This window comes from Pseudomonas sp. Marseille-Q7302, assembly GCF_965111925.1.
Map to the genome: position 1 here is coordinate 1,225,222 of NZ_CBCOPK010000001.1, position 114,645 is coordinate 1,339,866.

A 114,645-nucleotide genomic window follows, 5' to 3' on the forward strand; every position below is an offset into this window, starting at 1 on the left:
CCCAGGCCAACTCCGAGCACTGCCGGCACAAGATCTTCAATGCCAGCTGGGATCTCGACGGCGAAAGCCAGGAGAAGTCGCTGTTCGGCATGATCAAGAACACCTACGAGATGAACCGCACCGGTGTGCTGTCCGCCTACAAGGACAACGCCGCGGTCATGGAAGGCTTCACCGCCGGGCGCTTCTACCCCGACGCCGAGTCCCGCGAATACGGGGCGCACAGCCAGCCCGTGCACATCCTGATGAAGGTGGAGACCCACAACCACCCGACCGCCATCGCCCCCTTCCCCGGCGCCTCCACTGGCTCCGGCGGTGAGATCCGCGACGAAGGTGCCACTGGTCGCGGCTCCAAGCCCAAGGCCGGCCTGACCGGCTTCACCGTCTCCAACCTGAACATCCCCGGTTTCGAGCAGCCCTGGGAGCAGCCCTACGGCAAGCCCGAGCGCATCGTCACCCCGCTGGACATCATGATCGAAGGCCCGCTGGGCGGCGCCGCCTTCAACAACGAATTCGGTCGTCCGGCCCTGGCCGGCTACTTCCGCACCTTCGAGCAGCAGGTCGAGACCCCGCGTGGTCCCGAGGTGCGTGGCTACCACAAGCCGATCATGCTCGCCGGCGGCCTGGGCAACATCCGCGCCGACCACGTGCAGAAGGGCGACATCTCGGTGGGCGGCAAGCTCATCGTGCTCGGTGGTCCGGCCATGCTGATCGGTCTGGGCGGCGGCGCCGCCTCGTCCATGTCCACCGGTGCCAGCTCCGCCGACCTGGATTTCGCCTCGGTGCAGCGCGAGAACCCGGAAATGGAGCGCCGCTGCCAGGAGGTCATCGACCGCTGCTGGCAGCTGGGCGAAAACAACCCCATCACCTTCATCCATGATGTAGGCGCGGGCGGCCTGTCCAACGCCTTCCCCGAATTGGTCAACGATGCCGGTCGCGGCGGCCGCTTCGAACTGCGCAACGTGCCGAACGACGAGCCAGGCATGAGCCCGCTGGAGATCTGGTGCAACGAGTCCCAGGAGCGCTATGTGCTCTCCGTGGACGCCGAGAACTTCGAGACCTTCAAGGCCATCTGCGAACGCGAGCGCTGCCCCTTCGCCGTGGTCGGCGAGGCCACCGAGGAGCGCCAGCTGACCGTGGCCGACAGCCACTTCGGCAACAACGCCGTGGACATGCCGCTGGACGTCCTGCTCGGCAAGCCGCCGCGCATGCACCGCAGCGCGACCCGTGAAGCCGAACTGGGCGACGCCTTCGACGGCGCCGGCCTGGACCTGACCGAGTCGGTCGAGCGTGTGCTGCGTCACCCGGCGGTGGCCAGCAAGAGCTTCCTGATCACCATCGGCGACCGCACCATCACCGGCCTGGTCGCCCGCGACCAGATGGTCGGCCCCTGGCAGGTCCCGGTAGCCGACTGCGCCGTGACCGCCACCAGCTTCGACGTCCACACCGGCGAAGCCATGGCCATGGGCGAGCGCACCCCGCTGGCGCTGCTCGACGCGCCCGCTTCCGGCCGCATGGCCATCGGCGAGACCATCACCAACCTGGCCGCTGCGCGCATCGAGAAGCTCGGCGACATCAAGCTCTCCGCCAACTGGATGGCCGCCGCCGGCCACCCGGGCGAAGACGCGCGCCTCTATGAAACCGTCAAGGCGGTAGGCATGGAGCTGTGCCCGGAGCTGGGCATCACCATCCCGGTCGGCAAGGACTCCATGTCCATGAAGACCCGCTGGCAGGACGGCGGCGAAGACAAGAGCGTCACCGCACCGCTGTCGCTGGTGATTACCGGCTTCGCCCCGGTGCAGGACATCCGTCGCACCCTGACCCCCCAGCTGCGCCTGGACAAGGGCCAGACCGACCTGATCCTCATCGACCTGGGTCGTGGCCAGAATCGCCTGGGCGGCTCCATCCTCGCCCAGACCCATGGCAAGCTCGGCCAGCAGGCTCCCGACGTCGACGAGGCCGAAGACCTCAAGGCCTTCTTCGCGGTGATCCAGGGCCTCAACCAGGATGGCCTGTTGCTGGCCTACCACGACCGTTCCGATGGTGGCCTCATCACCACCGTGGTGGAAATGGCCTTTGCCGGTCACTGCGGCCTGGCCCTGCGCCTGGACGCCCTGGCCGCCGACCGTGACGAACTGACCCGCGCGCTCTTCGCCGAAGAGCTGGGCGCCGTCATCCAGGTGCCCCAGGACTTCACCCACGAGGTGCTGGCCCAGTTCAGCGCGGCCGGTCTGGAAGATTGCGTGGCGGTGATCGGTAATCCGGTCAACGGCTACGAGATCAACATCCACTACCACGACGAGCACCTGTACCGGGCGGAGCGGCGCATGCTGCAGCGCGTCTGGAGCGAGACCAGCTTCCAGATCCAGCGCCTGCGCGACAACGCCGACTGCGCCCAGCAGGAATTCGATGCCCTGCTGGAAGAGGATCATCCGGGTCTGTCGGCCAAGCTGGCCTATGATCCCAACGAGGACATCTGCGCCCCCTACATCAAGAAGGGCGTGCGGCCCCAGGTCGCCATCCTGCGGGAGCAGGGCGTCAACGGTCAGGTGGAGATGGGCGCGGCCTTCGATCGCGCCGGCTTCGCCGCCATCGACGTGCACATGAGCGACATCCTCTCCGGTCGCATCGACCTGGCGGACTTCAAGGGCGTGGTCGCCTGTGGCGGCTTCTCCTATGGCGACGTGCTCGGCGCCGGCGGTGGCTGGGCCAAGTCCATCCTGTTCAACGCCCGCGCCCGTGACGGCTTCCAGCAGTTCTTCGAGCGCACCGACACCTTTACCCTGGGCGTGTGCAACGGCTGCCAGATGGTCGCCAACCTGCGCGAGCTGGTGCCCGGCAGCGAATTCTGGCCGCGCTTCGTGCGCAACCGCTCCGAGCAGTTCGAGGCGCGGGTGGCCATGGTCCAGGTGCAGGATTCGCCCTCCCTGTTCCTCGCCGGGATGGCCGGGTCGCGGCTGCCCATCGCCATCGCCCACGGCGAAGGCTTCGCTGAATACCCGAATCAGCAGGCCCTGGTTGCCGCCGATGTCTCCGGCACCGTGGCGCTTCGCTACGTGGACGGTCACAGCAAGGTCACCGAGGCCTACCCGGCCAACCCCAACGGTTCGCCGCTGGGCATCACCGGTCTGTCCAGCCAGGACGGTCGCGTGCTGTTGATGATGCCGCACCCCGAGCGCTGCTTCCGCGCCGTGCAGAACTCCTGGATCCCGGCCGATTGGCAGGGCGAGGACGGTGGCTGGATGCGCCTGTTCCGCAACGCCCGGGTCTGGGTGGACTGAGTCCACGGCTTGCGCCTGACGAAACCCGCGCCTCGGCGCGGGTTTCGTCTTTCTGGGAAGGGCTTAAGCTGAAGGGACCGTCCAGCGTCTCCGGAGTCCTCGATGTTCAAGCTGTGTTTCTATGTTCCCGACTCGCACCTCGATGCCGTCAAGCAGGCGATCTTTGCTGTCGGCGGTGGCCGCATCGGGCTCTATGACAGTTGCTGCTGGCAGGTCCAGGGCCTCGGTCAGTTCCGTCCACTGGCAGGCAGCCAGCCGCACCTGGGCGAGCAGGGCAGTCTCGAACAGCTAACGGAATGGCGAGTGGAGCTGGTACTGGGCGATGAGCAGGTCGCCCGTCAGGCCGTGGCGGCGCTCAAGGAGGCACATCCCTATGAAACGCCGGCCTACGACGTGGTGCAGGTGCTGGATTTCTAGCTGTCAGGGATAGCCGAGAACGGTCTTGATCCGCGCAAGCTCACGCTCCACCCAGCGTGGATCCACCGCGCCCCAATCGCGGATCTCGTAGCCGCCCGCGTTGTTGCGCGCGCCGTCGCCCTGCACGAACTGACAGTTGATATCCAGATCGGCCAGGGCCAGCAGGGTGTCCTGGGCCGTACGCCGCGGCATGCCGGTGGCGGCCATCAGCGCGGGTACGCTGGTGGCGGTGCCGCTGGCCACCAGCCAGGCCACATAGAGCCGGCGATAGAAGCTGGTCTTGGTCTTGCTTACGTCCATGAAAATCTTCCGGTCAAGAAAAAGCCCACCGCGAGGGTGGGCTTCAGGGGCATCAGAGGGTGGCAATGCGCTGCCGCTGTTCCACCATCTTGGCCAGGGCCTGCTCGGCTTCGGCCAGTTTGGCGCGCTCCTTCTCCAGCACCTCGGCCGGGGCCTTGGCGACGAAGCCTTCGTTGGCCAGCTTGCCGCCGACGCGCTTGACCTCGCCCTCCAGGCGGCCGATCTCCTTGTCCAGGCGCGTAAGTTCCGCGTCCTTGTCGATCAGCCCGGCCATGGGCACCAGCACTTCCATCTCACCCACCAGGGTGGTGGCGGACATCGGTGCTTCCTCGCCGGCGGCCAGGACGCGGACCGATTCCAGCTTGGCCAGCTTGTTCAGCAGCGGCTCGAAGTCGGCCAGGCGACGCTGGTCCTCGGCACTGGTGTTGGCGACGATGATGTCGATGCGCTTGGCCATGGAGATCTTCATCTCGCCACGGATCTGCCGCACGCCCAGCATCAGCGCCTTGACCCACTCGATGTCGCCTTCGGCGGCGGCGTCGATGCGCGCCTCGTTGGCCACCGGCCAGGGCTGGAGCATCAGGGTCTCGCCCTGGACACCGGCCGGCGCCTTGAGGCGCTGCCAGATTTCCTCGGTGATGAAGGGCATGAAGGGATGCGCCAGGCGCAGTACCACTTCCAGGACCCGCGCCAGGGTGCGGCGGGTGCCACGCTGACGCTCGATGGAGGCGTTCTCGTCCCACAGCACCGGCTTGACCAGTTCCAGGTACCAGGCGCAGTACTCGTCCCAGACGAATTCATAGAGGGCCTGGGTAGCCAGGTCGAAGCGGAAGGCGTCGAGCTGACGGGTCACCTCGGCCTCGGTGCGCTGCAGCTGGGAGATGATCCAGCGATCCACCGAGGAGAGCTCCACGGGTTCGTCATTGACGCCGGTGTCCTGGCCTTCGACGTTCTCCATGACGAAGTTCGCCGCGTTCCACAGCTTGTTGCAGAAGTTGCGATAGCCCTCGACGCGACCCATGTCGAACTTGACGTCGCGGCCGGTGGTGGCCAGGGAACAGAAGGTGAATCTCAGGGCGTCGGTGCCGTAGCTGGCGATGCCATCCGGGAATTCGGCGCGGGTCTGCTTGGCGATCTTCTCGGCCAGCTTGGGCTGCATCAGGCCACTGGTGCGCTTCTGCAGCAGGGTCTCCAGGTCGATGCCGTCGACGATGTCCAGCGGATCGAGCACGTTGCCCTTGGACTTGGACATCTTCTGGCCCTGGCCATCGCGGACCAGGCCGTGGACGTAGACGGTCTTGAAGGGGATCTGCCCGGTCAGGTGGGTGGACAGCATGATCATCCGGGCGACCCAGAAGAAGATGATGTCGAAGCCGGTGACCAGCACGTCGGTGGGATGGAAGGTCTTCAGCGCCTCGGTCTGCTCGGGCCAGCCCAGGGTGGAGAAGGTCCAGAGACCGGAGCTGAACCAGGTATCCAGGACGTCATCGTCCTGGCGCAGGGCGATGTCACCGAGGTTGTGCTTGGCGCGTACCTCGGCTTCGTCACGGCCGACATAGACGTTGCCGGCCTGGTCGTACCAGGCGGGAATGCGGTGGCCCCACCAGAGCTGGCGGCTGATGCACCAGTCCTGGATGTCACGCATCCAGCTGAAGTACATGTTCTCGTATTGCTTGGGCACGAACTGCACCTCGCCGCTCTCGACCACGCCGATGGCCTTCTCGGCCAGGGGCTTGGTGGAGACGTACCACTGGTCGGTCAGCCAGGGCTCGATCACGGTGCCGGAACGGTCGCCCTTGGGCACCTTGAGGGCGTGGTCCTCGATCTTCTCCAGGCGGCCAGCGGCGTCCAGGTCGGCGACGATACGCTTGCGCGCCTCGAAGCGGTCCAGGCCGGCGTAGGCCGCGGGCAGGGTGGCGTCGAACATGCCGTTGACGCTGCCGTCCAGGTTGAACACCTGGGCGCCAGGCAGGATGGCCGCGTCGGCGTCGAAGACGTTGATCAGCGGCAGGTTGTGGCGCTTGCCGACTTCATAGTCGTTGAAGTCGTGGGCCGGGGTGATCTTGACGCAGCCGGTGCCGAATTCGGGGTCGCAATAGTCGTCGCCGACAATGGGGATGCGGCGGCCCACCAGGGGCAGTTCGACGTACTGGCCGATCAGATCCTTGTAGCGTGGATCTTCCGGATGCACGGCCACGGCGGCATCGCCCAGCAGGGTCTCGGGGCGGGTGGTGGCGACCACCAGGTGATCCATGCCTTCGGCGGTGCGGGCGCCGTCCGCCAGGGGATAGCGCAGGTGCCAGAGGTGGCCCTTCTCGTCATGGCTTTCCACTTCCAGGTCGGAAATGGCGGTGTGCAGCTTGGTGTCCCAGTTGACCAGGCGCTTGCCGCGATAGATCAGGCCGTCCTCGTGCAGGCGTACGAAGGCTTCCTTGACCGCCTCTGAGAGGCCGTCGTCCATGGTGAAGCGTTCGCGCGACCAGTCCACCGAGGAGCCCAGGCGGCGGATCTGCCGGCTGATGTTGCCACCCGATTCGTTCTTCCATTCCCAGACCTTTTCCAGGAATTTTTCCCGGCCCAGGTCATGGCGCGACAGGCCCTCGGCACCGATGCGGCGCTCCACCAGCATCTGGGTGGCGATGCCGGCGTGGTCGGTGCCCGGCTGCCAGAGGGTGTTGCGACCCTGCATGCGGCGGAAGCGGATCAGGGCATCCATGATGGCATTGTTGAAGCCATGGCCCATGTGCAGGCTGCCGGTCACGTTCGGCGGCGGGATCATGATGGTGTAGGGCTCGCCCGACCCCTGGGGCGCGAAGTAGCCCTGGCGTTCCCAGGTCTGGTACCAGGAGGTTTCGATGGCGTGCGGCTGGTAGGTCTTGTCCATGGAGGGGGCTTTTGTCGCTGGAAGAGGAAAGCCTCCGAGTATAGCGACTCCAGCCCGCCGACGGCAGGGCGCCTTGCCTGTCGGCTCAGGAGCGTTGCAGGAGTTCTTCCAGGCGTTGTGCCAGGCGGTGCTGCAGTTCGGCTTCCAGGCGCGGCAGCTGCTCGTCGAGCAGTTCCTGCAGGATGGCCGGTGCCTCCTGGCGTAGGCGGACGTGGGCCAGGTCTTCGCGCGGCGCGCTGGGCGTCACGTCTTCGATGGGCTCCGGCACGATCTGGTCGAGCAGCGGCGGAATGGCCTTGAGCCGCTCGGCGCTGGGGGCGATGACATCGGACAGGATGGGGATACCGTCGGCGCTGCTCGGCTGGACCGTGTTACGGCTCTTGTCGAGCACCTGGCGGATGGCTTCGAGGTCTTGCAGGACGTGCGCGGGAGGCTTGGTGCTGGTCATGGATATCAGACACGCGACAACTGATGGTCCTGTAGAGCATAGCCAAGCTTGCGGTAGAAGCGAAAACCTTCGCGCATCGCTTGCCGCACGTCGGGGGCCTCGACGACCACCTCGGCGATCCGGGCGAAACCCGCGTGGCAGGGCGGTGGGGCCAGGGTCAGGTTGATCAGCAGTTCGCCCGTCTGCTCGGCGGGCGTGGTCAGGCCCAGCACCACCGGACTGTCACTGGCGGTTTCCGCCAAGTCGTGGGGAATGAAGCTGTCGGGACGGAAGGCCCATAGCTGTTCGTCCAGGCGCTGACGCTGCTCCGTGTCGGCGCAATGCACATAGACCGGCATGCCCTGCTTCCAGGCCTTGTCCACCAGCCGGCAGGCAAAGGCCAGCCGCGCCGCGGGATCGGTGGAGGGCAAGACGTAGAAATCGACACGGGTCATGGAGGATCACGCAGAGAAGAGGGAAACGGCAAGGCCGCGACGTAGGGGCGTCGCGGCCTTGGGTAGAGGCTTAAGCCTCGGCGGTGCGGTCGAGCAGGTATTGCACCAGCAGCGGGACCGGGCGTCCGGTGGCAGCCTTGTCCTTGCCGCCGCTGATCCAGGCCGTGCCGGCCACGTCCAGGTGGGCCCAGGGATAGGCCTTGGCATAGCGCGCCAGGAAGCAGCCCGCGGTGATGGTGCCCGCCTTGGGACCGCCGATGTTGGCCATGTCGGCGAAGGGGCTGTCCAGCTGCTCCTGGTACTCCTCGTGCAGCGGCAGTTGCCAGACGCGGTCGTCGGCACGATCACCGGCCTGCTTGACCTGGTCGATCAGGGCATCGTCGTTGCCCATCAGGCCGGAGACCAGCGAACCCAGTGCGGTGATGCAGGCGCCAGTCAGGGTGGCGATGTCGATCACGGCCTTGGGCTGGAAGCGTTCGGCATAGGTGAGGGTGTCGCACAGCACCAGCCGGCCTTCGGCGTCGGTGTTGAGGATCTCGATGGTCTGGCCGCTCATGCTGGTGACGATGTCACCCGGACGGGTCGCGGTACCGCTGGGCATGTTCTCGGCCAGGGCCAGCAGGCCCACCACGTTGATCGCCGGCTTGAGCTCCATGAGGGCGCGGAAGGTGCCCAGGACGCTGGCGGCGCCGCACATGTCGTACTTCATCTCGTCCATGCCGGCGCTGGGCTTGATGCTGATGCCGCCGGTGTCGAAGGTGATGCCCTTGCCGACCAGGGTGTAGGGCTGGGCATTCTTGGACCCGCCCTTGTATTGCAGCACCACCAGGCGCGGCGGCTGGGCGCTGCCCTGGGCCACGGCGAGGAAGGAACCCATGCCCAATTCGCGCATCTTCTTCTCGTCGAGCACCTCGACGGAGAGGCCGGCATCCTTAAACTGCTTGCCCAGGGCCTTGGCCTGATCGGCGACATAGACCGGATTGCAGACGTTTGGCGGCAGGTTGCCGAAGTCCTTGGCGTAGGCGGTGCCGTGGGTGATCGCCAGGGCATGGGCCAGGGCACGCTCGGCCTCCGGCTGGGAGGCCTTGGTGGTGACCAGGGTCAGCTTCTTCAGCGGCCGCGGCTCGGCCTTCTTGCTCTTGAAGCGATCGAAGACATAGTCGCCGTCGGCCAGGGTCTCGGCCAGCAGGCGCAGGCGGGCGTAGCCGTCGCGATTCTTGACCGGCACATCGCCCAGGGCGATGGCGGCGTCGCTGCCGCCCAGGCTCTTGAGCACGCCCAGGGCGCCACTGGCCAGCTTGCGGTACTGACGGTCGGAAAGGCCTTCGGTAGCGCCGCTACCCACCAGCAGCACGCGCTCGGCCTTGATACCGGAAAGATTGGTAAGCAGCAGGGTCTGGCCGGCCTTGCCGGCGATGTCACCACGCTTGACCGCCGCGCTCAGGGCGCCGGAGGTGGCAGCGTCCACGGCGCTGGCCGCTGCGTCGAGCGCGCCGCCTTCACCGACGGCCACGACCAGCGTGGCGGTTTTCAGGGTTTCCGGACGAGCGTTTTTGACGACGAATTCCATTAGGAGAAGCTCCCCAAGACAAACACATGAGTTCGCAGGATATAATGCGGGGCTTTCGCCAGGACCTTTCCCGGCGATCGGCCTTCAACGGGTGGGCCTTGCGACGCCAGCCTTGCAACCGAGCTAGTGTGAGCGTTCGCGCCAGAGCCTGACAACCCTGGAGAATCCTGTTTGATCGTCTTCCGCTATCTGTCTCGAGAAGTTCTCACCACCCTCGGTGCGGTCAGTGCCGTGCTGCTGGTGATCATCATGAGCGGCCGTTTCATCAAGTACCTGGCCCAGGCGGCCCAGGGCCTGCTGGATCCGGGCGTGCTCCTGCTCATCATGGCCTACCGGATTCCCGGCTTCCTGCAGTTGATCCTGCCGCTGGGCCTGTTCCTCGGTTTCCTGCTGGCCTACGGCCGGCTGTACCTGGACAGCGAGATGACCGTGCTCACCGCCACCGGCCTGAGCCCGCGCCGCCTGCTGGCCTACAGCATGGCCCCCGCGGCGGTGGTCGCCCTGGTGGTCGCCTGGCTGAGCCTGTCGCTGGCGCCCCTGGGCGTGCAGAAGGTCACCAGCATCCTCAACCAGCAGGATGCCATGACCGAGTTCGACACCCTTGAGCCGGGACGCTTCCAATCCTTGAGGGACAACTCGCGGGTCACCTACACCGAGCGCCTGTCGGCGGATCGCAGCCAACTGGGCGGTGTCTTCATTTCCGAGCGCAACACCTCCGCCGCGGGCGGCAAGGACCGCGGCGTAGGCGTGCTAGTAGCCGATACCGGGCGTCAGGAAATCCATCCCGATGGCAGTCGCTACCTGATCCTGCAGAACGGTTTCCGCTACGACGGCGTGCCGGGCCAGGCCGACTACCGTGCGGTGCAGTACGACACCTATGGCGTCCTGCTGCCCAAGCCGGAGGTGAGTGAAGACATCAGCGAGCGTGACGCCGTCACCACCGGCGAACTCATGCGCAGCAACGAGCTGCAGTATCGCGGCGAGCTGCAATGGCGGCTGTCGCTGCCGATCCTGGTGTTCGTCGTGACCCTCATCGCCGTGCCCCTGTCCAAGGTCAATCCGCGCCAGGGCCGCTTCCTCAAGCTGTTGCCGGCGATCCTGCTGTACATGGCCTACCTGTCGCTGCTGATCGCCGCTCGTGGTGCCCTGGACAAGGGCCGCCTGCCGCCGGCCATCGGTCTGTGGGGCGTGCACCTGCTGTTCCTGGTGCTGGGCCTGCTGCTGGCCTTCTGGGAACCGCTCACGGCGCGTCTGCGCGGTCGCAAGCCGGAGGTAGCGGCATGAACAAGCTCGACTGGTACATAGGTCGCACCGTCTTCGTCAGCATCCTCGCGGTGCTAGGCGTGATCGTCGGTCTGGCCCTGCTGTTCGCCTTCATCGACCAGCTCGGCGACTTCGATGACAACTACGGCGTCGCCGAGGCCCTCAAGTTCGTCCTGCTCACCACGCCGCGGCGGGCCTACGAGATGCTGCCCATGGCTGCGCTCATCGGCTGCCTGATCGGCCTGGGCACCCTGGCCAGCAGCAGCGAGCTGATCGTGATGCGCGCCGCCGGCGTTTCCCTGGGGCGCATCGTCTGGGCGGTGATGAAGCCGATGTTCGTGCTGCTCATCGCCGGCATCCTGGTCGGCGAGTACGTGGCGCCCTGGTCGGAGAACCTGGCCCAGAGCGGTCGCGCCCTGGCGCAAAGCGCCGGCAAGGCGCAGAGCTCGCGGCACGGCCTCTGGCATCGCCAGGGCCACGAGTACACCCACGTCAACGCCGTGCAACCCAATGGCCTGCTCCTGGGCGTGACGCGCTACGAATTCGACGACAATCGCCACCTGCTGCAATCCAGCTTCGCCCAGCGCGGTATCTATCGCGGCGATCACTGGGAGCTGGAAAACGTCAGCATCACCGACTTCGGCAATCGCCAGACCAGCGTCCGCCAGGAGCCCAAGGTGATCTGGAACGTCGAGCTGACCCCGCAGGTGCTCGACACCGTGATCATGGAGCCGGATGCGCTGTCGATCTCCGGACTGTGGTGGTACATCCACTACCTGGCCGATCAGGGCCTAAGCAACAAGAGCTACTGGCTGGCGTTCTGGTCGAAGATCTTCCAGCCGCTGGTGACCGCCGCCCTGGTGCTGATGGCGATCTCCTTCATCTTCGGCCCGCTGCGCTCGGTGACCCTGGGTCAGCGGATCTTCACCGGCGTGATCATCGGCTTCGCCCTGCGGATCTTCCAGGACCTGCTGGGACCGTCCAGCCTGGTATTCGGCTTTTCGCCGCTGCTGGCCGTGCTGGCACCGGCGCTGCTCTGCGCCGTGGCTGGGGTGCTGTTGCTGCGACGGGCCGGCTAGGGCCCGTCGGCGGCGTCGCTCAGGCGGCGCCCTTGCGTGCCACTGGCTGCAGCTGCAGCCAGCCGGCGTGCTCCTCGCAAAAGCTCAGGATCCGTTGCACGCGACGGATCTGGTCGCGATCACGGCATTCGCCCACCACGGTCCGCACTAGCAGATCGACGTTCTGCATGTGGATCAGTCGCAGATCCGGACTCATGTCGGCAAAGTCTTCCATCTCGCCCATGCGCGTCTCGCAACGTGAAAGCAGGCGCTCGATGAAGTCGGGGGAGAGGCGGGTCGGAGGCTGGGCTGTTTCCAGGTCCTTGACCGCCACCTGGGAAAGGGGGGAGAGCGTTTCCATGTGCAAGATCTCGCGTCCATATCGAAGTCTTACTATTGCACGCTTTGCCCTGCGGATTCAGCTGCCGATTGTCAGCTGGCTCAGTGGTCGTCCTCCAGGCTAGGGACGATTACCCGCTTCTTTCGTCGCCACGTCCAGCAACATCGATCGCGCCTTGAGATATGACTGTTTGCGCTGCAGGTCGGCTGGATGATCGATGGTCAGCGTCGCCAGATAGGTCTGCCAGGCGGCCAGATAGGCCTTCTGCGCATTGCGCAGCAGCCGATCCTGGCCTGCAGGCAACTCACCGGTAGCCTTCTCCTCCTGAGCATCAGCCTCAGCCTGACAGCGGCTCAGCCGCTGACGAAAGTCCGCCAGGCGCTCCTGCTCGCCTGCTAGGCGAGCGTTGTTGCCATGCAACACCAGCAATTCGCAGCCATAGAGCGCGCTGTGCAACCGGGCCTGCAGGGTCCAGCTGGGCGAGCGGCTCAGCTCAGTACCTGCGTCAGCTGGATTGGCTGGTTGCTGCACGGCGCAGCCGCCCAGGGTCAGCAGCAGGGCGAGTAACAGGACAGGGGAGCGGCGCATGGTCTGATCTCGGCGAATCTCAGGCAAATGGCAGCCTACTGGTAACGTTGCCATTCCCGATACTTGTCCACCAGGTAGTTGCCAACCGGTTGAGACTTCTTGCAGTCCTCGCCACTCAGAGGGCTGGGCTCGCACACGGGGTCGGCATAGCTGTAGTGGTTGCAGCCGGTCAGAAGTAGAGTGAAGGCTAAAAGCAGCAGTCTCATGAGGTGTCCCTCGCTGTGACGACGCCTGGCGTGACGCCCATGGGGTCGACGAAAATCTCAATGGTGCTTTTTGAGGGCACAAAAAAACCGCCTCAAGGGCGGTTTTTTCGGCTTCCAAGAATCGCAAGGGATGCCTGGAAGATGCTGCTTGGTGCCCCGGGGGAGACTCGAACTCCCACTCCTTTCGGAAACGGATTTTGAATCCGCCGCGTCTACCGGTTCCGCCACCGGGGCAATGGCGGCGGAGTATAGGGATGGTCGCAGGTCCGGTCAATCCAAAGTGCGTTGGTGAAAAAGGCCGCTTCCGGTAAGCTGTGCGGCCTTTCGAGATCTACCTGCCATGCACGTCGCCGACTTCCATTTCGACCTTCCCGAATCTCTCATCGCCCGTCATCCGCTGGCCGAGCGCCGCGGCAGTCGGTTGCTGGTGCTCGACGGTCCCACCGGTGAGCTGAATCATCGCCACTTCGGCGATCTGCTGGGCTATCTGCAGCCGGGCGACCTGATGGTGTTCAACGACACCCGGGTGATACCCGCGCGGCTGTTCGGCCAGAAGGCCAGTGGCGGCAAGCTGGAGATCCTGGTGGAGCGGGTGCTGGACGAGGAGCGGGTGCTGGCCCATGTGCGTTCCAGCAAGTCGCCCAAGCCGGGCAGCCGCATCCTCATCGACGGTGGCGCCGAGGCCGAGATGGTGGCGCGTCACGAGGCGCTGTTCGAACTGAAATTCGCCGAGCCCGTGCTGCCGCTGCTGGAGCGGGTCGGGCACATGCCGCTGCCGCCCTATATCGATCGGCCCGACGAGGCCGAGGATCGCGAGCGCTACCAGACCGTCTATGCGCGCAATGCCGGCGCGGTGGCCGCGCCCACCGCCGGGCTGCACTTCGACGAGCCGCTGCTGGACGCCATCCGCGCCAAGGGCGTGGCGACCGCCTTCGTCACCCTGCACGTCGGTGCCGGCACCTTCCAGCCGGTGCGGGTCGAGCGCATCGAAGACCACCACATGCACCGCGAGTGGCTGCAGGTCGACCAGGCCGTCGTGGATGCCGTGGCCGCCTGCCGCGCCCGTGGCGGTCGGGTGATCGCGGTCGGTACCACCAGCGTGCGTTCGCTGGAAAGCGCCGCCCGCGATGGCCAGCTCAAGGCCTTCTCCGGCGAGACGGACATCTTTCTCTATCCCGGTCGCCCCTTCCATGTCGTCGATGCGCTGGTGACCAACTTCCACCTGCCCGAATCGACCCTGCTGATGCTGGTGTCGGCCTTTGCCGGTTACCGCGAGACCATGGCCGCCTATGCGACGGCCGTGGCCGAGGGCTATCGCTTCTTCAGTTATGGCGACGCCATGTTCATCACCCGCAATCCCGGGGCCCAGGGCCCGGAGAGCTGATATGAGTTTCATGAATTTCGAATTGCTGGCCACCGAAGGCAAGGCCCGTCGCGGTCGCCTGACCTTTCCCCGTGGCGTGGTCGAGACCCCGGCCTTCATGCCGGTCGGTACCTATGGCACGGTCAAGGGCATGTTTCCCGACAGCGTCGCCGACATCGGTGCCCAGATCATCCTCGGCAACACCTTCCATCTCTGGCTGCGGCCCGGGACCGAGGTGATCCAGCGCCACGGCGACCTGCACGACTTCATGCAGTGGCAGGGGCCGATCCTCACCGATTCCGGCGGCTTCCAGGTGTTCAGCCTGGGCGCGCTGCGCAAGATCAAGGAGGAGGGCGTCTACTTCGCTTCGCCGGTGGACGGCGCCAAGGTGTTCATGGGGCCCGAGGAATCCATGGCCGTGCAGCGCGCCCTGGGCTCGGACATCGTGATGATCTTCGACGAATGCACCCCTTATCCGGCGGACTTCGACACCGCGCGCCGCTCCATGGAGCTGTCGCTGCGCTGGGCCAAGCGCTCCCGCGAAGCCCACGGCGACAACCCCTCGGCGCTGTTCGGCATCGTCCAGGGCGGCATGCACGAAGAGTTGCGCCTGAGATCCCTGGACGGGCTGGAGCAGATCGGCTTCGACGGCTACGCCATCGGCGGCCTGTCGGTAGGCGAGCCCAAGGAAGAGATGATTCGCGTGCTGGACTTCCTGCCGCCGCACCTGCCGGCGGACAAGCCGCGCTACTTGATGGGCGTGGGCAAGCCGGAAGACCTGGTGGAGGGCGTGCGCCGTGGCGTCGACATGTTCGACTGCGTGATGCCTACCCGCAACGCGCGCAACGGCCATCTGTTCATCGACACCGGTGTGCTCAAGCTGCGCAACGCCGTGCACCGTCACGACGAGACGCCGCTGGATCCCACCTGCGACTGTTACACCTGCAAACATTTCTCCCGTGCCTATCTGCACCATCTGGATAAATGCGGGGAAATGCTGGGGAGTATGCTGAATACGATCCACAACCTGCGGTACTACCAGCGGGTGATGGCCGGTTTGCGCCAGGCTATCCAAGAGGGTAAATTGGCCGACTTTGTGGACGCCTTCTATGCTCGGCGCGGCCTGCCTACGCCGCCGCTCGACAGCTGAAAGCCCCTGTCCGATCGTCAAGGCGAAACGGCGTTTGCGCGTCGTCCGCCGGCTTCGCGAATGGGGTCCTGAAGCGGTCGGACCGGCTGCGAGCGACCCCCGGCATCTCTTCTTTTTCCGTCATCCAACTCTGCAAGGAGTAGTGCAATGAGTTTTCTGATTTCCACGGCCCAGGCCCAGGAAGCTGCCGCGCCGGCCGCCAACGCTGCACCGGGAGGTGAATACATTCAGTTCATCTTCCTGATCGGCTTCGTGGTGATCTTCTATTTCCTGATCTGGCGCCCCCAGGCCAAGCGCACCAAGGATCACAAGAACCTGATCGGCGGCCTGCAGAAGGGTGACGAAGTGGTGACCACCGGTGGCATCGCCGGCCGCATCAACAAGGTCACCGATGAGTTCGTGGTGCTGGAAGTGTCCGACAACGTCGAGCTGAAATTCCAGAAGGGCGCCATTGCCGCGACCCTGCCGAAGGGCACCCTGAAGGCCCTCTGAGCCTTCCTAAATCTAGCTAACACCGGGGCGCGCAAGGCGCCCCGCCTTTATCTCGGGCGGTGTCATGCTCAACAAATATCCCCTCTGGAAGTACCTGCTGATCCTGGCCGTACTGGTCGTGGGCGCCATCTATTCGGTTCCTAATCTGTACCCCGACGATCCGGCCGTGCAGGTCAGCGCTTCCAGCACCGAACGTACGGTGACGCCGGCCGAGGTGCAGCGTGTGAACGCCGCCCTGGCCGAGGCTCATCTGGCCGTGAAGTCCAGTGATCTCAATGCGAACGGCAGCCGGGTGCTCATCCGCCTGATGCGCGCCGACGATCAGCTGCCGGCCCAGGAAGTGGTCCGTCGTACCCTCGGCGACGACTTCGTGGTGGCGCTGAACCTGGCGCCCACCACCCCGCAGTGGTTGCGCAAGCTTGGCGCCAGCCCCATGAAACTGGGCCTGGACCTCTCCGGCGGGGTGCATTTCCTGCTGGCAGTGGACATGGACAAGGCCGTGGACGCGCGCCTGAAGGTCTATGACAACGAGGTCAAGACCCTGCTGCGCCGCGAGAAGGTGCGCTATCGCAGCATGCCCGAGCAGAACGGCGCCCTGCAGCTCGGCTTCACCGATGCCGCCGACCTGCAGCAGGCCCAGGGCCTGATCCGCAAGAACTACACCGATTTCGAGCTGACCACCGACACCCGGGGCGACCTGCAGGTGCTGCGCCTGCAACTGACCGAGGCCAAGCTGCGCGAGATCCGCAACTATGCCGTCACCCAGAACCTGACCACGGTGCGCAACCGGGTCAACGAACTGGGCGTGGCTGAGCCGCTGGTACAGCGCCAGGGCGCCGACCGCATCGTGGTCGAGCTGCCGGGCGTGCAGGACACCGCCGAAGCCAAGCGCATCCTCGGCAAGACCGCCAACCTGGAATTCCGCCTGGCCGCCACTGCGGACACACCGCGTGCTTCCACCGAGAGCTTCGAGTTCCGCGAGCCCGGTCGTCCTGCGGTACCCCTGGAGCGTAACGTCATCATCACCGGTGACCAGGTCACCGACGCCTCGGCCAGCTTCGACGAGAACGGCCGGCCCCAGGTCAACATCCGCCTGGATGGCCATGGTGGCGATCTGATCAACCGCGCTACCCGAAGCAACGTCGGCCGCAGCATGGCCGTGGTGTTCATCGAGCAGCGTCCGGTCACTCGCTACACCACCCAGACCGTCGATGGCGTGCAGAAGGAAGTGGCGGTGCCCGGCTTCGAAGAAGAGCGGCGCATCATCAGCCTGGCGACCATCCAGTCGGCTCTGGGCAACAGCTTCCGCATCACTGGCCTGAACGGCTCGGGCGAGGCGTCGGAACTGGCGCTGCTGCTGCGCGCCGGCGGCCTGGCCGCGCCCATGTACTTCGCCGAAGAACGCACCCTCGGCCCGAGCCTGGGCGCCGACAACATCGCCAAGGGCATCGATGCCTCGCTGTGGGGCATGGTCTTCGTCTCGCTGTTCCTGATCGCCATCTACCGCTTCTTCGGGGTGCTGGCGACCATTGCGCTGGGCTTCAACATGGTATTGCTGATGGCCTTGATGTCCATCCTGCATGCCACCCTGACCTTGCCGGGTATCGCCGGTATCGTTTTGACCATGGGCCAGGCGGTGGACGCCAACGTACTGATCTTCTCGCGGATCCGTGAAGAGATCGCCAACGGCATGCCGATCCAGCGCGCCATCCATGAGGGCTTCAGTCGTGCCTTCACGGCGATCGTCGACTCCAACCTGACGACCCTGCTGGTGGGCGCCATCCTGTTCGCCATGGGCACCGGGCCGGTCAAGGGCTTCGCCGTGACCATGTCGCTGGGTATCTTCACCTCCCTGTTCACCGCCATCTTCGTGACCCGCGCCATGGTCAACCTGGTTTATGGCGGCCGGAACGTCAAGAAGCTGTGGATTTGAGGACGCGGCGATGAAAAAGACCATCAACTTCATGGGCGTACGCAATATCGCGTTCGCCATCACCGCGCTCCTGACCGTTCTGGCGTTGTTCAGCTGGTTCTACAAGGGGTTGAACTTCGGCCTGGATTTCACCGGCGGTACTCTGATCGAGCTGCGCTACGAGCAGCCGGCCGACCTCGGCAAGATCCGTCAGGAATTGCAGGGCGCAGGCTTCGGAGAGGCCGTGGTGCAGAGTTTCGGCGCCACCACCGACGTGCTGGTACGGATGCCGGGTGACGATCCCCAGCTGGGCCAGAAGGTGACCAGCGCACTGCAACAGGCGAGCACCGAGCGCTTTTCCCTGACCCGTACCGAGTTCGTCGGTCCGCAGGTGGGGGCGGAACTGCGTGACCAGGGTGGCCTGGGCATGCTGCTGGCCCTGGGCGGCGTGCTGCTCTACGTGGCTTTCCGCTTCCAGTGGAAGTTCGCGGTGGGCGCTATCATTTCGCTGGTTCACGACGTGGTGGTGACCCTGGGTCTGCTGTCGTTCTTCCAGATCACCTTCGATCTGACGGTTCTGGCGGCGGTCCTGGCCATCATCGGCTACTCGCTCAACGACACCATCGTGGTGTTCGACCGGGTCCGGGAAAACTTCCGGGTGCTGCGCAAGGCCGACCTGATCGAGAACATCAACGTCTCGACCACCCAGACCCTGCTGCGGACCCTGGCGACCTCGATCTCGACCCTGCTGGCCGTGGCGGCGCTGCTGTTCTTTGGCGGTGACAACCTGTTCGGCTTCTCCCTGGCGCTGTTCATCGGCGTGCTGGCCGGTACCTACTCGTCGATCTATATCGCCAACGTGGTGCTGATCTGGCTGGACCTGAAGAGCGAAGACTTAATTCCTCCACAAGCCAAGGAACTAGACGAACGTCCCTGATGTCCCAGGCATGGCAAAGGGCCATATGCCCGCTATGACAGTAGTCAGGAGGTTGTAGTGAACAAGTCCATGCTCGTAGGTACGGTTCTGGGAGCAATCGTCGCCACCGCGGGTGGCGCCGTGGCGTACGGCTTCGTCGACCGCGGGCCTCAGTACGCCGAGGTCGTCGCCGTCCAGCCGGTCAAGGAAACGGTCAAGACCCCCCGCGAGGTCTGCAAGGAGGTCGCGGTGACGCATCGCCGGCCCGTTCAGGACCAGCACCAGATTGCCGGTACCGCCGTAGGCGCGGTCGTCGGCGGTCTGCTGGGCAACCAGGTTGGTAACGGCAGCGGCAAGACCCTGGCCACCATCGCTGGCGCCGTTGGCGGTGGTTATGCCGGCAACAAGGGTCAGGAATACATGCAGAACCGCGACACCTACACCACCACCCAGACCCGCTGCAGCACGGTGACCGACAGCAGCGACAAGGTGGTCGGCTATGACGTCAAATACCTGCTGGACGGCAAGCTCGGCCAGGTCCGCATGGACCATGAGCCAGGCAAGCAACTGGAAGTGAAGAACGGCCAGGTGCTGGCCAGCCAGTGATCCGCGTTAGCGGCTGAGGCCCAGGGCTTCAGCCAAAAAAGCCCGCTACCAGGTGACTGGTAGCGGGCTTTTTGTTGGGACTTCACTGGGACGAGAGCGGATCCTTCAGATCCGACCAGGGCGAGGCGCCCTGGCCGTGGCCGTCACTCAGAGGGCGGGGCGGGGCGTTTCAGCTTTGGGCCGAAGCCACCGCCGGGCGGACATCCACGCCGGCGCCTCGAACAGACCGTTGATGCCGCGGGCTTCCAGCAGCTTGGCGATGGCCACCGGCACCAGGATGCCGAAGGCGCAGCCGGCGACGATGTGCAGCAGACCGTCGTTGATGTGCAGGCCCTTGCTCAGGACGATGCGGGCGCCGCTGCCGCTCAGTACGTGCATCACATAGATGGGCATGGACAGCGCACCCAGGGTCAGCACCCACTGCAGCGGCCGCTGCGCCAACACCATGCAGGTGGCGCTGACGAAGACGATGCCGTTCAGCGCCAGCACCAGGGTGGCCAGGCCGCGATCGGTGTAGACCAGGCCCAGCAGGCCGTGGAACCAGTACTCGAGCACCACGAACAGCAGCCCCGAACCCAGCATCACGCGACCGGCCTGCTCTTCGATGGCCTGCTTGAAGTTGTTGAACCAGACACCGAAGGCGAAAAACACGAAGTTCTGCGCGGTGAAGGTAAAGAAGAAGTCTTCCGGGCCGGCGTTCTGGAACAGATAGACGAGGGCGCCAAAGGCGAACACGGCAAAGAAGGCCAGCGGCTTGGCCCAGCGATAGGCGAGCATGGCCAGGCAGAACACCAGGAACAGCGCATAGAGGAACCAGAACTGCTGGCGTGGCTCCCAGACCGTCAGGACTTCGCTGAAGCTCACGCCGCCGTTGGTGTAGCGCGACATCAGCGCCTCGACCGAACCCTGCAGCAGTGACCAGACCAGGAAGGGATAGACGATGGTGTCGATCTTGTTCACCAGCAGGCCGCCGGTACCGCGCTTGACGAAGGAGCTGTAGAAGAAGAGGCCGGAGAGGAAGAAGAACAGCGGCATGTGGAAGCTGTAGATGACGCTGTCCACCAGGCCGTGGAATTGGGCGTCCTGAAGGATGCCCGCGTTGAGCAGGCCACGCACGACATGGCCATAGACGACCAGCACGATGCCAATGGCCTTGGCATAGTCGACCCAGAGATTGCGAGTGTTCATTGAATGATCCTTTTCAGAAGAGAACCTGTGCAGCTGGAGCCAAGCGCTGGGGCAAACGAAAGCGTGAGCGTTGCGACGCCGGGGCGCGCATCGCGACAGGTTCGGTCATGGTAGGACTCCCGAAGGAACGACGTCCGTAAGTAGCCGGTGACAGGATGGGGCTCCTTGCCCGCGTTCTGACCATGGCTATCTGCCATTGTTCATGGCTTGTTTCCGAGCAGGCGTGAACGGGGCGACACTTTCACCGCTCGGCAGGCAATTGTCCGACGAACTGTAACCGGATGTTTAGAGGGAATCTTTGACGAACTGCAGCTGCTTCTCCTTGAGCAGGGGCTCGTAGCGCGGCGAGGTATAGATCAGCAGGACCTGTTTCCTGCGTGCCGCCTGGGCGCTGAACTTGTAGACCACGGTGTCGTGATCGAAGGCCAGATAGGCCTGGGCGTCGTCGTCCTGGTTCAGGCGCTCGAAGGCGGCGGCCGACGACTGGGAGGAGGGTTTGCCATACTTTTGAGTGAGTCCTTCGGCGATCAGAAAGGACTGGGCCAGGGGCGTGACGATCGACAGGCGCAGGAAGCGGCCATCGATGAAGAAGGCGCCAGCCTCGACCTTTTCACCAGCGAAGGCGAGGTCATTGCATTCGAAATACTCGACGCCGACTACGTCGATCTTGCGCGGCTGGAAGGTACAGAGCTTTTTCGCCAGAAAGGTTTTCTGGTCGGTGCCGAAGGCGATGCCCGCATAGCCATCCACGGCCTGGGCCAGCGCCGGGAACAGCACCAGCAGCGCCAACAGGGGCGCAAGGAGAGGCGACAGGTAGGACCTGACGGTCATGGTGATCTGGATTCCCTTCACGAAGGCCCTGGGGCCCATTCAACCCGACGGATGCTAGAAGCTCCGCCGGGGCTTTGCCACCGCTGTCGACGGCTTTTGTCGAGGGGTTCAGGGTTGGCGTCAGGCGATGCCGGGCGGAATCTGGTCCTTGCCGTAGTCCTTGAGCTTTTCCAGGTTCTCCGGCTTCTGGTGCTCGGGTACGTCGTCGCCTTCGGCGGGGGTGTCCTGGGGTTCCTGGTCTCGGGTGTCTTCGCTCATGGCAGCGCTCTCGGCAGGGGGTGTCCGACTTTGAGGGGGGCGCCGACCCGGCGGTTCCGCAGGATCAGGCGTTGACGCCATCGGTGAGCCAACCCTCGCGCCGGGCCAGGCGCCAGGCGAGGAGGGCGGAAATCAGTCCACGCAGGGCCATGAAGGTGAGAAAGGCCAGCCACAGACCGTGATTGCCCCAGCCGCGCAGCAGCCAGCCGAGTGGCAGGGCGAGGAGCAGGGCCAGCAGCATGGCATTGCGCATCTCCCGGGCGCGAGTGGCGCCGATGAAGAGGCCGTCCAGTAGATAACTGGCCATGGCGATCAAGGGCAGCACGGCGAGATAGGGCAGATAGGCGTGCGCTTCCTGGCGAACCGCAGCGATGTCGCTCTGCACGGCGACGAAGAGGTCGCCACAGAGGGCGAAGGCCAGGGCGAAGCCGAGGCTCGCCAGCAGCGACCAGCCGCCGGCGATCACCAGCACCCGGCGCAGGGTGGCGCCTTCGTGCGCGCCCAGGGCATGGCCGGCCAGGGCCTCCACGGCATGGGCGAGGCCGTCGAGGGCGAAGGCGGTGACCAGCAGGCCGTTGAGCAGCAGGGCGTTGACCGCGACGGTGGTCTCGCCCAGCTGGGCGCCCTGGGCAGCGAACAGCAGGAACACCGCCTGCAGGGCCAGGGAGCGGATGAAGATGTCGCGATTGACGGCCAGCAGGGGGCGCCAGTTGACGAGGCGCCGCAGGGCCTGGCGGTCGATCCGGCCCGGCCACCGCCGCAGGCGGCGCACCACCAGCCAGAGGCCGAGCAGCATGCCGCTCCACTCCGCCAGGACCGAGGCCAGGGCGATGCCTTGCACCCCGCTGCCGAGGCCGAGCACGAAGCCGGTCACCAGCAGCAGATTCAGGGCATTGGTGGTGAGCAGCAGCACCAGCGGCGTGCGTGCATCCTGGGTACCGAGCAGCCAGCCGATCACGGCGTAACTGAGCAGCGCCGCGGGCAGGCCGAGCAGCCGCAGGTGCAGGAAGCGCGCGGCCAGTTCGGCGAAGGCGGGGTCCAGGCCGAGCCAGGCGAGCAGGGGATCGAGCGCCAGGCTGGCCGCCAGTAGCAGGGCCAGTGACAGGCCCAGCCCCAACAGGCCGGCTTGCAAGAGGATCTGGCGCAGGGCGGCGCCGTCGCGGCGCCCGCTGGCCTGGGCGGCGAAGCCGGTGGTGCCCATGCGCAGAAAACCAAGAATGCCGAGCAGGGCGGTGTAGAAGGCGCCGCCCATGGCCACCGCGGCGAGCTGGCGGGCTTCCGGCAGATGGCCGGCGATGGCGCTATCGACCAGGGTCACCAGCGGTACGCTGAGATTGGACAGGATCATCGGCGCGGCCAGCGCCCAGACGCGCCGGTGCAGCAGGGGGTGGCGCCAGTCGGCAAGCAGGGTGGACATTGGGCTGATCGCAGCGGCGGCGGAGGAGGCATTGTAAGCCAGCCGGCGCGGCCGGTCCTCCGCCTGAATGCCAGGCTGACGCTAGTCCAGCTGCCCGCCGCCCTCGCGCAGGTCCTCGCCAGTGGTCGCCGCGCAGGTCAGCGCCAGGCGCAGCCCGGCGACCAGGGTCTCCAGGGCCATGGACGGCGCCCCGGGCTGTGCGGCGGCCTGGGCCGGCAGATAGGGGATATGGATGAAGCCGCCGCGCACTCCGGTGCCCTGCAACCGATGCTGCAGGCCGTAGAAGACATGGTTGCAGACGAAGGTGCCCGCGGTCTGGGACACCGCCGCGGGAATGCCGGCGGCGCGCAGGGCATGGACCATGGCCTTGATCGGCAGGGTACTGAAGTAGGCGGCCGGACCGCCGGCCACCACTGGTTCGTCGATGAGCTGGCGCCCGGCGTTGTCAGGGATGCGGGCATCGTCGACATTGATGGCGATGCGTTCCAGCGACAGCTCGGCCCGCCCGCCAGCCTGGCCGACCGCTACCACCAGGGTGGGACGATGGTGATCGAGCAGGTCATCCAGCATCTTGAGCGCAGTGCCGAATTCGGTCGGCAGCTGAGCCGCCACTACGGTCAGGTCGCCGAGGCGTTCTCCATCAAGCCGGCGCACGGCCTCCCAGGAGGGGTTGAGATCCTCGCCGCCAAAGGGGGCGAAGCCGGTGAGCAGCAGGGTCATGGGATACCTCACATCAGCAGATAGAGCAGCACCACGTTGCAGGCCAGCACCGCCAGTGCCGTGGGGATCTGGGCCTTGATCACGGCGTTCTTGTCATCGAGTTCCAGCAGGGCGGCCGGGACGATGTTGAAGTTGGCCGCCATGGGCGTCATCAGGGTGCCGCAGTAGCCGGAGAACATGCCGATGGCGGCCATCACCGCCGGATCGGCGTGGTAGACACCTACCAGCACCGGCACCCCGATGCCGCCGGTCATCACCGGGAAGGCGGCGAAGCCGTTGCCCATGATGACGGTGAAGGCGGCCATACCCACTACATAGACCACCACCGCCACCAGGCGCAGGTCGAGGGCCACATAGGCGGTGGCCAGGTGCGCCACCGCCTTGCCGACGCCGGCATCGGTGAATACCAGACCGAGCATGGCCAGGGCCTGGGGCAGCACCAGCGACCAGCCCAGGGCATCGGTCAGGCGGCGCGACTCGCGCATCGCCTGGATCGGAGTGTCACGGGTCAGCCAGCAGGCCAGCGCCAGGGCCACCAGGGCGCCCAGACCCAGGGAGACGAAGGTGACGTTCTTCGGGTCGAGCAGCGGCAGGCCGGCAATCTGCACGTCCTTGAGCAGCACGCTGCCGATCACCGTCACCACGGGAATGGCCAGGGCTGGAATGAACAGGCGATTGCCCAGCCGCCCGGCGCTGGCGCGCGTCTCCCGCTCGGGACGGCTCTCGTGGTGTCCGCTGCCCACCGCACCGCAGCCGGCCAGCACCGCCATCAGCAGCACGCCGGCGCCGACCCAGGCCGGTGGCAGGCGATCGCCGATGAGGAAGACCAGGCTGAACAGGCCCCAGAACAGGCCACTGGTCCAGCGCTTGGGGTGGTGGCGGTCGGCCAGGGTCATGACCGCGGTCAGGGCCAGGATGGCGCCGGCCAGCCAGAACAGGTATTGGATCGACAGGATCATGGCTGCACCTCCTTGGCCGCGGTCAGCTCGCGATAGAGCTGGCGGTCGAAGCGGTGCAGGCGCAGGGCGTGGATGAAAAAGGCGCAGAGGGCCGTGGGAATGCCCCAGAGGGCGATGTGCAGGGGTTCGACATCGAGGCCGGCACCCAGCAGGAAGGTGTGCATCAGGGCGATGGCGCCAAAGGCGACGAAGATGTCTTCGCCAAAGAACAGCCCGACGTTGTCGGTCGCCGCGCAAAAGGCCAGCAGGCGCTGGCGCAGGGCTTCGGGCAGGCGGCCATGGCGTTTCTCCGCGGTGCCTTCGGCCATGGGCGCGAGTAGCGGCCGGACCATCTGCGGATGGCCGCCGAGGCTGGTAAGGCCCAGGGCGGCGGTGGTCTCGCGGACGAACAGGTAGAAGATCAGCAGGCGGCCGACGGTGGCGTTGCGAAAGCGGGCGATCCAGTTCTGCGCGTGCAGGCGCAGGCCGTGGCGTTCGAGCAGGCCGATCACCGCCAGGGGTAGCAGGATGATCAGCGGCAGGGCCCGCGCCTTGATGAAGCCGGTGCCGATGGCGGCGAGCAGCGCCTCGGGGCTGAACTGGGCGGCCAGGCCGGTGGCCACGGCGGCCAGGGCGACGACCAATAGCGGATTGAACCTCAGCACGAAGCCGACCACGATGACCAGCACGCCCAGCAGCGGCCAGAGGTTGACGGTGGTTTGCATAGGTGGATGTCTCCAGCGGATCCACCGCGCTCCGGGCAGACGGTGCGGCGGACGGTAGGAAGCCGCAGGCGGCTTCGGCTGATCCAGGCAGTGCCCGTGGCACGGCTCGTTATTGTTGTCGGACGTCATTTGGCGTGGCGCCGGCTGGCATCTTTTGCCGTCGGTGGAGCTGGCGTCCAGCAAATAAAACTGTTCGCCGCCGATAGGGAAAAGCGGGGCAGACAAGCCCGCTGGTGGGGGTAAAGTGACGGGATAGCCTTGTCGAGGTCCCCATGAACCTGCGCTTTCTCGATACCTTCGTCTGGGTCGCCCGCCTGGGCAGTTTCCGACTGACGGCAGAAAAGCTCTCCACCACCCAGGCCGCCATCTCCAGTCGCATCGCCGTGCTGGAAAGCGAACTGGGCGTGCAACTGTTCCTGCGCGACTCCCGCGGCGTGAGTCTGACCGCCGAGGGGCATCGGGTGCTGGGCTACGCCGAGCGGATGCTGGCGACCCAGCGTGAACTGCACGAGGCCCTGGGTCATGGTCAGACCCTGGAGGGCCGCCTGCGCATCGGCGTCATGGATACCGTGATCCACAGTTGGCTGGATCAGCTGATCGCCGCGGTCACCCAGAGCTATCCGGCCATCGAGCTGGAGCTGACCGCCGATACCGCGCTGAATCTGGCCGAGCAGCTGGCGCGGGGACAGCTCGACCTGATCTTCCAGACCGATCTATTGCGCGCCGAAGGCATTCGCAACCTGCACCTGGCCAGCTATCCGGTGCGCTGGCTGGTCGCCACCGACAGCCATCTGGCGCGGCCCTACGCCAATCTGGCCGAGCTGGCCGGCGAGCGGCTGATCACCTTTTCCCGCCATTCCAGGCCGCACCAGGACATCCTCGGCCTGCTGCAGCGCGAGGGCATCGCCGAACCGCGGGTCTGCTGCATCAATTCGGTGGCGGCCATCATCAAGCTGATGGGCGAGGGCTTCGGCATCGGCGCCCTGCCGCCGGCACTGGTGATAGAGGAGTTGGCCCGTGGCAGCCTGATGCCTGTGCCGCTGGCCGGACCGCCGCCCTTCGATGTTCAGGCCAGCTGGCACGGCGGTGCCGGCCTGGCGCTGAGCGAGGCGGTGGTGGCCCTGAGCCAGACGGTGGTGGCCGACTGGTGTACGCGCCTGGGCCCGGAGCGTGCCTTGCCGGTGCTGGTCTAGCCCGGATGTTTCAACGCCTTCTTATCGCCAGCGCCTGGAATCTTTTGTTGGACAGCGGCGCCCCGTCTTTCCGACACTCGAAGCTCTTCCTCAGAGGATCCTGTCATGCCCGCTCGCCTGCTGCTCAATTGCGATTCCGGTGAAAGCTACGGTGCCTGGTCCATGGGCGACGATGCCCATGCCATTCCCCTGGTCGACCAGGCCAATCTGGCTTGCGGCTTCCATGCCGCCGATCCCCTGATCATGCAGCGCGCCGTCACCCTGGCGGTGGCCAATGGCGTGCAGATCGGTGCCCATCCGGCCTATCCCGACCTGGTGGGCTTCGGGCGCCGGCCCATGGCCTGCACCCCGGCCGAGGTGGAAGCCATGATCCTCTACCAGATCGGCGCCCTGGACGCCTTCTGCCGCGCCGCAGGCGTACGCGTCGAGTACGTGAAGCCCCATGGCGCCCTCTACAACGCCCTGGTCAAGGATGATGCCCTGCTGACCGCCGCGCTCTCCGCCTGCGCCCGTTATCGCCAGGGACTGCCGCTGATGGTGCTGGCCAAGGCCGACAACGCCCGCGAGCGTCGGCTGGCGGAAGTCGCTGGCGTACCACTGCTGCTGGAGGCCTTCGCCGACCGCGCCTATCTGGCCGACGGCTCCCTGGCGCCACGTGGCCAGGTTGGCGCCGTTCACCATGACCCCGAGCGCATCCTGGCCCAAGCCATCGCCATCGCCTGCGGTGAGGACTTCCCCGGTTTCGACGGCCAACCCATGCGGTTGCAGGCCGACAGCCTCTGCGTGCATGGCGACAATGCCGAGTCCCTGGCAGTGCTGCGTCGGCTGCGCGCGGCGCTGGACGCCCTATGATCACCTTCAAGCCCTTTGGCGTCGCGGCGCTGCTGCTCGAACTGGCCGAGCACCCCGATACCGAACTGCCCTCGCACATCGCGCGCCTGGGCGAGCGGATTCGCCAGCGTTTCGGCGCGGCGGTGACCGATCTGGTAGCGGGCTGGACCAGTCTGCTGGTGCACTACGATCCCCTGCAGCTGACCTTGGCCGAGGTACAGGCCGGCCTCGAACCCTTGCTGGCCGACTGGCCGGGCGCTGCGCAGGCGGGCGAGGGCGGGCGCCTGCACGAGGTACCGACCCTCTATGCCGGCCCGGACCTCGCCGAGGTGGCCGAGCGCTGTGGCCTGAGCGAGGCCGAGGTCATCGCCCGGCACTGTGGTCGTGACTATCAGGTAGGCGCCATCGGCTTCATGCCTGGTTTCGCCTTTCTCGGTGAGCTGGATGAGCGCCTGGCCCTGCCCCGGCGCAGTACGCCCCGTACCGCCGTACCCGCCGGCAGCCTGGCCATCGCCGAACGACAGACCGCCGTCTATCCCCAGGCTTCGCCCGGGGGCTGGAATCTCATCGGCCGTTGCCTGTGGACCGTCTTCGATGCCCGGGCCGAGCCGCCGTGCCTCCTGGCGCCAGGAGACCGGGTGCGCTTCGTGCCGGTCGACGAAGCCGCCTTTCGTGCCCAGGGAGGTCAGCCATGAGCGGTCTCAAGGTCATCAAGCCCGGTCCCCTGACCCTGTTGCAGGATCTCGGACGCCAGGGCTGGCAGCACCTGGGCGTGGCCCCTTCAGGGCCCATGGACGGTCATGCCGCGCGTTGGGCCAATCGCCTGGTGGAAAATCCGATGACGGCGCCGCTGCTGGAGATCGCTCTGGGCGGTGCCGAATTCGAGATCGAGACCGACACCTGGCTGGCGCTGACCGGCGCGCCTTTGGAAGCCCGCCTGGAGGATGAGCCCCTGCCGCCCTGGTCGTGTTTTCCAGTAAGAGCCGGCATGCGCCTGCGGCTGGGATTCGCCCAGGCCGGGCAGCGTGCCTATCTGGCTGCGGCCGGCGGAGGCTTTCAGGCGCCTGCGACCCTGGGCAGCATGGCCAGCAACAGACGCGAAGGCCTGGGCGGTCCGGATGGCAATGGTGCCTCGCTGGTGGCGGGGCAGCAGCTGGCCTGCGCCGCCGTGACCGAACTGCATGCGCGCGGTTGTGGGCCGGCGGCGCGCTTCGTGCCGGACTATCGCGAGGTGCCAACGCTGAGGGTGATCTTTGGCGGTGACGCCGAGGCCTTCGGTCCGGCGGCGCAGCAGGCGCTCTGCGATCAACCGTGGCGGATCAGCCCGCAGTCCGACCGCATGGGCATTCGCCTGGCCGGACGCACGCCCCTGGCGCCACCACGCCGCCAGTGGTCGCTGGGGGTTGTGACCGGTGCCATCCAGGTGCCGCCCGATGGCCAGCCCATCGTGCTCATGGCCGATCGCCAGACCATGGGCGGTTACCCACTGCTGGGCTTCATCCATCCCCTGGACCTTTCGCGCCTGGCCCAGTGCCCGGCCCACCACGAGGTGCGTTTCGCCCCGGTGGAACTGGCCGTCGCCCAGGACGAATGGCGCCGTTTTCTCGCGTTTTTCTCCGGTTGAAGGCGCAGCCGGTCACGGCCGAGGAATCTTGTCCGCTTCGATGAGTCGCACGCTCAGGGGCGACGCCGACTTCCCTTTCTCGGCGTCTGGCTTGAAACTTGCCTCACACGTCCCCCTGTGACGACCGACAAGAAGGAGCTGGAACCGGCGATGAAAACTCCCAAACGCATCGAGCCGCTGATCGAGGACGGCTTGGTCGATGAGGTGATACGGCCCCTGATGAGTGGCAAGGAGGCGGCGGTCTACGTGGTGCGCTGCGGCAGCCAGGTGCGCTGCGCCAAGGTCTACAAGGAGGCTGACAAGCGCAGCTTCCGTCAGGCCGCCGAATACCAGGAGGGGCGTAAGGTGCGTGGCAGCCGGGAAAATCGCGCCATGGCCAAGGGCTCCAAGTTCGGTCGCCGCGAGCGCGAGGACAATTGGCAGAACGCCGAGGTGACGGCGCTCTATCGCCTGGCCGATGCCGGGGTCCGGGTACCCAAGCCCCACGACTTCCTCGACGGCGTGCTGCTGATGGACCTGGTCACCGACGGTAATGGCGAGGCCGCGCCCCGTCTCAACGACGTGACCCTCACCGCCGAGGAAGCTCTGCGCTATCACGACCTGATGATTGGCCAGATCGTGCGCATGCTCTGCGCCGGGCTGGTCCACGGCGACCTTTCCGAATTCAACGTGCTGCTGGCCGAGGATGGCCCGGTCATCATCGACCTGCCCCAGGCGGTGGATGCCGCTGGCAACAACCACGCCTTCCGTCTTCTGGCGCGGGACGTGGAGAACATGGCGCTGTACTTCGGTCGCTTCGCCCCTGAGTTGCGCACCACCCGCTATGCGCCGGAGATGTGGGCCCTGTTCGAGAAGGGCGAGTTGTTCGCCAACACGCGCCTGACTGGCGAATTCGCCGAGCGTGAAGACCAGGCCGACGTCCATGCAGTGATGCGCGAGATCGAGGCAGCGCGGCGTGACGAAGAGCGCCGCCAGGCGGCGCGTCGCGAACAGGACGAGCCGAGCGTGCGCGAAGAGCCGCCACCGCCCTGGCTAAGCTGATCGTGAAGCAGAACGATTAGCGCTGCGATGAGACGAACGGCCCCAGTGGTCGGGCGATGAACGGCGCCTCCCAGGCGCCAGCGCGCTAAACTGGGCACTGAACAGCACAGGACTCTTTTCATGCAAGGCCATCCGGACGTCATCAACTACCTCAACCAGCTGCTGCGTGGCGAGCTGGCGGCGCGCGACCAGTACTTCATCCATTCGCGGATGTACGAAGACTGGGGCCTGATGCGGCTGTACGAGCGGATCGGCCACGAGATGGAAGAGGAAACCCAGCACGCCGATGCCCTGCTGCGCCGCATCCTCTTCCTCGAAGGCACGCCGGACATGCGTCCCAACGCCATCACCGTGGGCCAGACCGTGCCCGAGATGCTGCGTGCCGATCTTGCCCTGGAGTACGAGGTGCGCGAAGCCCTGGCCCAGGGCGTGGCCCTGTGCAACCAGCACAAGGACTTCGTCACTCGCGAGATCCTGGTGGTCCAGCTGGAAGATACCGAGGAAGACCATGCCTACTGGCTGGAGCAGCAGCTGGGGCTGATCGACAAGATCGGTCTGCAGAACTACCTGCAGTCGCAGATGAAGGGTGGCACCACGCCCCACGGCGCCGGCCTGTAACACCGGCCGCTCGGCGCCACCTGGCGCCGATCAGGACCTGCTGGCGTCACCTTCTGGCGCCCGCGGCAGATAGAGCGAAATGCAGGTACCCACGCCCGTCGTGCTGTCTACCTGGATCTGCCCGCCCGATTGGTGCACGAAGCCGTGCACCATGGACAGCCCCAGTCCGGTGCCCTGGCCTGGCGGCTTGGTGGTGAAGAAGGGATCGAAGATCCGTTCCCGGATCTCCGGCGCGATGCCGGTACCGGTATCGCTGACCTTGACCCTCACGTAATCGCCCGCGGGCAGCCCTTCCGGGCGGTCAGCGGCTGCCTCGGGCAGATTCGCCGTGGACAGCAGCAGCTGGCCGCCCTGGGGCATGGCGTCACGGGCGTTGATCGCCAGATTCAGCAGGGCGCTTTCCAGCTGCACCGCATCGATCACCGTGAGCCACAATGGCTCCGCGGGCTGTGCCTGGACCTCGATCGCCGGGCCGACGCTGCGGCGAATCAGTTCTTCCATGGCCAGCATCAGCTCGTTCACGTCGGTGGGCTTGGGTTCCAGCGTCTGCCGGCGGGAGAAGGCCAGCAGCCGCTGGGTCAGGGAGGCGGCGCGCGCAGCGTAGGCCTGGGCGCCGCCAAGCAGCCGGTCGAGCTGATCGGTGCGATTCTGCTGCAGGCGGCGCTCGATCAATTCCAGACTGCCGATGATGCCGGCCAACAGATTGTTGAAGTCGTGGGCGATGCCGCCGGTCAACTGGCCGATGGCTTCCATCTTCTGCGCCTGGTGCAGGGCCTGCTGCGCCTGGGTCAATTCGGCGGTGCGTTCGACGACCCGCTGTTCGAGCGTTTCATTGGCGGTGCGTACCGCCTGGAACAATTGAGCCTGCTCGATGGCGAGGGCGGCGCGGGCGGCCAGCGCGGCCATCAGCCGTTCGTGACGGAGGTTGAAGCGACCCGGTTCGGGATGCACGAAGAAGAGTCCACCTAGCACCGTTCCGTTGCGGGCGACCACCGAGACGGCCAGGTAGCTGCGTACTGGCAGAGGCCCGACCGGCAGGCCCTGATGCGGTTCGGAGCGGGACGTGTGCGAATCGCTGGACACGTCGTCGACGCGAATCACGCCTTCGCTGCCCAAGGGCGGGGCGAACAGGGCGGTGGCATCGGGATCGCCCAGGTGTTCGAAAGCGGCACGCTCGGCGCCAGACAGGGTGAGGCGCTGCAGATGCCCGCTGTTTTCCTCATGCTGCTGATTGAGGTAGGCGCCAAGGCGCGCCCCGGTCAGCTCGACCCCGGCATCGGTCACCGTCTGCACCAGATGCGCCAGATCCAGCTGGCTGGCCAGCTCCGTATCGATGCGCTTGAGGGCTTCCAGGGTACGGGTTTCTTCGCGCAACTCGGCTTCGGCCTGCTTGCGGTCGCTGATGTCGACGACGAATTCGAAGGCGCTGCCATCGGGCAGGCGCTTGGCCGCCACCAGGGCCCAGCCGACGGAGCCGTCACGCCGCCGGTAGCTGCGTTCGTCGGGCGGCAGCTGATCGCCAGCCTGGCTCAGGGTTGGCGCCGGCCAGCGGATATGCCCAGCCAGGAGATCCTGACGATCATGACCGCTCATGCGCAGGAAGGCATCGTTGGCATCGATCAGATGGCCTTCGGTGTCGAAGCAGAGGGCACCCACCGTCTCGATTTCCAGGGCGGTGCGAAAGCGTCGCTCGCTGGCTTCGAGGGCGGCGCGGGCCAGATGGGCTTCGGTGACGTCCTGCCCCTGGCAGAAGATGCCGATCACCTGGCCGGCTTCGTCGGTCAGGGGCTCGTAGATGAAGTCCAGATAGAGGGTACGAACCGGCTCGCCTTCGGTCTCCAGGCGCATCGGCATATGTTCGGCGACGAAGCGGCGGCCACTCCGGTACACCTGTTCGAGCCACTCGAAGTAGCCCTGATTCTGCAGTTCGGGAAAGACGTCGCGTACTTTGAGGCCTTCACGGGGACGGTCATCGAACGACCGGCGGAAGGCGACATTGACGAAGTCGAAGACGTGATCCGGGCCGCGCACGATGGCGACGAAGCCAGGCGCCTGCTCGAACATCCGCCGCTGGCGTGCGGCGTCGGCGGCGCGGCGCCGTTCTTCGAGAATACGCTGGGTGGTCTCGTGCCCCTGGTTGAACAGCCCGGCGATCTCGCCGCCCTCGCCGCGGATGGGGGTGAAGCTGTAGTTCCAGTAGGTCTCGGTGACCACGCTTTGGCGCACCATCGGCAGCAGCTGATCGAAGACGGAAAAACCCTGGCCGGTGGTCAGCACCTGCTCGAACTGGGGGCCGACCACCGGCCAGATGTCCTGCCAGACCTCCTGGGCGGGGCGCCCCAGGGCCCAGGGATGGCGCTCGGCGGGAATCGGTGACCAGGCGTCGTTGTAGAGCAGCAGCAGGTCAGGGCCCCAGTAGATGGCCGTGGGAAAGCTGGAATTCAGGCAAATACTGAGGGCGGATCGGAGGGACTGCGGCCACCGGGACGGCGGCCCCAGCGGCGAGTCCGACCAATCGTGGGTGCGCAGCCGGGCGCCCATGTCACCGCCGCCGGCGAGAAAATCCAGTTCGTTCCAGTCGGCAATCTGCGCTGCCATCGGTTATGTCTCCCCAGCCACTTCTGCAGTTCCAGGCGTTCTGACCACAATCGCACCGGAACTGCAGGACCGCGACGAGTTTTTTTAGTTCGCGTCTGCCTTACAGCCGCGGCGTATAGCGCTCGACGGCTTCCGGCAGGGCCCAGCCGGCGGCGAAGGCGAAGATCAGCAGGATCAGCGGCAACAGCACCAGCCAGGTCCGGGTCGGGATCGGCTCCAGACGATTGCCGCCGGTCTTCTGCAGCAGGGCGAGACTCAAGCCGCAGAAGCCGCCGGCGAGCAGGGCGCCGGCGAGGACATCGGTGGGCCAGTGTACCCCCAGATAGACGCGGCTGAGGGCGATGAGCACGGCCGGTAGCGCAGCGATCACCAGCCAGGCGAGGCGCCCGCGTGGGCCGTAGCGGCGCCCGACCAGGATGCCGAGGGTCAGGAAGAAGGCGAAGGAGGCCGAGCTGTGGCCGCTGGGCAGACTGTAGGTGGTGAGCGGCTCGGCGAGCACGTCCGGCCGGGCGCGGGCCAGCAGATTCTTCAGCTGGCCATTGGCGAGGGCGGTACCCAGGGTGGTACCCACGGCGAACAGCAGCGGACGCCACTGGCGGAAGCCGGCCAGCACCAGGGTGAGCACTGCCGCGACGATCAGCTGGGTGCGAAAGTCGCCCATGCGGGTGACGACCACGGCGACCAGGTTGAGCCAGTTCTCGCGATGCGCCTGGACCAGCGCCATCAGGCCTTCGTCGAAGGCGCGCAGATGATGCCAGCCAAACAGCAGCGCCAGCAGGCCGGCCAGGCAGAGGGCGCCACTGAGCAGGGTGGTGCCGGCCCGCTCGCGCCAGGCGCCATGGGCGATGACGCTCGCCAGCAGGACGATCCCGCCCGCCACGACGCCCGCCTGATACCAGAACCCCTCGGGTAGCGGCAGGCGCAAGGCTGCCCCGGCTACCCAGCCTGGTCCCAGTGCGGCGATCGACCAGCCAGCCGCTGCCACCAGGCTGACGGCGGCGAACTTCACCAAGGGCATGTCGAGCATGCCGGCGATCAGCGGCAGCAGCGGGCGCAAGGGGCCGATGAAGCGGCCGACCAGCAGACTGGCCACGCCGTACCTGTGGATGAAGTCCTCCGCGCGGCTGATCCATTCGGGATGGGTGCGCAGGCCCGGCAGGCGGCGAATGCGCTCGTGGAAATGGCGGCCGAGGAAATACGACACGGCATCGCCGAGGATGCCACCCAGGAAGCCGAGCAGAAGGGTATCGAGGAGGTTCATGGCGCCGTTGCCGGCGGCGATGGAAATGGCGAACAGCACCACCGTGCCAGGCACCACCAGACCGGCCAGGGCCAGGCATTCGAGAAAGGCTACGACGAAGATGGCAACGCCGAGCCACTCATTGTGATGGGTGATCCACTGGGTGAGGCCGGCGAACAGTTCCGTCATCGAAAGGCTTCCTGGGGGCTAAGGGCTGCGTCCTCAGACCCGTAGGAAAAGCCTTTGGTTGCCTCAAGGACGCGGATCGAGACGTAACGCCTCGGGGCCCGGGGATTGTAGATCGCGCTCGGGAATTTCCCAGACCAATAACTGTGGCGGGGTTTGTCGGAAGGCGGGGCTGGCAAAGTAGTCCCGCGCCGCACCGGCGAAGTGGCCGCCGTCCTTGGCGAAGCGCCCGACGCTGGCGCCCAGGGCCTGCTCCAGGAAGGGCAGGAAGTTGGAGTTGCGCGAGAAGGAGGTACCGATCACCGCGACATTGGGCAGGTCGCCATCGCCGAAGAGGTCGTCGCTGGCACTGGCGGGCGCGCGGCTGTCGACCTGGGTCTGGCTTGGCTGCTCGGGGGTGGGTTGCAGGCGCGGAGGCAGCCAGTCCAGGCCGGCCAGGCGGACCAGGTCGCCGGGGCGGGTCGTTGGCGGCAGCGCCGTGCGGCTGAACTCCCGCGCCGGGGTGGCCTGGAAGGGCAAGGCCTGGAGGTAGGCAGCCAGGGCGCGGGCGGCGGCCTCGGCACCGGTTTCGTTCCAGTGGGTGTCGGTACGCAGGAAGGCATTACTGCCCAGGGGGGCGAGCACCGCAGTGAGGTCGAGCACCGGCACCCGCGCCGCGCTGAGCATCCGCGTCCAGTCGGCGATGCGACTGACGAAGGCGGCTGGCCGGCGCAGCCCGCAGAGCTGATCGGCGGCGATACGGCTCTTGTCCGGAACCACCGCGACCAGCAGCTGGATGTGCCGGGCGGCCAGCTGTTGCCGCAACTCGATCACCGTCTGGGCGCGGGCCCGGGCATTGGCGGCAGCCTGGCGCGGGACGTCGAGCTCCTCGGCGAGAAACAGCCAGTCGGGACAGCCCTGGCGTACCCGCGGACCGGTATCGCCAAGCAGCAACCAGCTGGCGCCCCGTTCCAGGCGGGCGGCGGCTTTCGGCAGCGGTGCCTTGGCCAGCTCCTTGGCGATGTGGTGGGTGATCTCACCTTCGAGCAGAGCATGCCGATCCACCTGCTCCGGCCAGAGCGAGAGCCGGTCGGTCAGCAGCGCCCAGGCGCAGGAGCCGAGGCCGACCGCCAGGAACAGGGCGAAGACGCCTCCGGCCAGGGGCGCCAGGCGCGTGCTGGCGGCACTGGGCGGCTGCGGGGCGGGCGAGGGCGGCAGGGCGGGAGCGCTCATGACGGCGGCCTCAGAACTGGAAATAGAGGAAGGGCACGGCTTCGCGGCTGGCGATCAGCGCAAAGCAGAGCAGGAAGCCGGCTATCGGCCAAAGGGCACCGACACCCCGCAGCAGGGCGCTGCCGGGCAGACGCGCCTCGATGCGCGCCTGCCACAGCGGGGCGAGGATGCAGGCCACCCCCAGGGCGGCGGCCAGGCCGTGCACGGGTCTCAGGGTCACGGCCAGGGCATCGCCCAGGGCGAAGCCGTGCAGGCCGAACTGGCCGGCGTACATGGACAGCGCCGTGGCGAAGTCCGGCGCGCGGAACAGTGTCCAGGCCAGGGCCACGAACAGCAGGGTCAGGCCATGGGCCAGGGCACGCGGCAGCGGGCGACCACCAAGTTCGTCCCAGAGTCGGTCCAGGCACAGCGCCAGGCCGTGCAGCATGCCCCAGAGCAGGTAGTTCCAGCTGTCGCCGCCATGCCAGAGGCCGGCGATGGCCATGGTCAGGAAGAGGTTGCGGTAGGTGCGCCAGCGGCCGCCGCGGTTGCCACCCAGGGAGATATAGAGGTAGTCGCGCAGCCAGCTGGACAGCGACAGGTGCCAGCGCCGCCAGAAGTCCTGGATGCTGCGGGCGAGATAGGGCCGGTTGAAGTTTTCCGGGAAGTGGAAGCCCAGCATCAGGCCCAGGCCGATGGCCATGGCGCTGTAGCCGGCGAAGTCGAAGAACAGTTGCAGCGAATAGGCCAGGCAGCCGATCCAGGCGTCGACGAAGGACGGCTGGTCGAGGTGGAAGGCCACGTCCACCAGCGGCGACAGGGTGTCGGCCACCAGGACCTTCATGCACAGGCCGATCATGAACCGGCGCGCGCCGAGGGCGAAATTCTCGCGATTGAACCAGCGCTGGTTGAGTTCGCGACGGACCCAGTCGTAGCGGATGATCGGCCCGGCGATGGAGTGGCCGAACATGGAGATGTAGGTGGCGTAGTTGACGAAGCTGCGCTCCACCGGCACCACGTGGCGATGGACATCTACCAGGTAGGAGATCGCCTGCAGCACGATGAAGGACAGTCCGGCCGGCAGGGCCACCTTCTGCCAGTCCAGTGGCAGGGCGCCGGTCGTCACCAGCACCTGACTCCAGGTGGCGGCGACGATGTTGGCGTACTTGTACCAGCAGAGCACCGCCAGGTTGATCACGATCAGCCCGGCAAGCAGCCGCAGCCGCGTCTTCGAGCCTTCGCGCGCGCGATCCACCAGCAACCCGCCGACCCAGGCCAGCAACGCCAGGGCCATGTGCAGCAGCAGGAACAGCGGGCTCAGCCAGCCGTAGAACAGCCAGCTGCCCACCAGCAGCACCCCGTTGCGCCCGCCGGGCCGCGCCAGGGCGTAGACCAGCAGGAACAGCGGCAGGAAGAGAGTGAGGAATTCCAGCGAGGCGAAGACCATCGAGGGGCTGTCCTTAGTGGGCGATAGCGTCCTGGGTGGCGAGCAGACGCGGACCCGCGGCGCCGGGGAGCAGCAGCACGCTATAGCGCTCGCCGGCCTTGAGTTCGCCCAGATCCAGTGGCGCGCCTTGCGGCTGACCGGCGCAGGTCAGTTGCACCTTGAGCGCCACGGCGTTGAGGCTGCGGCGCTGCAGGGTGCCGTCGGTGACGTCCTTGAAGATCTCGGCGTTGCGCCCCGCGGCCTGCAGCCCAGGTGCTGCGCACTGCGGATCCAGGCTGTAGAAGGCCAGGGAAGCCTTGAGGGCATTGAAATCGTCGGCTTGCTCGCGCACCAGGCGCTGCACCAGCGGCGTGCCGGGCAGGACCACCAGGGTGGCGAATTCACCGGCCGCCACGGTCAGCTCCAGCGGGGCCTTGGCCGCGCCCTGGACCAGTTCGCCCTTGATGGCCTTGGTCGCCGGCACCGTCAGGTAGTCGGAGACCGGCTTGGCGGCCTCCAGCTGCAGGCGCGCGGCGGAGCCGGAGGCCTGCAGCGCCAGGGGCTCGCTGCCGGCATTGACGAATCTCAGGAAGGCCGAGTCCTCGCTGGGTCCGGTGGGGTAGAGGGAGACTTCCGCCTGGGCGACTCCGGTCGCCAGCAGGCCGAGCAGCAGGGCCTTCACTGGACGGCTCCCTTGAGCTTGTCGGCGGGCAGCTTGTTCAGGGCGTCGACGATCGCCGAGCTCCAGGACTTGTAGCCCTGGCCGGTGAGGTGCTGGCCGTCGATGGTCGCCCACTGACCGGGCTTGGCGAAGCTCAGGGAGTCGATGTAGCTGCAGGGCGCGACGTTGTTGGCGAGGAAGCCGGACATCAGCTTGACCCGGTCGAAGGTCTTGCCGTACTTGCCGCCCTCGGTGCCCCAGGTCGGGCCGACCCAGGCGCAATGGGTCTTGGTCGCGGCGATGGCCTTGGTCAGGCTGGTGGTCTGCTGCCAGACCCAGGTCTTGGGAAAGCTGGGATTGGTGTAGCTGGCCATGGTGTCACCCATGACGATCAGCACCAGGTCGGGCTTGTCGGTGGCGATGAGTTCGTTGATCGGCTGGGTGGCGGCCTTGCCGCCGAGCACCACGGCCTTGTCGCCGTTACGCCGCTCGGCGCCGCCACAGGTGCCGGGGGTGACCTTGAGCCAGTCGCCGGCGTTGCTCCCGCAGATACCCAGGGTATGCACCTTGGCGCCTTGCTGTACCAGGCTGTCCTGCAGCGCGCCGATCAGGTAGTCGGGGGTGGCCAGGTGGCTGTCGCCGATCATGAGAATGGTAAGGCCGGTAAGGAGGCTGGCTGCCATGGGAGCTCCGTGAATCAGTTGTCGTAGGGGGAACGATAGGGACTGACCGGCAGGGCGAGTGCGCGGTCCTGGGGTTCCAGCGCATAGCGCAGATAGACGGCGCCATTGAGCTGTTGGAAATCGCGGCCGTTGTCGACGCCGAGGTTGCCGCCGACGAACAGCTGGCGCCCGAGCTGGTACTCGGTGGCGCCATGGAGGCTGTAGCCGAGACTGGTCTTGCTCTGGCCGTCATAGGCCGCCGGGGCGCCGAGCGCCTGGCTCGCCGCGGCCTGCAGCCGGGCGTCGGTCGGATAGAAATCGGCGCCGTCCTGCACGATGCGCTGCACGCCCACCGCGCCGCGCAGCTGCCAGGTCCAGCGGTCGGTGCGCTGCGACCAGGTCAGGGGCACGCCCAGGGCGTAGAAGCGCTGGGGGCTGAAGTAGCCGCCGTGGCCATAGGTGAAGAAGGCCTGGTTGTTGTCATAGGCGATGCCCGTGAGGGACAGACCCAGCGTCAGGCGGCTGTCTTCGCTGTTGATCAGATAGCGGTACAGCCCGGCACCCAGTTCGCCGCGGCTGTTGTCGGCGACATGATTGCCCAGCAGCCGGTACCAGGAGGCATAGGCATAGGCACCGAACTGGCTGTCGTCGTAGCCGAGCTGGCCGCGTACGCCATTGGCGGTCACGCCGCCCCATTGCTGGCCGGTACGGGCGTCCTCGCTGCCGGCGAAGGAGGTCAGGCTGTCGATCACCGCGCGGCGCGAGGCCGAGAGGGTATAGCGGCTGTTATCGGTCAGCGGCCGGTCCAGGCTCACCCCACCCACTGGCGTCGAATAGAGAAAGCCCAGTGGCGTGGTGCCGGCGTCGGCCTTGAGGCCGAGCTGCGGATCGCTGTAGGCCACCGCGAGGCCTACGCCGCTGTCGCTCTGGCTGCCCGGTGAACCCTCCGGCGCAGCCTGGGTGGCGGCCGGACCGCCCCCGAAGCGACTGCGGGCATCGCGGCCGACGCTACCGGCGTTCAGGCTGACCGGGGTCACCCGCACGGCCAGGCGCACGTCGCCCAGCGGGAAGTCGATCTCCAGTGGCGCTTCCACGTCGGTGAGCTTGCCGAGGCCGCGCTCGTTATCGTTGCTGCGCACGGTCAGGCCCTGGGTGATCCGCGCGCTGCGCGTCTGCAGCAGGTCGTCGAGGGCGCGTTCGGCGGCGCTGTCGCGCGGGGCCTCGGCTACGTCCGCTGGCGGGGCGGTCTTGGCCGCCGCCAGCAACTGGTCGGCGGTCGGCGGAATGGCCTGGCTGGCGAGCGTGGCGCTACCGCGTCGTGGACCGAAGGGATTGGCGGGTGCATCCGCCAGGGGGCGTGCGGTTTCGGCATCCCGGCGCTGCACGGCAACCACCTGACGCAGCAGCTCGGTGGCCCGGCCTTCCCGGCCCAGCTGGCGATAGAGGCGGGCGGCATCGGTCAGCACCGCCACGTCGTCGGCGCCCAGGGCGACAGCGCGATCCAGGGCGCGTTCGGCAAAGGCAGTGTCTCGTGCGCGCACGGCGGCATCGGCCGCGCCCAGTTGCAGGCGGGGATTGTCGGGCGCGCGGCGCAGCAGCGGTTCATAGAGCCGTAGCGCCTTGTCGGCGTCGCCATTGGCGAGGTAGAGCCGCGCCAGGGCGGTGTTGACCAGATCGTCGTCCGGGCGCTGGGCAAGGGCCGGCGCCAGGGTGTCGTAGGCGGTCACCAGATCGCCACGCTCGCGCAGCTGGTCGGCCTGACGCACCCGGTAGCGATAGAGCAGGTCTTCATAGCCCTGGCGCTGCGTGGCGCTCAGGCGCTGCCCCTGAAGGTCATGCAGCAGGGCGTTGACCTCGTCGTCGGCGCCACTGCGCAGCAGCACCTCGCCATATTTCAGGCGCAAGGCGGGATCGGGCGTGCGCTCGCGGGCCAGGACATCGCGCAGCAGGCGCAGACCGCGCTCGACGTCGCCTGCTTCGGCATAGGCCGCCGCCAGGCCGCCCAGGGCCGCGGCGCGTTCGCCGGCCTGCGGTTCCAGGGCCGCCAGCTGGCGACGCGCGGCCTGCTGGCGGCCGCGGCGGGCCAGGTCGCGGGCGGCGCTGACCTTGGCGTCGAAGTCGAGATCGGCGGCCAGGCCGTTCATGGCCGGGCTGCGCTGGGCCGACGGGATGCGACCGAGCAGCTCGCGCGCCGCCGCGGGATCGTTCTGCTCCAGGGCGAACAGGGCGCGGACATAGAGCGCCTCGGGGCGCTGGGGATCCTTGGCCAGGCCGCTGTCCAGGGTCTGGCGGGCGGCCTGGGCCTGGCCCTGACGCAGCTGCAGACGGGCCAGGGCAAGCAAGGTCCAGACATCGTCCGGATCGGCACGCCGGGCGTCTTCCAGGGCGCGCCGGGCGCCCTGGAGATCGCCACGGCCTTCGGCCAGTTTGGCTTCCTGCAGGGCCTGGGTGGCCTTGAGCCGATCCAGGTTGCCGAGCTTGGCACGCTCAGCTGGCGTCAGGGTGTCGAGCAGGCGCAGGGCCTCGGCGGGACGATCGCTTTCGGCGAGCAGGTCGATCAGGCCACGACGGGCTTCGAGATTGCGCGGATCCTGCTGCAGGATTCGCCGATAACCGGCCTCGGCGGCATCCAGTTGGCCGGTCTGGGCCTGCAGCCCGGCCAGGGCCAGCGGCGCCTCCGGACGCTTGGCATCCAGCCGCAGCGCCTGCTCCACCCGGGTGCGGGCGGTAGTGAAGTCGTTGGCTTGCTGGGCCTTGCGAGCCTGGGCGAGCAGGGCCCAGTAGCGCACCTCCGCCAAGGGCGCCTGCCAGCGCGCACCGCCCGGTTGGCGGCTGGCGCGGCTCAAGAGATCCTCGGCGTCGCTGAAGCGCTCCTGGCGCTGGCGGACGATACCCAGTCCGCCCAGGGCGTTGGCATCGTTAAGGGCCGTCTTGAGGCGTGCCTGGAAGGCGCTTTCGGCCTCGCCCAGCTCATTGCGGCGCAAGGCTTCGATGCCGCGCGCCAGTTGCGGATCAAGGCCACCGCTACGGCTCAGGGCACGGCCCTTGTCCAGCTGGGCGCGCAACTCGGCGTCATCCGGATGCTGGCGCAGGTAGGCCTCGAACAGCGGTGCCTCGGCCGGACCGGGCGGACCGCTCCAGACCAGCGCCTGACGCCAGTATTCGGCGGCCTCGCCACCGATGTCCTTGCGCGAACTGAGGTCGGCCAGGGCCTGGATGCCGCGACTGCGACTGGCCGGGAAGCGCGCCAGGTGCTTGGCCTGGATCAGCATCAATGCCGGATCCTGGGGCCGCAGCTTGCGCAGGCGTTCGATACCCGGACCGGCTTCCTGCCAGCCATTGGGGGTATAGGCGAGGATGTCGTAGTACTCCCGCGCCAGATCGCCCTGGGGCGGCCGACCGGCGAACAGCTGGCGATAGAGCGCCAGTGCCTGTGCGGGCTTGTCTTCGCTGACGAGCTGGCGGGCATCCACCAGGCGCTGGGGGTTGTCGCCACTGGCCAGGGCGATGTCCTGTTCCAGTTGCAAGGCCTGCTGGGGCAGGGGTTTGAGCGCCTGCAGGCGACGCAGGTAGGCCTGGGCCGCTGGCAGGCGCGCAGCCTGTACCTCGATCAGCCCCAGGCCGTACAGCGCCTCGGGCTGCTGCGCATCCAGTTCGAGCAGCTTGTTCCAGGTCTCCTGGGCACGAGGCGCGTTCTTGCGCGCCTGCCAGAAATGCCCCTGCTCGATGAGCAGGTCTTCGGGCGTGCTGGCCGCCAGGGCCAGCGGCGGCGTCAGGAGACCGGTCAGCAGGGTGGCCAGCAGCGGTGCACGGATCATGGTCTAGCGCTCCAGTCGCTGGCGAGCGCGGGCGCGCAACGCCGTGTAGACCAGGCCGGCGAGCAGGGCGACGCCCATGGCGCTCAGCAGCAGCATCAGCAGCGGGTGGCGAGCCAGTTGCCAGCGTGCGTAGAGCAGTGGCCCCAGGCTGCCGACATGATAGGTCTCATCGGCCACCAGGCTCTCCACCTGCTCGCCACGCACCGTGGCCAGGCTGCCCTGCAGTGCCTGGGCATAGTCTTCCCGGGTGGTGAGGGCGCGGCTGATGTCGGCCAGACCTTCAGGGCGGGCGGCGACCAGGGCCACCACGCTGCGGCCGCTCCTGAGCGGTGACTCGAAACCCGCCACATAGGCGCCGGCGGTGCCACCGCTGGTGCTCAGCGCCGCGCGACTGCGCTGCAGGCTGGCCTCGTTGTCGGAGCTGAACCACTGCCGCACCCGGAACGCCAGGTCCGAGACCTCGAAGCGCTGGGTGTTGCCGGCGAAGCCGACCGGGAGATGGGTCGCCCAACGTTGCAGCAGTGGCTGGTCGGCGCTGCCGGCGATCAGCAGCAGGTCCTTGTCGGCGAGCCCCTCGACCTCACTGGCGCGGGCCACGGTGACCGCCGTGGCGGGATAGCCGGTGGAACTGCCGAAGCGGCCGAGCACGTTCAGGTAGGTGTCGATTTCCGCCGCGCTGGGGGTGTCGGGCAGGATCACCGCGGTTTCGCTCAGATCGGCCAGGCGGGTGAAGGGAAAGCCGCTGTCCTTGAACACGCCCAGGTTGGGCAGGGCGATGAAGTGCCGATAGCCGGACAGGTCCAGGGTGGAATCCGGTTCCAGGGTGCCGCGCATGTTGTCGATGATGACGTCGCGGCATTCACCCTGCTTGAGATAGTCGTACATGAAGCGGAATTGCAGGCGCGCCTGCAGGGCTTCGCCATCCAGCGGCAACCGCACCTCGGCGTCGCGGGGCAACTCCTCGTCCTTGATCAGACCCAGCAGGCCCTGGCTCAGGTGCTCCTGGGACGGCAGGGGAATGGACTGCACGAAACGGTCGTTGAAGCTCACCAGCAGCGAGGAATTGGTCGCTACCGGCTGAGGGGTGTAGCGGTATCTGAGGTGCAGCGGCAGGCCCTGGTTGCGCCAGAGGAACAGGTCCGGCGGCAGCCTCACCGGCACGGACACGGTACCCGGAGCGTAGCCGGAGACGGCGAGCTCCTTGGGCGTCGCCAGCTCGCCCAGGCGCACCGGACGATCGCTGGGCAGCCAGTTTGGGGCATCGTAGGGCTTGCGCGGCTGCAGCATCTGCAGGGTGTCGATGGTCATGCTCTGGCCGGCGAGGGTCTGATGACCGAGCGCCACGGCGGCGGCCGCGCGTTTGAGTTCGTTGGCATCGCGTCCCGAGATGACCAGCAGCTGGCCCTGGGGATCGAAGGGATTGACCAGGATATCGACCCGCGCCGCCGCCGGTGCCGGCAGGCTCAGGCCCAGGGTCTTGGCGCGTTCCTCGCTGGTGACCAGCACCACGGCATTGCCCTTGGCTGGCAGGGCGGTCTGGCTGCTGGGAAAGCGCGCGCCGCGATAGCTGGCCAGGGCACTGAACCAGGACGACAGGGTACCGGCGGCTTCCAGGGTGCCATTGTCGGCCGCGCCGGCGATGACGAAGGGCAGCTCCAGCTGGCGGGCATCGCGGCGATCGAAGAACGGCTGCGGCAGGCGTGCTAGGTCCGGTGCCAGGTCTAGATGGCTGACCTGGATATCCAGGCGGCTGCCGTTGCTCACCTTGGCCCAGAGACTGGAATGCAGCGGATCTTCGCACTGCATGGTGTAGTGGCCGATCAGCTGGATGCTCAGCCGATTGAATTCGGTGATCAGTCGCGGCGGGATGTCCACCACCCGGGTCTGGGGCGTGCCGGCGGTTTCCTTGGGCAAGGGAATGCTGGCCGCGACCTCGTCGTTGACCAGCACATTGAGCTGGGACAACTCCGGCAACAGCGCCGGGGAATAGGTGTAGTTCAGCGTCACCTTGGCGGCGCTGACGATCTCGTCGGCGCGGACGTCGAAGCTGACCCCGTCGCGGCTGTCGATGCCGCGCAGGTTGAAGGGATAGACCGCGCCGAGCTGCTTGAAGCTGTTGTCGTAGCCGGTGCCGGCCACCGCTACCGGGGCGGCAGTCTGGGCCAGGGCAAGGGTGGGCGCGCCGGCCAGGGCGACAAGCAGGAGCGGGGCGAAGCGGAGCGACACGGTCATGGGCGATCCAGGGGAGCGGTAGAAGGGGGTGTCTTGCGCCAGGAACGGCTGCTCACCCGCCAGAGGTTGCGGTTGAGGTCGGCGACGCCGCGCAGGCCGATCAGGCTGACCTCGCGTAGCGAGCCCAGCAGGGAATCCGGACGGTGATTGCCCCAGGCCTCGGCCCAGAGGTCGGCCCGGGAAAAGGTCATGCGTACCAGTTCGCGCTGTTCGGTGACGCTGAGGTCGCCGAAGCGAGTGCCCACGGCACCGGCGCGGCTGAAGGCCACGGTGGCGGGAAAGCGTCGGCTGCGGCCATTGCGACTGAGCTCGACCTGGACCGCACAGCCCTCGGGCAGCTGGACACCCTCGGGCAGCTTCAGCCCCAGGCCGCTCTGGGAAAAGTCCAGGGTGCTGCAGTCCAGGCGGCTGCCATCGGCGAGGATGAGTCCGGCCGGCAACGTGGCGGCCACGCGGGGTTCGGCGCGCACCTGACGCGTCTCGCTCGCCACGGCCACCGCGGCACTGGCGATCACCAGGTTGTAGAGGGTCCAGGCCAGGTTGATGGCAACGGTGGTCATTGCCTCGGGATCACCCAGGAACAGCCGGCCAATGCCCACCCCCAGGCCGAGCAGATTGAGCGCCAGCAGCGCGATGTAGGGGCGCGCCAGCTCCCAGTCGAAGTAATCGCGGGCGATAATGCCGCCCTTGTCGGTCACGTTGAACTTGCCCAGCCGCGGATTGATCAGCGCCAGCAGCGTGGGCCGCAGGATGTACCAGGCCAGCACCGTCTCGTAGACCTCGTTCCAGAAGGAATGGCGGAATTCGCCCTGGATCCGCGAGTTGGTCAGGTTCGAGTGCAGTACGTGGGGCAGCACGTAGCAGGTGATCAGCAACGCCGAGGCGTGGAAGATCTGCGCACTGAACAGCAGATAGGCCAGGGGCGCGGTAAGGAACACCAGGCGTGGCAGGCCATAGAAGAAGTGCAGCATGGCGTTGAGGTAGCAGAGCCGCTGCCCGAGGGCGAGGCCCTTGCCCAGCAGCGGATTGTCAGTACGAAAGATCTGCGCCATGCCGCGGGCCCAGCGGATGCGCTGGGCGATGTGCCGCGACAGACTCTCGGTAGCGAGACCGGCGGCCTGGGGAATACCCAGGTAGGCGGTGTTGTAACCGAGCCGATTGAGCTTGAGCGCGGTGTGGGCGTCCTCGGTCACCGTCTCGGTGGCCACCCCGCCGACCTCCTCGAGCATCGAGCGGCGAATCACCGCGCAGGAGCCGCAGAAGAACGTGGCGTTCCACAGGTCGTTGCCGTCCTGCACCAGGCCGTAGAACAGTTCGCCTTCGTTGGGCACGGTGCGAAAGGTCTTGAGGTTCTTCTCGAAGGGGTCGGGGGAAAAGAAGAAGTGCGGCGTCTGCAGCATGGCCAGCTTGGGGTCCCTGAGGAACCAGCCCAGGCAGACCTGCAGGAAGGAGCGCGTCGGTACGTGATCGGCATCGAAGATGGCGACGTACTCGCCATCGGTCACCTTGAGCGCTTCGTTGAGGTTGCCGGCCTTGGCGTGCTCGTTGTTTTCCCGCACCAGATAGGAGACTCCCGCCGTGGCGCAGAAGAGGCGAAAGTCCTCGCGCCGGCCGTCGTCGAGCACGTGGACCCTGAGCTTGTCGCGCGGCCAGTCGATGGCCTGGGCAGCCAGGATCGACAGCTTCACGATGCTCAGGGCTTCGTTGTAGGTGGGGATGAAGACGTCCACGGTTGGCCAGGTGAGCGGATCCTCCGGCAGCGGGACCGGCGTGCGGCGCAGCGGCCAGATGGTTTGCAGATAGCCGAACACCAGCACGGCCAGGGCATAGAGTTCGGCAGCCACCAGGCCATAGCCGAGCAGCATCTCCAGCGGCGTCTCGAAACCGAGGGTGCTGGTCAGGCGCCAGTAGAGGTAGCGCAATGAGGCCAGCAGCGACAGCGTGACCAGCATGATCACCGGCAATCGTCCGGGGAGCCGGCGCAGCAATAGCGCCGCGAGGAAGCAGCCGCCAGCGAACAGCGCCTGCTCTTCCAGGGCCAGGGGCACACTCACCAGCAGGGCGCCCAGCAGCGCCGCCGTGATCCAGGCGATCAGCTGCAGCCAGAGCGGCGCCGAGAACGTCGAGTGGGTTGCCGGCGCGCGACGCTGCCGTTGGCGCTGGTGAATCTGTTCCAGGTGGTCGAGAAAGCTCATGCCTAGGAACGCGCGTAGTGCTGGACGGCCAGGCGGATGTCGCCAAGCAGTTCGTGGCCCAGCCCGGCGAGACAGCTCGACCAGGCGTCCTTGACCGTTGCCAGGCCCTGACCCAGGGCCTGGGCCTGCTCCAGGTCAGGGCTCTCGGGCAGCACGCCCAGCAGCCGCTCACCCCAGGACTGGGCGACGATGGCGGCGATGTCCTGGCTCAACGGGCGCGCGGGATCGACCCGGTTGAGCAGGTGCAGCGGACTCGCCTGGCCAGCACCGTGCTGCCATTGCCGTTCGAGCCGGGGCAGGCTGGCATAGCCGGCGGCATCCGCGGTCGTCACCCCCAGTACCTGGGTGGCCAGGGCCAGCGCCTGACGACTCAGGGGGGTGGCGCCCGTGGGGCAGTCGAGGATCACCAGGGTATCGGCGGAGACGCTCAGCGCCTGCAGGCGCCGCGCCAGCCACAGGGGATCGCTCGCCAGGGTCCGTTCCAGCGCGCGCAGCTCGATGTCATCGGGGGCGCCGAAGGGGACCAGCCGCAGCCGTTCATCCACCGCCAGGCACAGCGATAGCGGCGCGCTGACCGAGCCCGTGGTGGAGGAGGCTTCCGGCAGCAGCAGCGACGACAGCACGTTCTGGGTGTCCAGCTCCACCAGCAGAACCTGCTGGCCGTCGCGACTCAGCGCCTGGGCCAGGCCTGCGGCGATGACCGTCTTGCCAGTTCCGCCCCGCGCCGACATCAACGCCAGGACTGGACCGGCCAGCGGTGGCGGCGTCCGGCTCAGGGCCTGGTCCAGCGCAGCGACCGCCTGGCTGGCCTGGCGGCTGCTGTGCAGTTGCGCCAATTCCTGCGCCAGCGGGGGCAGCGTGCTGGGTTCGGCTTCTGCCAGGGGCGCCGGAGCCGCAAGGGTCTCCTCGACCGGTGTACTTGGTTCCGGCTGCCGCGCTGGGGCTACCAGCGACGTCTCGGCGTGATGCTCGATGTCCGGCGCCTCGAATTCGTGGTAACGCTGCGGATCTCCACCGAAGGAGCGGAACAGATTGGCGACATCCAGAGAGCGGCCCATGGCGAATCCCGTTGGGTCGAAGGAAAGGTTTCAGGTTGTTGGCGTCAATTTAATGGCCAAAGGCCACTAGGCGACAAATTTTGTGAATACTGTCACGGCCACTCCGTGACGCACCAACAAAATTTTCTTGTTCGGATACTGCAACGGGACGACCGGATCAGCGACCGATGCGGTGGTCTGTTGCGCTCATGTTTGGATGAGGCGCAGAGGTCGTCAACGGCAGGTGGCAAGCCATGCGGACGAAAGGTTGCGGCTGGGGACGGGGCGGTCGAAGTGGCGACGAGCGTGAGGATGAACGGTCGTTTGCAGAGGGTTCGATCAGCGAGAAAAAGGCCCGCATGCGCGGGCCTTTTTCCTCATTCCTCGTTACGTGACCGGTAGGGCTGCGGACGCGAGAGTTGCGGCCGGCCTTCCTGTTCCTCGAAGAAGTAGCGCAGATAGAGGTTGCCGTTGACGTCGCGCTCGTCCTGGGCGTTGTCCAGGCCCAGGCGACCGCCCAGGGCGAACTGCCCGCTGAGGCGGTATTCGCCGTTGGCTGAAAGGCTGTAGGCCACGCCGGTCTTGCTCTTGCTGCCATACTGGCCTTCGCCAGCGGCTTCAGCGGCAGCCTGCAGGGCGGCATCGTCGGGATAGCGATCCGCAGCGTCCTGGCGGATGGTCTGCACGCCCAGCATGCCCTGCACCTGGTAGGCCCAGAGGTCGCCGCGCTGCGCCCAGACCAGGGGCACGCCGATGGCGAAGTAGCGCTGCGGGCTGAAGTAGCCGCCATGGCCGTAGGTCAGGTGGTTCTGGTTGTTGTCGTAGCCGATCGCCGTGGCGGAGAGGCCGACGGTGAAGAGGCTGTCCGGTCCGTTGCGCAGGTAGTAGTAGACGCCCGTGCCGATCTCGAAGCGGTCGTTGTTCTTGACGTCATGGCCGGTCAGGCGATGGGCCGCGCCGTAGATGTAGGAACCGTAGCGCCCGTCATCGTAGCGCAGGCGAGCCAGGCCGCCATTGGCGGTGACGCCACCCCATTCCTGGCCGGTGCGCGGATCGCGGATGCCGCCGTAGGAGGCCAGGGAGTCGGTCACCGAGCGACGCGACACGCTCAGGGCATAGAGCAGGTTCTCGCTCAGGCTGCTCAGCGGCCGCTCCAGGGTCGCGCCACCCACGACGGTGCTGTATCTCAGACCCACCGGCGAAACGCCGATGTCGCCCTTGAGGCCGCGCCCGGCGTCTTCCACGGCAATGGACGCCGCCACGCCGTTTTCCTTCTGGCTGCCGTCACTGCTGCTGTCGTTGATCCGCGTCGGGGTGACGCGTACCGCCATGCGCTGGTCGCCGGCCGGAAAGGAGATCTCCAGGGGGGCGCTGATGGTGGTCTGGCGCGAGCTGCCACTGGGGTCGTAGCTGCGCACGTTCAGGCCCTGGGTGATGCGGATGCTGCGCTCACGCTGCAGCTGGCCAAGGATCTGCTCGGTGGCCAGGCTGCTCGACAGGCTGCTGGTGGGCACCACGGACAGGTCGTTGAAGGGGTTGTTGGCCGCCTTCTGTGCCTGCAGCGGATCGCTCCAGGCGTAGTCGGCACTGCCACCGCTGCCGCCCACGGCGGCAGGAACGGCCGCCAGGGCGTCATCGCTGCGACTCTGGCCGGGCAGGGTGGCGAAGGGGTTGTCGCTGGCACCGGCAGCGCGGGCCGCGGATTCGCGATCCTTGCGCTCCACCTGGACCACCTGCTCCAGCAGGCTGGTGGCGGTACCGGCCATGCCGATGTCGTGATAGAGCAGGGCGGCACGGCGTAGCACCTGGGGATCGCTCTGACCCAACTTGACCGCCTGGTCCAGATATTGGCGCGCGGTGACGCTGTCCTGGGACTTGGCGGCGATCTCGGCCGCGCCCAGATAGAGTTCGGCGTCCTTGGGCTGGTCGCTGAGCACGTCGCGATAGAGCTGGCGGGCCTTCTGGGTGTCGCCACTGGCCAGGTACATGCGCGCCAGGGCAGCCTGGGCGGCCTTGTCGTCGGGACGGGCCTTGAGCGCCGGCGCCAGGGTGTCGTAGGCCGCGGCCAGCTTGCCCTGATCGGTGAGGCGGTCGGCCTGGCGAATGCGATAGCGCGCGAGGAGGTCGTCGTACTGCTGCTTCTCGCCGCTGTCGAGCACCACGCCTTGCAGGTCGCGCAGGACATTGCCCACGGTCTGGTCCTGATTCATCTGCAACTGGATGCTGGCGTAGTGCAGCTGCATGCCAGGCGCCGGCCGGGTATCGCCGGAGATCAGCGGCTTGAGCAATTCCAGGCCGTGCTCGGGATCGCCCGCGGTAGCAAAGGCCTCGGCCAGATCGCCGATCAGATCCGGGTTACGCCCGGCGCGGGTCTCCAGGCGCTGCATCAGGCTGCGCGCTTCTTCGCGGCGCCCCTGCTTGGCCAGGGCCACGGTCTCGGCCAGTTGTTCGTTGAAGGTGATGCGCGCGGCCAGGGCGTTCATGTCCGGGGAACGCTGCGCCTGGGGGATGCGCATCAGGGTCTGCATGGCACGCGGGTATTCGCCCAGTTCGTTGGACAGCAGGGCGCTGGCATAGAGCACCTCGGGACGCTGGGCGCCATCCTTGACCAGGCTGTCGACCAGGTCACGGGCGGCGCGTGGCCGGCCCTGGCGGACCTCCAGGCGGGCCTGGGCCAGGCGCAGCCAGGGATCCTCCGGAGCCTCCTTGCGGGCCTGTTCGAGCAGCCGCGAGGCGCCCTGCAGATCGCCCCGCGCCTCGGCGGCTTCGGCTTCCTGCATGGCCTGGCCGGCGCGCAGGCGATCCAGGCCCTTGATCGGGCTCTTGGCGCTCGGCTGCAGACTCTTGGTCAGTTGCAGGGCTTCTTCGGTACGGCCCAGCTCGTTGAGTGCGGCGATGCGCCCGTAGTAGGCGTCGACGTTGGCCGGCTCACGCATCAGCACCTGGCGGTAGGTGGCCTCGGCCAGCTCCCATTGGCGCTTCTGGCTCTGGATGCCGGCCAGGAACAGTTGCGCCTCGACGGCTTCGGGGCGCAGGCGAATGGCTTCGACGCTGAGATCCCGTGCCTGATCCAGCTCGCGCTTGTTCTCGGCCGCGTGGGCACGTTCCAGCAGATGGTGATAGCGCGCCTCGTCCAGCGCCGGCTGCCAGGTCTTGCCGCCTTTCTGCACGGCCTGGGTCAGCAACTGCTCGGCATCGGTATAGCGCTGCTGCGCCAGACGGGCACTGCCCAGCTTACCGAGGGCATCCGGATCCTGAGGCGTCTTCTTGAGCTGGGCTTCCAGCGCCTGGACGACAGCCGCGGTCGGTGCGGCATCGGCAGTGGCGGCCCAGGTCGCATCGGCATGGATCAACAGGGCGAGCAGGCCGAGGGGCAAGGTAAGGTGCTTGGGCATGGTTCTTTCCGTGAAGGCTGGTAGGCATCGCTGCAGCACCCAGTCGCGGCTGGCGCAGAGCTGGAACGGATTCGGCTATCGGGTTCTGTACGAAAAGGGCTGCGCTCGGTGATGCTTGGTCGAAAAACGCCTCGGAATGCTCATTTACCACGCGTAAATTTCGCTTCCTCGACGCTTTTCCCTTCGCCTGACCTTCGCTCGACGACTTTTCGTCCAGAACCTAGGGAATAGCTGAACGCAAGCTGAACGGCAAATATAGCGGCGGATGATTCCCGACAGGCCGTGGCGAGTCAACCAAATCGAGCAACCGGATGCCATCGCCAGGCCCCTCGGCGCTGGCCGCGCCAGGCCTGGCGACGCTATACTCTGCGGCTTTCCTACCGTCTTTCGCAGGCCGCCGACCATGACCGAGTCCGTCTCCGCCTACATGACCCGTCTTGGCCAGGCTGCCCGTGCCGCGTCGCGGGTCGCCGCCCGGGCGAGCACCGCCCAGAAGAATCGCGCGCTGCTCGCTGCTGCCGCGGCCCTCGACGCTTGCCGCGCCGAGTTGACCGCTGCCAACGAGCAGGATTTGAGCGCGGCACGGGCCAACGGCCTGGAGCCGGCCATGCTGGATCGTCTGGCACTCACGCCCCAGCGCATCGACGACATGATCGAAGGCCTGCGTCAGGTCGCGACCCTGCCCGATCCCATTGGCGAAATCCGCGACATGAGATACGTGCCCTCGGGCATCCAGCTAGGCAAGATGCGCGTGCCGCTGGGTGTCATCGGCATCATTTACGAGTCGCGGCCCAACGTGACCATCGACGCGGCCAGCCTCTGCCTCAAGTCCGGCAACGCCACCATCCTGCGTGGTGGTTCCGAGGCCATTCATTCCAACCAGGCCATCGCTGCCTGCATCCAGGCCGGTCTGGCCGAGGCCGATCTCCCTGCGGAGCTGGTCCAAGTGGTGGAAACCACCGACCGCGCCGCCGTAGGCGCGCTGATCACCATGCCCGAGTATGTGGACGTCATCGTGCCGCGCGGTGGCAAAAGCCTGATCGAGCGGATCAGTCGCGATGCCCGGGTGCCAGTGATCAAGCATCTGGATGGCATCTGCCATGTCTACATCGATCGCGCCGCCGATCTGGACAAGGCCATCCGCATCGCCGACAACGCCAAGACCCAGCGCTATGCCCCCTGCAACACCATGGAGACGCTGCTGGTTCATGCCGTCATCGCCGAGCAGGTGCTGCCCCCCCTGGCCGCCATCTACCGCGACAAGCATGTGGAGCTGCGCGGTTGCGAGCGGACCCGCGCGCTGCTCGGCACCGAGGTGCTGGCCGCGAGCGAAGAAGACTGGCGTACCGAATACAACGCGCCGATTCTGTCCATCCGGGTGGTGGACGGCCTCGACGCGGCTATCGAGCACATCAATGCCTATGGCTCGCAGCACACCGATGCCATCGTGACCGAAAACTTCAGCGACGCCCGGCGTTTCCTTACCGAGGTCGATTCGGCGTCGGTGATGGTCAACGCGTCTACCCGCTTCGCCGACGGCTTCGAATACGGCCTGGGCGCCGAGATCGGCATCTCCACCGACAAGCTGCACGCCCGCGGGCCGGTGGGCCTGGAAGGGCTGACCAGCGAGAAGTACGTGGTCTTCGGCGATGGCCACGTCCGTAGCTGATGAGCAGTCTGCCCACCCGCATCGGCCTGTTCGGCGGTACCTTCGATCCCGTGCACATCGGCCATCTGCGCGCTGCGCTGGAGGTAGCCGAGGCCCTGGCGCTGGACGAGCTGCGGCTGATTCCCAGCGCCCGGCCGCCCCATCGCGAGGCACCCAGCGTCTCCGCCGAGGATCGCCTGGCGATGGTGCGACTGGCGGTGGCCGACGTCGCGACCCTGGTGGTCGATGACCGGGAACTGCGCCGAACGCGCCACTCCTATACCATAGAGACCCTGGAAAGCCTGCGCGCCGAACTCGGCGATGAAGTGCAGCTGTTACTGATGCTGGGTTGGGACGCCTTTTGTGGCCTGCCAGGCTGGCATCGCTGGCGCGAGTTGCTGGAGCTGTGCCACATCCTGGTCCTGCAACGGCCCGACGCCGACAGCGAGCCCTGTCAGGAATTGCGCGATTTCCTGGCGGCGCGCAGTCAGCCCGATCCCCAGGCCCTGAAAGGGCCGGGCGGGCAGATCACCTTTATCTGGCAGAACCCGCTCGCGGTGTCCGCTACCCAGATTCGCGGCCTCTTGGCCACCGGGAAGTCGATCCGCTTCCTGGTGCCCGATGCCGTGCTTGACTACATCCGGACGCACGGTCTCTATCCGGCGTCCTCCGAACCGAGGTAAGAGCTACACCATGCAAAGCGAACAACTCGTCCAGGTGGCCATCGCCGCCCTGGAAGATATGAAGGCCCAGGACATCGTTTCCCTGGACGTGCGCGAAAAGACCAGCGTGACCGACATCATGGTCATCGCCAGCGGCACCTCCAGCCGCCACGTGAAGTCGCTGGCCGACAACGTGCTGGAAAAGGTCAAGCAGCAGGGCGTGCGCCCGCTGGGCAGCGAAGGCCTGGAAGGCGGCGAATGGGCGCTGCTGGACCTGGGTGACGTGGTCGTCCACGTGATGCTGCCGACCACCCGCGAGTTCTATGACCTCGAGCGCCTCTGGCGCGGGGCCGAGCAGAGCCGCGCCGCTCACGGCGAATAAGCCGGTGCGCCTGCGTCTCATCGCCGTCGGCTCGCGCATGCCGCGCTGGGTCGAGGAGGGCTGGCACGAGTACGTCAAGCGTCTGCCACCGGAACTGCCGCTGGAGCTCGTCGAGATCCCGCTGCAGACCCGTGGCAAGAACGCCGACGTCGCCCGGCTGATCCGCCAGGAGGGTGAGGCCATGCTGGCCAAGGTGCAGCCGGGCGAGCGCGTGGTGACCCTGGAGGTCACCGGCAAGCCCTGGAGCACCGAGCAACTGGCTGAAACACTCCAGCAGTGGCGCCTGGAAGCCCGCACCGTCAATCTCATGGTTGGCGGCCCCGAGGGCCTCGCTCCCGAGGTGCAGGCGCGCAGTGAGCAGCGCTGGTCGCTCTCGCCGCTGACCCTGCCGCATCCGCTGGTGCGCATCCTCGTCGGTGAACAGCTCTACCGTGCCTGGACCGTACTGGCCGGCCATCCGTATCACAAGTAGTCCGTACCTGCGATGTCGCAACCCATACGCCTCAAGGACCACGAGAAAGACGCCCAGCTCGTCCGCGCCCGCGTGATGGTCGGGGCGGCACTCTTTCTCGTGCTCGCCTGCGTACTGGTGGCGCGCATGTACTACCTGCAGGTCATCCAGTACCAGTACCACTCGACCCTCTCGGAAAACAATCGGGTCCACGTTCAGCCGATTCCGCCTACCCGTGGGCTGATCTACGACCGCAACGGCATCATCGTCGCCGACAACCGCCCCAGCTTCAGCCTGACCATCACCCGTGAGCGGGCTGACAACTGGCGGGAGACCCTCGATACCCTGGTTCAGGTCCTGGGCCTGACCGAGGAAGATCGCGAGCTGTTCGAGAAGCGCATGAAACAGGGCCGGCGGCCCTTCGAACCGGTGCCGGTGCTATTCGAGCTGACCGAGGAGCAGATCGCCAAGATCGCCGTCAACCAGTTCCGTCTACCCGGGGTCGAGGTGACGGCGCAGCTGGTGCGCCACTATCCCATGGGCGAGCACTTCGCTCATTCCGTGGGCTACGTCGGCCGGATCAATGAGCAGGAGCTCAAGCGCCTGGATCCGGTCAACTACAGCGGCACCCATCATATCGGCAAGACCGGCGTGGAGCGCTTCTACGAACCCGAGCTGCATGGCGAGGTGGGTTACGAGGAAGTGGAGACCAACGCCCGCGGCCGGGTGTTGCGGGTGCTCAATCGCACCGACCCCAAGCCGGGCAAGGACATCGTCCTGACCATCGATTCCCGCCTGCAGGCCGCCGCCGAAGCCGCCCTGGGCGGGCGCCGCGGTGCCATCGTCGCCATTCAGCCCAAGACAGGCGAGGTGCTGGCCATGGTCAGCCAGCCGAGCTACGACCCCAATCCCTTCGTTACCGGGATCAGCTTCAAGGAATATTCCGAGCTGCGCGATTCCATCGATCGCCCGCTCTACAACCGCGTGCTGCGCGGGCTCTACCCGCCGGGCTCGACCATCAAGCCGGCGGTGGCCATCGCCGGTCTCGACAGCGGCGCCACCACGCCCCAGGCGCGGATTTTCGATCCGGGCTACTACGAGCTGCCCAACTACGATCATAAGTACCGCAACTGGAACCACGGCGGCGAAGGCTACGTGGATCTGGACATGGCCCTGATGAGATCCAACGACACCTATTTCTACGATCTGGCCCACAAGATCGGCATCGACCGGCTCGCCGAGTACATGGGCAAGTTCGGGCTCGGGCAAAAGGTCGCCCTGGACATGTTCGAGGAGTCCCCGGGGCTGATGCCTTCGCGCCAGTGGAAGCGCGCTACCCGTCGGCAGGCCTGGTTCCCGGGTGAGACGCTGATCCTCGGTATCGGCCAGGGCTACATGCAGACCACGCCGCTGCAGCTGGCCCAGGTCACCACCCTGATCGCCAACCACGGCAAGTGGATCCGTCCGCACCTGGCCAGAACCCTGGACGGCCAGCCGCCGGTGGACACCAATCCCATGCCCGATATCCAGCTCAAGGACGACAGCTACTGGGATCGTGCAGTCCACGGCATGGAGATGGTGGTGCAGAATCCCCGCGGCACCGCGCACAAGATCAATGTCGGTGCCCAATACCGCATCGCCGGCAAGAGTGGTACCGCCCAGGTGGTCGCCATTCGCCAGAACGAGAGGTACAACTCGGCGGCGCTCAAGGAGCGGCACCGTGACCACGCCCTGTTCGTGGCCTTCGCCCCGGCGGACAATCCGCAGATCGCCGTGGCGGTGATGGTCGAGAACGGCGAGTCGGGCAGTGGCGTGGCCGCCCCGGTGGTGCGCCAGGTCCTCGACGCCTGGCTGCTCGATGACCAGGGCCATCTCAAGGCGGAATACGCCAAGCCCAGTACCGCTGCGGCCACTGCCGCCGCGACCAAGGTGCAGCCATGAGTCTTGCCCCCAACTTCGATCGCACCATCCCCGAAGGGGACGTGATGAAGCGGCGCGCCACCCTGCTGCAGCGCCTGCATATCGACGGTCCCCTGTTGATCCTGCTGCTGATGCTGGGAGCGACGGGCCTGTTCGTCCTCTACTCCGCAGGCGGTCGCAGCCTCGACCTGCTGTTCAAGCAGGCCAGCTCCTTTGGCCTCGGCCTGGTGGCCATGGCCATCGTCGCCCAGCTGGAGCCGCGCTTCATGGCGCGCTGGGTGCCGCTGGGCTACGTGATCGGCGTGGCCCTGCTGGTGGTGGTGGACGTCATGGGCCACAACGCCATGGGCGCCACTCGCTGGATCAACATTCCCGGGGTGATCCGCTTCCAGCCATCGGAATTCATGAAGCTGCTGATGCCCATGATGATGGCCTGGTACCTGTCCAAGCGCAGCCTGCCACCGAACTTCAAGCACAGCCTGATCAGCCTGTCGCTGGTGGTGGTGCCCTTCGTGCTGATCCTCGACCAGCCCGACCTCGGTACCGCCATGCTGGTGCTGGCCTCGGGTGGCTTCGTGCTGTTCGTTGGCGGCCTGCAATGGCGCTGGCTGATCGGTGCGGTGAGCGCCGCGGTCCCCCTGGCGGTGGCCATGTGGTTCTTCGTCCTGCACGACTACCAGAAGCGCCGGATCCTGACCTTCCTCGATCCGGAAATGGATCCGCTGGGGGCCGGCTGGAACATCATCCAGTCCAAGGCCGCCATCGGCTCGGGCGGGGTGTTCGGCAAGGGCTGGCTGCTGGGTACCCAGTCTCATCTGGATTTTTTGCCGGAAAGTCACACGGACTTTATCATTGCCGTGCTCGGTGAAGAGTTCGGCATGGTGGGCGTCTGCCTGCTGCTGGTGCTCTATCTGCTGCTCATCGGTCGCGGGCTGACCATCACGGTGCAGGCCCAGACGTTGTTCGGCAAGTTGCTCGCCGGCGGCGTGACCATGACCTTTTTCGTCTATGTCTTCGTCAACATCGGCATGGTCAGCGGGCTCTTGCCCGTGGTGGGCGTACCGCTGCCTTTCATCAGTTATGGCGGCACCTCGGTGGTTACCTTGTTCACCGGGTTCGGAGTTTTGATGTCGATCCACACGCACCGCAAGTGGATCGCCCAGGTTTAACACGCAACACAGAGGGTTAGATGCCGACAATGGGATGGATGCATCGCTGCCTGCAGAGCCTGGGGCTCGCGGCGGCGATGGGCGTGACGACCGGTGTCGTCGCGGGTGACTACGACACGGCACCGCTGACGCGCGACTTCATCGCCGAGATGAGTCAGAGTTACGGCTTCGCCCCGGAACAGCTGCAGGCGCTGTTCGGCGAGGTCGAGCGCAAGCAGGCCATTCTCGACGCCATCTCGCGACCGGCCGAGCGGGTCAAGCCCTGGAGCGAATACCGGCCCATCTTCATCACCGATCGTCGCATCGCTCAGGGCGTCGAGTTCTGGAAGGCCCACGAAGAGGCACTTGCCCGTGCCGAGCGTGAATACGACGTACCGGCCCAGTTCATCGTCGCCATCATCGGCGTGGAAACCTTCTATGGGCGCAACACCGGTAACTACCGGGTGCTGGATGCGCTCTCGACCCTGGCCTTCGATTATCCGCCGCGTGCACCTTTCTTCCGCAGCCAGCTGCGGGAATTCCTGCTACTCGCCCGCGAACAGCAGGTCGATCCCCTCAGTCTCACCGGCTCCTATGCCGGTGCCATGGGGCTGCCGCAATTCATGCCGGGCAGCTTCCGCGCCTATGCGGTGGACTTCGACGGCGACGGCCACATCAACATCTGGTCCGACCCCACCGATGCGATCGGCAGCGTGGCCAACTACTTCAAGCGCCACGGCTGGTCCGGCCGCGGGCCTACCGCCATCCGTGCCCAGGTCAGCGGTGACCGGGCGGAGGAGGGCGTGGTGGCCGGAATCGAGCCGGTCAAGAGCGTCGCCGAGTTGCGCGCCCTGGGCTGGAACGCCCAAGACCCTGCCCTGCGTGACGATTTGCGTGTAACCTCGTTCCGCCTCGACGGAGACAAGGGACCGGAGTACTGGATGGGCCTGCCCAATTTCTACGCCATTACCCGATATAACCGCAGCGTCATGTACGCCATGGCGGTGACCGATCTGGCGACCGCCATTGCCGAGCGCCATGCCGCGGAGGGTGCCAAGCCGTGATGCGTCTGACTGCCATGGCGCGCCTGGCCGGCTGCCTGGGCCTCGGCCTGCTGCTGGTGAGCTGCTCCAGCCAGGCGCCCAAGCCGACCAGCAAGGGCGTCGCGGGGCCGGGTGGCTACCTGCGTCCGCACCGTGACGGCGCACCCTGGTGGGACGTGGACGTCAGCCGCATTCCCGATGCCGTGCCCATGCCCTACAACGGGCCGCTGAAGAACAACCCCTACACCGTGTTGGGCAAGACCTACTTCCCGCTGACCGACTCGCGCAACTACCGCGCGACCGGTACGGCGTCCTGGTATGGCACCAAGTTCCACGGCCAGGCCACCGCCAACGGCGAGACCTACGACCTCTATGGCATGACCGCCGCGCACAAGACCCTGCCGCTGCCCAGCTATGTGCGAGTCACCAACCTGGACAATGGCCGCAGCGTCATCCTGCGCGTCAACGACCGCGGTCCCTTCTACTCCGACCGGGTCATCGATCTGTCCTTTGCCGCCGCCAAGAAGCTCGGCTATGCCGAGATCGGTACCGCGCGGGTCAGCGTCGAGGGTATCGATCCGCAGCAGTACTGGGCCCAGCGCGGTCAGGCGGTGCCCATGGTGCTGGCGCAGCCGCGCCAGGCGCCGGTGGCCCAGAAAACCACCGAGACGCAGACCTTCGGCGCCATCGAGACCTATACGCCACCGGTCAACCAGCACGCCGAGCCGGTGACCCCGGCCGTCGTCGACGCAAAAAAAAACGTTTCTGTCCCAGCCGCTGGGCTCTATCTGCAGGTGGCGGCCTTCGCCAATCCGGACGCTGCGGAACTGCTCAAGGACAAGCTCAGCGACCTGACCGGTGCCCCGGTGTTCATCAGTTCGACGGTGCGCAACCAGCAGACCTTGCATCGGGTCCGTCTCGGACCGGTCCAGCCGGCTGAGGTCGCCCAGCTCCAGAACAGCGTACGCGTGGCCCGGCTGGGTCAGGCGTCTCTCGTGCAACCGGATTGAAGCAAGGATGCTTCATGACGCCCAGCCGCCGACCCCTGCCTTCGTGATCCGCCCCGTGCGGATCGAGGTGGGCCTGGTGTCCTGGGTCCGCTGCTCCTGCCATACCCCAACCTTTCAGAGATTCGGATGACAATCGCAAAAATCGCTCGACGCCTGCTCCTCCTAGTAACGATCGCCTGTGTCCCGGCCGTCTGGGCGGCCGAGACAATGGTCCCGGCAGCGCCCCAGCTGGCCGCCAAGGCCTGGATTCTCATGGATGCCAACAGCGGCGCCGTGCTCACCGAATCCAATTCCGACCAGCGCCTGCCGCCGGCCAGCCTGACCAAGCTGATGACCGCCTATATCGCCACCCTGGAAATCGACCGGGGGCGCATCAAGGAATCCGACATGGTCACCGTCAGCGAGCACGCCTGGCGTACCGGCGGTTCGCGGATGTTCATCAAGGTCGGTACCCAGGTGTCGGTCGGTGACCTGCTGCACGGCATCATCATCCAGTCCGGCAACGACGCCAGCGTCGCCCTGGCCGAGCACATCGCTGGCAGTGAAGATGCCTTCGCGGACATGATGAATACCACCGCGCAGAAGCTGGGCATGCAGAATACCCACTTCATGGACGCGACCGGTCTGCCGGACCCGAACCACTATTCCTCGGCCCATGACATGGCCATCCTGGCGCGCGCCATCATCAATGCCGATGCCCAGCACTACGCCATCTACTCCCAGAAGGAATTCTTCTGGAACAACATCAAGCAGCCCAACCGCAACCTGCTGCTGTGGCGCGACAAGACCGTCGACGGCCTGAAGACCGGTCACACCGACGAAGCCGGCTACTGCCTGGTGGCTTCGGCCGTACGCGACGGCATGCGCCTGGTCGCCGTGGTGTTCGGCACCAACAGCGAACAGGCCCGCGCCGCCGAGACCCAGAAGCTGCTGACCTACGGCTTCCGCTTCTTCGAGACCCAGTCCTTTTACAAGAAGGGCACCGAGCTGGCCAAGGCGCCGGTCTGGAAGGGCGACGCTCGTGAGGTCCAGGCCGGTCTGGCCAATGACCTGACCATGACCCTGCCGCGCGGCCAGGCCAAGAAGCTGCATGCCGAGATGGTGCTCAATCCGCAGCTGACCGCTCCCATCGCCCAGGGCCAGGTGATCGGCAAGGTCGAGGTGAAGCTGGATGACAAGGTGGTGCACACCGCCGACCTGGTCGCCTTGCAGCCGGTCGAGGAGGGTGGCCTCTTCCGTCGCCTGTGGGATAGCATTCGCCTGTTCTTCTACGGATTGTTCAACTGATCCGTTGTTCTGGAAAGGCCCGCGCTCGCGGGCCTTTCGCCCCCTGCCGACAGCGGTCGGCCTGGAAGTCCGCATGACCGAAGACGTACAACCCCCCAAGATCGAATTTCCCTGCCCGCGTTATCCCATCAAGGTGATCGGTGATGCCGCTGCCGATTTCGCCGAGCTGGTGCTCGATACCGTCCAGCGCCATGCGCCGGATCTCGACCGTGGCACCCTGGTGACCCGCGATAGCCGCAATGGTCGCTTCCTGTCGGTGCAGGTACTGATCACCGCTACCGGCGTGGATCAGCTGCAGGCCATTCACCAGGATCTGCGCGCCACCGGCCGCGTACACATGGTGATCTGATGACCATTCCCGCCCCGGCAAGCCTGGGCGTGCGCCGCTGGGGCCTGCGGCCCTACGAGGCGACTCTGGAGGCCATGCGCCGCTTCACCGATGAGCGCAGCGCCCAGACGGTCGATGAACTCTGGCTGCTCCAGCACCCCGCGGTCTTCACCCAGGGTCAGGCCGGCAAGCCCGAGCATCTGCTTGCCGTGGGCGACATTCCGGTGGTGCAGGTCGATCGTGGCGGCCAGGTCACGTACCATGGTCCCGGTCAGCTCATCGCCTATGTGCTGCTGGATGTTCGCCGCAAGGGCCTGGGCGTGAGAGAATTGGTCAGCGCCATGGAAGACAGCCTGATCGCGCTGCTCGCCGATTGGGGTGTGCAGGCCGAGGCCCGCGCCGATGCGCCGGGTGTCTATGTGGACGGCGCCAAGATCGCCTCGCTGGGGCTGCGCATCCGTAATGGGCGTTCCTTCCATGGACTGGCGCTCAACGTTGACATGGATCTGGCGCCCTTCCGCCGGATCAACCCCTGCGGTTATGCCGGCCTGGCCATGACCCAGCTCCGCGATCTGGTGACCGGGCCACTAGCTTTCGACGACGTCCGCGAGTCTCTGGTCCGTCACCTGAGTCTGCGCCTGGGCTACCCCGAACCGATCACCCTGGAATCGGATTGACATGACCACTACAGTACAAGACAGCGTCCAGACCCTTACCCCGCCCGCCCGCCCCAACAAGGTGGAAGCCGGCGTCAAGCTGCGCGGTGCCGAGAAGGTCGCGCGCATCCCGGTAAAGATCATTCCTACCGAGGAGTTGCCGCGTAAGCCGGACTGGATCCGCGTGCGCATCCCGGTTACCCCCGAGGTCGAGCGCATCAAGCAACTGCTGCGCAAGCACAAGCTGCACAGCGTCTGCGAAGAGGCCTCCTGCCCGAACCTGGGCGAGTGCTTCTCCGGCGGCACCGCCACCTTCATGATCATGGGTGACATCTGCACCCGTCGCTGCCCCTTCTGCGACGTTGGCCACGGCCGGCCGAAGCCGCTGGACGTGGACGAGCCGAAGAACCTGGCAGTGGCTATCGCCGACCTGGGCCTCAAGTACGTGGTGATCACCTCGGTGGACCGCGACGACCTGCGTGACGGTGGTGCCCAGCACTTCGTCGACTGCCTGCGCGAGATCCGCAAGCTCACGCCCGGCATCCAGCTGGAGACCCTGGTACCCGACTACCGCGGCCGCATGGACGTCGCCCTGGCGATCACCGAGCAGGAGCCGCCGGATGTCTTCAACCACAATCTGGAGACCGTCCCGCGCCTGTACAAGGCCGCGCGCCCCGGTTCAGACTTCGAGTGGTCGCTCGACCTGCTGCAGAACTTCAAGAAGCGCGTGCCCCACGTGCCGACCAAGTCCGGCCTGATGCTGGGCCTGGGCGAGACCGACGAGGAAGTCATCGAGGTCATGCAGCGCATGCGCGAGCACGAGATCGACATGCTGACCCTCGGCCAGTACCTGCAGCCCTCGCGCAACCACCTGCCGGTGCAGCGCTTCGTCCACCCGGATACCTTCGCCTGGTTTGCCGAGGAAGGCGCCAGGATGGGCTTCAAGAACGTCGCTTCCGGTCCGCTGGTGCGCTCGTCCTACCACGCCGACCAGCAGGCGCACGGCGCCAAGAAGATCAGCTGATCCTCGCGTCGTAATAGAGAAGGGCAGCCACTGGCTGCCCTTTTTCATGCTGGCTGCGCAGCCAATCCCTCACCGACCCGCTTTTAGCGTCCTCTCCCTGAGGGAGAGGGTTGGGGTGAGGGCGCGCGCCATCAGCCGCGCAGCACGCCGTCCACCAGCGCCTTGGCTTCTTCCTGGATGCGGCCCAGGTGGGCTTCGCCCTCGAAGCTTTCCGCATAGATCTTGTAGACGTCCTCGGTGCCCGAGGGGCGGGCGGCGAACCAGCCGTTCTCGGTGACCACCTTGAGGCCGCCGATGGCGGCGCCGTTGCCGGGAGCCTCGGTGAGGATCGCGGTGATTGGCTGGCCGGCCAGCTCCTTGGCCGTCACCTGGGCCGCGGACAGCTTGCCGAGTCGGGCCTTCTGCTCGCGGTCGGCGGCGGCGTCGATGCGCTGGTAGACCGGCGCGCCGAAGCGCTCGGTCAGGGCCTGGTAGCGCTCGCCCGGGTCCTTGCCAGTCACGGCGGTGATTTCCGCCGCCAGCAGGCCGAGGATGAGGCCGTCCTTGTCGGTGGACCAGGCGCCGCCAGCCTTGCGCAGGAAGGACGCGCCGGCGGATTCCTCGCCACCAAAGCCCAGGCTGCCGTCCAGCAGGCCGTCGACGAACCACTTGAAGCCTACCGGCACTTCCACCACCTGGCGGCCGATGCCCTGGGCCACCCGGTCGATCATCGAGGAAGACACCAGGGTCTTGCCGATGCCGGCCTGCTGGCTCCACTGGGGTCTATGGGTGAACAGGTACTCGATGGCCACCGCCAGGTAATGGTTGGGGTTGAGCAGGCCCACCGAGCGGGCGACGATGCCGTGGCGGTCATGGTCGGTGTCGCAGGCGAAGGAGACGTCGAATCTGTCCTTGTTCTCGATCAGGCCGGCCATGGCGTGGGGCGAGCTGCAGTCCATGCGGATCTTGCCGTCCCAGTCCAGGCGCATGAAGCGGAAGGTCTGATCGACACGGGTCGACAGCACTTCCAGCGGCAGGCCATAGCGCTCGGCGATGCGCGGCCAGTAGTGCACCCCGGCGCCGCCGAGGGGGTCGACGCCAAAGGTCAGGCCGGAGCCACGGATGGCGTCCAGGTCGATGACCTGGCCCAGCCCGCTGACATAGCTGTCGAGGAAATCGAATCTCTGGGTAGTGGCAGCCTTGAGCGCCTGGCGATAATCCATGCGCTGGACACCTTCCAGACCGTACGCCAGCAGGGCATTGGCACGGTCCTGAATCCATTTGGTGACGTTGGTGTCGGCCGGACCGCCATTGGTGGGGTTGTACTTGAAGCCGCCATCGGCCGGCGGGTTGTGCGACGGGGTGATGACGATGCCGTCGGCCAGGCCCGAGGTGCGGCCGGCGTTGTATTCGAGGATGGCGTTGGACAGCGCCGGGGTGGGCGTATACCCCGGCTCACCGTTGGTCTCGGCGCAGCCCGCGTCGATACGGACGTCCACGCCGTTGGCGGCCAGGACTTCCAGGGCGGAGATGAAGGCCGGCTCGGACAGCGCATGGGTGTCCATGCCCATGAACAGCGGACCGTCGACGCCCTGCGCCTTGCGGTACTCGCAGATGGCCTGGGTGATGGCGAGGATGTGCCACTCGTTGAAGCTGCCCTTGAGCGAGGAACCGCGGTGCCCGGAGGTGCCAAAGGCCACCTGCTGACCCGGATCGCTGGGCTCGGGGCGATCACTGTAGTAGCGCGCCACCAGGCGCGGCAGATGGGTCAGGGTATTCTCGTCGGGGAGGCGTCCTGCGTTGGCGGCAATACTCATCTCGGGTTCCTTGGCTTGAATGGAGCCCGGGCGTTCGAGTACCCCGGGCGACGCGACTCGCGTTCGACCTTGGCGATCGCAGTTTGCTCATTACGCCCGAGAGGCGATCCTCAGAATGCGGATTCGTGCACGCTGAGGCCGCCTGGCAGGGCAGGGTATCAGCCGCGCAATTTTTCCAGCAGCTGATGATTGGGATAGCCGTCTGCGGGCCAGCCCTGGGACTGCTGATAGGCGCGGATGGCCTTGCGGGTGTTGGCGCCGATGATGCCGTCGGCGCTGCCCGGGTCCAGGCCGAGCGCAGCCAGACGCTGCTGCAGTTCGACGCGCTCGCTGCGGCTCAGCGGCAGGTCGTCGGTGGGCCAGCTGCCAGCGATCTGGCCGGCGTCGCGATAGCGATCCGAGAGCAGCGCCACGCCCAGGGCGTAGGAGCTGGAGTTGTTGTACCTGAGGATGGTGCGGAAATTGTTGAGCACCAGGAAGGCCGGGCCGCGATGGCCGGCAGGCAGTAGCAGCGAGGCGCTGTCGCTAGGCAGGGCCGCCGGTTGCGGCAGGCCGAGGCCCTGGACGCCCAGGGCGTTCCACTCGGCCAGGGTCTTGCGCACGCCCATGTCGGCCAGGCTGTAGTCGAAGTTGGTCGGTACCCGTACCTCGTAGCCCCAGGGCTTGCCATCCTGCCAGCCGGAGGCCTTGAGGTAGTTGGCGGTGGAGGCCAGGGCATCGGCAGTGGAGCCCCAGATGTCGCGGCGACCGTCGCCGTCGAAGTCCACCGCGTACTGGTCGTAGGTGGTGGGAATGAACTGAGTCTGGCCCATGGCGCCCGCCCAGGAGCCGATCATGCGGTCGGCGGTGACGTCTCCGTGCTGCAGGATGCCGAGGGCGGCGATGAGCTGGTCCTGGGCGAAGTCCGGGCGGCGACCTTCGTAGGCGAGGGTCGCCAGGGAGCGGATGACGCCCTTGTTGCCCATGTTGTTACCGTAGTTGCTCTCCATGCCCCAGAAGGCCACCAGACGCGCGGGCTCGATGCCGTAGCGGGCTTCCAGGGAGGCCAGCAACCCCGCTTGTTGAATGAGCAGGCTCTTGCCATTGCGCACGCGCAGCGGCGAGACGGCGGATTCCAGGTATTCCCAGACCGGCTTGGTGAATTCGGGCTGGCTGCGATCGGCGGCGATCACCGCCGGATCGGGCTCGACGCCGGCGAAGGCCTGGTCGAAGGTCGCTGCCGAGACGCCACGGCCCAGCGCCAGGGTGCGGAAACGGCTACGCCACTGCTCGAAGCTCTCGTCCGGCTGGGGCATGGCCTCGGCCGCGTTGGCGGAGGCGTTCGCCGCAGGGGCGGGACTGGGCGAGGTCGGAGAGGAGGACGCCGTGGTGGGCGCCGTCTGAGTCTGGGCGCAGGCGGCCAGGGCGGCGGTCAGCAGGGTGACCAGGGTTCCGGCGAGGAGGCCGCCGGTCTTGAATCCGCGGGTTTTCCCGAATTGCATCTGTCTCCACCGGACGTCTAGGCAGGAAGCCTCACCTTAGCACGGCCCGGGTCCTGGCGTCTGGGCCTAGCTTTCAGGCGGCCAGAAAGACCGAAGCCTTCTCGTCTTGCAACGAGAAGGCTTCGCGGCGGTAGCTGCCTTTGCCCTTGGCGGGTCGCTCCTGGCGTGAGCGAAAACAGGGATCGCTGACGAGGACCTTGGCCTTGTTAGGGCCGCGGCTGTATTTCTTGGCCATGCGTGCGTACTCCGAAGGAGGGATGTCACCCCTTGATGGGGGCATGCCAGTCTATTGCAAGGGCCGGGGATTACAAGGAGCGGCTATGGCGAGGGCTTGGTCAGCGTCAGCCGCTTGCCAGCAAGCATCAGGGCGAGGCTGGCGAGGGTCAGCCAGACATCGCCAGGTGCCTGTCCCTTGATCTGTTCGTCGGCGACCTGGGCGTCCCGCAGCAGGGCTTCCAGACGGCGTGCGCCCTGGCGCTGCAGGGCCCGACTGACCAGGGGGCGGCGCTTGTCCCACACCGGCGGCTTGACCTGAGTGAAGGCGCGCTCCAGGGGCGTGCCGCTTTCCTGCAGGTAGGCCAGGTTGGCCAGCAGGCGTAGTTCGCGGGCCAGGGCCCAGAGCACCACGGCCGCTTCCACGCCTTCACCGCGCAGGCCTTCGAGGATGCGCACTGCATGCTCGGCATCACCGGCCAGGGCAGCGTCGAGCAGGCCGAAGACGTCGTAGCGGGCGCTGTCGGCCACCGTGGCGCGTACCGTCTCGGCGTCCACCTGGGAGCCCTCGGTGAGCAGGCGGAGCTTTTCGATTTCCTGGGCAGCGGCCAATAGATTGCCTTCCACCCGCTCGGCGATCAGCTCGACGGCTTCAGGGGTAGCGGCCAGGCCCAGACGCGACAGACGCTGGTTGATCCACTGCGGCAACTGCGCCAGTTCCACCGGCCAGATCTGCACGAATTGCGCCTGCTCGTGCTCCAGCAGGGCCTTGGCCCACTTGGTCTTCTGGGCCGCGGCATCGAGCCGCGGCAGACTGATCAGCAGCAGGGTGTCTTCGGCGGGGCGGGCCAGGTAGTCGAGCAGGGCGGCGGAGCCCTTGTCGCCGGGCTTGCCGGTGGGCAGGCGCAATTCGAGGATGCGTTTCTGGGCGAACAGCGAAAGGCTGGCGCCGGCCTCGTAGAGACGGCCCCAGTCGAACCCGGCATCGACGTCGAAGACCTCGCGTTCGTCGAAACTCTGGGCGCGGGCCGCGCCACGAATGGCGTCGCTGGCTTCCTGGCAGAGCAGGGGCTCATCGCCGCTGACGGCATAGACGGCGGCCAGCGAGCCCTGGAGCTGCTTGCCCAGCTGGTTGGCGTTGAGTTTCATGGTGAACCGGGATGGCAAACCGGAGCCTTGCGGCTCCGGGTGCGGCGCTTAGCGCGCAGGGGTGGGGATTTCGATGGGCGACTGCTGCGGCGGGGCGGACTCGCGGGCGCGGCGGTCGGCTTCGGCCTTGGCGGCGGCGCGGGCGTCGGCGTCGCGTTGCAGCTTGTCCAGACGCTCCGGCGTCAGGGCCTGCAGGCGAGCGGCCAGCTGCTGCACCAGTTCGCGACGCATTTCGCGACGCAGCTGGTCCTTCTGCTGTTCGGAACCGACTATGTTGTTCTGGTCGGTCACGTAATAGCGCTGGGTTTCCAGGTAGTCGCTGACCAGCACCGCCTGGTTCTTGCCGACGATGGTGTAGGGCTGACGGGTAGTCAGCTCCACTTCGGCACTGCGGGCGCCGCTGGTGTAGCTGGCCGTGCGCTCGCTCTGGGCTTCGCCGCCCAGATCCAGGGTGTAGGGCGCGCCCGAGGTGATCCGGACATGGGCGTCTTCGAGCATGTCGCGCACGTCCTTGACGGTCTGGCCGTAGGCGTCGCGTGCCGTCAGGTTCAGCTCGTTCACGGTCAGGCGCGTTTCGCCGGTGCCGCGTAGCTGGAAGCCGCAGGCGGTCAGCAAGGTCGCCAGGCCGACTACCGCAAGGCCGGGGAGAATCCGTTTCTTCATCTGTTGTCTGCTCCGTTCGCGTGTCTTAGTTGGCGACGATGTTGACCAGTTTACCCGGGACCACGACGACCTTGCGGATGGTCAGGCCCTCGGTGAAGCGTGCCACGTTCTCGTTGGCGCGGGCGGCGGCCTCGATGGTCTCGCGGCTGGCGTCGGCCGGTACTTCGATCTGGCCGCGCAGCTTGCCGTTCACCTGGATGACGATCTGCAGGCTGTCCTGCACCAGGGCGCTTTCGTCGACCTGCGGCCAGCGGGCATCGATGACCGCATCGCTGTGGCCCAGCTGCTGCCAGAGGCCGTGGGCGATGTGCGGGGTGATGGGCGCCAGCAGCAGGGTGACGGCCTCCAGGCCTTCCTGCAGCAGACGGCGATCGGTATCGCTGTCCTGGGCGGCCTTTTCCAGCACGTTCATCAGGGTCATGACCGCGGCGATGGCGGTGTTGAACTTGTGATGCTGACCGATATCCTGGCTGGCCTGGCGGATGGCCAGGTGGATGGCGCGGCGTACGTCCTTCTGGGCGGGCGACAGCTCGCCGAGGGCGCCGGCGCTCGGCAGCCCCTGGCCCACATGGGCCTGGGCCAGACGCCAGACACGACGCAGGAAACGGCTGGCGCCTTCGACGCCGGAGTCGGACCATTCCAGGCTCATGTCCGGCGGCGAGGCGAACATCATGAACAGGCGGCAGGTGTCGGCGCCGTACTGGTCGATCATCGCCTGAGGGTCGACGCCGTTGTTCTTCGACTTGGACATCTTCTCGACGCCGCCGATTTCCACCGGCTGGCCATCGCTCTTCAGGCGCGCGCCGATCACCTTGGCCTTGGCATCGCGCTCCACCTCGACATCGGCCGGGTTGAACCAGTCCTTGCTGCCGTTGGGATTGGTGCGGTAGTAGGTCTCGGCCACCACCATGCCCTGGGTCAGCAGGTTCTCGAAGGGCTCGTCGGAATCGATCAGGCCCTGGTCACGCATCAGCTTGTGGAAGAAGCGCGAGTAGAGCAGGTGCAGGATGGCGTGCTCGATGCCGCCGATGTACTGGTCGACGGGCAGCCAGTAGTTGGCTTCTTCCTTGTCCAGCATGCCGCCGGTGAAATTGGGCGAAGCATAGCGGGCGAAGTACCAGGAGCTTTCGACGAAGGTATCCATGGTGTCGGTTTCGCGGCGGGCCGGCTGGCCGTTGCGCGGATCGACGGTCTCGTAGAACTCGGGCATGCGCGCCAGGGGCGAGCCGGCGCCATCGGGTACCACGTCTTCGGGCAGCACCACCGGCAGCAGGTCGGCGGGCACCGGGATGTCGACGCCGTCGTCACCGTGGATGATGGGGATCGGGCAGCCCCAGTAGCGCTGGCGGCTGATGCCCCAGTCGCGCAGGCGGAACTGGGTGCGCGGCTGACCCAGGCCCTTGGCCTGCAGATCGGCGCCGATGGCGTCGAAGGCGGCGTCGTAGGCGAGGTTGTCGTAGGCGCCGGAATTGATCAGGAAGCCTTCCTTGCTGCCGTACCAGTCCTTCCATTGCACCGGGTCGAACTGGTAGCGCTCGTATTCCGCCGGGCTGTAGTCGTCCGGATTGGCCAGCACACGGGTGGCCTCTTCGGTATCCACCACCTGGACGATGGGCAGCTGGTACTTGTTGGCGAATTCGAAGTCACGTTCGTCGTGACCGGGAACGGCCATGACCGCACCGTCGCCGTAGTGCATCAGCACATAGTTGGCGACCCAGACTGGTAGGCGGGCATCGGTCAGCGGGTGACAGACGAACAGGCCGGTATCCAGGCCTTTCTTCTCCTGGGTGGCGATGTCGGCCTCGGCGACGCCGCCGCGCTTGCACTCGTCGATGAAGTCCTGCAGCTGGGCATTGCCCTGGGCGGCCTGGGTGGCCAGCGGGTGTTCGGCGGCCACGGCGACATAGGTGGCGCCGAGCAGGGTGTCGGGGCGGGTGGTGAAGACCTTCAGGGTGCCTTCGGCGCCGATGCTCTCCTGGTCATAGGGGAACTGCACCTCCATGCCGCGGGACTTGCCGATCCAGTTGCGCTGCATGGTCTTGACCTGCTCGGGCCAGCCGGGCAGGCCGTCGAGGGAGGTCAGCAGCTCTTCCGCATAGTCGGTGATGCGGAAGTAGTACATGGGGATCTCGCGCTTCTCGATCAGCGCACCGCTGCGCCAGCCGCGGCCGTCGATGACCTGCTCGTTGGCCAGTACGGTCTGGTCCACCGGGTCCCAGTTCACCGTACCGTTCTTGCGGTAGATGATGCCCTTCTCGAACAGCTGGGTGAACAGCCACTGCTCCCAGCGATAGTAGTCGGGCTTGCAGGTGGTGACCTCACGGGACCAGTCGATCGCCAGACCCAGGCTCTGCAGCTGGGACTTCATGTAGGCGATGTTCTCGTAGGTCCACTTGGCCGGGGCCACGCCGTTCTTCATGGCGGCGTTTTCGGCGGGCATGCCGAAGGCGTCCCAACCCATGGGCTGCAGGACGTTCTTGCCCAGCATCCGCTGGTAGCGGGCAATGACGTCGCCGATGGTGTAGTTGCGCACGTGCCCCATGTGCAGCTTGCCGCTGGGGTAGGGGAACATCGACAGGCAGTAGAACTTCTCCTGGCCCGGGCGCATGGTGGCCTTGAAGGACAGATTCTGGTCCCAGAAGGACTGGGCGGCGGCTTCTATTTCGCAGGGCTGATAGTGTTCTTGCATGGGCGTGTCGAGGGCTGCAGAGGCGTTTGATCGAGCCGCCAAGCATACATGACCCCCCGAGCGCGGGGAAATGTCCCGGTCCGCCGCTTGTTTCGCACTCCGGGGGAGGCAGGGTCCAGAGGGCCGTACTAGGCTATTCGAACGTCTGTTCAATTATCCGGGAGGATGATCGCCATCATGGGAAAGTTTCGACGCGAGTCCGAAAAGCTGCCCGTCGACGTACGCCTGCAACGCCGCCTGGCCCTGGCGCTGGATGAGGCCGCCACCCAGGAGCGCCTCTACGACAGCGCTGACGGGGAAATAGAGGTGCAGGGCCTGAGTCCGGCCGAGTACGCCCTGATCAGGCGCTGGCTGGAACGTCACCAGGCGACGGAGGCGGCCATGGCCTGCTGCCTGGGCTGCGGACGGGTACAGCCGGTGGGATCCTTCTGCAGTCACTGCCAGGGACGCCAGGTCCTGGTCGAGAGTCCTTCTGCTCGGGTCCGCGCTCCCCTACACTGAGCGCCGCCGCGACCTGGAGGTCGCCACCGACCGGAGGGACCATGGGTCTGCGTTATTTCTTCAAGCAACTGCTGCTGCCACCGGGCGGCCTGCTGTTGCTCCTGCTCTGTGGCTGGTGGCTGCGTCGTCGTCATCCGCGACTGGGGCTGGCCTGCTTCCTTTGCGGTCTGCTGGGCCTCTGGGCCAGTACCCTGCCGGCCATGGTGGAGTTCGGCGGTCGTCTGCTGGAACGCGATGCCGCCCTGCCCGAAGCCCGCTGGGCGGGCCTGGCGCAACAGGCGGATGCCATCGTGGTACTTGGCGCTGGCCGCGAGGTGGACGATCCCGGCTGGGGAGGCGATGCCGCCAGTCACCTGGCGGTGGAGCGACTGCGCTATGCGGCGCGCCTGGCCAAGGCCAGTGGCCTGCCGGTACTGATCACCGGTGGTTCGCCCCATGATCGCCCGCTGAGCGAGGCGGCGCTGATGACCGAGGTGATGGAGCGCGACCTGGGGGTTCCGGTGCGCTGGCAGGAAGAGGCCAGCCGTACCACCTGGGAGAACGCCACCCTGAGCGCGCCGCTGCTGCGCGAGGCCGGGGTCAAGCGGGTGGTGCTGGTGACCCAGGCCTACCACATGGCCCGTTCGCGCTGGTGCTTCGAGCGCCAGGGCTTCCAGGTGGTCGCCGCGCCCATGGGCTTCATCGGCATCCCCAACGGCCGGCCCTTTGGTGGCTGGTTGCCGGAAGCCAAGGCGGTCGAGCAGACCGCCCAGTTGCTCAACGAGACTGCCGGGCTCTTGCTCTATCCGCTCGCCTATCGCTGAGTCACCACCAGCGGTGCCTCTTCCGGACGATCCTGCCGCCGCAACAGCAGGCCCCACAGCAGCACCAGGACGGAAAAGATCGCCAGCGGCCAGAGGCGGTAATGCAGGTAGGGCGTCAGGCCATCCATGGGCACCACGGTGCCCTGCAGCACGCCGACCTGGAAGGCCGGGATCTGCCGGCTGATACGCCCGAAGGGATCGACCAGGGCGGTGATGCCGTCGTTGGTGACCCGTACCAGCCAGCGACCGGTTTCCAGGGCACGCATCTGCGCCATCTGCAGGTGCTGTTGCGGACCGATGGACTTGCCGAACCAGGTGTCGTTGCTGATGGTGAGCAGCAACTGGCTCTGGGCGGCCAGGTCGGCGACGAACTCCGGATAGACCACCTCGTAGCAGATGTAGGGCGCCACCCGATAACCCTTCACCAGCAACGGTTCCTGGTGCTCGGGGCCGCGGACGAAGTCGGACATGGGCAGATCGAAGAAGCCGATCAGGCCCCGCAGGTATTCCTGCAGCGGCACGTATTCGCCAAAGGGCACCAGTTTCTGCTTGTAGTAGGTGCCCGAGCCGTTGCCGACCGCGGTGATGCTGTTGAAGTAGCGCGAATCGCCATCGGCATCGCGTTCGCGGGCGGGCAGGCCGGTGACCAGGGCCCCGCCATGGGCGGCCACTTGCGCCCCTTCGGCGGCGAGGAAGTCGCCGACGTATTCACGCAGCACGGGAATGGCGTTTTCCGGCCAGACCACCAGGTCGGCATCGGTCTGCTCGGCGGTATGGTCGCGATAGAGCGCCAGGGTTGCCCGTGCATGGTCCGGATTCCACTTGAGTTCCTGGGCGATGTTGCCCTGGACCCCGGCGACCTTGAGCGGAGCACCGGCCGGTTGCGTCCACACCTGGCCCTTGAAGACATCGCCCGCGACCCAGGGCAGGGTCACCAGCACCAGGGCCGCGATCAGGGCCACCGGCCGCAGGATCAGCCGTGGGGCATTGACCAGCAGGGCCGCGGTAAAGGCCAGCACGGCCGAGATCAGCCAGACGCCGCCCAGGGGCGCCAGGCCCTGCAGAGGGCCGCTGAGCTGGCTGTAGCCGAGCAGCAGCCAGGGAAAGCCGGTCAGTGCCCAGCTGCGGAACAGCTCCAGGGCGAACCACAGGCCGGCGAAGGTGAGGGCATCGCCCAGGGGTGCCTGGTTGCGTCTCAGGCACAGCGCCCAGAGCCAGGCCGGCAGCGCGAAGAACAGCGCGATGCCGGCGCAGAAGCCTACGGTAAGCAGTAGCGCCAGGGGTACGGAGGCGGCGCCGTAGTCGTGGATGCTGACGTAGATCCAGCTGGTGCCGGCGAGGAAGGCGCCGAAGCCATAGCACCAGCCGCGCAGCAGGGCACGCCAGGCGGTGAGGCCCTTGAGGCCCAGGTAGAAGAGACCGGCCGACAGCAGGGCCAGTGGCCAGATATTGAAAGGGGCCAACGCCAGGGGCGTGAGGGCGCCAGCGAAGAGCGCCAGAAGGTTGCCCTTCCAGCCAGGTTGAGAGATCCAGCGCATCGAAAATCCTTGGTCCGATCGAGGCTGCGCAAGCTTACTCGCCAGCGCGAGTCAGTGCCAAAGGCGCTTGAGGGAGAGCGAGCCAGGTCGCAGTTGGGGAGGGGGTGGTAAAGGCTATCGCGGCCATGGCGATCCGTCGGTTGGGCTAGGACGACTCTATCGTTGAAGCCCAACAGTCGTGCAGTCGAGGCAAGGCCTGTTGGGCTTCGCTGCGGTCAACCCAACCTACGGCGGTCCGTAGGAGGGCGTGCGATGCGGGTTGCCTAGGCAGAGACCGGCCCTCACCCCAACCCTCTCCCGAAGGGAGAGGGGGCAAACACGGCTAGCGGTTGACCGGGGTCACCCGCAGCAGGTGGATGCGGCGGCCGTCGGCGTTGAGGACGCGGAAGCGGAAGTCATCGATCACCGTTTCCTCGTTGCGCTTGGGCAGGTGACCCAGGCGATTCATCACCAGGCCGCCGGCGGTGTCGGCGTCGGTGTCGGCGAAGCGAGTCTCCAGGGTCTCGTTGAGCGTCTCGATGGGCGTGAGCGCCTTAACCACGAAGTCGCCATTGGGCAGCGACTTGATGAAGCTCTCTTCCTCCACGTCGTGCTCGTCCTCGATCTCGCCGACGATCTGCTCCAACACGTCCTCGATGGTCACCAGGCCGGCGACGCCGCCGTACTCGTCCACCACGATGGCCATGTGGCTGTGGGTGGAGCGGAATTCGCGCAGGAGCACGTTGAGGCGCTTGGACTCGGGCACGAAGGTGGCCGGGCGCAGCACCGCCTTGAGGTCGAAGGGGAGCTCGTGGTCCAGCAGCAGCAGGGGCAGCAGGTCCTTGGCCAGCAGCAGGCCGAGGACGTCGTCAGGGCCGTCGCCGATCACCGGATAGCGGGAGTGGGCGGCCTCGATCACCGCCGGCAGGAATTCCGCCGGGGTCTGGTGGGCGCGGATGCTGATGATCTGGGAGCGCGGCACCATGATGTCGCGCACCTGCAGGTCGGCTACCGAAATGGCGCCCTCGACGATGGACAGCGCCTCGCTGTCGAGCACCTTGTTCTCGTGCGCTTCGCGCAGCAGTTCCAGCAGTTCCTGGCGGCTCTTGGGTTCATGGGCAAAGGCCTGGACGATGCGTTCCAGCCAGGAACGATGCCCATTGCCTGATCGATCTTCGTTCATGTGTGTGTCATTCACCGTAGGGATCGGGATAGCCCAGTTCAGCGAGCAATTGGCGTTCCAGGTCTTCCATCTCCTCGGCTTCGTCATCTTCCAGATGATCGTAGCCAAGCAGGTGCAGGCAGCCGTGGATGACCAGGTGCGCCCAGTGCGCCTTCACGGGCTTGCCTTGCTCGGCGGCTTCGCGGGCCACCACGGGGGCGCAGATCACCAGATCGCCGAGCAGGGGAATATCGAGGAATTCGTCCGGCACGTCGGCCGGAAAGGACAGCACGTTGGTGGCGTAGTCCTTGTGCCGCCAGGTGCGGTTGAGCTCGCGGCCCTCGTCTTCGTCCACCAGGCGAATGGTGAGCTCCGAATCGCCCTGGCGGGCGCGCAGGGCCAGTTCACACCAGAGGCGTAAGTCCGGCTCCTCGGGAAGGTCGGCCGCCTCGCTGGCGACCTGGACGTCCAGCTCAATCGCCATGGCGATCCTCGCCGTTGCCGCGTGTCTTGTCCTGCAGCGCCTCGAAGCGGTCATAGGCCTCGACGATGCGCTGCACCAGCGGATGGCGCACCACGTCCTTGGACTCGAAATGGGTGAAGCCAATGCCGGGCACGTCACGCAGGACCTCGATGACATGCTTGAGGCCCGACTTGGTACCACGCGGCAGGTCGACCTGGGTGACGTCACCGGTAATCACCGCGGTGGAGCCGAAACCGATCCGGGTGAGGAACATCTTCATCTGCTCGAGGGTGGTGTTCTGGCTTTCGTCGAGAATGATGAAGCTGTTGTTGAGGGTCCGGCCACGCATGTAGGCCAGCGGCGCGACCTCGATGACCTGCCGCTCGATGAGCTTGGCCACCTGCTCGAAACCAAGCATCTCGTAGAGGGCGTCGTACAGGGGTCTCAGATAGGGGTCGATCTTCTGTGCCAGATCGCCGGGCAGGAAGCCGAGCTTCTCGCCGGCTTCCACCGCCGGGCGTACCAGCAGGATGCGGCGGATCTGCTCGCGCTCCAGGGCGTCCACGGCGCAGGCCACGGCCAGATAGGTCTTGCCGGTACCGGCCGGGCCTATGCCGAAGTTGATGTCGTGATCGAGGATCGACTTGACGTAGCGCTGCTGGTTGGCACCACGCGGACGGATCATGCCCTTCTTGGTGCGCAGGGCCACGCTGGTGTCGCCGCCGCTACGGTGCTCTTCCTGCAAGGCTTCCAGGCCGGACTCCTGCAGATAGAGGTGCACTAGCTCCGGCGCCACCGCTGTGCCACTGGCGGTCTCGCGATAGAGGCGCTGCAGGAGGTTCTGGGCCGCGCGGGTGCGCTCGGGATCGCCGACCAGTTCGAACTGGTTGCCGCGGTTGCGGATCTCGATGCCAAGACGCCGTTCGATCTGGCGCAGATTCTCATCGAGCTGGCCGCACAGGTTGGCGAAACGGTCGGCATCGAAGGGTTCGAGGGTGAAATGCTGGAGCGTCTGGGGGGTATTCAAGGTGTGCTGGGAGACCCTTTGGATTGGCTTTACGAAAACTTGACGTAGCGTGAGAGTAACCTGCGTCGCGCCCTTGGCAAAGGGCACGTGCGACCATCCATCAGGCCAGGGCGGCGGCGACGGTCGGGCGGGCGCCGTTGGCGACCGGAGCGAGCAGGGTGCCACGCAGCGAGTGCGGCAGGGCTTCGTCGATGTGCACCTGGACGAACTGGCCGATCAGGCTGGCGTCGCTGCAGCGGAAGTTGACGATGCGGTTGTTCTCGGTGCGGCCCTGCAGCATGCCGGGATCGCGCTTGGAGAAGTCGCTGACCAGGATGGTCTGGACGCTGCCAGCCATGCGCCGGCTGATCTCGAAACCCTGCTGGTGGATACGCGTCTGCAGGATCTGCAGACGCTGCTTCTTGAGCTCGTCCGAGGTGTCGTCGACCAGGTCGGCCGCCGGAGTGCCAGGACGCGCGCTGTAGATGAAGGAGAAGGAAAAGTCGAAACCGACGTCCTCGATCAGCTTCATGGTCTGCTCGAAATCCTTCTCGGTCTCGCCGGGAAAGCCGACGATGAAGTCCGAGCTGATGCAGATGTCGGGCACCGCCGCCTTGAGCTTGCGGATGCGCGACTTGTATTCCAGCGCCGTGTGGTTGCGCTTCATGGCGGCCAGGATGCGATCCGAACCGGCCTGCACCGGCAGGTGGACGAATTTCACCAGTTCCGGGATCTCGGCGTGGGCCTGGATCAGGGCGTCGGAGAACTCCAGCGGGTGCGAGGTGGTGTAGCGGATGCGGTCGATGCCGTCGACCGCCGCCACCACATAGAGCAGCTCGGCGAAGTCGGCGATGCGGCCGTCGCCGGTGGCGCCGCGATAGCCGTTGACGTTCTGGCCCAGCAGGGTCACTTCTCGTACCCCGTGCTCGGCGAGGTGGATGATCTCGGCCAGGACGTCGTCCAGCGGCCGGCTGACCTCTTCACCACGGGTATAGGGCACCACACAGAAGGTGCAGTACTTGCTGCAGCCTTCCATGATGGAGACGAAGGCGCTGGGGCCGTCGATGCGCGGCTCGGGCAGGCGGTCGAACTTCTCGATCTCGGGGAAGGAGATGTCCACCTGGGGTGACCGGGTGGTGCGCGCGGCGTCGATCATCTCCGGCAGCCGGTGCAGGGTCTGGGGACCGAAGACCACGTCGACATAGGGCGCGCGGTCGCGAATGGCAGCGCCTTCCTGACTGGCCACGCAGCCGCCGACGCCGATCACCAGGTCGGGATTCTCCAGCTTGAGTTCGCGCCAGCGACCGAGCTGGGAGAACACCTTCTCCTGCGCTTTCTCGCGGATCGAGCAGGTGTTGAGCAGGATGACATCGGCCTCGGCCGGATTCTGGGTGACTTCCAGCGGCTCCCGTTCGCCGAGCAGGTCGACCATGCGCGACGAATCGTATTCGTTCATCTGGCAGCCATGGGTTTCGATATAGAGCTTCTTGGACATGCGCGGCAGGGAGTCGGTGGCGAGTGGACCGCGCATTATAATGATGGCCTTCCGCACGGGGAAGAGCCGCCCGGAAGGCAGCCGGCCTAGCCCTGGGCGCTGCCCTCCGGTAGTCGGGCGATGACCTTGATCTCGAAGCGAAAGCCGGCCAGCCAGGTGACGCCGACCGCGGTCACCGTGGGGTAGGGCGCCGTGCCCCAGTGCTCCAGCAGCACCGGCCAGACTCGTTCGAAGCTGGCTTCGGCATCGACCATGAACAGGGTGACGTCCACTACGTCGGCGAAGGACGCACCAGCGGCGGCAAGAATGGCGTCGAGGTTGGCGAAGGCCAGGCGGACCTGATCCTCCAGCTCCGGCTCGGGCGAGCCATCGGCACGGCTGCCGACCTGGCCCGAGACGAAGAGAAAGCTGTTGGAACGGATGGCCGGCGAATAGCGGTGCTGTTCGTAGAGGGCGTGGCGCTGGGCGGGAAAGACGACGTCACGGGTCATGGTGGTGCTCCGGTAGGGATCGATGAGGCCACCTTAGGCGCCGGCCCGCCAAGGGATAAACCAGGCCTGGCGGTCAGCATTGTTTGTACAATCCAAACAATCCTCTTTCCAGGAATCGGCATGGACCTGTTCGCTGCGATGCAGACCTTCGTGCGGGTGGTGGAAGCTGGCAGCTTCACCCGCGCGGCCGAGACCCTGGGCAGCAGCCGGACCCGCGTCACCCAGCAGGTGCAGCAACTGGAAGCACGCTTGCAGGTGCGCCTGCTCAATCGCACCACTCGGCAGGTGCAGGTCACCGCCGATGGCGCTGCCTATTACCAACGCTGTCTGGGCGTGCTGGCCGCGGTGGACGACGCCGAGACAGGCCTGTCGGTCGCCACCCGCACGCCCCGGGGTCGCTTGCGGGTGGATGTGCCCAGCCCTCTGGCGCGCCTGATCCTGATCCCGGCGCTGCCGGAATTCTTCGAGCGTTATCCGGACATCCAGCTGGACCTGGGCGTCAGCGATCGCCAGGTGGATCTGATCGGCGACAACGTCGATTGCGTGATCCGTGGCGGGCGCATCCGCGAGCAGTATCTGGTGGCTCGCCCGCTGGGCGCGCTACGGCTGGGTTGCTATGCCGCGCCGGCCTACCTCGCGACGCATGGTGTACCGGATCATCCCGCGGTGCTGGCCGAGGCGCCGCATCGGGTGGTGCGATTTCTCTGGGGGGCGGGCACGGGCTTTCCCTATGCCCTGCAACGCGGCGCCGAGCGTCTGGAGTTGCAGGGGCGCCACAGTCTGGAGGTGGACGACGGCAATGCCTGCCTGGCAGCGGGGCAGGCGGGGCTGGGGGTGGTCTGTCTGCCGCACTACCTGGCAGCGCAAGCGGTGTCCCGCGGCGAGCTGAGGACCCTGTTCGAAGACTGGCAGGTAGCACCCCTGCCGCTTTATCTGGCCTTTGCCCCCAATCGCCATGTCAGCGCCAAGATGCGGGTGTTCATCGACTGGGTCAGTACCGTGGTGGCGCAGCGGGCACGGTTGGAAACCCCTGCTGATGGCTGACCGCCATGCTATGCTCGCAGCCCTCTTTTTCCGTTGAAATTCGCGTCCGCCATGAGCTCATCCCCGAACAAGCCGGCCATCTACAAGGTCATCTTCGTCAACCAGGGTCAGGTCTTCGAGATCTATGCCAAGCAGATCTTCCAGAGCGATCTCTGGGGCTTCCTGGAAATCGAGGAACTGGTGTTCGGCGAGCGCACCCAGGTGGTGGTGGATCCGAGCGAGGAAAAGCTCAAGGCGCAGTTCGAAGGCGTGGTGCGCAGCTTCGTGCCGATGCATTCGATCATCCGCATCGACGAGGTGGAGCGTCTGGGTCAGCCCAAGATCAGCGAAGCCAAGGGTGGCACCAACGTCATGCCATTCCCTATGCCGATGCCCGACAAAAGCTAGGTATGGCCAAGTAGGTTCGCGCTGGCGAGCGGTAGGGCCGGCGCCGGACCGCTAGTTCTGCGGCGGCTGGAAGGGATTGAGATTGCCCGCGGTCTGCATGTCCTGCAGATAGTCGCGGAAGATCTGCCCCAGTACCTGGGTGGCCATCTCCAGCTCGTCACGACGCATCTGGGCGCTGACCAGGTCGGCGGTATCCATGGCTTCGTCGTTGCCATTGATGGCGGCCATCTTCAGGACGATATAGGCCTGGATATTGTTGGGCGGAACGCCCTCGCCGCGAAAGAACATGTTGCCGAGTCGATTCTGCGCATCGGCGTTGCCCTTGAGCGACGCCTGCTCGAACCACAGCCGCGCCTGGTTGAGATCCTTGGGCGTCTGCTTGCCTTCGTAATAGAAGTCGCCGAGTTCGTACTGCGCCTGGGCGTCGCCGTCATGGGCGATTTGCTGGCAGCGGGCGATCGCCTGTGCCAGGGCTTCGTTGGCCAGATTCAGGTTGCAACGGCTGGTGCTGGGGACGAGCAGCGAATTACCACCGGCCAGGGCGACCAGGGGCATCAGAATTAGGGCTGCGCACAGGGTACGGCCAGCGCGGTGCATGAAGCGCCTCCACGAGCGAGGCAGGTTCAAAGAACCCGGTCGGCGAAACGCGCCGACGTCTCATTATGGGTCAAGCCGACGCACGCTTTCAAAACCTTTACGCGTAATGGCGGAACTTTTTTATCTGTGACGCCGGCCTCTCAACTAGGTGTGAGGCCGGCGCGGCAGAGAGGTTCCTCAACCGAGACGGATGGTACCTAGTCGTTGAAGGTGGCGAAGGCGCGCTCGGCGGCGTCCAGGGTGATGCGCAGTTCCTCGTCGCCATGGGCGATGGAGGTGAAACCGGCTTCGAAGGCACTGGGCGCTAGGTAGACGCCGCCGTCCAACATCAGGTGGAAGAAGCGCTTGAATCTCTCGCTGTCGCTGGCCATGACGTCGCTGAAGGTGACGATGTCTTCGGCGCCGCTGAAGTAGAGACCGAACATGCCGCCCGCCTGGGTGGTGACGAAGGGCACACCGGCGGCATCGGCGCGGTCCTGCAGGCCTTGCAGCATCCGCGTGGTGTAGTCGGTCAGCTCGGCGTGGAAACCGGGCCGGCGGATCAGTTGCAGGGTGGTGAGCCCCGCGGCCATGGCCAGCGGATTGCCCGACAGGGTGCCGGCCTGGTAGACCGGACCGAGCGGGGCGATCTTTTCCATGATCTCGCGCTTGCCGCCAAAGCAGCCCACCGGCATGCCGCCGCCGACGATCTTGCCAAAGGTGGTGAGGTCCGGACGGATGCCGTAATGCGCCTGCGCGCCGCCCAGGGCGACGCGGAAACCGGTCATGACCTCATCGAAGATCAGCACTACGCCGTAGCGATCGCAGAGGCTGCGCAGCCCTTCCAGGAAGCCCGGCGCCGGCGGCACGCAGTTCATGTTGCCGGCCACCGGCTCGACGATGATGCAAGCGATCTGGTCGCCGACCCGGGACAGCGTTTCTTCGACTTCCACCAGGTCGTTGTAGGCCAGGGTCAGGGTGTGCTGGGCGAAGGCCGCCGGGACGCCGGGGGAACTGGGTACGCCCAGGGTCAGGGCGCCGGAGCCGGCCTTGACCAAGAGGCTGTCGGAATGACCGTGGTAGCAACCTTCGAACTTGATGATGGTGTCGCGCGCGGTGTAGCCGCGCGCCAGGCGGATGGCGCTCATGGTGGCCTCGGTACCGGAGCTGACCATGCGTACCATTTCCATGGAGGGGACGATCTCGCAGATGAGATCGGCCATGGTGGTTTCCAGGGCGGTCGGGGCGCCGTAGGAGAGGCCGTGTTCCAGTTGCCGACGCACGGCGTCGAGCACGTCCGGATGGCTATGACCAAGGATCATCGGACCCCAGGAGCCGACGTAGTCGACATAGCGCTTGTCATCCTCGTCGACGATGTAGGCGCCCTGGGCATGCTTGAAGAACAGCGGCGTGCCGCCGACGCTCTTGAAGGCGCGGACGGGCGAGTTGACGCCGCCGGGAATGTGGCGCTGGGCTTGGTCGAAGAGTTGTGCGGAACGGGACATGAAGGTCTCCTCAAAGGGGATCAGGCCGCGAACAACCGGGAGAAGGCGCGCGCACGGCGCTCCACTTCGCCCGCGCTGGCGGCGGAAAACAGGGTATGGACGACGGCGAGCAGGTCGACGCCGTGGGTGAGCAGGCGCGGGGCGTTGTCCAGGGTGACGCCGCCGATGGCGCAGAGCGGCAGGCTGAAACGGCTGCGTGCCTGGTCGAGCACGTCGAGAGGGGCCGGTGGGGCATCCGGCTTGGTGCTGGAGGCGAAGAAGCGCCCGAAGGCCAGGTAACTGGCCCCCGCTGCGGCCGCGACTTCGGCCAGTTCCAGGCTGGCGTGGCAGGTGCCGCCGAGTATGGCGTCAGCGCCCAGGTCGGCACGGGCTGCGGCGAGGGAGCCGTCTTCCTGGCCCAGGTGCAGGCCAACGCCCAGCTGGCGGGCCAAGGGCAGGTCGTCATTGATGATCAGCTGGGCGTCATGCTGCCGGCAGAGTTCGGCGAGGGCTGCGGCTTCGTCCTGGCGACGGCTGGCGTCTTGCGACTTGTCGCGGTACTGCACCAGGCGGGCACCGCCCTGCAAGGCGGCCTCGACATAGGGCAACAGGCGACCCTCGGCGAGGAGGGCGTTGTCGGTGATGGCGTAGAGGCCGCGCAGGGTGCTCATGAGCAGAAGTCCAGTGGCAGGCGACGTGGCACGTACTGGCCGCGGCCAGGGCGCTCGGCGTCCCTCAGGGTACGCCAGGTGTAGTCCAAGGCACTGCGCACGGCGCTGGGCAGGGCTTCACCCAGGGCCAGGCGCCCGGCCAGGGTGCTGGCCAGGGTGCAGCCGGAGCCATGGTAGCTACCGGGCAGGCGCTGGCAAACGTGGGTCTCGCAGTTACCGGCGCGGTCATAGAGACGGTTGTGCACCTCGTGTTCTTCGCCATGACCGCCGGTGATCAGCAGATGGGCGCATAAAGGCAGCAGGCGCTCGGCGCATTGCTCCGGGGTGCCCTCGGGCAACTCGGCGAGGATGCGTGCCTCCGGCAGGTTGGGGGTGGCGATGGTGGCACGGGGCAGCAGGCGCTCGCGGATGGCGTAGCCGACTTCGTCCTTGCCCAGGGCGCCGCCACCACCGGCGCGCAGCACCGGATCGCAGACCAGGGGCACGCCAGGCAGGGAATCCATGATCTCCAGCACCGTCTCGACCATTTCCACCGAACCGAGCATGCCCAGCTTGACCGCCGCCACCGGCAGGTCGGCGATGATCGCTCGGGCCTGGGCCAGTACCCACTCGCGATCCAGCACCCGGAAGTCCAGCACGTCGACGGTGTCCTGCACGGTCAGCGCGGTGACCGCCGGAGCGGCGTGGCAGCCCTGGGCGATCAAGGCTTCGATGTCGGCCTGCAGCCCGGCGCCACCACTCGGATCGTGGCCGGACAGGCAGAGGACGACGGGACGTTGGGGTTCGAGGGTCATGGACGTCAGCCTAGCAAAGGGAAAGGGGGGCGCAGCGGCCGGGTGCCGCAGGGAGTGGCACCCTACAACGACCTCGCGCCCCGCGCCACCCGTTGACATGAGACCCGGATCGGGACGAAGGAACTCCGCTGCCCCTTGGGTAGCCGATATACTGCACCTTTGCTCGGGACAGGCGGTTTTATGGCGTTGTGGCGGTTGTTGCGTGATTTCTTCCTGCGCCAACGGCGTGCCTACGGGACCGCCATCTTCTGTCTGCTGGGCGTTGGCCTGCTCAACCTGACCCTGCCCTGGTGGATCGGCAAGGCCATCGACGCCCTGCGCGCGGGCGAGCTCGACCAGAGCGGGCTGCTCTGGCGCGTCGCCCTGATCGTGGCGGTCGGCTGCGGCCTCTATGTACTGAGGTACCAGTGGCGGGTGCGGCTGTTCGGCACCTCCTACCAGGTCGGGGTGGAGCTGCGCGACACCTTCTTTGCCAAGCTGGCGCGGCTGGACCCTGGTTTCTTCCAGTCCAGTCGCACCGGCGATCTGTTGGCTCGCGCCACCCAGGACATCGACGCCGTGGAGACCGCCGCTGGCGAAGGGGTGCTGGCCAGCTTCGACGGCATGATGACCCTGCTGCTGGTGCTGCTGGCCATGTTCATCGGCATCGATGCGCCCCTGGCCGCCCTGGCGCTACTACCCTTTCCCTTCATGGCCTGGGGCTTCTATCGCGTGGCGCAGCGGGTGCAGCAGCGCTTCGGCCTGGCGCTGGCGGGCTTTTCCGCCCTCAACGACCGTACCCAGGAGGCCCTGAGCGGCCTGCGCATGCTGCGCCAGCATGCCCTGATCGAAGCCGAGCTGGACGATTTCGACGCCCGCGCCCGCAGCGTCGCCAAGGCCGACTACCAGGTACAGCGCACCGAGGCGCGCTACGAGCCGATCATCTTCGTCGCCCTGAGCCTCGCCACCCTGCTGACCCTGGTCATGGGCAGCTGGCGCTATCTCGACGGCCATATCACCCTGGGCCAGCTGACCAGTTTCAGCCTCTATCTGGTGCAGTTGATCTGGCCGATGTTCGCCATCGGCTGGTGCCTCAATCTGTTGCAGCGCGGCGAAGCCGGGGCGCGGCGCCTGGAAGAGGTGTTCGTGGTCACCGAGCGCATCCGCGACGAGGGCACCCAGACGCCGCCGGACCAGGCGGATCTGTCGGTCTACATTCCGGCCTTCACCTATCCCCAGGCGCGCCAGCCGGCGCTACGGGACGTGGTCATCGACCTGCCCGCGGGCGATACCCTGGGTATCGTCGGCGCCACCGGCAGCGGCAAGAGCACCTTGCTCCGCCTGCTGCTGCGCCAGTTTCCGCTGGAGCAGGGCTGTATCCGCCTGGGCGGGGTGCCGCTGGAAGACTATCGGCTGGCCGACCTGCGTGCCCAGTTCGCCTATGTACCCCAGGATCCCTTCCTGTTCGCCCGCACCCTGGGCGAGAACGTCGCCCTCAGCCGCCCGGATGCCACGGCTGGGGAAATCCGCGAAGCCCTGGACGCCGCCGCCTTCGGCACCGACCTGGCGGCGCTGCCGCAAGGGCTGGATACTCCGGTGGGTGAGCGGGGCCTGACCCTCTCGGGTGGCCAGCGCCAGCGCGTGGCCCTGGCCCGGGCGCTGCTCTCGCCAGCGCCCATCCTGCTGCTGGACGACACCCTCTCGGCGGTGGATACCGCCACCGAGGCCCGGCTGCTGCGTACCCTGGCGGGGCTGCAAGGCCGGACCACCCTGATCGTCAGCCACCGCCTCTCGGCCGTGCAGCATGCCGACGAGATCATCGTCCTCGACCAGGGCAGCCTGGTGGAGCGGGGCCGCCATGGCGAGCTGCTCGCCGCCGGCGGACTCTATGCCCGACTCTGGAATCTGCAGCAGGCGGAGGAGGCCAGCCAATGACCAGGACCCGCGTGCTTTCCCTGCTGCTCAAGCCGGTACTCGCCAATCCGCGCAAACTGTCCGGCACCCTGGCAATCCTGGTCGTGGCGACGCTGTTCGACGTGCTGGGTCCCTGGCTGACCAAGCACTACCTCGACAACTACCTGGTGCCCCACGACCTGCGCCTCTGGCCGCTGGTGGGCCTGGTCGCCGCCTATGTGGTTTCCCAGGGGCTGGCCGCCTATGGCCGTTACCTGCAATCGCTACGCTTCGCCGAGATCGCCATGGACGTGGTGCTCTTGCAGCGCCGGCGACTGTTCCGCCATGTGCTGAGCCTGCCGCAGAGCTTTCATGATCGCACCGCCACCGGCGAGCTGGTGGCGCGAGTCACCAATGACACCGATGCCTTGCGCGAACTCTATGTGGCCTTTCTCGGCAACATGGTCGGCAACATCGTGCTGCTGATCGGCATCCTGGTGGCCATGGCGCTCTTGGACGTTCGCCTGATGGCCATCGCCGTGCTGCTGATTCCGGCCGCGGTGCTGATCGTCTGGGCGTACCAGCGATACAGCGGCGCGGCGGCCATGGAGGTGCGGATGCTACGTGCCGAGCAGAGCGCCCGGCTGGGCGAGGCCATCGGCGGCATGGGTCTCTTGCAGGCCTTCAACCAGACCGAACGCTTCCGCCAGGATTTCCAGCGGCTCAATCAGGCGCAGTACGGCGCCCGCATGCGCACCATCCGCGTCTCCGGCCTGCTGCTGCGCTCGGCGCTGGACCTGGTCAGCGTGGCGGTCCTGGCGGTGCTGCTGCTGGTCTACGGCCTAGGTCACCTGCAGGGTGGTGCCGAAATCGGCGTGCTCTATGCCTTCGTCACCTACCTGGGCCGGGTGACCGAGCCGTTGATGGACATTACCCAGAGATTCAACCTGTTCCAGCAGGCCTCGGTGGCTGGCACTCGCCTACTGCACCTGCTGGAGGAAAAACCGGCGTTGAGCGGCGAGGACGACCGGCCCATCGAGACCGCGCACTTCCATCTCGACGCCGTGCGTTTTCGCCATGCCGGCGCGGGGCACGACACCCTGCACGGCATCGACCTGGACATCCCCCCGGGGACCTTTCTCGGTATCGTCGGCCCCACCGGCAGCGGCAAGTCGACCCTGCTCGACCTCTTCGCCGGACTGCAGCCGGTCACCGGCGGCAGCCTCTGCCTGGACGGGCGCGAGCTGGGCAGCCTCACCCCGGAAGTGCTGGGCGCCGCCCTGGCCAGCGTGCCCCAGGAGCCCTTCATCCGTTCCACCAGTCTCAGGGACAATCTGCTGCTGGGCAGCCAGGTATCGGATGAGCGCCTGCGCGAGGCCCTGGCCGCGGCCCATATGGACGACCTGGTGGCGCGCCTGCCGGAAGGCCTGGATACCCTGCTGGGCGAGCGTGGCTTCACCCTTTCCACCGGCGAGCGGCAGCTGCTGGCGCTGGCCCGGGCACTCCTGCGCGAGCCCAAGGTACTGCTGCTGGACGAGGCCACCGCCAGCATCGACAGCGCCACCGAGGCGCGGCTGCAACAGGCACTGGACGAATTGCGCGGCCAGGTCACCCTGATCGTGGTGGCGCACCGGCTGTCCACCATCCGCCATGCCGATCGCATCCTGGTGCTGCGCGACGGCCGCAAGGTGGAGGAGGGCAGTCACGAGGCGCTGCTGCAACGGCCCGAAGGGCATTATCGTCGCCTGTGGGAGCAGCATGCCCAGGGTGAAAAACCGCTATGACCGGTCGCAGCCGTTGTCACCCAGGGGTGTTAGGGTGTCAGCTATAGCCAGTGTCCCAACAAGGAAACCCGCATGACCTCCGTACCCGAGGATTTCACCTCTGTTGCCACGGCCAGCGAGGCGGTCGACCGTCTCGCGGCGCTACACCTGGAGGCTACCCAGGCCCTGGATGCCGCGCTCAAGCGCTATCTCAAGGATCGCGTCGAGCCCAGCGCCGCCGAGCGCGAGCTGTTCCGCTATCCCGAGATCCGCATCCGCTACCGCGCGCCCGGCGTGCCGCCGGCCACCACCCGCGCCTACGCCAAGATCCAGCTGCCCGGCACCTATGTGGCCACCGTGACCCATCCGGCGGCCTTCCGCGGCTATCTGCTGGAGCAGCTCGAACCCCTGATGCGCGACTACGACCTCCAGGTCGAGATCGGTCGCAGTCGCCAGGACATCCCCTATCCCTATGTGGTGGAGCAGGGCGACGAACTGGCCGGCAGTGGCGTGACCGCCGCCGAGCTGGCACGGGTCTTCCCCAGCACCGATCTCTCCGCGGCCCACGATGACATCGCCGACGGCCACTATGACTGGGAGCGCATCGATCCGCTGCCGCTGGCGCTGTTCGACGCCGCCCGCACCGATTTCTCGCTGCGCCGCATCGTCCACTACACCGGCAGCGACTGGCGTCACGTGCAGCCCTGGATCCTGCTCACCAACTACCATCGCTACGTCGACCAGTTCATCCAGCACGGCCTGGAGCAACTGCGTAACGATCCGCGCTTCGAGCGCCTGGTCCTGCCCGGCAATGTCGTCATCGAGCGCGACATGGATCCCAGCGAGGCCCAGGCGGTCATCGCCGCCATCGCCTGGCACCGCTTCCAGATGCCGGCCTACCACCTGATCGCGAGCGACGGCCATGGCGTCACCCTGGTCAACATCGGCGTCGGCCCATCCAATGCCAAGAACATCACCGACCACCTGGCGGTGCTGCGCCCACACTGCTGGCTGATGATCGGCCACTGCGGCGGCCTGCGGCAGTCGCAGACCATCGGCGACTACGTGCTGGCCCACGCCTACATGAGGCGCGACGGCATCCTCGACCGTGTGGTGCCGCCGCACATTCCCATCCCGGCCCTGGCCGAGGTGCAGGTAGCGCTGCAGGAGGCCGCCGCCAGCGTCACCGGCGAACGCGGCGAGGCGCTCAAGCGCCGCCTGCGTACCGGTACGGTATTGACCTACGACGACCGCAACTGGGAGCTGCGCTGGGCGCAGGAGCGCCCGCTGATCAACCTGGCGCGCGCCGTGGCGGTGGACATGGAAAGCGGCACCATCGCCGCCCAAGGCTATCGCCTGCGGGTGCCCTACGGCACCCTGCTATGCGTGTCCGACAAGCCCCTGCACAGCGAGATCAAGCTGCCGGGCTCGGCCAACGCCTTTTATGCCCGCGCCGTCAGCCAACACCTGGCCATCGGCATCGCCGCCTTGGACCAGCTGCGCACCCAGCTCGACTCCCTGCACTCGCGCAAGCTGCGCAGCTTCGACGAGCCGCCGTTCCGGTAAGGCGTGGGGCGTGCTGGGCTTCGCTGCGCTCAACCCAACCTACGGACGGCGATGAGCCTAGATCGATTGGTTTCACAGTCGCTCGGATGGCTCCCTCTCCCGCTGGGAGAGGGCTGGGGTGAGGCGCCCTTGCAGCGAATGCCTCCCTGGAAAAGGCTGCGCCGTTTTCCACGCTACGGTGATTAGGGACTGATCGCGGCCATGGCCGCGATAGTACAGAGCCATCGTCAAGGCCCGACGATGGCGTTATCGGGCATCTTGATTCCCCACTCGGAAACCCCCTGTCATCGCCCCTCCGGAACATCTCGCTGTCCGGTCCGGTCGGTTGCAGGAGTGGGGGTGAGTTCGCACACGTCACCGTTCGGTAAAGATCACGGATTTAACATTGATCTCTGGGACGTCTGGCCCTAAAGTTCGCGCCCGAACGTCCATGCTGGAAACGATCCATCCGGCTCAAGTACCGACGACGAGACAGCGAGGTCAACGCCAGTACGCGTTGACCTTTTTGCTTTCGGCGATGTGCCTTGGGAAGTAGGCGAACCAAAGTGGGGAAACGGATTAGGCGTTCAGAACACCCCCTCCTTCAATTTGTTCTGCCCATCGGGAGCCCGACGCATGTCCATCAAGGTCGAAGATTACTATTCTCGCGAAACCTTCCAGAAGATGAAGGCCTTCGCCGACCAGCATGAAACCCCCTTCGTCGTCATCGACACCGCCACCATCGCGCGGGCCTATGACGATCTCGTTGGCAACTTCCCGTTCGCCAAGATCTACTACGCGGTCAAGGCCAACCCGGCCATCGAGATCACCGAGCTGTTGCGTGACAAGGGCTCCAACTTCGACATCGCCTCCATCTACGAGCTGGACAAGGTGCTGTCCACCGGTGTCGGTCCGGAGCGCATCAGCTACGGCAACACCATCAAGAAATCCAAGGACATTCGCTACTTCTACGAGAAGGGCGTGCGGATGTTCGCCACTGACTCCGAGGCCGACCTGCGCAACATCGCCAAGGCTGCTCCGGGCTCGCGCATCTATGTGCGGATCCTCACCGAAGGCTCCAACTCGGCCGACTGGCCGCTGTCGCGCAAGTTCGGCTGCCAGCCCGACATGGCCCTGGACCTGCTGATCTTGGCCCGCCAGCTGGGCCTGGAGCCCTATGGCATCTCCTTCCATGTCGGCAGCCAGCAGCGCGACATCGACGTCTGGGACGCCGCCATCGCCAAGGTCAAGGTGATCTTCGAGCGCCTCAAGGAAGAGGACGGCATCACCCTGAAGATGATCAACATGGGGGGTGGCTTCCCGGCCAACTACATCCATCGCACCAACAGCCTGGAGACCTATGCCGAGGAAATCATCCGCTTCCTCAAGGAAGATTTCGGCGACGAGCTGCCGGAAATCATCCTGGAGCCGGGCCGTTCGCTGATTTCCAATGCAGGTATCCTGGTCAGCGAAGTAGTGCTGGTGGCGCGCAAGTCGCGTACCGCCGTCGAGCGCTGGGTCTATACCGACGTCGGCAAGTTCTCCGGCCTGATCGAAACCATGGACGAGTCCATCAAGTTCCCGATCTGGACCGAGAAGAAGGGCGAGATGGAAGAGGTGGTGATCGCCGGCCCGACCTGCGACAGCGCCGACATCATGTACGAGCACTACAAGTACGGCCTGCCGTTGAACCTGGCCAGTGGCGACCGCCTGTACTGGTTGTCCACCGGTGCCTACACCACCAGCTATAGCGCGGTGGAATTCAACGGTTTCCCGCCACTGAAGGCCTTCTACCTCTAACGCCTTCCTGCGTTGATCGAGCCCGCGTCCCGCAAAGGACGCGGGCTTTTTCATGCCTGTCGATAAGAGATTCGTCAGGCTTTTTGTAAGTTGTTAAGAATAGTTTACATTCGCTATGGATTTGATAATCGTTTGCAAATAGAATCGCGCCGCATTCAAGAAAGGAGGCGGCTCGCCATCATGTCCAAGGAAATGTCCTCGCTGTCCCAGCGTCGTTTGCTGGTTTCTACGTTCAGTGTCGCTGTTGCCTCGCTGTCTCTGGGAGCCCAGGCCGAAGAGGCCAGAGAGCCGGTGACCCGGTTGGAAAGTCTGACTATCGAAGGTCAGGCGCAGCAGGAAGGCTTCAAGGCCGAGCAATCCGCCTCGCGCAAGTACACCGCTCCCTTGCTGGATACCCCGCAGACCGTCACCGTGGTGCCGGCGCAGGTGATCCAGGATCAGCAGGCGCTGAGTCTGAGATCGGTGCTGTCCAACGTCTCCGGTATCACCTTCAACGCCGGTGAGGGCGGTGGCGGCTCCGGCGACAGCATCAACATCCGTGGCTTCAGCGCCAACTCGAATATCCAGATCGATGGCCTGCGCGACAGCACTCAGACCAACCGTACCGACACCTTCAACCTGGAATCGGTCGAGGTCATCAAGGGCCCCAACTCGGTGTTCGGCGGCGCCGGCACCACGGGTGGCTCCATCAACCTGATCAGCAAGAAGCCCCAGGAGCGCCAGTTCACCCGCATCGGCGCAGGCCTGGGCACCGACAGCTATCGCCGCCTGACCCTGGACACCAACCAGCCGCTGCAAGGCGTAGGTAACGACAGTGCCTTCCGCCTGAACCTGATGGCCCACGAGAACGACGTGCCCGGCCGCGACCAGATCGACCGCGAGCGCTGGGGCATCGCGCCGTCGCTGGCCCTGGGCCTGTCGGACGACACCCGCCTGACCCTGAGCTACTTCCACCAGACCGACAACAACCAGCCCGACTACGGGGTGCCGGCGCTCAATGGTAAGCGTCTGGGCGGGGTGGATCGCGACGCCTACTTCGGCTTCAGGAACATCGACAAGGAAGACATCAACAACAATGTCTTCACCGTGGAGCTGGAGCACCGCTTCAACGACAACCTGAGCCTGCAGAACCTGACCCGCTACAGCCGCATCGAGCGCGACACGGTGATCTCGGCATCCCACGTCAACCTGGGCGGCGTGGCGGCGGGTCGCTATCGCCCGGCTGGTCCCCAGGGCTATGGCCGCGACGTGACTTCGGAGATGTGGATCAACCAGACCAACCTGAGCGGCGATTTCGACACCTTCGGCCTGGGCCATTCCTTCGTGCTGGGCGCCGAATTCTCCCGCGAGGACTACGACCGCGATACCTACAGCTATGGCCTGACCTTCCCGGCCGCCGGCTACTCCCTGGCTGCACCGCCGGAGCGCTATGACGGGGCGACCAACAAGCAGACCTCGGCCATTGCCAACAATGTCCTGACCGACAAGGCGCTCTATGCCTTCGACACCATCGCCCTGAGTCAGTACTGGGATCTGAACCTGGGTCTGCGTTACGACTGGTTCGACGGCGACAGCGACACCACCCCGATCGCCAACGGTGTGCGCGGCGCCAAGACTCATCTGAGTTCCGATGATGCCAAGCTGAGCGGGCGCGCGGGCCTGGTGTTCAAGCCGGCACCGAACGGTCGGGTCTATGTCGCCTATGGCACCTCCTTCAACCCCTCGGCGGAAAGCCTGACCTCTACCGGCGGCGGGCTGAGCGCGGCTAACCAGGATCTGGGGCCGGAAAAGAACAAGACCTGGGAACTGGGCACCAAGTGGGAATTCCTCGACAAGCGCCTGGAGCTGGACGGCGCCCTGTTCCGCGTCGAGAAGAGCAACGCTCGGGAAACCCTGGTGGACGGCAGCACCGCGCTGGCCGGCGAGCAGCGCGTGCAGGGCATCGAGCTGGGTGCTACCGGGCGTCTCACCCCGCAGTGGAACGTCTACGCCAATTTCACTTTCCTCGACAGCGAGACGCTCAAGGCCGCCGATACCCTGGATGGACGCAATCGCGAGGGGCAGGCGCTGGCCAACACCCCGCCGCGCTCGCTCAATCTCTGGACCACCTACGAGCTGCCGGCTGGCTGGCGGGTGGGCTATGGTGCGCGCTATGTCAGCGAGCGCAACGTCACCTCCAGCAACGACGGCGCCAAGCTCGACGCCTACTGGCTGCACAACGCCATGGTCGGCTACCGCGTCAACCGCAACGTCGACCTGCAGCTCAACGTCAACAACGTCTTCGACAAGGACTATGTGGAGCGGGTGCGCTCGCAGCTCGGCGCCACCACGCGGTCCTCGGCCATCGAATATGGCGATGCCCGTTCCGCCATCCTGACCGCGACCTACAGCTTCTAAGGTCGAACGCAAGACACCGAGGCCCTGCGCGCGCGCAGGGCTTTCGGCGTTAGAGGGGATTGCCATGATGATCAGCGTTCCGGGCGTGCTGACGCCCGACCAGGTAAGGGACTGCCGCCAGCGGCTGGAGGCCGCGGCCTGGGCCGACGGCAAGCACACCGCCGGCTTCCAGTCGGCCATGGCCAAGGACAACCTGCAATTGCCGGCGGACGCGCCGGCGGCGCGCGCGGTGGGCGAGCTGATCCAGCAGGCGCTGGCGCGGCATCCGCTGTTCGTTGCCGCCGCGCTACCGGCACGAGTCTTTCCGCCACTGTTCAATCTCTACCAGGGCGGCCAGTCCTTCGGCCTGCACGTGGACAACGCCCTGCGCCCCTTACCGGATGGCAGCGGCTATCTGCGCACCGATCTGTCGGCCACCCTGTTCCTGTGCGAGCCGGACGCGTACGACGGTGGCGAACTGGTGGTGGAGGACACCTATGGCGCCCACAGCGTCAAGCTGGCGGCCGGCGATCTGATCCTCTATCCGGCCAGCAGCCTGCATCGGGTATTGCCGGTCACCCGTGGCATGCGGCTGTGTTCCTTCTTCTGGATCCAGAGCCTGGTGCGCGATGCCGGCCAGCGCAGCCAGCTGTTCGAACTCGACCAAGGCATCCAGCGGGCCGCCGCCGAGCTGGGGCAGGGCCATGAGGCCTGCCTGCAGCTGACCGGCGTCTATCACAACCTCCTGCGACAATGGGCCCAGCCCTGATTCGCAGGGGCCTCTTCCAGCTGCACAGCCTGCTTGGGCTAGCGGCTGGCCTGGTACTAGTGGTGCTAGGGGTGACGGGTGCGCTCTACAGCTTTCAGCTGGAATTGCTGGAGCTGCTCAATCCGCCGCCAAGCGCCGCGACTGCGGACCGGCGTCCGCTGACGCTGCCGGAGGTGCGGCAGCGCCTCGTTCCTCCGGGCCGGGAGTTGAGCTTCGTCTCCAGCATGGCGGGGGAGGGCTACGGCCTGCTCGGCCTGGCACCGGCCAGTGGTCAAGGCCGTGGTGAGGTGCAGCTGTTCGATCGCTACACGGGCGAGGTGCTGAGTTCGCCTCGCGGCCAGGCGTTCTTTCGCCTGGTCCTGGACCTGCACCGCTCCCTGGCCCTGGGGCCGGTGGGCAAGGCCCTGACCGGCGCGGCCACCCTGATCCTGCTGGTGCTCTGTCTGTCCGGGCTGTACCTGCGCTGGCCGCGTCACGTACGCCGCTGGCGCACCTGGCTGACCCTGGACTGGGCGCGCCGTGGGCGCAGTTTCCATTGGGACCTGCACGCCGTGGCGGGCACCTGGTGCCTGCTGCTCTATCTGCTGGCGGCCCTGACCGGTCTCTATTGGTCCTATGACTGGTACCGCGAGGCCAGCGATCGCCTGCTCGGCGCCGCCCCGGAGCCCCAGACCACGGGGGTGGTCGCGCGCCAGGAGGTGGATCTGGACGCGCTCTGGCAGAGCTTCCGCGCAGAGACCGGCGGACGCGTGGAGGGCTACGGCCTGCTGCTGCCCAATCCGGCGCGCAAGGTCAGTCATCCGACGCTCTGGTACCTGCCCGACGATGCCGAGCACATCCGCGCGCTCAATCGCCTCGTCTTCGACGGCCAGGGGCGGGTGCTCGATCATCGTCGTTACCGCGAGCAGCCGCTGGGTGCCCGGCTGTTGCTCAGCGTCTATGCCCTGCATTCGGGGGAGTACTTCGGCCTGGCGGGACGGATCGCCCTGCTGCTCGCCAGCCTGGCCATGCCGCTGTTCATGGTGACCGGACTCTGGCTCTATCTGGATCGCCGGCGCAAACGCCGCCAGGCGCGCCAGGCGCAGAGCGGGCTCACACCGGCCGCGGCAGGGAGCGCCGACTGGCTGATCGGCTATGCCAGCCAGAGTGGCCAGGGCGAGGCGCTGGCCTGGCAAGCCGCCGGCCAGCTGCAGGCGGCGGGGCTGAGCGCCGAGGTGGTCGCGCTCGGGCGTCTCTCGGTGGAGCGGCTGCAGCAGGCCACCCGGGCGCTGTTCGTCGTCGCCACCCACGGCGACGGCGAGGCCCCGGATGCCGCGCGCGGCTTCGAGCGGCGGATGCTGACCCAGGCGGCAACGCTGCCAAGCCTGAGCTATGGGGTGCTGGCCCTGGGCGACCGGCGCTATCCGGCCTACTGCGCCTTCGCCCAACGGCTGGACGCCTGGCTGGATGGACAGGGCGCCCGGTCACTGTTCGCTCCGGTGGAGGTGGACAATGGCGACCCCCTGGCGCTTGCGGTCTGGCAGGGTCAGTTGCAGGCCTTGGGCGCCGCGCGTATCGAACCATCGCCCGAGCGTCCGTTGCAGTCCTGGCAGCTGGCGTCGGTGCAGCGGCTCAATGCCGGCAGCCCCGGCGGCCCTGCTTTCGAGCTGCAGCTGCGGCCACTGCCTGGAAGCCACTGGGCACCAGGTGACCTCCTGGAGATCGCGCCACGCCAGCGCGCCGAGCGCGTGGCAGCCTGGCTGCAGCCCCTGGGCCTGGCCGCTGACAGCAGGGTCGAGATCGGCGGTGTGACGCTCAAGCTGGCGACGGCCCTGGAAACCCGTCTGCTGCCGGAAGACCAGACTGCGCTGCGGGGCCTGGACGCCCAGGCGCTGGTCGACGCCCTGGTGCCGCTCGCCGTACGCCAGTACTCCATCGCCTCGCTGCCCGGCGAAGGCGCCCTGCGACTGCTGGTGCGCCAGGAGCGCAAGGCGGATGGTCGCCTGGGTATCGCCTCCGGCTGGTTGACCACGGCGCTACGGCCCGGTGACCAGGTGCAGGCGCGGCTACGCATCCATCCCGGCTTCCGGCCACCGCTGGACGAGCGCCCGCTGATCCTGATCGCCGCCGGGACCGGTCTTGCCGGGGTACGGTCCCTGCTGGCCGCACGCATCGCCGCCGGGCACAGACGCAACTGGCTGCTGTTCGGCGAACGCACGGCGGCGCACGATGATTTCTACGGTACTGAATTGCAGGCCTGGCAGGCCCAAGGCGGGCTGGCCCGGTTGGACCGGGTGTTCTCGCGTGAGGGCGATGGCTATGTGCAGGGGCGGCTGGAGGCGCAGCGCGACCTCTTGTTCGACTGGCTGGCGGCCGATGCCGTGATCATGGTCTGCGGCAGCCTGCAGGGCCTGGGGCGCGGTGTCCAGGCCACCCTGCAGGCGTTGCTCGGTGAGGCCGAGGTGCAACGGTTGCTGGATGAAAACCGCTACCGTCGCGACCTCTATTAACGCTAGGCGCGGGTGATGCACCAGACGCCGGCGCCAATCAGCACCACGCCGGCCAGCTTGTCGAGGGTGACCGGGTCCTGGCGAAAGCCGGCCCAGCCGAAGTGATCCAGGCTCAGCGACATGGCCAGTTGGCCGGCGATCACCAGCGCCATGAACAGGGTGGCGCCGATGCGCGGACCGGCGAAGGCGGCCATGGCGATAAAGAACATGCCCAGCAGCCCGCCACACCAGTGCCACCAGTGCAGCTCGCGCAAGGCGCCCAGGGTAGGGACGCCGCGCTGCCAGAGGGTCAGGCCCAGCAGGGCGAGCAGGCCGACCAGGAAGGAAATGGACGCCGCGGCGAAAACGCTGGACAGCTGGCGGGCCAGTTGACCGTTGATGCCGGCTTGCAACGGCAGGCAGGCGCCGGCGATGAAGGGCAGGACGAGTAGCCACCAGACGGGCATCGACAGGACTCCAGGCAGAAAGGGGCCGCGCAGTATGCCGCAGGGGATGGCGAAGCGGTCGAACCGGCGACTCGCGGTTGGGCTGCTGCTCCCTGGGAGCCCTCGCCATGGCACCACGGGTGAACAGGGCGACCTGCCTGGCCGGCCCGGGAAGGCCTGGGCCCAGCGGCTGTGGCTATCCCGTTGGACGACGCAGGGCTAGAAGCCGTCGATGGGAATCTTCAGGTAGCGTCGACCGTTGGCCTCGGCCGGCGGTAGGGTACCGGCGCGGATGTTCACCTGGATCGCCGGCAGGATCAGGGTCGGCATGGACAGGGTGGCGTCGCGGCGGGTGCGCAGGGCGACGAAGGTATCTTCATCCACGCCATCGCGAACGTGGACATTGAGGGCACGCTCTTCGCCCACGGTGGTCTCGTGACGCGCTTCGCGGCCCGCTGGCGGATAGTCGTGGCACAGGTAGAGGCGGGTGGCTTCCGGCAGGGTCAGCAGGCGGCGGATCGAGCGATAGAGGTCACGGGCACTGCCACCGGGAAAGTCGCAACGGGCCGAGCCGACATCGGGCATGAACAGGGTGTCGCCGACGAAGACGTGCTCTTCTTCCACCTGATAGGCCATGTCGGCCGGGGTGTGGCCGGGTACATGCAGGGCGCGAGCGGTCAGGGCACCGATATGGAAGACCTCGTCGGGCTGGAACAGGTGATCGAACTGGGAGCCGTCGAGGCGAAACTCCGGCTCCAGGTTGAAGACGTCCTTGAAGGCGCCCTGGACGCGGCGGATGCCTTCGCCGATGGCGATGCGGCCGCCCAGCTGCCGGCGCAGATAGGGCGCGGCGGAAAGATGGTCGGCGTGGGCGTGGGTTTCCAGCAGCCACTCCACCGTCAGCCCCTGGTCGCGCACGAAGCGAGCGACGCGATCCGCCGAGAGGGTAGCGGTCCGGCCCGAATGCGGATCGTAGTCCAGCACCGAGTCGACAATGGCGCAGCGACTGCCGGGCGCCTCGTAGATCACATAGGTGAAGGTGGACGTGGTGGCGTCGAAGAAGGGTTCGATGCGCGGAGTCATGACCGGGCCTCGTGAAGAGAAAGGACGTCCCACCTTAACACGGGGCCCTGCTGCCCCGTGGCGTGCCTCGTCGCCGCAGGGGTGATCGTTCGGGTCTGCCTAGTACCGTGCCTGCTGCATCTCCCTGAGCCGACTCAGGGTGCGGCGGAAGGGGAATTCCAGAAAGCCGCGGGTATACAGCTGCTCCAGGGGTAAGGCGGCGTCCAGGTAGAGCGGGCGGCGGCGGTCGTAGGCTTCGTCGACCAGGGCGATGAAGCGGCGCACGGCGTCGTCTTGGGGCGCCAGGCGCGGCAGCTCGCGGTCGCCGGCCAGGACGCGTTGCGCGCCGTCTTCGGTGCCGCGGGCGATCCGGCCTGCGCGGGGATCACCAGACAGGCAGGGCACGCCGCCCAGCAGCAGGGCGGGGAAGCGGGTGCAGAGATCGATGTAGTCGGTGGTCGCCCAGGCGCCCTGGCAGAGGGTGGCGAAGTCCAGCCAGATCGCCCCGGGTGCACGCTGGATAACCGGCAACAGGCGCTCGCCGAGGGCGAGGGGCTCATCGGTCGCGGCTTGGCCGGCGGTGAGCTGGGCGAAGGTCGCGGCCAGCGCGGCGGTATCGTCCACCCAATAGCGCGGTTCGGCCTGGCCTTCATGCAGGCGGTGATCCTGGCCGCCGTCCACCTCCAGCACATCCAGTTGCGCCTGCAGCGCGGCGATGGCGGGCAGCAGGCGCTCGCGATTGAAGCCGCCGGCATAGAGCTGCTCCGGCGGCTGGTTGGAGGTGACCACCAGCACCAGGCCCTGGTCCAGCAGGGCGCGCAGCAGGCCGCCCACCAAGATGGCATCGCCGATGTCGCTGACGAAGAGTTCGTCGAAGCACAGCACCCGCACCTCGGCGGCCAGTTCCCGGGCCAGCACCTGCAGGGGATCGCGGGTGCCGGCCAGCTGGAACTGGCGCTGGTGCACCCAACGCATGAAGTGGTGGAAATGCTGACGGCGGGCGGGCACCGGCAGGCTGGCGTGGAACAGGTCCAGCAGCCAGGTCTTGCCGCGCCCGACCGGACCCCAGAGATAGAGACCGCGTGCCGGACGGCCGGCCAGCAGCGCCGCGTGGCAGGCTTCCAGCTGGAGCGCAGCGGCCTCCTGGGCGGCATCGGGCAGGCGGTCCCCCTGGGCCAGGGCCTGGCGGTAGGCGGCGAGGGGAGAGAAGGCGTTCGACATGGTCGCCACTCTAGCGCCCGTGCAGTCAGCAGACCATGCCCCGGCGGAATGACATGAGTCCTTTATAGCGTTTGAAGGCCGGCCGCAGCGGTTCGATAGTGCGAGACGACCCTGCCGGACGCCGCCGGCACCCGCTTTCATCTCTGCCTGGAGCCCTGTCATGGCCGCCGATTCCACCCTGCATATCGCCCAATGCCTGTCGTCCGTGGGCGTCTCCGAAATCCTCAAGATCACCGAGCGCGCCAACGCCTTGCGCCGCCAGGGCGCCGATCTGCTGGTACTGGGTGCGGGCGAGCCGGACTTCGATACCCCGGAGCACATCAAGGAAGCGGCGATCCAGGCCATCCGCGCCGGCCAGACCAAGTACACGGTGCTCGACGGCAGCCCGGCGCTCAAGGAAGCCATCCGCCGCAAGTTCGCGCGGGAGAACGATCTGGTGTTCGCCCAGGACGAGGTGACGGCCTCGGCCGGTGCCAAGCAGGTGATCTTCAACGCCATGATGGCGACCCTGGACGCGGGTGACGAGGTGATCATCCCCGCGCCCTTCTGGGTGACCTATGCCGACATCGTCGCCATCCTCGGTGGCACGCCGGTGGTGCTGCCCTGCCGTGAGGAAGACGGCTTCCGCCTGACCGCCGCGGCGCTGGAGGCGGCCATCACCCCACGCACCCGCTGGGTGATGCTCAACTCGCCGTCCAACCCCTCGGGCGCGGCCTATGGCGAGGAACACTATCGCCCGCTGCTGGAGGTGCTGCTGCGCCATCCGCAGGTCTGGCTGATGGTCGACGACATGTACGAACACATCCTCTACGACGGTTTTTGCTTCGTCACCCCGGCGGCGCTGGAGCCACGGCTGCGCGAGCGGACCCTGACCATCAACGGCGTCTCCAAGGCCTACGCCATGACCGGCTGGCGGCTGGGCTATGCCGGGGGGCCGCGGGCGCTGATCCAGGCCATGGCCAGTGTGCAGAGCCAGGTGACCTCCTGCCCCAGTTCGGTCAGCCAGGCCGCGGCCATCGCTGCCCTGGATGGGCCGCAGGACATCGTGCACGAGCGCTGCGAGTTGTTCCGCGAGCGGCGGGATCTGGTAGTGGATGCCTTGAACGCAGTGCCGGGGCTGTCGGCACGGCGGCCCGAGGGGGCCTTCTATGTCTACGCCAGTTGCGCGGGGGTATTGGGTCGGCGGACGCCGAACGGGGAGGTGATCGACAGCGATACGGCCTTTACCCGCTACCTCATGGACGAGGGCGGGGTGGCGGTGGTGCCAGGCTCGGCCTTTGGCCTGGCGCCTTACTTCCGGGTTTCCTATGCCACCTCCCGCGAGGTGCTGGAGGAAGCCTGCCGCCGGATCGCAGAGGCGACCCAGCGGCTGCTGGCCTGATCAGCCAGCCGGCGGAGCGGGGGGAGCCGGCGGGGTATCCAGGGTCTGCAGCGAGTTGGCGTCGGCGCCGAGGGCGCTGACCCGGAAGGCACGACCCTGCGCATTGGTCACCAGCTCACCGCGAGCAGCGATGCTCTGACCGGGCTTGAGCAGCGCTTGCAGGCGCAGGGCTTCGTGGGGCGGCAGGCGCAGGGCGGTGCCGTCCTGCAGCAGGGCGCCGTTCACGTCGCCACGGGGGCCGTGCAGCAGCTGGACGATCTGGCCCTGGAGGCTGTCGCCATCGCGCTCCGCGCCAGGTGCCGGGGGCGCCGGCGGACGACGGCCGCCCACGCGCTCGGGACCTTCGTCGGTGACCGTCTTGCCGGTCTGGACATTGGTCAGGGATACCGCCTGGACCAGTGGCAGGCTGGCGGCGCGCAGGCCGGCGACGTTGATGCTGTCACCCGGCTTGAAGGTGGCGGCCAGTTGCTCGGACAGGTGCGGCGGGGTGTTGACCTCGGTGCCGTCGGCGAGGATCAGGCCATCGATATCGCCCCGGGGATTGAGCAGGAACTGCTTGAGCTGGCCCTGCTGGGTGGGAATCTGGGCGCTGGCCGCGGTGGTGGTGGCGGTGCTGCCGGCGGGTGCGGTCTGTGCCAGGACGAGGCCGCTGACGGACAGCAGGGCGAAGGTCCCGATCACGAGGGTTTGGGTCTTGGTAGGCATGGATGACTCCTGCGGTGGTTGACGATCAGGCTATTGCAGGGCCTGTGCCAACTTTTATTTTCGTTATCAATCAATGGCTTGGTACTTTTAGCGGCTATCCGGGCCAGGCATTGCGTCCGGCTTGCGGACAGCCCTGTCGGTAAAGCGGACAGCCTAGGCGGAGCTGTCTTCTTCGCCGACACCCAGGCCCAGCCGGCTCAGCTTGGTGTAGAGCAGCTGGCGATGAATGCCCAGGCGCCGCGCCGCCTCGGCGCGATTGCCGCCGCTGCGTTGCAGGGCGCGCTCGATCAGCAGGCGTTCCAGGCGCGCGGTGGCTTCGGCCAGGGTCTCCTCCGGCCAGCTGGCGTCGATGGCTAACTCATCCGGCGTCTCGCTCTGCAGAAAGGCCAGGTCGGCGGCGACGATGCGCTCTCCCTGGGCCAGGGTCGCGGCGCGCTGGATGGTGTTGCGCAATTCCCGCACGTTGCCGGGCCAGGAGTGGCGCAGCAGAAGGGCGGCGGCATCGTCCGCCAGCACGCGACCGCTGGCGGCGAGGAAGTGCTCGGCCAGCGGCAGGATGTCGGCCCGCCGCTCGCGCAGGGCCGGCAGGTGGATGGGCACCACGTGCAGGCGATAGAAGAGGTCCTCGCGGAAGTCGCCACTGGCGACGCGCTGGGCCAGGTCGCGGTGGGTGGCCGCTACCAGCCGTACGTCCAGCCGTACCGGTGCGCCACCCACCGGCGTCACCTCGCGTTCCTGCAGGGCGCGGAGGATCTTGGCCTGCATCGGCAGTGGCATGTCGCCGATCTCATCGAGAAAGAGGGTGCCGCCCTGGGCCTCGCGAAAGGCGCCGAGGCGATTGGTGGTGGCCCCGCTGAAGGCCCCGCGCACGTGGCCGAAAAGTTCGCTTTCCAGCAGATCCGGCGGGATGGCCGCGCAGTTGACTGCCACGAAGGGCGCGCCGCGGCGCTTGCCGTGCTCGTGGATGGCGCGGGCCACCAGTTCCTTGCCGGTGCCGGTCTCGCCGGTGACCAGTACCGTGGCCTCGCTGTCCACCAGGCGGCCGATGGCCTTTTGCACCTGGCGCAGGGCATCGCTGCCGCCTACCAGGGTATGGCTTTCGACCGAGGCTGGCGGTGCGCTGGCGGGGCCGCGCTGGGCGGTCATGCCGGCCAGCACCCGGATCAGCTCCTCGCGGCCAATGGGCTTGGTAAGGTGGTCGAAGGCACCTAGACGCATGGCCTCGATGGTATTGCCGGCGCTGGCAAAGGCGGTGAGCACCGTGACCGCCGGCGGCTCGGGGAGGGCGCGAATGCGCGCCAGTACCTCCAGGCCATCCAGCCCGGGCATGCGCAGGTCGAGCAGCACGGCGTCCACCGTCTGCCGTTCGAGCAGCGCCAGCCCCGCTTCGCCTTGATCCGCCTGCAGCACCTGGTAGCCCTGATCCGCGGCGGTTTCCGCCAGGGCGTCGCGCAGACCAGCGTCGTCGTCGATGATCAGCAGGGTTGGCATGGCAAGAGGATCTCGAAACGGGTGGAAGGGGAGGGTTCGGCCAGGCGCGCCTCGCCGCCATGGGCGCGGGCGGTTTCGCGGACCAGGGCCAAGCCCAGGCCGGTGCCCTCGGGGCGACCGGTGACGAAGGGTTCGAAGAGCTGCCCGCGCAGTTCGGCAGGCGGCCCCTGGCCTGCGTCTTCCACCGCCAGCACCAGCCAGTCGTCGCGCTGGCTGACGTCCAGGCGGATCTCGCTGTTGGCCGGAGCGGCCTGCAGGGCGTTGAGCAGCAGGTTGTCCAGGGCGCGACCCAGGGCGTCGCGGTCGAAACAGCCTTGATCGACGGCCACCCGGGCGACCAGGCGGATGCCACGCTGGCCCGCCTGGTCTTCATGACTGGCCAGTACCTCGCGGCAGAAGGTCGGGAGATCGACGGCAGTCGGTTGCAACTGCGGCGGCTGGGTGAGATCGAGCAGGCGGCGCAGCAGGCTGTCCAGGCGGGCGATCTGCGGCAGGATGGCGTCCAGGGCGCGCCGCTGGCGCTCGGCATCGCCGGCCAGGGCGTTCTCGGCCTTGAGGCGCATGGCAGCCAGGGGGTTGCGGATCTCGTGAGCGACCCCGGCGGCCACTCGGCCCAGCGCCGCCAGCCGCTCGCTGGCGTGGACCTGGGTGGTCAGGCGCTGGGCTTCGGCGCGGGCCTGGGCCAGGCGTTGCCCGGCCTGGTTGAGCGCGGCGAGCACCCGGTCCAATTCGCGTTCGCCGGTAAGGGCGAGGGTGGGCAGGTCCTGGCTGGCGCTCGTCCCGAGATCACGTTCGACCCGGGTGACATGCCGCGACCACTGCCAGGTGAGCCGGCCGAGCAGCAGGGTGGCTGCCAGCATGGCCAGTAGCAAAAGGCCGAGGCCCAGTTTCAGCTGACGCTGGCCACTGCCCTCGGCAAAGGTCAGGCGGGTCAGGGTCCAGGCGGCGAGATCGGGGATGGGGCCGGACAGCGGACAGGCCGCCACCAGCACCGTGGCGCCGTCTGCCCTGAAGCTGTCGCTCAGGCTGCGCGCTTCGGCCAGGGTGGCGGCGGAGAGGTTGGCCAGGTGCTGGCGCTCGGCATCGGTCAAGCTGAAGGGACTAGCGTCGGCCAGCATCCCCGCCTGCTCCTGCCAGAGACCGCCGCCCATGCCGCGATAGCGCAGCAGGGCGACGCTGGCCACGCCGGTGAGGCCTTGGCGCAGCGCCGGATCGGCGAGGCCGGCGGTAGGGCCGGACCAGCCGTTGCTGTAGAAGCGATAGCTGCTGGCGATGACCTGGCAGGCCTGCTCGGCTTCCACCGTGGCCTGGCCGAGCTGGGCGCTTTCCGACTGGCGCAGCAGCAGGATCATCAGCCAGCCGACCCCGACGGCCATGCCGCCGAGCATCAGCAGCAGCGCGATCAGACGGCTGCGCAGCGATCCGAACATGGGCATTCTCTTCCAGGCCTTGGCCTGGATAGAGTGCCATACCCCGGCGGAGTTCGAGTGCCAGAGCGGGTGTCAGCCACGCCGGCCGAATTCCGCTTCCTGCGCTGTCCAGCCGGCCACCCTTTCGCTGAGGGACAGGCCCAGGCCCGGGCGGGTCGGTACCAGCATCCGGCCGTCACGGGTTTCCAGGCGTTCGTTGAACAACGGCTCCAGCCATTCGAAATGCTCCACCCAGGGCTCGGTGGGATAGGTGGCGGCCAGATGCACGTGCAATTCCATGGCGAAGTGCGGCGCCAGCATCAGTCCAGCCTGTTCGGCCAAGGCAGCCACCTTGAGAAAGGGGGTGATGCCGCCAACCCGCGGGGCATCGGGCATCAGGAAGTCGGCGCCGCGCAGGCGAATGAATTCCTGATGCTCGGCCACGCTGGTCAGCATCTCGCCGGTGGCGATGGGCGTGTCGAAGGTGGCGGCCAGGGCGGCGTGGCCTTCGGCGTCGTAGCAGTCCAGCGGCTCTTCGATCCAGATCAGGTCGAATTCCTCGAAGCGGCGGCACATCCGTTGGGCGGTGGGTCTGTCCCATTGCTGGTTGGCGTCCACCATCAACGGAAAGCTGTCGCCCAGGTGCTGCCGGACGCGGGCGACGCGTTCCAGGTCCACCGCCCAGTCCGGCTGGCCGACCTTGAGCTTGATGCCACCGATGCCCTGCTCGCGGGAGCGGTTGGTGTTTTCCAGCAACTGCTCCAGCGGCGTGTGCAGGAAGCCACCGGAGGTGTTGTAGCAGCGCACCGAATCACGCTGGGCGCCAAGCAGCCGCGCCAGGGACAGGTTGGCTCGACGCGCCTTGAGATCCCACAGGGCCACATCGAAGGCACCGATGGCCTGGGTGGCGAGGCCGCTGCGGCCCACCGAGGCACCGGCCCAGCAGAGCTTGGTCCAGAGCTTCTGGATGTCGCTGGGATTCTCGTCTAGCAGCACCGGGGCGATTTCCCGGGCATGGGCGAACTGCCCGGGGCCGCCGGCGCGCTTGGCGTAGCTGAAGCCCAGGCCGCGCTGGCCGTCGCGGGTCTCGATCTCGACGAAGAGGATGGCGATCTCGGTCATCGGCTTCTGCCGGCCGGTGAGCACCTTGGCGTCACTGATGGGATTGGCCAGCGGCAGGAATACGGAAGACAGGCGGACCCAGGCGATGCGGTCCTGGTCGGCGCTATAGGAGTTATCGGACATGTCAGGGACTCTTGGCGAGACAGGAGTCATGGACGCTAAGCTGATTACGCAATCATTCAAGCGCTAGCGCGTGCTCTGACGCAGCACCAGTTCGAAGCCGGTATCCAGCCGCAGCGGTGCTTCTGTGCCAGCCAGGCGGGCGAGCAGGGCCGCGGCGGCGCAGGTACCCATCGTGGCGCCGCGCACGTCCACGGTACTCAACGCCGGGATCAGGTGGGCGGCGCTGGCCAGGTTGCCGAAGCCCATCACGGCCAGGTCCTCTGGGACCCGCAGGTTGCGGGCATGGGCCTCGGCTAGCACGCCATGGGCCAGGGTGTCGGAACTGCAGACCACCACCTCCGGGTGTTCGCCGGCATCCAGCAGGCGAGCCAGGCCCTCGCGCCCCAGTACCGGCGTGGCCGGTGGCGGCAGGCTGACCTCGGGCGGCGTGCCTAGTCCCTGGCGGGCCAGTTCGGCATGGAAGGCATCGCGGCGCAGGCGTCCCCGGGGATCATCCAGGGTCAGGCTGGCGAAGCGGCGATAGCCGCGCTCCAGCAGTTGTGCGGCGATGGCGCAGCCCACCGCCGCATGGGAGAAACCCACCAGCATGTCCAGCGGCCGCTCGCCTTGGTCCCAGCATTCCACCAGCGGGATGCCGGCCTGGGAAAGACGCAGGCGGCTGGCTGCCGTGTGCAGGGTGCCGGTCAGTACCATGGCATCGGGACGGCGGCGCAGCAGCATGTCCAGCAACTGCTCCTCACGCTCCGCGGAATAGTCGGTCAGGCCCAGCAGGGTCTGGTGGCCGGCTTCGGTCAAGGTCTGCATGAGTGCCTGCACGGTGTCGGCAAAGATGGAATTGACGATGGTGGGCACCAGCACGGCGATCAGCCGGCTGTCCTGGGGCATCGCCCCGGTAGTCAGCATGGCCGGCTGGTAGCCGCTCTCGCGCACCGCGCGGAAGACCCTTTCGCGCAGCACCGGACGGACGATTTCCGGTTGGTTGAGGGTACGGGAGACAGTGATCGGCGAGACCCCGGCCAGGCGTGCGACGTCCTTTAGGGTCGGTGGCTTGCCGTCGGCGCGACCACGCCAGGGCGGGGCGCTGCGATCGCTGGACAAGGGAGACCTCCGCTACGGATGGGAGCCTCGATTCTGCCGGGTTGTATGATGACTCTCAAGGTGAAGCAGCGGACAGCCACGAACGTACAAGCCAGGGACCTGGGGCAGTGGCTAGCCTGGGCCTCCCTTTCGGTCTCTGGCAGGTGTCCCTTGGAAATCATCCTCTACGCCCTGAGCGTCATGTACAGCCCCGGCCCGGTCAACGCCCTGGGTCTCAACGCCGGCCTGCAGGGCCAGGCCCGGCAGGCCCTGGGTTTCTATGCCGGGGTGGGCTGCGCCATGCTGATCCTGTTCCTGGCGCTGGGTTACGCCGGTGCGGCCCTGGTCTCGGGCGCCTTGCTGCCCTGGTTGGCGCTGCTGGGCGGCGGCTACTGCCTGTACCTCGGCTATCGCATCGCCCGGGCCGCACCACCAACGGCGGACGAAGAGGGCGGGGCAACGCGGCTGACCTTCGCTAGCGGCCTGCTGATCCAGGGACTCAATCCCAAGGGCTGGCTGGCGGTGCTGCCCATCGCCACGGTGATGTTTCCGGCGGCTCAGGTGACGGGAGGCAAGATCGTCCTCTGGTCGCTGCCCCTGGCCCTGTCGGCGGGTGGCGCCCCGGCGAGCTATGCCTTGCTCGGGGCGCTGCTCGGGCGCTACCTGGTGCAAGGACGCGGCTTGCGCGGGGTGAACCTGCTGCTGGGGCTGAGCCTGGTCGGCTGCGCCCTGCTGCTGTTCCATGATGCGTGGCGCGGTCTGCTAGGCTGAGCGCCGGAGGAGTCGCCATGAGTACCCAGATCGAACTACCCGGTGCCACGGACTGGGTACGCCACGCTCCGGCCTTCGATGAGCTGGAATCCATCGAAGCCTTTTTCAGCGGCCACGCCTTCAATCCCCATCGCCATGCGACCTACGCCATCGGTCGCACCCTGGCCGGGGTGCAGAGTTTTTCCTATCGCGGCGCCAAGGCCAGCAGCCTGCCGGGCGAGACCATGGTCTTTCACCCGGACGAGGTCCACGACGGCCGCGCCGGTGCCGCCTGCGGCTTTCGCTATCGGATGCTCTATGTGCCGCCGGCCCTGGTGCAGGACATCCTCGGCGGGCGGCCCTTGCCCTTCCATCGCGAGGGCGTTTCCCTGGATCCGCGCCTGGCGCGGGCTACCGATGCGGTGTTCGCCGCCCTCGACGAGCACCCCGATGCCCTGGGGCGCGACGATGCCCTCTATGGACTGGTCGCCACCCTGGCGGAGGTCTGCCAGGCCTGGCCCAGTCGTGGCCGGGTCGACTTCGCCGCCGCGCTGCGCGCCCGCGAATACCTGGAGGACCATCTCGACCAGGCCGTCACCCTCGATGACCTGGCACAGTGCACCGGACGTGATCGCTGGAGTCTGACCCGCGATTTTCGCGCCTACTTCGGCACCAGTCCGCACCGCTACCTGACCCTGCGTCGTCTGGACCGGGTGCGCCTGGAGGTCCGCCTGGGCCGCAGTCTCGTCGACGCAGCGGTGGCGGCGGGCTTCTGCGATCAAAGTCATATGAATCGGCATTTCCGCCAAACTTTCGGCATGGCGCCGTCGCGCTGGTATCGTGGCCTGGCTGCGAATCCCGGCGCCCCTTTGCCAGGTACAGGCTACGACGCTAGACGCCTTCATGACCGACATCCAGGCGCGGCGAGCGAAACGATTGGTGGCGACGGGGGTCAACCTGTGCGCACTTCATGAACAGGAGCTCAGTCTATGAACGGCCAAGGAGAATCCGCCGCTCGCAACACCTTCAGTCCCCCCGTGTTCTGGACCTCGACCGGCATCCTGCTGGCTCTGGTGCTCTACGCCAGCGTTTTCCAGGCCAACGCCCAGGAGGTGTTCGGGACGGTCCAGACCTGGATCATCGGCAATCTCAGCTGGTTCTACATTCTCGCGGTCGCCATCATTCTCGGCACCGTGGTCTTTCTGGGCGTCAGCCGGTATGGCGACATCAAGCTCGGCCCCGACCATAGCGAGCCCGATTACAGCAGCACCACCTGGTTCGCCATGTTGTTCTCGGCGGGCATGGGCATCGGCCTGATGTTCTTTGGCGTCGCCGAACCGGTGATGCACTTCCTCTCGCCGCCCGTGGGCGCTGGCGGTGGTATCGATGCCGCTCGTGAGGCGATGAAGATCACCTTCTTCCACTGGGGCCTGCACGCCTGGGCGATCTACGCCATCGTTGCGCTGATCCTGGCCTACTTCAGCTATAGACACGGTCTGCCGCTCACCCTGAGATCGGCGCTCTATCCGCTGATCGGCGAGCGCATCTACGGTCCCATCGGCCATGCCGTGGACATCTTCGCCATCATCGGCACCGTGCTCGGGGTCGCGACGTCGCTCGGCTTTGGCGTGGCCCAGATCAACACCGGGCTCAATGCCCTGTTTGGCGTGCCCATCTCGGTGCCGGTGCAGATCGGCCTGATCATCATCACCACCGCCCTGGCTACGCTGTCGGTGGCGACCGGTCTGGACAAGGGCGTCCGCCGACTGTCCGAGCTGAACCTAGGGCTGGCGCTGCTGCTGATGATCTCGGTGATCGTGCTCGGTCCTACCGTGCTGATCCTGCAGACCTTCGTGCAGAACACCGGTGGCTACCTCAGCGAAATCGTCAGCCGCACCCTCAACCTCAATGCCTACCAGCCCACCGACTGGATCGGCGGCTGGACGCTGTTCTACTGGGGCTGGTGGCTGGCCTGGTCGCCCTTCGTCGGCCTGTTCATCGCCCGTATCTCCCGGGGTCGGACCATCCGCGAATTCGTCTCCGGCGTCCTGCTGGTACCGGCCGGTTTCACCCTGCTGTGGATGACCGTGTTCGGTAATACCGCCATTCACATGATCCTCACCGACGGCTTCACCGATCTCGCCGCCGCGGTAAACAAGGACAGCTCCCTGGCGTTGTTCGCCTTCCTGGAGCACTTCCCGCTGCACAGCGTGATCTCCATGGTGGCCATCGTCATGGTGGTGGTGTTCTTCGTCACCTCGGCCGACTCGGGCGCCATGGTGGTGGACATGCTGGCCTCGGGCGGGAAGGACCAGACGCCGGTCTGGCAGCGAGTGTTCTGGGCCTCCAGCATGGGCTTGGTGGCCATCGCGCTGCTCCTGGCCGGTGGCCTCAAGGCGTTGCAGACCGCCACCATCGCCAGTGCCCTGCCGTTCACCATCGCGCTGCTGTTCAGTATGCGTGGCCTGCTCAAGGCCCTCAAGCTGGACGCTACCAAGCGTGGCCTGCGCCACCAGGCGCTGAGCATTTCACCGCCGACCATGAGATCGCCCGGCGGTTGGCAGCGTCGCCTGCGTGGCCTGGCGATGTTCCCGCGGCGCAGCCACGTGGTGCGCTTCATCAGTGAGGTCGCCAAACCGGCGTGCTTGGCCGTGGCCGAGGAATGGCGCAAGCAGGGTTATATCTGCAACGTCGAGGACCGTGACGATGGCGGTGTACGCCTGAGAGTCGGCCCGGCCGATCAGCCGGAGTTCGTCTACCAGGTAAGGCCCCATGCCTATGCCATGCCCAGTTTCGTCATGGGCAGCGAGCCGAACGACGAGCGCAAGTACTTCCGCGCCCAGGTCTATCTGCGCGAGGGTGGCCAGGACCATGACGTCATGGGCTGGTCGCGCGAGGACGTCATCGGCGACATCCTCGACCAGTACGAACGCCACATGCACTTCCTGCATCTGGTGGGCTGAAACGAGGACCGGGCCTTGCGCCCGGTCCGCTGATACCAAGGACCGCTGCCGAACTGGCAGCGGTCTTTTTTATTTCACCCGGAACCGCCGGACCACGGCGATCAACTGCTCGTTGGATGATTGCACCGCCGCGGTGCTCTCGGCGGTGCGCTGACCGCTGGTGACCAGGTCGTCGACCATGTGGCGCACGGCGACCATGTTCTGGTTGATCTCGCCGGCCACCACGCTCTGCTCTTCGGCCGCCGCGGCGATCTGGGTCGACAGGTCGCTGATGCGCACCACCGAACCGTTCATCTCGTCCAGGCCAGAGGTGACCTCGCGGGTTTTCTCGGCGGTACTCTGGCAGCTGGTCTTGGTCACTTCCATGGCCGCTACCGCGGAGCTCACCCCCTGCTGCAGTCGGCCGAGCATCTCGTTGATCTCGGCGGTGCTCTGCTGGGTACGACCGGCCAGTGCACGGACCTCATCGGCTACCACCGCGAAGCCACGACCCTGCTCGCCGGCACGGGCCGCCTCGATGGCCGCGTTGAGCGCCAGCAGGTTGGTCTGGCCGGCGATCTCGCCGATCACCCCGAGCACGTCATTGATGCGCTGGGCATCGCCCTGCATGGCCTGCACCTTGAGGGTGGCGTCTTCCACCTGATCCACCAGGGCCAGGACGCTGACCGAGGCCTGCTGGACCACCGCACGGGAGCGCTCGGCCTGGCCATTGGCGGCCTGGGTGAGGGTGGCGGTGTCGCTGGCGCTGCGCGCCACGGAGTCGGAGGTGGCGCTCATCTCGGTGATGGCGGTCACCGCCTGGTCGGTTTCGCTGGCATGCCGGGCCAGGATGGCGCCGTTCTGCTGGGCCTGGCCATGGAGCTGCTTGAGGCCGGTGTCGATGCGGTCGGTGGCGTCGCCCACCTCGCCGATCAGCCGCTGCAGATAACCGATGAAGCCGTTGACCGCGCCCGCCACCGCATCCACTTCATCCTTGCCGTGCACCGGGATGCGCCGGGTCAGGTCGGCATCGCCAGCGGAGAGCGATTCGATGTTGCGTTGCAGCAGGCCGAGGCGACCCATCAGCTTGCCGAGCGCCAGCACCATGACCGCCACCAGCAGCAGGACCAGCGGCAACTGGATCGCCGCCAGGGTCTTGAGGATGCCGGTGTTGGTCGCGGCGATAAGCGAGGTGGGCAGCGCCGTGGCGAGCAGCCACGGCGTGCCGGCCAGGGGGCGCAGGAAGAAGGTGTGGGGCGTGCCGTGTTCGTCGACGTAGTTGTCACGCACCACGGCCTCGCCCTTGAGCTTGCCGAGATTCTGCTGGATCGCCGCGACGAAGGGCGAACGCGCGGCATAGGCCGAGACGTTGTTCAGGATCTGCGAATCCCCGAGTTCGCTGAGGTTGCTGAGGATCTTGCCATCGGCCTCGACGATCATCATGTCGGTGTCGTCGAGATCCTTGCGCAGCTGCTCCACCAGCGGGTTGAAAAAACCCAGGGTCAGGTCGACGGTCGACACGCCAAAGGCCTTGCCGTCGCGCTGGATGGCCATGGCGCAGTTGGTGCGCGGCTCGGCGCTGGCGGCGTCCTTGTAGGCGGCGGCCCAGACGCACTGGCCCGCGGGACCCTTGAGGCCGGCCTGGAACCAGGACTGCTCCCAGTAGTTGAGCGCCTCGGGCGAGTTCCAGTGGGTATTGACGATCAGTTTGCCGCTGGCATCGCGGTGATAGAAGGTGCTGAACTTGTCGCGGCCCTGCTCGCGCTGGTTGGGCAGTGGCCAGATGCCACCGCCGAACACCTTGGTGTCACCGTACTGGTCCACCAGGCCGGGCAGCACCCGGTCGATGGCGGCGCTGTCCAGCAGCGGCACGGCCTGGGTGATGGAGCGCTGTTGCGCCTGGATCTGGTTGAGTTCGCGATAGATGCGGGTGCCGACCTCGTTGACCCGGGTAAGCACGGTGGACTCACCGGCGGCGACCAGGTCCGGGGTCACCCAGAGACGGATGCCGATGACGGTGGCAGCGAGGGTGGCGCCGATGAAGCCTAGAAAGATCAGGGTGTAGCGGGTCCGAACGGTATTCAAGGCCATGATGTCGCTCCTGCGGTTACAGCGTCGTTCACGCTGCGAAAGGCATCCGATGCGGTCGTGGGAAAGGCGGATGTCAGAGCCTTATCGGCGTCTGATGTGTGACCTTTAGTCGCAGGGTGAATGGGATACCGCGCGCTGTGACAGGTCGTGAAGTGACCCTGTGGCCGGTTTTTGATCGATGGTTCTACCAGGTCGACAGCGGCAGGCTTTCACCTTGCCAGTCGTCTCCTTGCCGGCGGACCACCACGAGGCAGGGACCGTCCCCGGGGGCCGCTACCAGGCAGTGCCCGTCGGCCTGCCAGAAGGCGCTGCGGCCCACGCAGGCATAGCCACCGGTGGGAGCGCCATGATTGGCCATGAGCACGGCCATGCCCAGGCGCCGGGCATGGTCCGCCAACTGGGCGCTGTCGGCGGGATAGCCGGTCGCCCCAATCACCGCCGAGACCAGGTAGAGGTCGGCGCCTCGGGCGCGGGCGGCAGCGGCGTGGGCGGGTTGGTTGCTGTCGGCGCAGATGGCCAGGGCGCCCTTCAACCCTGGCAGCTCCAGCAGCTCGCCACCGCTGCCCGGCACGAAGGGCGGCGCTTCGCCCGGATGCAGGTATTGCTTGGTATGGACGCGGCAGCTGCCGTCCGCCCCCAGGATCAAGGCGCCGATCTGCAGCCCCGTCGGACCCTGGACCGGCGCTCCGACCACGGCCGTGAGCCCAGCTGCGCGACAAGCTTCGCGCAGCGGCAGCAGACGGATATCGGCGGGCTCCAGTGCCAGCGCCGCCGCCAGGGTCGGCTCGTAGCCAGTCAGGGACAACTCGGGAAACAGCAGCAACGTCACCCCGGTCTCGGCGGCTGCCGCGATGAAGTCGAGGTGATTGCGCAGATTGGCGGCGAGGTCACCGGGGACCGAAGCGGATTGGGCGGCGGCGAGGGTAGGGCTGGGCATCGAGACTCCAGGGGACGCCGAGGTGGCCGGGAAGGGCCGACAGAGGATAGCGGGGTGGGAGGTACTCGTCGCCCGGCCAGCTCCGGGTTGCCTTCAGGTTATACCGCTATCGCCATCTCTCAGTATTTAGAGCGGGAGGGCCTCGCTATAGTCGGGCCGTCTATCAATTTCAAGAATAACAGGACGGGTCATGGCGATAATCAACTATGTAACAGAGATCCGCTTCGGCGCCGGCTGTGCCGCGGAGCTGGCCGAAGTCAGCGCGCGCCTGGGCTTCCAGCGACCGCTGATCGTCACCGATCGTGGCGTGGTGGCGGCCGGTCTCATCGAGCAGCTGCTGGACATGAATTCCCTGGCCGCCTACCGGGTCTTCGACGCTACCCCAGCCAACCCCACCGAAGCCGCTACTCGCGAGGGGGTGGCCTGTTTTCTGGAAGCAGAGTGCGACGGCATCATCGCCGTTGGCGGCGGTTCGCCCATCGATCTGGCCAAGGCCATCGCCGTGTCCGCGCGCCATCCGGGGCCGTTGAAAAACTTCGCGGTCATCGAGGGCGGGCTGGCGCGGATCACCGCGGCGACGGTGCCCATCGTGGCGATTCCGACCACGGCGGGCACCGGCAGCGAAGTAGGGCGAGGCGCCATCATCATTCTCGATGATGGTCGCAAGGTCGGCATCCTTTCGCCCCATGTCATCCCCCGCGTGGCGATCTGCGATCCGCTGCTGACGCTCAGCCTGCCGCCGCACCTGACGGCAGCCACGGGCATGGACGCGGTGGCCCATTGCATCGAGACCTTTCTCGCTCCCGGCTTCAATCCGCCGGCCGAGGGCATCGCGCTGGATGGCCTGCGCCGTGCGTGGCGCCATCTGGAGCTGGCCTTCAATGAGCCGAGCAACCTGGAAGCCCGCACCCAGATGCTCAGCGCCTCGCTGCAGGGCGCCCTGGCCTTTCAGAAGGGGCTGGGCTGCGTGCACAGCCTGAGCCATTCGCTGGGGGGCATCGATCCGCGCCTGCACCATGGCACCCTCAACGCGGTGCTGCTGCCGGCGGTGGTCGCCTTCAACCGGGGGGCGGAGTCGGTGGTCCGCGAGGAAAAACTCGAACGGCTCGCCCAGGCCATGCAGCTGCCCGCGCAGTTGTCGGTGGAACAGGCGCTGGCGCACAAGGCCGAGGCCCTGCGCCTGCCGACGGGCCTGGCGCAGATGGGCGTCGATAAGGCGCTCATCCCGCGCATCGTCACTGGCGCCCTGGCCGATCACAGCCACAAGACCAATCCCCGGGAAGCCACGGCGGATGATTACGCCCAGCTGATCCAGGCCTCGTTCTGAGGCCTGGACATCCGTAGCGGAAAGCCTTTCCGCTGCCGTGTCGTCCGCAGGCCTGCCGCCTGTCCTCGAATCCGTTCGGGGCGGCAACAGGATGCGGATGACAGACGACCGTTATGCAAGACCCTCGCGCGGCAATCACAACAACTAAAGGACGCGAAACCTCATGGCTAATCCTGATACCGCCGTACCCACGGTGCAGTTCGATCCGCTCTATCGCAAGGTTGCCTGGCGGGTGCTGCCCCTGCTGCTGCTCGGCTACATCATCGCCTATCTCGACCGGGTCAACGTCGGCTTCGCCAAGCTCGCCATGCTCAGCGATCTCGGCATGTCCGATGCGGCCTATGGCCTCGGCGCCGGCATCTTCTTCATCGGTTACTTCATCTTCGAGGTTCCCAGCAACCTGATGCTGCATCGGGTCGGCGCCAAGCTGTGGATCGCGCGCATCATGATCACCTGGGGCCTGGTCTCGTCGCTGATGGCCTTCACCGGTCCCATCGCCCAGTTGCTGGGCATCAGCAACGAGATGGCTTTCTATGGCCTGCGTTTTCTGCTTGGCGTCTGCGAGGCCGGCTTCTTTCCCGGGGTCATCCTCTACCTGACCTACTGGTTTCCCTCGGCGCTGCACAGCCGCATGATGGCCATCGTCATCCTCGGCAATCCGGTGTCCTTCATCTTTGGCGGTCCGCTCAGCGGCGCCATCATGCACTACATGGGCGGCAGCGGCTTGCTGGCGGGCTGGCAGTGGATGTTCGTCATCGAGGCCATACCGGCCGT

96 protein-coding genes, 1 tRNA gene and 1 pseudogene (2 of these 98 cut by a window edge) are annotated in these 114,645 nt (G+C 66.8%); 45 read left to right on the plus strand and 53 right to left on the minus strand.

The window, feature by feature from the left end; translation table 11 throughout:
- On the plus strand, positions 1-3,278 hold the 3' portion of the coding sequence (gene purL, locus ACWPW1_RS05725) for a phosphoribosylformylglycinamidine synthase (protein ID WP_454252530.1). Its footprint begins 622 nt before the window's first position; the window shows 3,278 of its 3,900 coding nt (coding positions 623-3,900); its start codon lies beyond the left edge, outside the window; its stop codon occupies positions 3,276-3,278.
- A 102-nt stretch (positions 3,279-3,380) separates the two neighbouring features.
- Positions 3,381-3,695, plus strand: coding sequence for an NGG1p interacting factor NIF3 (locus ACWPW1_RS05730; RefSeq protein WP_454252531.1), 315 nt, complete (start codon positions 3,381-3,383; stop codon positions 3,693-3,695).
- A gap of 3 nt (positions 3,696-3,698) precedes the next feature.
- Here the strand turns inward: ACWPW1_RS05730 and ACWPW1_RS05735 are convergent, their stop codons facing one another.
- The 5 genes from ACWPW1_RS05735 to ACWPW1_RS05755 form a co-directional block, all read right to left on the minus strand.
- Positions 3,699-3,995, minus strand: coding sequence for a winged helix-turn-helix domain-containing protein (locus ACWPW1_RS05735; protein WP_454252532.1), 297 nt, complete (start codon positions 3,993-3,995; stop codon positions 3,699-3,701).
- 52 nt (positions 3,996-4,047) lie between these two features.
- Positions 4,048-6,879 carry a valine--tRNA ligase gene (locus ACWPW1_RS05740; RefSeq protein ID WP_454252533.1) on the minus strand — a complete coding sequence of 944 codons (2,832 nt, stop codon included), beginning with the start codon at positions 6,877-6,879 and terminating at the stop codon, positions 4,048-4,050.
- An 85-nt stretch (positions 6,880-6,964) separates the two neighbouring features.
- The gene (locus ACWPW1_RS05745) at positions 6,965-7,327 is read right to left on the minus strand and encodes a hypothetical protein (protein WP_454252534.1); all 363 of its coding nucleotides are present in this window, start codon (positions 7,325-7,327) and stop codon (positions 6,965-6,967) included.
- 5 nt (positions 7,328-7,332) lie between these two features.
- Positions 7,333-7,761, minus strand: a complete 429-nt coding sequence (locus ACWPW1_RS05750; protein ID WP_059313854.1) for a DNA polymerase III subunit chi — start codon at positions 7,759-7,761, stop codon at positions 7,333-7,335.
- Positions 7,762-7,831: 70 nt separating this feature from the next.
- Positions 7,832-9,331 carry a leucyl aminopeptidase gene (locus tag ACWPW1_RS05755; RefSeq protein ID WP_454252535.1) on the minus strand — a complete coding sequence of 500 codons (1,500 nt, stop codon included), beginning with the start codon at positions 9,329-9,331 and terminating at the stop codon, positions 7,832-7,834.
- Between the two features lie 171 nt (positions 9,332-9,502).
- Here ACWPW1_RS05755 and lptF point away from each other — a divergent pair, with 171 nt between their 5' ends.
- Positions 9,503-10,615: an LPS export ABC transporter permease LptF gene (gene lptF, locus ACWPW1_RS05760; protein ID WP_059313856.1), complete on the plus strand. Its 1,113-nt coding sequence runs from the start codon at positions 9,503-9,505 to the stop codon at positions 10,613-10,615.
- Entirely contained in the window at positions 10,612-11,673 is a 1,062-nt protein-coding gene (lptG, locus tag ACWPW1_RS05765) for an LPS export ABC transporter permease LptG (RefSeq protein ID WP_059313857.1), read from the plus strand. Before lptF ends, lptG begins: the two co-directional genes overlap by 4 nt.
- Before the next feature lie 19 nt (positions 11,674-11,692).
- Here lptG and ACWPW1_RS05770 read toward each other — a convergent pair whose 3' ends face one another.
- From ACWPW1_RS05770 to ACWPW1_RS05780, 3 genes are all read right to left on the minus strand, one after another.
- Positions 11,693-12,013 (minus strand): hypothetical protein, encoded by a 321-nt coding sequence (locus ACWPW1_RS05770; RefSeq protein WP_059313858.1) that lies wholly within the window; start codon positions 12,011-12,013, stop codon positions 11,693-11,695.
- Positions 12,014-12,112: 99 nt separating this feature from the next.
- On the minus strand, positions 12,113-12,580 hold the full coding sequence (locus tag ACWPW1_RS05775; protein WP_454252536.1) for a hypothetical protein: 468 nt from the start codon (positions 12,578-12,580) through the stop codon (positions 12,113-12,115).
- A 355-nt stretch (positions 12,581-12,935) separates the two neighbouring features.
- Positions 12,936-13,020 (minus strand) — tRNA-Leu (locus ACWPW1_RS05780).
- A gap of 106 nt (positions 13,021-13,126) precedes the next feature.
- On the opposite strand from ACWPW1_RS05780, the gene queA reads away from it, so the two are divergent.
- From queA to ACWPW1_RS05810, 6 genes are all read left to right on the plus strand, one after another.
- The gene (queA, locus tag ACWPW1_RS05785) at positions 13,127-14,170 is read left to right on the plus strand and encodes a tRNA preQ1(34) S-adenosylmethionine ribosyltransferase-isomerase QueA (RefSeq protein WP_454252537.1); all 1,044 of its coding nucleotides are present in this window, start codon (positions 13,127-13,129) and stop codon (positions 14,168-14,170) included.
- Positions 14,171-14,180: 10 nt separating this feature from the next.
- Entirely contained in the window at positions 14,181-15,299 is a 1,119-nt protein-coding gene (gene tgt / locus ACWPW1_RS05790) for a tRNA guanosine(34) transglycosylase Tgt (protein WP_271655908.1), read from the plus strand.
- Positions 15,300-15,446: 147 nt separating this feature from the next.
- Positions 15,447-15,791, plus strand: a complete 345-nt coding sequence (gene yajC, locus ACWPW1_RS05795) for a preprotein translocase subunit YajC (protein ID WP_007162951.1) — start codon at positions 15,447-15,449, stop codon at positions 15,789-15,791.
- 64 nt (positions 15,792-15,855) lie between these two features.
- Positions 15,856-17,724 (plus strand): protein translocase subunit SecD, encoded by a 1,869-nt coding sequence (secD, locus tag ACWPW1_RS05800; protein WP_454252538.1) that lies wholly within the window; start codon positions 15,856-15,858, stop codon positions 17,722-17,724.
- Between the two features lie 10 nt (positions 17,725-17,734).
- The gene (gene secF, locus ACWPW1_RS05805) at positions 17,735-18,640 is read left to right on the plus strand and encodes a protein translocase subunit SecF (RefSeq protein ID WP_454252539.1); all 906 of its coding nucleotides are present in this window, start codon (positions 17,735-17,737) and stop codon (positions 18,638-18,640) included.
- A 57-nt stretch (positions 18,641-18,697) separates the two neighbouring features.
- Complete coding sequence (locus tag ACWPW1_RS05810) at positions 18,698-19,225, plus strand: glycine zipper 2TM domain-containing protein (protein ID WP_454252540.1); 528 nt, start codon at positions 18,698-18,700, stop codon at positions 19,223-19,225.
- Between the two features lie 147 nt (positions 19,226-19,372).
- On the opposite strand, the gene ACWPW1_RS05815 is transcribed toward ACWPW1_RS05810, so the two are convergent.
- The 7 genes from ACWPW1_RS05815 to ACWPW1_RS05845 all read right to left on the minus strand — a co-directional run bounded on the left by ACWPW1_RS05815 (position 19,373) and on the right by ACWPW1_RS05845 (position 25,302).
- Complete coding sequence (locus tag ACWPW1_RS05815; protein ID WP_454252541.1) at positions 19,373-20,413, minus strand: acyltransferase family protein; 1,041 nt, start codon at positions 20,411-20,413, stop codon at positions 19,373-19,375.
- Between the two features lie 285 nt (positions 20,414-20,698).
- On the minus strand, positions 20,699-21,244 hold the full coding sequence (locus ACWPW1_RS05820; protein WP_271654089.1) for a hypothetical protein: 546 nt from the start codon (positions 21,242-21,244) through the stop codon (positions 20,699-20,701).
- A 120-nt stretch (positions 21,245-21,364) separates the two neighbouring features.
- Positions 21,365-21,502: a hypothetical protein gene (locus tag ACWPW1_RS05825; protein WP_167348556.1), complete on the minus strand. Its 138-nt coding sequence runs from the start codon at positions 21,500-21,502 to the stop codon at positions 21,365-21,367.
- 64 nt (positions 21,503-21,566) lie between these two features.
- Positions 21,567-22,919: an MATE family efflux transporter gene (locus tag ACWPW1_RS05830; protein ID WP_454252542.1), complete on the minus strand. Its 1,353-nt coding sequence runs from the start codon at positions 22,917-22,919 to the stop codon at positions 21,567-21,569.
- An 81-nt stretch (positions 22,920-23,000) separates the two neighbouring features.
- Complete coding sequence (gene pcp / locus ACWPW1_RS05835; RefSeq protein WP_454252543.1) at positions 23,001-23,639, minus strand: pyroglutamyl-peptidase I; 639 nt, start codon at positions 23,637-23,639, stop codon at positions 23,001-23,003.
- An 8-nt stretch (positions 23,640-23,647) separates the two neighbouring features.
- Positions 23,648-24,598: a DUF979 domain-containing protein gene (locus tag ACWPW1_RS05840; protein WP_434775938.1), complete on the minus strand. Its 951-nt coding sequence runs from the start codon at positions 24,596-24,598 to the stop codon at positions 23,648-23,650.
- The gene (locus ACWPW1_RS05845; RefSeq protein WP_059313870.1) at positions 24,595-25,302 is read right to left on the minus strand and encodes a DUF969 domain-containing protein; all 708 of its coding nucleotides are present in this window, start codon (positions 25,300-25,302) and stop codon (positions 24,595-24,597) included. Before ACWPW1_RS05845 ends, ACWPW1_RS05840 begins: the two co-directional genes overlap by 4 nt.
- 272 nt (positions 25,303-25,574) lie before the next feature.
- Here ACWPW1_RS05845 and ACWPW1_RS05850 point away from each other — a divergent pair, with 272 nt between their 5' ends.
- The 6 genes from ACWPW1_RS05850 (at position 25,575) to bfr (ending at position 30,609) form a co-directional block, all read left to right on the plus strand.
- Positions 25,575-26,495: a LysR family transcriptional regulator gene (locus ACWPW1_RS05850; RefSeq protein ID WP_059313871.1), complete on the plus strand. Its 921-nt coding sequence runs from the start codon at positions 25,575-25,577 to the stop codon at positions 26,493-26,495.
- A gap of 105 nt (positions 26,496-26,600) precedes the next feature.
- A complete protein-coding gene (locus ACWPW1_RS05855; RefSeq protein WP_434775940.1) occupies positions 26,601-27,347 on the plus strand; it encodes a 5-oxoprolinase subunit PxpA in 747 nt (248 codons plus the stop codon).
- Entirely contained in the window at positions 27,344-28,021 is a 678-nt protein-coding gene (gene pxpB, locus ACWPW1_RS05860; protein ID WP_454252544.1) for a 5-oxoprolinase subunit PxpB, read from the plus strand. The genes ACWPW1_RS05855 and pxpB overlap by 4 nt, the downstream gene beginning before the upstream one ends.
- Positions 28,018-28,950 carry a 5-oxoprolinase subunit C family protein gene (locus tag ACWPW1_RS05865; RefSeq protein WP_454252545.1) on the plus strand — a complete coding sequence of 311 codons (933 nt, stop codon included), beginning with the start codon at positions 28,018-28,020 and terminating at the stop codon, positions 28,948-28,950. Before pxpB ends, ACWPW1_RS05865 begins: the two co-directional genes overlap by 4 nt.
- 150 nt (positions 28,951-29,100) lie before the next feature.
- On the plus strand, positions 29,101-29,991 hold the full coding sequence (locus ACWPW1_RS05870) for a PA4780 family RIO1-like protein kinase (RefSeq protein ID WP_059313875.1): 891 nt from the start codon (positions 29,101-29,103) through the stop codon (positions 29,989-29,991).
- A 120-nt stretch (positions 29,992-30,111) separates the two neighbouring features.
- Positions 30,112-30,609, plus strand: coding sequence for a bacterioferritin (bfr, locus tag ACWPW1_RS05875; protein ID WP_007159675.1), 498 nt, complete (start codon positions 30,112-30,114; stop codon positions 30,607-30,609).
- 30 nt (positions 30,610-30,639) lie between these two features.
- On the opposite strand, the gene ACWPW1_RS05880 is transcribed toward bfr, so the two are convergent.
- The 11 genes from ACWPW1_RS05880 to ACWPW1_RS05930 form a co-directional block, all read right to left on the minus strand.
- Positions 30,640-33,207, minus strand: coding sequence for an ATP-binding protein (locus tag ACWPW1_RS05880; protein ID WP_454252546.1), 2,568 nt, complete (start codon positions 33,205-33,207; stop codon positions 30,640-30,642).
- A 100-nt stretch (positions 33,208-33,307) separates the two neighbouring features.
- A complete protein-coding gene (locus tag ACWPW1_RS05885; RefSeq protein WP_434775945.1) occupies positions 33,308-34,636 on the minus strand; it encodes a phosphatase PAP2 family protein in 1,329 nt (442 codons plus the stop codon).
- 63 nt (positions 34,637-34,699) lie between these two features.
- Positions 34,700-35,845 (minus strand): alginate O-acetyltransferase AlgX-related protein, encoded by a 1,146-nt coding sequence (locus ACWPW1_RS05890; RefSeq protein ID WP_454252547.1) that lies wholly within the window; start codon positions 35,843-35,845, stop codon positions 34,700-34,702.
- A gap of 10 nt (positions 35,846-35,855) precedes the next feature.
- A complete protein-coding gene (locus tag ACWPW1_RS05895) occupies positions 35,856-37,271 on the minus strand; it encodes an MBOAT family O-acyltransferase (RefSeq protein ID WP_454252548.1) in 1,416 nt (471 codons plus the stop codon).
- Positions 37,272-37,284: 13 nt separating this feature from the next.
- Entirely contained in the window at positions 37,285-37,932 is a 648-nt protein-coding gene (locus ACWPW1_RS05900; protein WP_271654099.1) for an alginate O-acetyltransferase AlgF, read from the minus strand.
- On the minus strand, positions 37,929-38,594 hold the full coding sequence (locus tag ACWPW1_RS05905) for an SGNH/GDSL hydrolase family protein (RefSeq protein WP_454252549.1): 666 nt from the start codon (positions 38,592-38,594) through the stop codon (positions 37,929-37,931). Before ACWPW1_RS05905 ends, ACWPW1_RS05900 begins: the two co-directional genes overlap by 4 nt.
- A gap of 14 nt (positions 38,595-38,608) precedes the next feature.
- Positions 38,609-42,391 carry a cellulose synthase subunit BcsC-related outer membrane protein gene (locus ACWPW1_RS05910; protein ID WP_454252550.1) on the minus strand — a complete coding sequence of 1,261 codons (3,783 nt, stop codon included), beginning with the start codon at positions 42,389-42,391 and terminating at the stop codon, positions 38,609-38,611.
- Positions 42,392-42,394: 3 nt separating this feature from the next.
- Positions 42,395-44,623 (minus strand): cellulose biosynthesis cyclic di-GMP-binding regulatory protein BcsB, encoded by a 2,229-nt coding sequence (gene bcsB / locus ACWPW1_RS05915; RefSeq protein WP_454252551.1) that lies wholly within the window; start codon positions 44,621-44,623, stop codon positions 42,395-42,397.
- On the minus strand, positions 44,620-46,818 hold the full coding sequence (bcsA, locus tag ACWPW1_RS05920; RefSeq protein ID WP_454252552.1) for a UDP-forming cellulose synthase catalytic subunit: 2,199 nt from the start codon (positions 46,816-46,818) through the stop codon (positions 44,620-44,622). The genes bcsB and bcsA overlap by 4 nt, the downstream gene beginning before the upstream one ends.
- A 2-nt stretch (positions 46,819-46,820) precedes the next feature.
- Entirely contained in the window at positions 46,821-47,876 is a 1,056-nt protein-coding gene (locus ACWPW1_RS05925; protein WP_454252553.1) for a cellulose synthase operon protein YhjQ/BcsQ, read from the minus strand.
- 356 nt (positions 47,877-48,232) lie between these two features.
- Positions 48,233-51,250 carry a cellulose synthase subunit BcsC-related outer membrane protein gene (locus tag ACWPW1_RS05930; RefSeq protein WP_454252554.1) on the minus strand — a complete coding sequence of 1,006 codons (3,018 nt, stop codon included), beginning with the start codon at positions 51,248-51,250 and terminating at the stop codon, positions 48,233-48,235.
- A gap of 403 nt (positions 51,251-51,653) precedes the next feature.
- Here ACWPW1_RS05930 and ACWPW1_RS05935 point away from each other — a divergent pair, with 403 nt between their 5' ends.
- The 12 genes from ACWPW1_RS05935 (at position 51,654) to lipA (ending at position 62,809) form a co-directional block, all read left to right on the plus strand.
- Positions 51,654-52,919 carry a glutamate-5-semialdehyde dehydrogenase gene (locus ACWPW1_RS05935; protein WP_454252555.1) on the plus strand — a complete coding sequence of 422 codons (1,266 nt, stop codon included), beginning with the start codon at positions 51,654-51,656 and terminating at the stop codon, positions 52,917-52,919.
- On the plus strand, positions 52,919-53,581 hold the full coding sequence (gene nadD / locus ACWPW1_RS05940; protein ID WP_017642517.1) for a nicotinate-nucleotide adenylyltransferase: 663 nt from the start codon (positions 52,919-52,921) through the stop codon (positions 53,579-53,581). Before ACWPW1_RS05935 ends, nadD begins: the two co-directional genes overlap by 1 nt.
- Before the next feature lie 10 nt (positions 53,582-53,591).
- Positions 53,592-53,942 (plus strand): ribosome silencing factor, encoded by a 351-nt coding sequence (gene rsfS / locus ACWPW1_RS05945; RefSeq protein WP_059313888.1) that lies wholly within the window; start codon positions 53,592-53,594, stop codon positions 53,940-53,942.
- A gap of 4 nt (positions 53,943-53,946) precedes the next feature.
- Positions 53,947-54,414, plus strand: coding sequence for a 23S rRNA (pseudouridine(1915)-N(3))-methyltransferase RlmH (gene rlmH / locus ACWPW1_RS05950; protein WP_007159668.1), 468 nt, complete (start codon positions 53,947-53,949; stop codon positions 54,412-54,414).
- Between the two features lie 12 nt (positions 54,415-54,426).
- Positions 54,427-56,334, plus strand: a complete 1,908-nt coding sequence (mrdA, locus tag ACWPW1_RS05955) for a penicillin-binding protein 2 (protein ID WP_059313889.1) — start codon at positions 54,427-54,429, stop codon at positions 56,332-56,334.
- Positions 56,335-56,378: 44 nt separating this feature from the next.
- Positions 56,379-57,482: a rod shape-determining protein RodA gene (gene rodA / locus ACWPW1_RS05960; RefSeq protein ID WP_271655909.1), complete on the plus strand. Its 1,104-nt coding sequence runs from the start codon at positions 56,379-56,381 to the stop codon at positions 57,480-57,482.
- Between the two features lie 20 nt (positions 57,483-57,502).
- On the plus strand, positions 57,503-58,525 hold the full coding sequence (mltB, locus tag ACWPW1_RS05965; RefSeq protein WP_434775954.1) for a lytic murein transglycosylase B: 1,023 nt from the start codon (positions 57,503-57,505) through the stop codon (positions 58,523-58,525).
- The gene (locus ACWPW1_RS05970) at positions 58,525-59,514 is read left to right on the plus strand and encodes a septal ring lytic transglycosylase RlpA family protein (protein ID WP_059313892.1); all 990 of its coding nucleotides are present in this window, start codon (positions 58,525-58,527) and stop codon (positions 59,512-59,514) included. Before mltB ends, ACWPW1_RS05970 begins: the two co-directional genes overlap by 1 nt.
- A 126-nt stretch (positions 59,515-59,640) precedes the next feature.
- A complete protein-coding gene (locus ACWPW1_RS05975) occupies positions 59,641-60,801 on the plus strand; it encodes a D-alanyl-D-alanine carboxypeptidase family protein (protein ID WP_059313893.1) in 1,161 nt (386 codons plus the stop codon).
- Between the two features lie 73 nt (positions 60,802-60,874).
- Entirely contained in the window at positions 60,875-61,150 is a 276-nt protein-coding gene (locus ACWPW1_RS05980; RefSeq protein WP_059313894.1) for a DUF493 domain-containing protein, read from the plus strand.
- On the plus strand, positions 61,150-61,806 hold the full coding sequence (lipB, locus tag ACWPW1_RS05985; protein ID WP_059313895.1) for a lipoyl(octanoyl) transferase LipB: 657 nt from the start codon (positions 61,150-61,152) through the stop codon (positions 61,804-61,806). Before ACWPW1_RS05980 ends, lipB begins: the two co-directional genes overlap by 1 nt.
- 1 nt (position 61,807) lies before the next feature.
- On the plus strand, positions 61,808-62,809 hold the full coding sequence (gene lipA, locus ACWPW1_RS05990; protein ID WP_271654108.1) for a lipoyl synthase: 1,002 nt from the start codon (positions 61,808-61,810) through the stop codon (positions 62,807-62,809).
- A gap of 131 nt (positions 62,810-62,940) precedes the next feature.
- Here lipA and pgm read toward each other — a convergent pair whose 3' ends face one another.
- From pgm to leuS, 6 genes are all read right to left on the minus strand, one after another.
- Positions 62,941-64,605 (minus strand): phosphoglucomutase (alpha-D-glucose-1,6-bisphosphate-dependent), encoded by a 1,665-nt coding sequence (pgm, locus tag ACWPW1_RS05995; protein WP_454252556.1) that lies wholly within the window; start codon positions 64,603-64,605, stop codon positions 62,941-62,943.
- Between the two features lie 158 nt (positions 64,606-64,763).
- Positions 64,764-66,086: a lytic murein transglycosylase gene (locus ACWPW1_RS06000; protein WP_434775957.1), complete on the minus strand. Its 1,323-nt coding sequence runs from the start codon at positions 66,084-66,086 to the stop codon at positions 64,764-64,766.
- Positions 66,087-66,159: 73 nt separating this feature from the next.
- The gene (gene arfA, locus ACWPW1_RS06005) at positions 66,160-66,321 is read right to left on the minus strand and encodes an alternative ribosome rescue factor ArfA (RefSeq protein WP_059313899.1); all 162 of its coding nucleotides are present in this window, start codon (positions 66,319-66,321) and stop codon (positions 66,160-66,162) included.
- 83 nt (positions 66,322-66,404) lie between these two features.
- Entirely contained in the window at positions 66,405-67,448 is a 1,044-nt protein-coding gene (gene holA, locus ACWPW1_RS06010; RefSeq protein ID WP_454252557.1) for a DNA polymerase III subunit delta, read from the minus strand.
- Between the two features lie 48 nt (positions 67,449-67,496).
- On the minus strand, positions 67,497-68,111 hold the full coding sequence (locus ACWPW1_RS06015; RefSeq protein WP_059313901.1) for an LPS-assembly lipoprotein LptE: 615 nt from the start codon (positions 68,109-68,111) through the stop codon (positions 67,497-67,499).
- A gap of 25 nt (positions 68,112-68,136) precedes the next feature.
- Positions 68,137-70,800 (minus strand): leucine--tRNA ligase, encoded by a 2,664-nt coding sequence (gene leuS / locus ACWPW1_RS06020; RefSeq protein ID WP_454252558.1) that lies wholly within the window; start codon positions 70,798-70,800, stop codon positions 68,137-68,139.
- Between the two features lie 177 nt (positions 70,801-70,977).
- Here leuS and ACWPW1_RS06025 point away from each other — a divergent pair, with 177 nt between their 5' ends.
- Both ACWPW1_RS06025 and ACWPW1_RS06030 read left to right on the plus strand, forming a co-directional pair.
- Complete coding sequence (locus ACWPW1_RS06025; protein WP_237140571.1) at positions 70,978-71,301, plus strand: hypothetical protein; 324 nt, start codon at positions 70,978-70,980, stop codon at positions 71,299-71,301.
- Between the two features lie 41 nt (positions 71,302-71,342).
- Positions 71,343-72,104, plus strand: a complete 762-nt coding sequence (locus ACWPW1_RS06030) for a YdcF family protein (RefSeq protein ID WP_454252559.1) — start codon at positions 71,343-71,345, stop codon at positions 72,102-72,104.
- Here ACWPW1_RS06030 and lnt read toward each other — a convergent pair.
- From lnt to ACWPW1_RS06060, 6 genes are all read right to left on the minus strand, one after another.
- Entirely contained in the window at positions 72,095-73,642 is a 1,548-nt protein-coding gene (gene lnt, locus ACWPW1_RS06035; RefSeq protein WP_454252560.1) for an apolipoprotein N-acyltransferase, read from the minus strand. The genes ACWPW1_RS06030 and lnt overlap by 10 nt on opposite strands.
- Before the next feature lie 322 nt (positions 73,643-73,964).
- On the minus strand, positions 73,965-74,804 hold the full coding sequence (locus tag ACWPW1_RS06040; protein WP_059313906.1) for an HlyC/CorC family transporter: 840 nt from the start codon (positions 74,802-74,804) through the stop codon (positions 73,965-73,967).
- A gap of 7 nt (positions 74,805-74,811) precedes the next feature.
- On the minus strand, positions 74,812-75,267 hold the full coding sequence (gene ybeY / locus ACWPW1_RS06045) for an rRNA maturation RNase YbeY (RefSeq protein WP_059313907.1): 456 nt from the start codon (positions 75,265-75,267) through the stop codon (positions 74,812-74,814).
- On the minus strand, positions 75,257-76,273 hold the full coding sequence (locus ACWPW1_RS06050; protein WP_454252561.1) for a PhoH family protein: 1,017 nt from the start codon (positions 76,271-76,273) through the stop codon (positions 75,257-75,259). The genes ybeY and ACWPW1_RS06050 overlap by 11 nt, the downstream gene beginning before the upstream one ends.
- A 100-nt stretch (positions 76,274-76,373) precedes the next feature.
- Complete coding sequence (miaB, locus tag ACWPW1_RS06055) at positions 76,374-77,747, minus strand: tRNA (N6-isopentenyl adenosine(37)-C2)-methylthiotransferase MiaB (RefSeq protein WP_454253901.1); 1,374 nt, start codon at positions 77,745-77,747, stop codon at positions 76,374-76,376.
- 86 nt (positions 77,748-77,833) lie between these two features.
- Positions 77,834-78,238 carry a RidA family protein gene (locus ACWPW1_RS06060; RefSeq protein ID WP_454252562.1) on the minus strand — a complete coding sequence of 135 codons (405 nt, stop codon included), beginning with the start codon at positions 78,236-78,238 and terminating at the stop codon, positions 77,834-77,836.
- Positions 78,239-78,358: 120 nt separating this feature from the next.
- Between ACWPW1_RS06060 and ACWPW1_RS06065 the strand changes: the two genes are divergently transcribed.
- Positions 78,359-79,282: a LysR family transcriptional regulator gene (locus ACWPW1_RS06065; RefSeq protein ID WP_454252563.1), complete on the plus strand. Its 924-nt coding sequence runs from the start codon at positions 78,359-78,361 to the stop codon at positions 79,280-79,282.
- A gap of 51 nt (positions 79,283-79,333) precedes the next feature.
- The gene (locus tag ACWPW1_RS06070; RefSeq protein ID WP_059313912.1) at positions 79,334-79,669 is read left to right on the plus strand and encodes a DUF1820 family protein; all 336 of its coding nucleotides are present in this window, start codon (positions 79,334-79,336) and stop codon (positions 79,667-79,669) included.
- Positions 79,670-79,720: 51 nt separating this feature from the next.
- On the opposite strand, the gene ACWPW1_RS06075 is transcribed toward ACWPW1_RS06070, so the two are convergent.
- The 4 genes from ACWPW1_RS06075 to ACWPW1_RS06090 form a co-directional block, all read right to left on the minus strand.
- Positions 79,721-80,266 (minus strand): tetratricopeptide repeat protein, encoded by a 546-nt coding sequence (locus tag ACWPW1_RS06075; protein ID WP_059313913.1) that lies wholly within the window; start codon positions 80,264-80,266, stop codon positions 79,721-79,723.
- Positions 80,267-80,463: 197 nt separating this feature from the next.
- Complete coding sequence (gene hemL / locus ACWPW1_RS06080) at positions 80,464-81,750, minus strand: glutamate-1-semialdehyde 2,1-aminomutase (RefSeq protein WP_454252564.1); 1,287 nt, start codon at positions 81,748-81,750, stop codon at positions 80,464-80,466.
- A gap of 20 nt (positions 81,751-81,770) precedes the next feature.
- Positions 81,771-82,400, minus strand: a complete 630-nt coding sequence (gene thiE / locus ACWPW1_RS06085) for a thiamine phosphate synthase (RefSeq protein ID WP_454252565.1) — start codon at positions 82,398-82,400, stop codon at positions 81,771-81,773.
- Positions 82,397-83,194: a bifunctional hydroxymethylpyrimidine kinase/phosphomethylpyrimidine kinase gene (locus tag ACWPW1_RS06090; RefSeq protein ID WP_454252566.1), complete on the minus strand. Its 798-nt coding sequence runs from the start codon at positions 83,192-83,194 to the stop codon at positions 82,397-82,399. The genes thiE and ACWPW1_RS06090 overlap by 4 nt, the downstream gene beginning before the upstream one ends.
- Before the next feature lie 180 nt (positions 83,195-83,374).
- Here ACWPW1_RS06090 and ACWPW1_RS06095 point away from each other — a divergent pair, with 180 nt between their 5' ends.
- From ACWPW1_RS06095 to ACWPW1_RS06125, 7 genes are all read left to right on the plus strand, one after another.
- A complete protein-coding gene (locus ACWPW1_RS06095) occupies positions 83,375-85,108 on the plus strand; it encodes an ABC transporter ATP-binding protein (protein WP_454252567.1) in 1,734 nt (577 codons plus the stop codon).
- Positions 85,105-86,850, plus strand: a complete 1,746-nt coding sequence (locus ACWPW1_RS06100; protein ID WP_454252568.1) for an ABC transporter ATP-binding protein — start codon at positions 85,105-85,107, stop codon at positions 86,848-86,850. Before ACWPW1_RS06095 ends, ACWPW1_RS06100 begins: the two co-directional genes overlap by 4 nt.
- Before the next feature lie 72 nt (positions 86,851-86,922).
- Positions 86,923-88,395: an AMP nucleosidase gene (gene amn, locus ACWPW1_RS06105; protein ID WP_059313919.1), complete on the plus strand. Its 1,473-nt coding sequence runs from the start codon at positions 86,923-86,925 to the stop codon at positions 88,393-88,395.
- Between the two features lie 615 nt (positions 88,396-89,010).
- Positions 89,011-90,174 carry a type III PLP-dependent enzyme gene (locus ACWPW1_RS06110; protein WP_059313920.1) on the plus strand — a complete coding sequence of 388 codons (1,164 nt, stop codon included), beginning with the start codon at positions 89,011-89,013 and terminating at the stop codon, positions 90,172-90,174.
- Between the two features lie 180 nt (positions 90,175-90,354).
- Positions 90,355-92,571 (plus strand): TonB-dependent receptor, encoded by a 2,217-nt coding sequence (locus ACWPW1_RS06115; RefSeq protein ID WP_454252569.1) that lies wholly within the window; start codon positions 90,355-90,357, stop codon positions 92,569-92,571.
- A 64-nt stretch (positions 92,572-92,635) separates the two neighbouring features.
- Positions 92,636-93,319 (plus strand): Fe2+-dependent dioxygenase, encoded by a 684-nt coding sequence (locus tag ACWPW1_RS06120; RefSeq protein ID WP_323149272.1) that lies wholly within the window; start codon positions 92,636-92,638, stop codon positions 93,317-93,319.
- Positions 93,319-95,808, plus strand: a complete 2,490-nt coding sequence (locus ACWPW1_RS06125) for a PepSY domain-containing protein (protein WP_454253902.1) — start codon at positions 93,319-93,321, stop codon at positions 95,806-95,808. Before ACWPW1_RS06120 ends, ACWPW1_RS06125 begins: the two co-directional genes overlap by 1 nt.
- Before the next feature lie 2 nt (positions 95,809-95,810).
- On the opposite strand, the gene ACWPW1_RS06130 is transcribed toward ACWPW1_RS06125, so the two are convergent.
- From ACWPW1_RS06130 to zapE, 3 genes are all read right to left on the minus strand, one after another.
- Positions 95,811-96,260 carry a DMT family transporter gene (locus tag ACWPW1_RS06130; RefSeq protein ID WP_454253903.1) on the minus strand — a complete coding sequence of 150 codons (450 nt, stop codon included), beginning with the start codon at positions 96,258-96,260 and terminating at the stop codon, positions 95,811-95,813.
- Between the two features lie 192 nt (positions 96,261-96,452).
- Entirely contained in the window at positions 96,453-97,316 is an 864-nt protein-coding gene (locus tag ACWPW1_RS06135; RefSeq protein WP_313648343.1) for an MBL fold metallo-hydrolase, read from the minus strand.
- Positions 97,317-97,415: 99 nt separating this feature from the next.
- The gene (zapE, locus tag ACWPW1_RS06140) at positions 97,416-98,516 is read right to left on the minus strand and encodes a cell division protein ZapE (protein WP_454252570.1); all 1,101 of its coding nucleotides are present in this window, start codon (positions 98,514-98,516) and stop codon (positions 97,416-97,418) included.
- A gap of 160 nt (positions 98,517-98,676) precedes the next feature.
- Here zapE and ACWPW1_RS06145 point away from each other — a divergent pair, with 160 nt between their 5' ends.
- Positions 98,677-99,897, plus strand: a complete 1,221-nt coding sequence (locus ACWPW1_RS06145; protein WP_454252571.1) for a pyridoxal phosphate-dependent aminotransferase — start codon at positions 98,677-98,679, stop codon at positions 99,895-99,897.
- Here ACWPW1_RS06145 and ACWPW1_RS06150 read toward each other — a convergent pair whose 3' ends face one another.
- From ACWPW1_RS06150 to ACWPW1_RS06170, 5 genes are all read right to left on the minus strand, one after another.
- Entirely contained in the window at positions 99,898-100,602 is a 705-nt protein-coding gene (locus ACWPW1_RS06150; RefSeq protein WP_454252572.1) for a hypothetical protein, read from the minus strand.
- A gap of 153 nt (positions 100,603-100,755) precedes the next feature.
- The gene (locus tag ACWPW1_RS06155; RefSeq protein WP_454252573.1) at positions 100,756-102,093 is read right to left on the minus strand and encodes a sigma-54-dependent transcriptional regulator; all 1,338 of its coding nucleotides are present in this window, start codon (positions 102,091-102,093) and stop codon (positions 100,756-100,758) included.
- Positions 102,078-103,523: a sensor histidine kinase gene (locus ACWPW1_RS06160; protein WP_454252574.1), complete on the minus strand. Its 1,446-nt coding sequence runs from the start codon at positions 103,521-103,523 to the stop codon at positions 102,078-102,080. Before ACWPW1_RS06160 ends, ACWPW1_RS06155 begins: the two co-directional genes overlap by 16 nt.
- A gap of 72 nt (positions 103,524-103,595) precedes the next feature.
- On the minus strand, positions 103,596-104,747 hold the full coding sequence (locus ACWPW1_RS06165) for an L-talarate/galactarate dehydratase (protein ID WP_454252575.1): 1,152 nt from the start codon (positions 104,745-104,747) through the stop codon (positions 103,596-103,598).
- 63 nt (positions 104,748-104,810) lie between these two features.
- Positions 104,811-105,845: a LacI family DNA-binding transcriptional regulator gene (locus tag ACWPW1_RS06170; protein ID WP_454252576.1), complete on the minus strand. Its 1,035-nt coding sequence runs from the start codon at positions 105,843-105,845 to the stop codon at positions 104,811-104,813.
- Positions 105,846-105,995: 150 nt separating this feature from the next.
- Here ACWPW1_RS06170 and ACWPW1_RS06175 point away from each other — a divergent pair, with 150 nt between their 5' ends.
- Genes ACWPW1_RS06175 through ACWPW1_RS06185 form a run of 3 tightly spaced genes read left to right on the plus strand, consistent with a single transcriptional unit; the run spans position 105,996 to position 109,537 of the window.
- Entirely contained in the window at positions 105,996-106,595 is a 600-nt protein-coding gene (locus ACWPW1_RS06175) for a LysE family translocator (RefSeq protein ID WP_271654134.1), read from the plus strand.
- A gap of 17 nt (positions 106,596-106,612) precedes the next feature.
- Entirely contained in the window at positions 106,613-107,548 is a 936-nt protein-coding gene (locus ACWPW1_RS06180; protein WP_454252577.1) for an AraC family transcriptional regulator, read from the plus strand.
- Positions 107,549-107,563: 15 nt separating this feature from the next.
- Positions 107,564-109,537 (plus strand): BCCT family transporter, encoded by a 1,974-nt coding sequence (locus ACWPW1_RS06185; RefSeq protein ID WP_454252578.1) that lies wholly within the window; start codon positions 107,564-107,566, stop codon positions 109,535-109,537.
- 69 nt (positions 109,538-109,606) lie between these two features.
- Here the strand turns inward: ACWPW1_RS06185 and ACWPW1_RS06190 are convergent, their stop codons facing one another.
- The 3 genes and pseudogenes from ACWPW1_RS06190 to ACWPW1_RS06200 all read right to left on the minus strand — a co-directional run bounded on the left by ACWPW1_RS06190 (position 109,607) and on the right by ACWPW1_RS06200 (position 112,544).
- A complete protein-coding gene (locus ACWPW1_RS06190; protein ID WP_454253904.1) occupies positions 109,607-110,314 on the minus strand; it encodes a methyl-accepting chemotaxis protein in 708 nt (235 codons plus the stop codon).
- Positions 110,315-110,467: 153 nt separating this feature from the next.
- A pseudogene (locus tag ACWPW1_RS06195) lies at positions 110,468-111,607 on the minus strand (cache domain-containing protein); the annotation flags it as partial.
- Positions 111,608-111,791: 184 nt separating this feature from the next.
- A complete protein-coding gene (locus ACWPW1_RS06200) occupies positions 111,792-112,544 on the minus strand; it encodes a carbon-nitrogen hydrolase family protein (protein ID WP_454252579.1) in 753 nt (250 codons plus the stop codon).
- A 190-nt stretch (positions 112,545-112,734) separates the two neighbouring features.
- Here ACWPW1_RS06200 and ACWPW1_RS06205 point away from each other — a divergent pair, with 190 nt between their 5' ends.
- Both ACWPW1_RS06205 and ACWPW1_RS06210 read left to right on the plus strand, forming a co-directional pair.
- A complete protein-coding gene (locus ACWPW1_RS06205) occupies positions 112,735-113,871 on the plus strand; it encodes an iron-containing alcohol dehydrogenase (protein WP_271654138.1) in 1,137 nt (378 codons plus the stop codon).
- A gap of 163 nt (positions 113,872-114,034) precedes the next feature.
- Positions 114,035-114,645, plus strand: partial view of an MFS transporter gene (locus ACWPW1_RS06210; RefSeq protein WP_454252580.1) — the 5' end (the start) only. 676 nt of this gene lie beyond the right edge of the window; only the first 611 of its 1,287 coding nucleotides appear in the window; its start codon is at positions 114,035-114,037; its stop codon lies beyond the right edge, outside the window.

Coding starts and splice junctions, on each gene's coding strand:
- ACWPW1_RS05730 (WP_454252531.1), top strand. CDS start 3,381: ATGTTCAAGCTGTGTTTCTATGTTCCCGACTCGCACCTCGATGCCGTC.
- ACWPW1_RS05735 (WP_454252532.1), bottom strand. CDS start 3,995: ATGGACGTAAGCAAGACCAAGACCAGCTTCTATCGCCGGCTCTATGTG.
- ACWPW1_RS05740 (WP_454252533.1), bottom strand. CDS start 6,879: ATGGACAAGACCTACCAGCCGCACGCCATCGAAACCTCCTGGTACCAG.
- ACWPW1_RS05745 (WP_454252534.1), bottom strand. CDS start 7,327: ATGACCAGCACCAAGCCTCCCGCGCACGTCCTGCAAGACCTCGAAGCC.
- ACWPW1_RS05750 (WP_059313854.1), bottom strand. CDS start 7,761: ATGACCCGTGTCGATTTCTACGTCTTGCCCTCCACCGATCCCGCGGCG.
- ACWPW1_RS05755 (WP_454252535.1), bottom strand. CDS start 9,331: ATGGAATTCGTCGTCAAAAACGCTCGTCCGGAAACCCTGAAAACCGCC.
- lptG (WP_059313857.1), top strand. CDS start 10,612: ATGAACAAGCTCGACTGGTACATAGGTCGCACCGTCTTCGTCAGCATC.
- ACWPW1_RS05770 (WP_059313858.1), bottom strand. CDS start 12,013: ATGGAAACGCTCTCCCCCCTTTCCCAGGTGGCGGTCAAGGACCTGGAA.
- ACWPW1_RS05775 (WP_454252536.1), bottom strand. CDS start 12,580: ATGCGCCGCTCCCCTGTCCTGTTACTCGCCCTGCTGCTGACCCTGGGC.
- queA (WP_454252537.1), top strand. CDS start 13,127: ATGCACGTCGCCGACTTCCATTTCGACCTTCCCGAATCTCTCATCGCC.
- tgt (WP_271655908.1), top strand. CDS start 14,181: ATGAATTTCGAATTGCTGGCCACCGAAGGCAAGGCCCGTCGCGGTCGC.
- yajC (WP_007162951.1), top strand. CDS start 15,447: ATGAGTTTTCTGATTTCCACGGCCCAGGCCCAGGAAGCTGCCGCGCCG.
- secD (WP_454252538.1), top strand. CDS start 15,856: ATGCTCAACAAATATCCCCTCTGGAAGTACCTGCTGATCCTGGCCGTA.
- secF (WP_454252539.1), top strand. CDS start 17,735: ATGAAAAAGACCATCAACTTCATGGGCGTACGCAATATCGCGTTCGCC.
- ACWPW1_RS05815 (WP_454252541.1), bottom strand. CDS start 20,413: ATGAACACTCGCAATCTCTGGGTCGACTATGCCAAGGCCATTGGCATC.
- ACWPW1_RS05820 (WP_271654089.1), bottom strand. CDS start 21,244: ATGACCGTCAGGTCCTACCTGTCGCCTCTCCTTGCGCCCCTGTTGGCG.
- ACWPW1_RS05825 (WP_167348556.1), bottom strand. CDS start 21,502: ATGAGCGAAGACACCCGAGACCAGGAACCCCAGGACACCCCCGCCGAA.
- ACWPW1_RS05830 (WP_454252542.1), bottom strand. CDS start 22,919: ATGTCCACCCTGCTTGCCGACTGGCGCCACCCCCTGCTGCACCGGCGC.
- pcp (WP_454252543.1), bottom strand. CDS start 23,639: ATGACCCTGCTGCTCACCGGCTTCGCCCCCTTTGGCGGCGAGGATCTC.
- ACWPW1_RS05840 (WP_434775938.1), bottom strand. CDS start 24,598: ATGATCCTGTCGATCCAATACCTGTTCTGGCTGGCCGGCGCCATCCTG.
- ACWPW1_RS05845 (WP_059313870.1), bottom strand. CDS start 25,302: ATGCAAACCACCGTCAACCTCTGGCCGCTGCTGGGCGTGCTGGTCATC.
- ACWPW1_RS05850 (WP_059313871.1), top strand. CDS start 25,575: ATGAACCTGCGCTTTCTCGATACCTTCGTCTGGGTCGCCCGCCTGGGC.
- ACWPW1_RS05855 (WP_434775940.1), top strand. CDS start 26,601: ATGCCCGCTCGCCTGCTGCTCAATTGCGATTCCGGTGAAAGCTACGGT.
- pxpB (WP_454252544.1), top strand. CDS start 27,344: ATGATCACCTTCAAGCCCTTTGGCGTCGCGGCGCTGCTGCTCGAACTG.
- ACWPW1_RS05865 (WP_454252545.1), top strand. CDS start 28,018: ATGAGCGGTCTCAAGGTCATCAAGCCCGGTCCCCTGACCCTGTTGCAG.
- ACWPW1_RS05870 (WP_059313875.1), top strand. CDS start 29,101: ATGAAAACTCCCAAACGCATCGAGCCGCTGATCGAGGACGGCTTGGTC.
- bfr (WP_007159675.1), top strand. CDS start 30,112: ATGCAAGGCCATCCGGACGTCATCAACTACCTCAACCAGCTGCTGCGT.
- ACWPW1_RS05880 (WP_454252546.1), bottom strand. CDS start 33,207: ATGGCAGCGCAGATTGCCGACTGGAACGAACTGGATTTTCTCGCCGGC.
- ACWPW1_RS05885 (WP_434775945.1), bottom strand. CDS start 34,636: ATGACGGAACTGTTCGCCGGCCTCACCCAGTGGATCACCCATCACAAT.
- ACWPW1_RS05890 (WP_454252547.1), bottom strand. CDS start 35,845: ATGAGCGCTCCCGCCCTGCCGCCCTCGCCCGCCCCGCAGCCGCCCAGT.
- ACWPW1_RS05895 (WP_454252548.1), bottom strand. CDS start 37,271: ATGGTCTTCGCCTCGCTGGAATTCCTCACTCTCTTCCTGCCGCTGTTC.
- ACWPW1_RS05905 (WP_454252549.1), bottom strand. CDS start 38,594: ATGGCAGCCAGCCTCCTTACCGGCCTTACCATTCTCATGATCGGCGAC.
- ACWPW1_RS05910 (WP_454252550.1), bottom strand. CDS start 42,391: ATGATCCGTGCACCGCTGCTGGCCACCCTGCTGACCGGTCTCCTGACG.
- bcsB (WP_454252551.1), bottom strand. CDS start 44,623: ATGACCGTGTCGCTCCGCTTCGCCCCGCTCCTGCTTGTCGCCCTGGCC.
- bcsA (WP_454252552.1), bottom strand. CDS start 46,818: ATGAGCTTTCTCGACCACCTGGAACAGATTCACCAGCGCCAACGGCAG.
- ACWPW1_RS05925 (WP_454252553.1), bottom strand. CDS start 47,876: ATGGGCCGCTCTCTGGATGTCGCCAATCTGTTCCGCTCCTTCGGTGGA.
- ACWPW1_RS05930 (WP_454252554.1), bottom strand. CDS start 51,250: ATGCCCAAGCACCTTACCTTGCCCCTCGGCCTGCTCGCCCTGTTGATC.
- ACWPW1_RS05935 (WP_454252555.1), top strand. CDS start 51,654: ATGACCGAGTCCGTCTCCGCCTACATGACCCGTCTTGGCCAGGCTGCC.
- nadD (WP_017642517.1), top strand. CDS start 52,919: ATGAGCAGTCTGCCCACCCGCATCGGCCTGTTCGGCGGTACCTTCGAT.
- rsfS (WP_059313888.1), top strand. CDS start 53,592: ATGCAAAGCGAACAACTCGTCCAGGTGGCCATCGCCGCCCTGGAAGAT.
- mrdA (WP_059313889.1), top strand. CDS start 54,427: ATGTCGCAACCCATACGCCTCAAGGACCACGAGAAAGACGCCCAGCTC.
- rodA (WP_271655909.1), top strand. CDS start 56,379: ATGAAGCGGCGCGCCACCCTGCTGCAGCGCCTGCATATCGACGGTCCC.
- mltB (WP_434775954.1), top strand. CDS start 57,503: ATGCCGACAATGGGATGGATGCATCGCTGCCTGCAGAGCCTGGGGCTC.
- ACWPW1_RS05970 (WP_059313892.1), top strand. CDS start 58,525: ATGCGTCTGACTGCCATGGCGCGCCTGGCCGGCTGCCTGGGCCTCGGC.
- ACWPW1_RS05975 (WP_059313893.1), top strand. CDS start 59,641: ATGACAATCGCAAAAATCGCTCGACGCCTGCTCCTCCTAGTAACGATC.
- ACWPW1_RS05980 (WP_059313894.1), top strand. CDS start 60,875: ATGACCGAAGACGTACAACCCCCCAAGATCGAATTTCCCTGCCCGCGT.
- lipB (WP_059313895.1), top strand. CDS start 61,150: ATGACCATTCCCGCCCCGGCAAGCCTGGGCGTGCGCCGCTGGGGCCTG.
- lipA (WP_271654108.1), top strand. CDS start 61,808: ATGACCACTACAGTACAAGACAGCGTCCAGACCCTTACCCCGCCCGCC.
- pgm (WP_454252556.1), bottom strand. CDS start 64,605: ATGAGTATTGCCGCCAACGCAGGACGCCTCCCCGACGAGAATACCCTG.
- ACWPW1_RS06000 (WP_434775957.1), bottom strand. CDS start 66,086: ATGCAATTCGGGAAAACCCGCGGATTCAAGACCGGCGGCCTCCTCGCC.
- arfA (WP_059313899.1), bottom strand. CDS start 66,321: ATGGCCAAGAAATACAGCCGCGGCCCTAACAAGGCCAAGGTCCTCGTC.
- holA (WP_454252557.1), bottom strand. CDS start 67,448: ATGAAACTCAACGCCAACCAGCTGGGCAAGCAGCTCCAGGGCTCGCTG.
- ACWPW1_RS06015 (WP_059313901.1), bottom strand. CDS start 68,111: ATGAAGAAACGGATTCTCCCCGGCCTTGCGGTAGTCGGCCTGGCGACC.
- leuS (WP_454252558.1), bottom strand. CDS start 70,800: ATGCAAGAACACTATCAGCCCTGCGAAATAGAAGCCGCCGCCCAGTCC.
- ACWPW1_RS06025 (WP_237140571.1), top strand. CDS start 70,978: ATGGGAAAGTTTCGACGCGAGTCCGAAAAGCTGCCCGTCGACGTACGC.
- ACWPW1_RS06030 (WP_454252559.1), top strand. CDS start 71,343: ATGGGTCTGCGTTATTTCTTCAAGCAACTGCTGCTGCCACCGGGCGGC.
- lnt (WP_454252560.1), bottom strand. CDS start 73,642: ATGCGCTGGATCTCTCAACCTGGCTGGAAGGGCAACCTTCTGGCGCTC.
- ACWPW1_RS06040 (WP_059313906.1), bottom strand. CDS start 74,804: ATGAACGAAGATCGATCAGGCAATGGGCATCGTTCCTGGCTGGAACGC.
- ybeY (WP_059313907.1), bottom strand. CDS start 75,267: ATGGCGATTGAGCTGGACGTCCAGGTCGCCAGCGAGGCGGCCGACCTT.
- miaB (WP_454253901.1), bottom strand. CDS start 77,747: ATGTCCAAGAAGCTCTATATCGAAACCCATGGCTGCCAGATGAACGAA.
- ACWPW1_RS06060 (WP_454252562.1), bottom strand. CDS start 78,238: ATGACCCGTGACGTCGTCTTTCCCGCCCAGCGCCACGCCCTCTACGAA.
- ACWPW1_RS06065 (WP_454252563.1), top strand. CDS start 78,359: ATGGACCTGTTCGCTGCGATGCAGACCTTCGTGCGGGTGGTGGAAGCT.
- ACWPW1_RS06070 (WP_059313912.1), top strand. CDS start 79,334: ATGAGCTCATCCCCGAACAAGCCGGCCATCTACAAGGTCATCTTCGTC.
- ACWPW1_RS06075 (WP_059313913.1), bottom strand. CDS start 80,266: ATGCACCGCGCTGGCCGTACCCTGTGCGCAGCCCTAATTCTGATGCCC.
- hemL (WP_454252564.1), bottom strand. CDS start 81,750: ATGTCCCGTTCCGCACAACTCTTCGACCAAGCCCAGCGCCACATTCCC.
- thiE (WP_454252565.1), bottom strand. CDS start 82,400: ATGAGCACCCTGCGCGGCCTCTACGCCATCACCGACAACGCCCTCCTC.
- ACWPW1_RS06090 (WP_454252566.1), bottom strand. CDS start 83,194: ATGACCCTCGAACCCCAACGTCCCGTCGTCCTCTGCCTGTCCGGCCAC.
- ACWPW1_RS06095 (WP_454252567.1), top strand. CDS start 83,375: ATGGCGTTGTGGCGGTTGTTGCGTGATTTCTTCCTGCGCCAACGGCGT.
- ACWPW1_RS06100 (WP_454252568.1), top strand. CDS start 85,105: ATGACCAGGACCCGCGTGCTTTCCCTGCTGCTCAAGCCGGTACTCGCC.
- amn (WP_059313919.1), top strand. CDS start 86,923: ATGACCTCCGTACCCGAGGATTTCACCTCTGTTGCCACGGCCAGCGAG.
- ACWPW1_RS06110 (WP_059313920.1), top strand. CDS start 89,011: ATGTCCATCAAGGTCGAAGATTACTATTCTCGCGAAACCTTCCAGAAG.
- ACWPW1_RS06115 (WP_454252569.1), top strand. CDS start 90,355: ATGTCCAAGGAAATGTCCTCGCTGTCCCAGCGTCGTTTGCTGGTTTCT.
- ACWPW1_RS06120 (WP_323149272.1), top strand. CDS start 92,636: ATGATGATCAGCGTTCCGGGCGTGCTGACGCCCGACCAGGTAAGGGAC.
- ACWPW1_RS06135 (WP_313648343.1), bottom strand. CDS start 97,316: ATGACTCCGCGCATCGAACCCTTCTTCGACGCCACCACGTCCACCTTC.
- zapE (WP_454252570.1), bottom strand. CDS start 98,516: ATGTCGAACGCCTTCTCTCCCCTCGCCGCCTACCGCCAGGCCCTGGCC.
- ACWPW1_RS06145 (WP_454252571.1), top strand. CDS start 98,677: ATGGCCGCCGATTCCACCCTGCATATCGCCCAATGCCTGTCGTCCGTG.
- ACWPW1_RS06150 (WP_454252572.1), bottom strand. CDS start 100,602: ATGCCTACCAAGACCCAAACCCTCGTGATCGGGACCTTCGCCCTGCTG.
- ACWPW1_RS06155 (WP_454252573.1), bottom strand. CDS start 102,093: ATGCCAACCCTGCTGATCATCGACGACGACGCTGGTCTGCGCGACGCC.
- ACWPW1_RS06160 (WP_454252574.1), bottom strand. CDS start 103,523: ATGTTCGGATCGCTGCGCAGCCGTCTGATCGCGCTGCTGCTGATGCTC.
- ACWPW1_RS06165 (WP_454252575.1), bottom strand. CDS start 104,747: ATGTCCGATAACTCCTATAGCGCCGACCAGGACCGCATCGCCTGGGTC.
- ACWPW1_RS06180 (WP_454252577.1), top strand. CDS start 106,613: ATGAGTACCCAGATCGAACTACCCGGTGCCACGGACTGGGTACGCCAC.
- ACWPW1_RS06185 (WP_454252578.1), top strand. CDS start 107,564: ATGAACGGCCAAGGAGAATCCGCCGCTCGCAACACCTTCAGTCCCCCC.
- ACWPW1_RS06190 (WP_454253904.1), bottom strand. CDS start 110,314: ATGAGCGCCACCTCCGACTCCGTGGCGCGCAGCGCCAGCGACACCGCC.
- ACWPW1_RS06200 (WP_454252579.1), bottom strand. CDS start 112,544: ATGCCCAGCCCTACCCTCGCCGCCGCCCAATCCGCTTCGGTCCCCGGT.
- ACWPW1_RS06205 (WP_271654138.1), top strand. CDS start 112,735: ATGGCGATAATCAACTATGTAACAGAGATCCGCTTCGGCGCCGGCTGT.